General features: G+C 36.0%; 103 protein-coding genes and 1 tRNA gene (2 of these 104 only partly in view). 59 read left to right on the top strand and 45 right to left on the bottom strand.

Features of this window, described 5'->3' with window-relative positions:
- From NZ923_03610 to NZ923_03635, 6 genes are all read left to right on the top strand, one after another.
- Positions 1-1,245: the 3' portion of a tetratricopeptide repeat protein gene (locus NZ923_03610; protein MCS7229107.1), read on the top strand. 30 nt of this gene lie to the left of the window's left edge; the window shows 1,245 of its 1,275 coding nt (coding positions 31-1,275); its start codon lies beyond the left edge, outside the window; the stop codon is at positions 1,243-1,245.
- 93 nt (positions 1,246-1,338) lie between these two features.
- Complete coding sequence (gene rpiB, locus NZ923_03615; protein MCS7229108.1) at positions 1,339-1,779, top strand: ribose 5-phosphate isomerase B; 441 nt, start codon at positions 1,339-1,341, stop codon at positions 1,777-1,779.
- A gap of 253 nt (positions 1,780-2,032) precedes the next feature.
- The gene (locus tag NZ923_03620; protein ID MCS7229109.1) at positions 2,033-3,544 is read left to right on the top strand and encodes an N-acetylmuramoyl-L-alanine amidase; all 1,512 of its coding nucleotides are present in this window, start codon (positions 2,033-2,035) and stop codon (positions 3,542-3,544) included.
- Positions 3,545-3,548: 4 nt separating this feature from the next.
- The gene (locus NZ923_03625) at positions 3,549-4,100 is read left to right on the top strand and encodes a hypothetical protein (GenBank protein ID MCS7229110.1); all 552 of its coding nucleotides are present in this window, start codon (positions 3,549-3,551) and stop codon (positions 4,098-4,100) included.
- Between the two features lie 20 nt (positions 4,101-4,120).
- Positions 4,121-5,338, top strand: coding sequence for a 3-hydroxyacyl-CoA dehydrogenase (locus tag NZ923_03630; GenBank protein MCS7229111.1), 1,218 nt, complete (start codon positions 4,121-4,123; stop codon positions 5,336-5,338).
- Between the two features lie 19 nt (positions 5,339-5,357).
- Complete coding sequence (locus NZ923_03635) at positions 5,358-6,383, top strand: zinc-binding dehydrogenase (protein ID MCS7229112.1); 1,026 nt, start codon at positions 5,358-5,360, stop codon at positions 6,381-6,383.
- Here the strand turns inward: NZ923_03635 and NZ923_03640 are convergent.
- The 7 genes from NZ923_03640 to idi form a co-directional block, all read right to left on the bottom strand.
- Positions 6,361-7,074, bottom strand: a complete 714-nt coding sequence (locus tag NZ923_03640) for a lycopene cyclase domain-containing protein (GenBank protein ID MCS7229113.1) — start codon at positions 7,072-7,074, stop codon at positions 6,361-6,363. The two genes, NZ923_03635 and NZ923_03640, sit on opposite strands and share 23 nt — an antisense overlap.
- A complete protein-coding gene (locus tag NZ923_03645) occupies positions 7,071-7,544 on the bottom strand; it encodes a sterol desaturase family protein (protein MCS7229114.1) in 474 nt (157 codons plus the stop codon). Before NZ923_03645 ends, NZ923_03640 begins: the two co-directional genes overlap by 4 nt.
- A 7-nt stretch (positions 7,545-7,551) precedes the next feature.
- On the bottom strand, positions 7,552-8,694 hold the full coding sequence (locus tag NZ923_03650) for a hypothetical protein (GenBank protein ID MCS7229115.1): 1,143 nt from the start codon (positions 8,692-8,694) through the stop codon (positions 7,552-7,554).
- Between the two features lie 56 nt (positions 8,695-8,750).
- Positions 8,751-9,593, bottom strand: coding sequence for a phytoene/squalene synthase family protein (locus tag NZ923_03655; GenBank protein MCS7229116.1), 843 nt, complete (start codon positions 9,591-9,593; stop codon positions 8,751-8,753).
- Complete coding sequence (crtI, locus tag NZ923_03660) at positions 9,590-11,059, bottom strand: phytoene desaturase family protein (GenBank protein ID MCS7229117.1); 1,470 nt, start codon at positions 11,057-11,059, stop codon at positions 9,590-9,592. Before crtI ends, NZ923_03655 begins: the two co-directional genes overlap by 4 nt.
- Before the next feature lie 71 nt (positions 11,060-11,130).
- The gene (locus NZ923_03665) at positions 11,131-12,033 is read right to left on the bottom strand and encodes a MerR family transcriptional regulator (protein ID MCS7229118.1); all 903 of its coding nucleotides are present in this window, start codon (positions 12,031-12,033) and stop codon (positions 11,131-11,133) included.
- A gap of 172 nt (positions 12,034-12,205) precedes the next feature.
- Positions 12,206-12,742, bottom strand: a complete 537-nt coding sequence (idi, locus tag NZ923_03670; GenBank protein MCS7229119.1) for an isopentenyl-diphosphate Delta-isomerase — start codon at positions 12,740-12,742, stop codon at positions 12,206-12,208.
- 93 nt (positions 12,743-12,835) lie between these two features.
- On the opposite strand from idi, the gene NZ923_03675 reads away from it, so the two are divergent.
- A complete protein-coding gene (locus NZ923_03675) occupies positions 12,836-13,861 on the top strand; it encodes a zinc-dependent dehydrogenase (GenBank protein ID MCS7229120.1) in 1,026 nt (341 codons plus the stop codon).
- On the opposite strand, the gene NZ923_03680 is transcribed toward NZ923_03675, so the two are convergent.
- Positions 13,858-15,432 (bottom strand): Ig-like domain-containing protein, encoded by a 1,575-nt coding sequence (locus NZ923_03680; GenBank protein ID MCS7229121.1) that lies wholly within the window; start codon positions 15,430-15,432, stop codon positions 13,858-13,860. The genes NZ923_03675 and NZ923_03680 overlap by 4 nt on opposite strands.
- A gap of 139 nt (positions 15,433-15,571) precedes the next feature.
- Between NZ923_03680 and NZ923_03685 the strand changes: the two genes are divergently transcribed.
- The 3 genes from NZ923_03685 to NZ923_03695 are packed head-to-tail and all read left to right on the top strand — an operon-like array spanning position 15,572 to position 17,607.
- Positions 15,572-15,922 carry a DUF2703 domain-containing protein gene (locus tag NZ923_03685; protein MCS7229122.1) on the top strand — a complete coding sequence of 117 codons (351 nt, stop codon included), beginning with the start codon at positions 15,572-15,574 and terminating at the stop codon, positions 15,920-15,922.
- 36 nt (positions 15,923-15,958) lie between these two features.
- A complete protein-coding gene (locus tag NZ923_03690) occupies positions 15,959-16,792 on the top strand; it encodes a class I SAM-dependent methyltransferase (protein MCS7229123.1) in 834 nt (277 codons plus the stop codon).
- A gap of 20 nt (positions 16,793-16,812) precedes the next feature.
- Positions 16,813-17,607 carry a YwiC-like family protein gene (locus tag NZ923_03695; protein MCS7229124.1) on the top strand — a complete coding sequence of 265 codons (795 nt, stop codon included), beginning with the start codon at positions 16,813-16,815 and terminating at the stop codon, positions 17,605-17,607.
- Here the strand turns inward: NZ923_03695 and NZ923_03700 are convergent.
- From NZ923_03700 to NZ923_03730, 7 genes are all read right to left on the bottom strand, one after another.
- Positions 17,572-18,153 (bottom strand): archaemetzincin family Zn-dependent metalloprotease, encoded by a 582-nt coding sequence (locus tag NZ923_03700; GenBank protein ID MCS7229125.1) that lies wholly within the window; start codon positions 18,151-18,153, stop codon positions 17,572-17,574. The two genes, NZ923_03695 and NZ923_03700, sit on opposite strands and share 36 nt — an antisense overlap.
- A 6-nt stretch (positions 18,154-18,159) precedes the next feature.
- Positions 18,160-19,509 carry a sigma-54 dependent transcriptional regulator gene (locus tag NZ923_03705; GenBank protein MCS7229126.1) on the bottom strand — a complete coding sequence of 450 codons (1,350 nt, stop codon included), beginning with the start codon at positions 19,507-19,509 and terminating at the stop codon, positions 18,160-18,162.
- A complete protein-coding gene (locus tag NZ923_03710) occupies positions 19,478-21,100 on the bottom strand; it encodes an ATP-binding protein (protein MCS7229127.1) in 1,623 nt (540 codons plus the stop codon). Before NZ923_03710 ends, NZ923_03705 begins: the two co-directional genes overlap by 32 nt.
- 159 nt (positions 21,101-21,259) lie before the next feature.
- The gene (locus tag NZ923_03715) at positions 21,260-21,874 is read right to left on the bottom strand and encodes a hypothetical protein (protein MCS7229128.1); all 615 of its coding nucleotides are present in this window, start codon (positions 21,872-21,874) and stop codon (positions 21,260-21,262) included.
- An 8-nt stretch (positions 21,875-21,882) separates the two neighbouring features.
- On the bottom strand, positions 21,883-23,070 hold the full coding sequence (gene hybB / locus NZ923_03720; GenBank protein ID MCS7229129.1) for a Ni/Fe-hydrogenase cytochrome b subunit: 1,188 nt from the start codon (positions 23,068-23,070) through the stop codon (positions 21,883-21,885).
- Positions 23,067-23,837, bottom strand: coding sequence for a 4Fe-4S dicluster domain-containing protein (locus NZ923_03725; protein MCS7229130.1), 771 nt, complete (start codon positions 23,835-23,837; stop codon positions 23,067-23,069). Before NZ923_03725 ends, hybB begins: the two co-directional genes overlap by 4 nt.
- A 20-nt stretch (positions 23,838-23,857) precedes the next feature.
- Positions 23,858-24,520: a hypothetical protein gene (locus NZ923_03730; protein MCS7229131.1), complete on the bottom strand. Its 663-nt coding sequence runs from the start codon at positions 24,518-24,520 to the stop codon at positions 23,858-23,860.
- A gap of 466 nt (positions 24,521-24,986) precedes the next feature.
- On the opposite strand from NZ923_03730, the gene NZ923_03735 reads away from it, so the two are divergent.
- From NZ923_03735 to NZ923_03785, 11 genes are all read left to right on the top strand, one after another.
- On the top strand, positions 24,987-25,514 hold the full coding sequence (locus tag NZ923_03735; GenBank protein ID MCS7229132.1) for a DUF177 domain-containing protein: 528 nt from the start codon (positions 24,987-24,989) through the stop codon (positions 25,512-25,514).
- Positions 25,515-25,532: 18 nt separating this feature from the next.
- A complete protein-coding gene (rpmF, locus tag NZ923_03740; GenBank protein MCS7229133.1) occupies positions 25,533-25,712 on the top strand; it encodes a 50S ribosomal protein L32 in 180 nt (59 codons plus the stop codon).
- Between the two features lie 106 nt (positions 25,713-25,818).
- On the top strand, positions 25,819-26,859 hold the full coding sequence (plsX, locus tag NZ923_03745; GenBank protein ID MCS7229134.1) for a phosphate acyltransferase PlsX: 1,041 nt from the start codon (positions 25,819-25,821) through the stop codon (positions 26,857-26,859).
- Positions 26,856-27,962, top strand: coding sequence for a ketoacyl-ACP synthase III (locus tag NZ923_03750; GenBank protein ID MCS7229135.1), 1,107 nt, complete (start codon positions 26,856-26,858; stop codon positions 27,960-27,962). The genes plsX and NZ923_03750 overlap by 4 nt, the downstream gene beginning before the upstream one ends.
- The gene (gene fabD / locus NZ923_03755; protein MCS7229136.1) at positions 27,959-28,873 is read left to right on the top strand and encodes an ACP S-malonyltransferase; all 915 of its coding nucleotides are present in this window, start codon (positions 27,959-27,961) and stop codon (positions 28,871-28,873) included. Before NZ923_03750 ends, fabD begins: the two co-directional genes overlap by 4 nt.
- Before the next feature lie 5 nt (positions 28,874-28,878).
- Positions 28,879-29,514, top strand: coding sequence for a DUF3109 family protein (locus NZ923_03760; protein ID MCS7229137.1), 636 nt, complete (start codon positions 28,879-28,881; stop codon positions 29,512-29,514).
- Complete coding sequence (gene fabG, locus NZ923_03765; GenBank protein MCS7229138.1) at positions 29,511-30,254, top strand: 3-oxoacyl-[acyl-carrier-protein] reductase; 744 nt, start codon at positions 29,511-29,513, stop codon at positions 30,252-30,254. Before NZ923_03760 ends, fabG begins: the two co-directional genes overlap by 4 nt.
- Positions 30,255-30,293: 39 nt before the next feature.
- Entirely contained in the window at positions 30,294-30,533 is a 240-nt protein-coding gene (locus NZ923_03770; protein MCS7229139.1) for an acyl carrier protein, read from the top strand.
- Between the two features lie 80 nt (positions 30,534-30,613).
- Entirely contained in the window at positions 30,614-31,867 is a 1,254-nt protein-coding gene (gene fabF / locus NZ923_03775; protein MCS7229140.1) for a beta-ketoacyl-ACP synthase II, read from the top strand.
- Positions 31,868-31,870: 3 nt separating this feature from the next.
- Positions 31,871-32,656, top strand: coding sequence for a ribonuclease III (gene rnc / locus NZ923_03780; GenBank protein MCS7229141.1), 786 nt, complete (start codon positions 31,871-31,873; stop codon positions 32,654-32,656).
- Between the two features lie 56 nt (positions 32,657-32,712).
- Positions 32,713-34,071, top strand: coding sequence for a hypothetical protein (locus NZ923_03785; protein ID MCS7229142.1), 1,359 nt, complete (start codon positions 32,713-32,715; stop codon positions 34,069-34,071).
- Here NZ923_03785 and NZ923_03790 read toward each other — a convergent pair whose 3' ends face one another.
- From NZ923_03790 to NZ923_03805, 4 genes are read right to left on the bottom strand one after another with little or no spacing between them, the layout of a single operon-like run.
- Positions 34,072-34,482: a hypothetical protein gene (locus NZ923_03790; GenBank protein MCS7229143.1), complete on the bottom strand. Its 411-nt coding sequence runs from the start codon at positions 34,480-34,482 to the stop codon at positions 34,072-34,074.
- A 3-nt stretch (positions 34,483-34,485) separates the two neighbouring features.
- Complete coding sequence (gene nagA, locus NZ923_03795) at positions 34,486-35,652, bottom strand: N-acetylglucosamine-6-phosphate deacetylase (protein MCS7229144.1); 1,167 nt, start codon at positions 35,650-35,652, stop codon at positions 34,486-34,488.
- A complete protein-coding gene (gene rpe / locus NZ923_03800) occupies positions 35,649-36,335 on the bottom strand; it encodes a ribulose-phosphate 3-epimerase (GenBank protein ID MCS7229145.1) in 687 nt (228 codons plus the stop codon). Before rpe ends, nagA begins: the two co-directional genes overlap by 4 nt.
- Positions 36,336-36,342: 7 nt before the next feature.
- Positions 36,343-37,089, bottom strand: coding sequence for a PASTA domain-containing protein (locus tag NZ923_03805; GenBank protein MCS7229146.1), 747 nt, complete (start codon positions 37,087-37,089; stop codon positions 36,343-36,345).
- 263 nt (positions 37,090-37,352) lie between these two features.
- Here NZ923_03805 and NZ923_03810 point away from each other — a divergent pair, with 263 nt between their 5' ends.
- The 8 genes from NZ923_03810 (at position 37,353) to ftsE (ending at position 45,483) form a co-directional block, all read left to right on the top strand.
- Positions 37,353-37,775, top strand: a complete 423-nt coding sequence (locus NZ923_03810; protein MCS7229147.1) for an Hsp20/alpha crystallin family protein — start codon at positions 37,353-37,355, stop codon at positions 37,773-37,775.
- Between the two features lie 53 nt (positions 37,776-37,828).
- On the top strand, positions 37,829-38,287 hold the full coding sequence (locus NZ923_03815; GenBank protein MCS7229148.1) for an Hsp20/alpha crystallin family protein: 459 nt from the start codon (positions 37,829-37,831) through the stop codon (positions 38,285-38,287).
- Between the two features lie 98 nt (positions 38,288-38,385).
- The gene (locus NZ923_03820; protein ID MCS7229149.1) at positions 38,386-38,880 is read left to right on the top strand and encodes a ferritin-like domain-containing protein; all 495 of its coding nucleotides are present in this window, start codon (positions 38,386-38,388) and stop codon (positions 38,878-38,880) included.
- Between the two features lie 32 nt (positions 38,881-38,912).
- Positions 38,913-41,285 carry an endopeptidase La gene (gene lon / locus NZ923_03825; GenBank protein ID MCS7229150.1) on the top strand — a complete coding sequence of 791 codons (2,373 nt, stop codon included), beginning with the start codon at positions 38,913-38,915 and terminating at the stop codon, positions 41,283-41,285.
- A gap of 103 nt (positions 41,286-41,388) precedes the next feature.
- Positions 41,389-42,504, top strand: a complete 1,116-nt coding sequence (gene dnaJ / locus NZ923_03830) for a molecular chaperone DnaJ (GenBank protein MCS7229151.1) — start codon at positions 41,389-41,391, stop codon at positions 42,502-42,504.
- 276 nt (positions 42,505-42,780) lie between these two features.
- Complete coding sequence (locus NZ923_03835; protein ID MCS7229152.1) at positions 42,781-44,082, top strand: Xaa-Pro peptidase family protein; 1,302 nt, start codon at positions 42,781-42,783, stop codon at positions 44,080-44,082.
- Positions 44,079-44,822 (top strand): methyltransferase domain-containing protein, encoded by a 744-nt coding sequence (locus NZ923_03840; protein MCS7229153.1) that lies wholly within the window; start codon positions 44,079-44,081, stop codon positions 44,820-44,822. The genes NZ923_03835 and NZ923_03840 overlap by 4 nt, the downstream gene beginning before the upstream one ends.
- A gap of 1 nt (position 44,823) precedes the next feature.
- Positions 44,824-45,483, top strand: coding sequence for a cell division ATP-binding protein FtsE (ftsE, locus tag NZ923_03845; GenBank protein ID MCS7229154.1), 660 nt, complete (start codon positions 44,824-44,826; stop codon positions 45,481-45,483).
- A 53-nt stretch (positions 45,484-45,536) separates the two neighbouring features.
- Here the strand turns inward: ftsE and NZ923_03850 are convergent, their stop codons facing one another.
- The 5 genes from NZ923_03850 to NZ923_03870 all read right to left on the bottom strand — a co-directional run bounded on the left by NZ923_03850 (position 45,537) and on the right by NZ923_03870 (position 54,242).
- Positions 45,537-46,835 (bottom strand): ATP-binding protein, encoded by a 1,299-nt coding sequence (locus NZ923_03850; GenBank protein MCS7229155.1) that lies wholly within the window; start codon positions 46,833-46,835, stop codon positions 45,537-45,539.
- A gap of 70 nt (positions 46,836-46,905) precedes the next feature.
- The gene (locus NZ923_03855) at positions 46,906-48,153 is read right to left on the bottom strand and encodes a tetratricopeptide repeat protein (GenBank protein ID MCS7229156.1); all 1,248 of its coding nucleotides are present in this window, start codon (positions 48,151-48,153) and stop codon (positions 46,906-46,908) included.
- 36 nt (positions 48,154-48,189) lie between these two features.
- Positions 48,190-48,747, bottom strand: coding sequence for a hypothetical protein (locus NZ923_03860; GenBank protein MCS7229157.1), 558 nt, complete (start codon positions 48,745-48,747; stop codon positions 48,190-48,192).
- Between the two features lie 604 nt (positions 48,748-49,351).
- On the bottom strand, positions 49,352-50,755 hold the full coding sequence (locus tag NZ923_03865) for a sigma-54 dependent transcriptional regulator (GenBank protein ID MCS7229158.1): 1,404 nt from the start codon (positions 50,753-50,755) through the stop codon (positions 49,352-49,354).
- A gap of 4 nt (positions 50,756-50,759) precedes the next feature.
- Positions 50,760-54,242, bottom strand: a complete 3,483-nt coding sequence (locus NZ923_03870; protein MCS7229159.1) for a protein kinase — start codon at positions 54,240-54,242, stop codon at positions 50,760-50,762.
- A gap of 116 nt (positions 54,243-54,358) precedes the next feature.
- Between NZ923_03870 and buk the strand changes: the two genes are divergently transcribed.
- From buk to NZ923_03895, 5 genes are all read left to right on the top strand, one after another.
- Positions 54,359-55,423, top strand: a complete 1,065-nt coding sequence (gene buk / locus NZ923_03875) for a butyrate kinase (protein MCS7229160.1) — start codon at positions 54,359-54,361, stop codon at positions 55,421-55,423.
- A gap of 145 nt (positions 55,424-55,568) precedes the next feature.
- A complete protein-coding gene (locus NZ923_03880) occupies positions 55,569-58,058 on the top strand; it encodes a phosphodiester glycosidase family protein (GenBank protein MCS7229161.1) in 2,490 nt (829 codons plus the stop codon).
- Complete coding sequence (locus tag NZ923_03885) at positions 58,055-58,492, top strand: hypothetical protein (GenBank protein ID MCS7229162.1); 438 nt, start codon at positions 58,055-58,057, stop codon at positions 58,490-58,492. The genes NZ923_03880 and NZ923_03885 overlap by 4 nt, the downstream gene beginning before the upstream one ends.
- Positions 58,470-59,408 (top strand): hypothetical protein, encoded by a 939-nt coding sequence (locus NZ923_03890; protein ID MCS7229163.1) that lies wholly within the window; start codon positions 58,470-58,472, stop codon positions 59,406-59,408. The genes NZ923_03885 and NZ923_03890 overlap by 23 nt, the downstream gene beginning before the upstream one ends.
- A 64-nt stretch (positions 59,409-59,472) precedes the next feature.
- On the top strand, positions 59,473-60,603 hold the full coding sequence (locus NZ923_03895) for a DUF5009 domain-containing protein (protein ID MCS7229164.1): 1,131 nt from the start codon (positions 59,473-59,475) through the stop codon (positions 60,601-60,603).
- A 15-nt stretch (positions 60,604-60,618) separates the two neighbouring features.
- Here the strand turns inward: NZ923_03895 and NZ923_03900 are convergent, their stop codons facing one another.
- Together NZ923_03900 and gcvPB are read right to left on the bottom strand one after the other, a co-directional pair.
- Positions 60,619-62,667, bottom strand: coding sequence for a thioredoxin domain-containing protein (locus tag NZ923_03900; protein ID MCS7229165.1), 2,049 nt, complete (start codon positions 62,665-62,667; stop codon positions 60,619-60,621).
- A 137-nt stretch (positions 62,668-62,804) separates the two neighbouring features.
- A complete protein-coding gene (gene gcvPB / locus NZ923_03905; GenBank protein ID MCS7229166.1) occupies positions 62,805-64,253 on the bottom strand; it encodes an aminomethyl-transferring glycine dehydrogenase subunit GcvPB in 1,449 nt (482 codons plus the stop codon).
- A 273-nt stretch (positions 64,254-64,526) separates the two neighbouring features.
- Between gcvPB and NZ923_03910 the strand changes: the two genes are divergently transcribed.
- From NZ923_03910 to NZ923_03935, 6 genes are all read left to right on the top strand, one after another.
- Positions 64,527-64,599 (top strand) — tRNA-Cys (locus NZ923_03910).
- Between the two features lie 33 nt (positions 64,600-64,632).
- Entirely contained in the window at positions 64,633-64,824 is a 192-nt protein-coding gene (gene rpmB, locus NZ923_03915; protein ID MCS7229167.1) for a 50S ribosomal protein L28, read from the top strand.
- Between the two features lie 43 nt (positions 64,825-64,867).
- Positions 64,868-65,281 (top strand): vitamin K epoxide reductase family protein, encoded by a 414-nt coding sequence (locus tag NZ923_03920; protein MCS7229168.1) that lies wholly within the window; start codon positions 64,868-64,870, stop codon positions 65,279-65,281.
- A 12-nt stretch (positions 65,282-65,293) separates the two neighbouring features.
- The gene (locus NZ923_03925) at positions 65,294-66,244 is read left to right on the top strand and encodes a histone deacetylase (GenBank protein MCS7229169.1); all 951 of its coding nucleotides are present in this window, start codon (positions 65,294-65,296) and stop codon (positions 66,242-66,244) included.
- Between the two features lie 77 nt (positions 66,245-66,321).
- Positions 66,322-68,406, top strand: a complete 2,085-nt coding sequence (locus NZ923_03930) for a hypothetical protein (protein MCS7229170.1) — start codon at positions 66,322-66,324, stop codon at positions 68,404-68,406.
- 22 nt (positions 68,407-68,428) lie between these two features.
- A complete protein-coding gene (locus NZ923_03935; protein ID MCS7229171.1) occupies positions 68,429-70,162 on the top strand; it encodes a DUF5723 family protein in 1,734 nt (577 codons plus the stop codon).
- A 36-nt stretch (positions 70,163-70,198) separates the two neighbouring features.
- On the opposite strand, the gene NZ923_03940 is transcribed toward NZ923_03935, so the two are convergent.
- A complete protein-coding gene (locus NZ923_03940; GenBank protein MCS7229172.1) occupies positions 70,199-71,050 on the bottom strand; it encodes an acyltransferase in 852 nt (283 codons plus the stop codon).
- 60 nt (positions 71,051-71,110) lie between these two features.
- Positions 71,111-72,694 carry a D-aminoacylase gene (locus NZ923_03945; protein ID MCS7229173.1) on the bottom strand — a complete coding sequence of 528 codons (1,584 nt, stop codon included), beginning with the start codon at positions 72,692-72,694 and terminating at the stop codon, positions 71,111-71,113.
- A gap of 333 nt (positions 72,695-73,027) precedes the next feature.
- Here NZ923_03945 and NZ923_03950 point away from each other — a divergent pair, with 333 nt between their 5' ends.
- The 8 genes from NZ923_03950 to NZ923_03985 all read left to right on the top strand — a co-directional run bounded on the left by NZ923_03950 (position 73,028) and on the right by NZ923_03985 (position 82,860).
- A complete protein-coding gene (locus NZ923_03950) occupies positions 73,028-74,353 on the top strand; it encodes an insulinase family protein (protein ID MCS7229174.1) in 1,326 nt (441 codons plus the stop codon).
- Positions 74,325-75,446, top strand: coding sequence for an alanine dehydrogenase (gene ald / locus NZ923_03955; GenBank protein ID MCS7229175.1), 1,122 nt, complete (start codon positions 74,325-74,327; stop codon positions 75,444-75,446). Before NZ923_03950 ends, ald begins: the two co-directional genes overlap by 29 nt.
- Positions 75,447-75,467: 21 nt before the next feature.
- Entirely contained in the window at positions 75,468-77,192 is a 1,725-nt protein-coding gene (locus NZ923_03960) for a 2Fe-2S iron-sulfur cluster-binding protein (GenBank protein MCS7229176.1), read from the top strand.
- A 77-nt stretch (positions 77,193-77,269) separates the two neighbouring features.
- Positions 77,270-78,286: an NADH-quinone oxidoreductase subunit NuoH gene (gene nuoH / locus NZ923_03965; GenBank protein ID MCS7229177.1), complete on the top strand. Its 1,017-nt coding sequence runs from the start codon at positions 77,270-77,272 to the stop codon at positions 78,284-78,286.
- 60 nt (positions 78,287-78,346) lie between these two features.
- Positions 78,347-78,877 carry an NADH-quinone oxidoreductase subunit NuoI gene (nuoI, locus tag NZ923_03970; GenBank protein ID MCS7229178.1) on the top strand — a complete coding sequence of 177 codons (531 nt, stop codon included), beginning with the start codon at positions 78,347-78,349 and terminating at the stop codon, positions 78,875-78,877.
- A gap of 20 nt (positions 78,878-78,897) precedes the next feature.
- Positions 78,898-80,589: a T9SS type A sorting domain-containing protein gene (locus NZ923_03975; GenBank protein MCS7229179.1), complete on the top strand. Its 1,692-nt coding sequence runs from the start codon at positions 78,898-78,900 to the stop codon at positions 80,587-80,589.
- A gap of 80 nt (positions 80,590-80,669) precedes the next feature.
- Positions 80,670-82,424 (top strand): alpha-amylase family glycosyl hydrolase, encoded by a 1,755-nt coding sequence (locus tag NZ923_03980; GenBank protein MCS7229180.1) that lies wholly within the window; start codon positions 80,670-80,672, stop codon positions 82,422-82,424.
- A gap of 22 nt (positions 82,425-82,446) precedes the next feature.
- Positions 82,447-82,860 (top strand): secondary thiamine-phosphate synthase enzyme YjbQ, encoded by a 414-nt coding sequence (locus NZ923_03985; GenBank protein ID MCS7229181.1) that lies wholly within the window; start codon positions 82,447-82,449, stop codon positions 82,858-82,860.
- Here the strand turns inward: NZ923_03985 and NZ923_03990 are convergent.
- The 5 genes from NZ923_03990 to NZ923_04010 are packed head-to-tail and all read right to left on the bottom strand — an operon-like array spanning position 82,847 to position 89,321.
- The gene (locus NZ923_03990) at positions 82,847-85,852 is read right to left on the bottom strand and encodes a hypothetical protein (protein ID MCS7229182.1); all 3,006 of its coding nucleotides are present in this window, start codon (positions 85,850-85,852) and stop codon (positions 82,847-82,849) included. The two genes, NZ923_03985 and NZ923_03990, sit on opposite strands and share 14 nt — an antisense overlap.
- On the bottom strand, positions 85,849-87,504 hold the full coding sequence (locus tag NZ923_03995) for a CTP synthase (protein ID MCS7229183.1): 1,656 nt from the start codon (positions 87,502-87,504) through the stop codon (positions 85,849-85,851). Before NZ923_03995 ends, NZ923_03990 begins: the two co-directional genes overlap by 4 nt.
- A gap of 1 nt (position 87,505) precedes the next feature.
- Entirely contained in the window at positions 87,506-88,264 is a 759-nt protein-coding gene (kdsB, locus tag NZ923_04000) for a 3-deoxy-manno-octulosonate cytidylyltransferase (protein MCS7229184.1), read from the bottom strand.
- A gap of 4 nt (positions 88,265-88,268) precedes the next feature.
- Complete coding sequence (gene gatC / locus NZ923_04005; GenBank protein ID MCS7229185.1) at positions 88,269-88,595, bottom strand: Asp-tRNA(Asn)/Glu-tRNA(Gln) amidotransferase subunit GatC; 327 nt, start codon at positions 88,593-88,595, stop codon at positions 88,269-88,271.
- Between the two features lie 3 nt (positions 88,596-88,598).
- Complete coding sequence (locus NZ923_04010) at positions 88,599-89,321, bottom strand: 1-acyl-sn-glycerol-3-phosphate acyltransferase (GenBank protein ID MCS7229186.1); 723 nt, start codon at positions 89,319-89,321, stop codon at positions 88,599-88,601.
- A gap of 145 nt (positions 89,322-89,466) precedes the next feature.
- On the opposite strand from NZ923_04010, the gene glmM reads away from it, so the two are divergent.
- From glmM to dprA, 4 genes are read left to right on the top strand one after another with little or no spacing between them, the layout of a single operon-like run.
- Positions 89,467-90,807, top strand: a complete 1,341-nt coding sequence (gene glmM, locus NZ923_04015) for a phosphoglucosamine mutase (GenBank protein MCS7229187.1) — start codon at positions 89,467-89,469, stop codon at positions 90,805-90,807.
- Positions 90,808-90,814: 7 nt separating this feature from the next.
- A complete protein-coding gene (locus NZ923_04020; GenBank protein MCS7229188.1) occupies positions 90,815-92,089 on the top strand; it encodes a family 10 glycosylhydrolase in 1,275 nt (424 codons plus the stop codon).
- A gap of 12 nt (positions 92,090-92,101) precedes the next feature.
- The gene (locus tag NZ923_04025; GenBank protein MCS7229189.1) at positions 92,102-92,383 is read left to right on the top strand and encodes a EutN/CcmL family microcompartment protein; all 282 of its coding nucleotides are present in this window, start codon (positions 92,102-92,104) and stop codon (positions 92,381-92,383) included.
- Positions 92,380-93,489, top strand: coding sequence for a DNA-processing protein DprA (gene dprA, locus NZ923_04030; protein ID MCS7229190.1), 1,110 nt, complete (start codon positions 92,380-92,382; stop codon positions 93,487-93,489). Before NZ923_04025 ends, dprA begins: the two co-directional genes overlap by 4 nt.
- 37 nt (positions 93,490-93,526) lie before the next feature.
- On the opposite strand, the gene NZ923_04035 is transcribed toward dprA, so the two are convergent.
- Positions 93,527-94,027, bottom strand: coding sequence for a Spy/CpxP family protein refolding chaperone (locus tag NZ923_04035; protein ID MCS7229191.1), 501 nt, complete (start codon positions 94,025-94,027; stop codon positions 93,527-93,529).
- Between the two features lie 90 nt (positions 94,028-94,117).
- Here NZ923_04035 and NZ923_04040 point away from each other — a divergent pair, with 90 nt between their 5' ends.
- The 3 genes from NZ923_04040 to NZ923_04050 all read left to right on the top strand — a co-directional run bounded on the left by NZ923_04040 (position 94,118) and on the right by NZ923_04050 (position 100,289).
- Entirely contained in the window at positions 94,118-95,389 is a 1,272-nt protein-coding gene (locus NZ923_04040) for an amidohydrolase family protein (GenBank protein ID MCS7229192.1), read from the top strand.
- A 237-nt stretch (positions 95,390-95,626) separates the two neighbouring features.
- Positions 95,627-98,917, top strand: a complete 3,291-nt coding sequence (locus tag NZ923_04045) for a PAS domain S-box protein (GenBank protein ID MCS7229193.1) — start codon at positions 95,627-95,629, stop codon at positions 98,915-98,917.
- Positions 98,918-99,137: 220 nt separating this feature from the next.
- Complete coding sequence (locus NZ923_04050) at positions 99,138-100,289, top strand: citrate synthase (protein MCS7229194.1); 1,152 nt, start codon at positions 99,138-99,140, stop codon at positions 100,287-100,289.
- Positions 100,290-100,322: 33 nt separating this feature from the next.
- Here the strand turns inward: NZ923_04050 and dacB are convergent, their stop codons facing one another.
- The 7 genes from dacB to NZ923_04085 form a co-directional block, all read right to left on the bottom strand.
- Positions 100,323-101,849: a D-alanyl-D-alanine carboxypeptidase/D-alanyl-D-alanine-endopeptidase gene (gene dacB / locus NZ923_04055; GenBank protein MCS7229195.1), complete on the bottom strand. Its 1,527-nt coding sequence runs from the start codon at positions 101,847-101,849 to the stop codon at positions 100,323-100,325.
- 101 nt (positions 101,850-101,950) lie between these two features.
- Positions 101,951-102,085, bottom strand: coding sequence for a hypothetical protein (locus NZ923_04060; GenBank protein ID MCS7229196.1), 135 nt, complete (start codon positions 102,083-102,085; stop codon positions 101,951-101,953).
- Positions 102,082-102,840 (bottom strand): rRNA pseudouridine synthase, encoded by a 759-nt coding sequence (locus NZ923_04065; GenBank protein ID MCS7229197.1) that lies wholly within the window; start codon positions 102,838-102,840, stop codon positions 102,082-102,084. Before NZ923_04065 ends, NZ923_04060 begins: the two co-directional genes overlap by 4 nt.
- Complete coding sequence (scpB, locus tag NZ923_04070) at positions 102,827-103,441, bottom strand: SMC-Scp complex subunit ScpB (GenBank protein MCS7229198.1); 615 nt, start codon at positions 103,439-103,441, stop codon at positions 102,827-102,829. Before scpB ends, NZ923_04065 begins: the two co-directional genes overlap by 14 nt.
- Before the next feature lie 18 nt (positions 103,442-103,459).
- Positions 103,460-104,215 carry a segregation/condensation protein A gene (locus NZ923_04075; protein MCS7229199.1) on the bottom strand — a complete coding sequence of 252 codons (756 nt, stop codon included), beginning with the start codon at positions 104,213-104,215 and terminating at the stop codon, positions 103,460-103,462.
- A gap of 21 nt (positions 104,216-104,236) precedes the next feature.
- Positions 104,237-105,214 carry a tryptophan--tRNA ligase gene (gene trpS, locus NZ923_04080; GenBank protein MCS7229200.1) on the bottom strand — a complete coding sequence of 326 codons (978 nt, stop codon included), beginning with the start codon at positions 105,212-105,214 and terminating at the stop codon, positions 104,237-104,239.
- 135 nt (positions 105,215-105,349) lie between these two features.
- A complete protein-coding gene (locus tag NZ923_04085; GenBank protein ID MCS7229201.1) occupies positions 105,350-107,338 on the bottom strand; it encodes an ATP-dependent helicase in 1,989 nt (662 codons plus the stop codon).
- Positions 107,339-107,555: 217 nt separating this feature from the next.
- On the opposite strand from NZ923_04085, the gene NZ923_04090 reads away from it, so the two are divergent.
- From NZ923_04090 to NZ923_04105, 4 genes are read left to right on the top strand one after another with little or no spacing between them, the layout of a single operon-like run.
- Positions 107,556-108,533, top strand: coding sequence for a polyprenyl synthetase family protein (locus NZ923_04090; protein ID MCS7229202.1), 978 nt, complete (start codon positions 107,556-107,558; stop codon positions 108,531-108,533).
- Positions 108,534-108,845: an HPr family phosphocarrier protein gene (locus NZ923_04095; protein ID MCS7229203.1), complete on the top strand. Its 312-nt coding sequence runs from the start codon at positions 108,534-108,536 to the stop codon at positions 108,843-108,845.
- On the top strand, positions 108,826-110,559 hold the full coding sequence (gene ptsP / locus NZ923_04100) for a phosphoenolpyruvate--protein phosphotransferase (protein ID MCS7229204.1): 1,734 nt from the start codon (positions 108,826-108,828) through the stop codon (positions 110,557-110,559). Before NZ923_04095 ends, ptsP begins: the two co-directional genes overlap by 20 nt.
- A gap of 17 nt (positions 110,560-110,576) precedes the next feature.
- Entirely contained in the window at positions 110,577-111,641 is a 1,065-nt protein-coding gene (locus NZ923_04105) for a bifunctional phosphoglucose/phosphomannose isomerase (GenBank protein MCS7229205.1), read from the top strand.
- A gap of 266 nt (positions 111,642-111,907) precedes the next feature.
- Here the strand turns inward: NZ923_04105 and larE are convergent, their stop codons facing one another.
- The 4 genes from larE to trxB form a co-directional block, all read right to left on the bottom strand.
- Positions 111,908-112,741, bottom strand: a complete 834-nt coding sequence (larE, locus tag NZ923_04110; protein MCS7229206.1) for an ATP-dependent sacrificial sulfur transferase LarE — start codon at positions 112,739-112,741, stop codon at positions 111,908-111,910.
- Positions 112,731-113,618 carry a shikimate dehydrogenase gene (gene aroE, locus NZ923_04115; GenBank protein ID MCS7229207.1) on the bottom strand — a complete coding sequence of 296 codons (888 nt, stop codon included), beginning with the start codon at positions 113,616-113,618 and terminating at the stop codon, positions 112,731-112,733. Before aroE ends, larE begins: the two co-directional genes overlap by 11 nt.
- A gap of 142 nt (positions 113,619-113,760) precedes the next feature.
- Positions 113,761-115,173, bottom strand: a complete 1,413-nt coding sequence (locus tag NZ923_04120) for a tetratricopeptide repeat protein (protein ID MCS7229208.1) — start codon at positions 115,171-115,173, stop codon at positions 113,761-113,763.
- Positions 115,174-115,293: 120 nt separating this feature from the next.
- Positions 115,294-115,343, bottom strand: the end of a protein-coding gene (gene trxB / locus NZ923_04125; protein ID MCS7229209.1) for a thioredoxin-disulfide reductase. The gene runs 892 nt beyond the window's last position; only the last 50 of its 942 coding nucleotides appear in the window; its start codon lies off the right edge, out of view; the stop codon is at positions 115,294-115,296.

A 115,343-nucleotide genomic window follows, 5' to 3' on the forward strand; every position in this document is an offset into this window, starting at 1 on the left:
GTTTCTGGGATAATTTTTGCACAGGGAACGAAGCAGGATTCAATTGAGGTTTTGAAGAATTGGTCTTTGTTCTATGAATATTTCAAGACGGGGGATTATGTAAGTGCGTATCCGTACGGATGGAAAGTTATGGAAATGCAGCCGACGAGGTTTAAAACTCTTTATAAAGCAATGGAGAGAATTTATTTAAAATTCTATGAGGAGGCGCCTCAAGACCTGAAGCAAAAGTATGCAGATACTCTTTTGATAATCTACGATAACGCAATAAAGTATCATCCTGAAAATGCGTCAGAGTATTATTTGAGGAAAGGATATGTTCTTGAGAATTATTACACAGGAAGAGATAACGAAGCAATAGTTGCTTATGAGAAGGGAATTGAATTGGATTTTGAACATACAGAGTTTTATTATATTGATCGTCTTGGTGTGCTTTATATAAAGCATATGGAGGAAAATCCAGATTATAGAGAAAAAGCAATTGAACTATATCGCAAAGTCCTTGATAAAGATCCGCAAAATGTTACAGCAAATGATAGGCTAAGGACACTTGTTAAGGATATAGCTGAGTTGATTGAACTTAACAAAAAGCGACTTGAAGTAGATCCAGAGAATACCGAGCTTATATGGACAATTGCAAATCTTTATATTCGTGCTGAAGATTATAAAAGCGCAATCCCGTATCTTGAAAAATTAACAAAAAAATTCCCAGATAACGAAACATATTGGAATCGCCTCGGTTATTGTTACCAACGCGTGGGTGAATATAGAAAGGCGATTGAGGCTTATAATCGTTCGTTGAAAATAAATCCAGATGCGAAGGAAATTATACTTAACATTTCTGTTTGTTATCGTGAGCTTGATAACTTTGAACAGGCTAGGCTTTGGGCAAGAAGAGCTATGGCCAAGGACAAAAATTGGGGGAGACCATACCTTGAGATAGCTCAGATCTATGAAGCAACCGTTGCAAGGTGTATAAAAACAACAAAAGGTGGGGATTGGACAAAGATTGAATTCACAGATAAACTTGTCTATCAACTTGCAGTTGAGTATTATGAGCTTGCTAAAAGGGTTGATCCAAGCGTCGCAAACGAAGCAAATCAAAGAATAAAAAATCTTGAAACTCTCGTTCCAACTCAAGAAGATTATTTCTTCAACAAGAGGAAAATAAAAGATGGCAAGATCCCAATAGCAGGTGGATGTTATGATTGGATAGGTGAGAGTATAACAGTTCCATATAAAATATGATTTAGCAATGGTTTAAATAAGTTAACAGTATGTTTTCGTTTCTCCCGCAGGCGTTTGCCTGCGTTTTTATTTTCAAAATAAAGGTTTCCCTCTATGAAAATAGCAATCGCAAGTGATCACGCTGGATTTGAGTATAAAGAAAAACTGAAAGAACTGTTAAGGGAACTCGGATATGAACCTATAGATTTTGGCTGTTTTTCACCTGATTCAAGTGATTATCCTGATTTCGCATATCCAGCTGCGAAGGCAGTTGGAAATGGTGAATGTGAAAGAGGTATATTTGTGTGTGGAACGGGTATCGGAGTTTCTATAGTCGCAAACAAAGTCAAAGGTGTAAGAGCTGCTAACTGTTGTTCTGTTGAAGAAGCAAAACTCTCAAGACAGCATAATGACGCAAATGTCTTAACATTTGGGGCAAGGCTTATACCGTGGGAACTTGCTAAGGAGATCACTAAGGTCTGGCTTGAAACTGAGTTTGAAGGTGGAAGGCACGAACGAAGAGTTGAAAAAATTCATAAGTTAACGGGACTTTGAATCTAATCTGTTATTTAGAGAATCTCGCTAATTTGCCGCTTTATTTGAAAAAGCGAATCTTTGACATTTGTTAAGGGTTTTGATAAATTTATTTAAAAATGATGCTCTATGTGATATGGTTATTCCTCTTTTTGTATTGGGGTTTTCATCGTTCGTTGTGAGGCGTTGACATATTTATCGGAATGGTTAGTTGAAATTAATCAATTAAGTTAATGAGAGGGTGACGCTGAAAAAAAGAAAACAAAATTTTGAAATGTTCGTTAAAGCATTAATTGGATACCTTGCTTTGTTATTTTTGCTTTCCGGAATTTCAAATGCAGATGTTTTCAAGGTTAAAATAAACGACAAGACAGAGCTAATACCTGCCTTTCGCGAAGCTAAAACTCTTTATATTTCTTTGCCAGATCTTTTAAACCTCTTAAAAATAGATTTTAACTCCGATACGATAAACAACCGGCTTACATTTAAGGTCTCTAATTACACCTTTAAGCTTACATCTGAGAATCCGTATATCGTTGTGTCTTCCGAAAATGAGACAAGAGTTTTTCAACTTCCTCTTGAGGTCATTTCAGGTGCGGGGAAAATTTATGTTCCTGTTAAGTATTTTTCAGAGATCTTTTCCCGATACTTTCCATATAACTTTAAATTTGACGAAAAGAGCAATTCAATAATTGTCTCAATACCGACACCAGCTGATGTAAAATTGCCAAAATTTGATGTTTATAGGGTAGAGTTTGATAAAAGAAGCAATGGTTATCTCTTGAGAATCTTAACAGCGAGAAAAATTACAGATTACGAAGTATGGCTCGGTAGGAACAATTGGCTTTATATAACAATTGTGAATGCCAGCGTTGATATATCAGAATTGAAAAAGGTATCTTTTTCAGAACTTTTTAGTGATGTTGAAATCATACCTTATTCTCAATCAGTTCAATTGTCTTTCAAGCTAAAGCCAAGAATAAAACATTATGAGGTTGTTCCTAATAAAGACGGGACAGATATTTTAATAGCACTTTACACAGATGAAAAGACCTCAAATCTTGAAGATGTGAAGAGAAAATTTCTACTTGATGTTGTCGTGATTGATCCGGGGCATGGTGGTAAAGATCCGGGGGCTATCGGTGTTTACGGGACTTATGAGAAGGATATAACTCTTGGCGTTGCAAGAAAATTGAGGACACTGCTTGAAAATTCGGGTCTAAAAGTTATAATGACAAGGGAAAGCGATGAATTCGTTGAGTTATACAAGCGCGGTCAAATTGCAAATTCAAATGGTGGGAAACTTTTCATAAGTTTGCATTGTAATTCAATGCCATATAAACCACATGGTGCAAATGGATTTGAGGTTTACATTTTAAGACCAGGTAAAACCGAAGATGCAATCAGGATCGCTGAGAGAGAAAACGCAGTTATAAAGCTTGAAGAAAACTATGAAGAAAGATATAAACATTTAACAGATGAAAGTTATATTTTAACTGCTATGGCTCACAATGTTTATGTCAAAAACAGCGAAAGGTTTGCTGAAATTTTAAGCATTGAAGCAAAAAGAACACTTGATATAAAGGTCAATGGGGTTAATCAGGCTGGGTTTTATGTTCTTGTTGGTGCTTCAATGCCAAGTGTTTTAGTTGAGATGGCTTATTTATCAAACCCAGAGGAAGAAAAATATCTCCGAAGCGAAACGAATCAGTGGAAAATTGCGAGAACTATTTTCAATGCTGTTAAAAAATTCAAGGAAGAATATGAATCTTCAATTACAGATTAAATTTTTGGCGTTTCTTATAGCTTTATCATTCTCAAGTTTTGAGACATTCGCTGGTGTAAAGGAGGCTCTTAAATTCGCTCGTGAAGGGATTGACAAAGCTGTTGAGGTTGCCCCGAAGGTCAAGAAAAGAAAATCCTTTGATAGCAGAAGTTATTATCCTGAAGAGCCTAAAATTTTATACAAAGTTTCAATGAAAAGAGATACAACTGGCGAGATTATAGTAAAGTCAACAGGCTTCTCTGAAATTGATGAAGCAACTCTTGAGATAAGACTCTCAAAAATTGAAACGCTTGAAATACTTGAGAAAGCAATTCTTACAGCATGGGATATGGTGAACAGAAAAAATTTTGTGAAATCCGATAAGAAAACAGACAGGATTGAGATGAAAATTCAAAATTACAATGTGAAAATAAATGTAAAGTTTGAGGGTTCGGAACAAGCAGACATCAAAATTGCAAAAATAAAAATCGTGGTTGAAAACCCAGATGAGGAATTTGAAAAAGGCACAATTCAGGCAATAAGGAGATATAGAGTTTCAGATGGTAGCTTCATTTAAAAACAAAAAAATAATAAAAAATGAACACTGTTGGAGTCGTTGGAGCAGGAAGAATGGGGAGCGGGATCGCCCAAGTAATGGCGCAAGCTGGCTATGATGTGATACTTTTTGATATATCAAATGAAACTTTGCAAAACGCGCTTGAGAGAATTAAAAGTCATCTTCAAAAAGCAATTGAAGTCGGAACTATTAAGAAAGAACAATTTCATAGCATTTTAACTAAAATTCATCCTACGACTAAGTTAAAACATTTTATAAGTGCAGATATAGTCTTTGAGGCAGTGATTGAAGATATTGATGTCAAGCGGAAAATTTTTCAAGAACTGGATGATAGATGTCCGCCATCAACTATACTTGCAACAAATACTTCTTCAATGTCTGTTACTAAAATCGCCTCTGCAACTGAGAATCCATACAGAGTTATAGGTACTCATTTTTTCAATCCTCCATATGTTTTAAAACTTGTAGAGGTTGTAAAAGCTCAACATACTTCACATGAAGTAGTTGAAAAGACAGTCGCTTTCTTAAAGGAAATCGGACATTCACCAATAATTGTGAAAGATTCGCCCGGTTTCATAGTTAACAGAATATCAAGACCCCTTTATCTTGAGCCGTTGCGCGCTTACGAAATTGGATTTGCTGGAATAGAAGAGATTGATCAAGCGTTTAAACTTTTCGGTCTTGAACTCGGACCATTTGAAATAATTGATTATGTTGGACTTGATGTGAATTATGTCGTTTCAAAATCAATATACGAACGATTTAACTATGAGGAAAGGTTTAAGCCAGTTGCTTTCCTTGCGCGTCTTGTTGAGGCAGGTTTGCTCGGGCGAAAAACAAATGCTGGTTTTTATTACTATGTTGGAAAAGAAAGGAAGATTCAGGAGTTCTTAAAGCGTGAAAAAATTAGTTATAAATTCAGTAAAAAGTTTCTAAACCTCGCTGATACGATATGTAAAAAAATTTTGAGCCAAAAAGATGAATTGAATTTATCTCAAAAAGTTGTGCTTGCCTTGACGATCTCAATGATCGTGAATGAAGGATATTATTCTTTGATGGAAGATCTTGCAAGCGTTCAAGATATAAATCTTGCCTTTCGGCTTGTTAGATTTCCAGCTGGTCCGTTTGAGCTCGCAGAGCAGATCGGTTTGAAAAACATTGTTAATTTTTTGAATCTCGCCCGTGAAGAATTTATGTCGGAAAGATATAAACCAGCTTTGCTACTTGCTAAAGTTTAAATAAATAAATTTGCCCAGTATGTTAACCGCATTTCTAATTGACATTGGCAAGATAGAGATAAAACAGGTTGAGATTCCAAAACCAGCGGATGGTGAAATAGTAATACAAGTAAAATCAGCTCTTACTTGTGGAACTGATTTGAAAATGTATCTTCGTGGATATCCGAAATTTAATTTCCCAATGCTCTTCGGGCATGAATGTTCTGGAATTGTTTATAGAGTTGGTTCGGGAGTGAAAAATTTTAAAGAAGGTGACGAGGTGATGTTTGCAAATTCGGCTTCCTGTGGCGAATGTTATTATTGTAAACGAGGAGATGAAAACCTGTGCATTAGTTTAGTCAACAACATCTTTCTCGGTGCATATTCAGAATTTGCCAAAGTTCCAGCAAAGATAGTTCAGAAAAATATGTTTATTAAGCCTAAGGAACTCTCATACACTCAATCAGCTTTTCTGGAACCAATTTCCTGTATTATGAACGGAATAAGAAATTTAAATTTGTTTGAAAAAGATACAATTTTGATAATCGGTGATGGGGCGATCGGATTGATGTTTACGCTTGCGATAAAAAAATTTTTCAATGTAAACTTGATCGTTGCGGGTAAACATCCGGAACGATTAGAGATTGCGAAAAGATTCGGCGCAGATGAAATTATAAATTCATCTGAAATTGATTTGACACAAAGATTGAATGAAATTACAAACGGTATTGGTGCAAATTCCGTCATTGAATGCACCGGAAAACCTGAGGTTTGGGAAAAAAGCCTTGACCTTGTCGCAAAAGGAGGTCAAATAATTTTATTTGGAGGTTGTCCATCTGGAACAAAAGTAAAATTTGATGCAACGAGAATTCACTATGATCAGATCACAATAAAAGGAATCTTTCACTTCACATCAAAAGATGTTAAAAAGGCCTATGAATTTCTATATGACAATTCAAACGAACTTCTTCAACTTGTTAGCGGTAGGTATAAGTTAACTGAAATTAATGAAGTATTTAATAAACTTGTAAACCGCAATGGTATCAAATATGAAATTGTGCCTTAAGATTTTTATTCGCCTTTAACAAAAGATATGTTACGCCGATATTTAGAATGATCAACGAAAAAGTATATAAAAAGTCTTCCACAGGTATCCTTAAAAACCTATATCCAAGTATCTGACCATCATTATACCAGACAATAGGTTCGGGGGTATATGAGCCTGTGAGAGTTCCATTGACGATCACGAATGGAACAAGAATAATAAAATACGAGATTATAAACTTTCGCATAAATTTAGCAAAATCTGAACGAAATAATATAAATGTTATAAATGTGCTTGCTAAAGTAAAGATTCCAATTACTTTTGTGTAGATCCCAGATTGAATTGAAAAAACAAGTGAGATTAGTAATATCAATCCAAGCGGGAGTAAATATAGATCTGATTGTATATCCTTTTTAAATCTTTCCCAAATAACAAAGTGGGTGAAAATACAAGCAAACGGTATGCATATAAAGAAAAGATATTCTTCAATCGGCAAGTTAAAAATTTTATATCCCAAGATATATTTCTCGTTAAAGCCCCATATCCCAAGTTTCACAAATATGTGATCCCAAATTATGAACGGCATCATCACAATTAAATTACTAAATAACATAAATGGAAAAATCTTGTATAAGTTAATTTTGGGGTGAAAGCCAGCTATAAGTGGAATTATAACCGATAATAAATCAACTAATAGATACGCCGTTTTCATATTTTGTTTTTTCTATCTTTAAATGCCGATTTGTAGTATTTAATTGGAAATAAATATACAAAGCCAAAACATTCAGCGTTATCTTTTTCAAGATTTTTATGATGCTGTTTGTGTGCCCTGACTACCGCTAAAAAATATGGATTTTTTACCTTTTTGAAAAGTTTTATTCTTTGATGCGATAAAACATCATGCATTAAGAAATACAATACTCCATAAGCAGTCATTCCAATTCCGATCCCTAAAGTTATCTGATTTTTGCCGATCACGCCAGAATATATAAAAGCTATGCTAACCAAAGCGAAGAATAAGACGAAAAGATCGTTTTTCTCAAGTCCCTTTTTAGGATACTTTTGATGATGGTCTTTGTGTAGAATCCATAAAAAACCGTGCATCACATATTTGTGTATCATCCAAACTATAGGCTCCATCAAGATAAGCGTTACCAATGATGTTATAAATGTTTGCGTCATGATCTCTTTAGTTGAATTTATTTTTGATGAATTCAGAAAGATAACTTTTGAATTTCGTTATTGATTTATTCACATCAAAAAGATCTGACATTTCTGTTAGCAATCCGCTTCGTCTTACGGCTATCCACTTTTCAAGTATATCTATAATGGATTTATCGTTTCTGTAGATCTCACCAAGACCAAATTTTTGAATTTGATATGAAAACCAGTATTGCTCAATATGGCTTGGGATCATTATTGACGGAACTCCACTTCTTAAAAAAGAATAAACAGTTCCGTTGCCACCGTGGCATATGACAACATCTATTGCGTTGGATATTTTACTTATGTTTACATATCTAAATTTTTGTGCTTGATCTATATTTAGGCGACAGGCTAAATCGCCAAGTAAAATAACATTAAATTTTTCACTTAGATTTAGCTTTTCAATGAATAAAAATTTTTTCAAATCACCGCTACTTCCGAGTGTTATAGCAATGTTTGGTTTGCTATCACTAAATGTGGGGAGATTGTCATTGTCTTGAACATTGAGGTCATAATAAACAGGACCGATAATTTTGACTTTGTGATTTTCTTCTATTGGGAAAATTTCCTTTGGGTCTAGTAGAAAGACCGTTTCTCCTTCATACTCTTCAAAAAGATGATCTTTGGTTGTTAGTTTAAGCTCTTTTCTTACGATATTAAAAGGTGAGTGGAATTTCTTCAAAAAGATGTTTTCCCCTGTTGAAAGTATGTAATTTCTTTTTTCTTCTGGAATTAGCTTAAATAGTATTTTGAGAAATACTTTAAGGGCGAAATTTAAATAAGATAAATCCGTGTGTCTTTCGTTATAGTACCGTGTCATATATGTGTTGACAAGCGATATATGTGGTATATTAAGATATTCACAAGCCAACGAAGCGAAGATATTTGAGTCGGAAACCACTATGTCTGGTTTGATTTTTTCCAAATTTTTTATCAATCTGGAAAAATTAAGTTTTATGTTTTCTTCGTCTATCCATGAGAAGTCAAATTGTTTGATCCTTTTCAGCAGATCTTCTTCATCATTTGAGTTAAGGTGATATGTAAAACCATGATTTTCAACAAATTTGGCATAATTTGGACTTACCAAAAAAACTATTTCTAATTCATTCCCCAGGGATTTTGCCAATGTTGTGCATCTTCCAACATGAGATAGCAGGTTAAATGGTATGAAGAGTAATCGTCTCACATCTTAAAAATTTTATTTTTAACGATAGCCATCAAAGCAATAGCAAGTTTTTTTAGATTTGAAATTCTTATTCTTTTCGTTTTAAATACTTCAATTGGCGTCTTTTTAATTTTGTTCAACAAAGATTTATAATAAAGATACGCAACGAAGACGCCTAATTTAGCACTTGATGGCAATCTTTTGATACCTTTTAGTGAAAAGTCTAATTCGTTTTTAATATCGTCTATTATCATTTGCATCTGGCTTTGCGAGATATTTTTTAGATCTAATCCGTTGAAATATCGCCTATTGAGGACAATGTTATCGTATCTTAAATCTCGCAGAAAATTCACCTTCTGAAAAGCTGATCCAAGTTTGATTGCATAATCTTTGAGTTCCTCGTACAGTTTTTTATGTCCGTTTGTAAAAACAGCCAAGCACATGAGCCCAACTACTTCTGCCGATCCGTAAATATATTGCTTTAGTTCCTTATCGTTATATTCATTCATGTAAATATCCATTTCCATGCTCTTGAAAAATGCTTCTATGAGATCTTGGTTTATTTTATACTTATTCACTGTCGCTTGAAAACTATGCAGTATTGGATTCAGGCTGAATCCATCTGAGATCGCTTGGTATGTTTGCTTTTTAAATTCGTTTAGAAGTTTAACTTTATCTTTATCATGAAAAGTATCAACGATTTCATCAGCCAATCTTACGAATCCATAAATTGCGTATATATCTTGCCTTATCTTTTTATTTAGCAAATATATCCCTATTGAGAATGAAGTACTATACAAATTAGTAATTGTCTTACTACAATTGTTGCAAAATCTATCGTAAATTTCACGATAGTTCATATTTGACCTTTATTTTTTATTATGAAATCAGAAACAATGGTTCCAGAAATTATGGCTGGTGGGACTCCAGGACCTGGGACTGTTAAGTGTCCAGCATAAAATAAATTTTTAAGTTTTCTATTTCTTATTTTGGGTTTCAAGATAGCTGTTTGTAAAAGTGTGTTTGCTAATCCATAGCAATTCCCCTTATAAGCGTTGTAATCTTTTACGAAATCGCTCGGTCCGTAGGAAATTACAAATTCAATAGAACTTTTTATTTTTTCACCAGTTAATTTCTCAAACTTTTCTATCGCATAATTAAGATAGTTTTCCTTAATTTCTTCATTTTCGTAAAGTCCTGATGGAACGGGTATGAAAATATATAAACACTCTTTGTCTGGAGGTGCTAATTCTGGTTCGGTAATTGACGGTATATTGATATAGACCTGTGGCTTTTGCGGGAAAGCCTTTTCTTTGTAAATGCTATCTATGTGTGCCTCAAATTCTTCATCAAAAAATAAAACATGATGTGGAAGATTTGATAGTTTTTTGCTTAATCCAATATAAAATAAAATCGCCGACGGAGTAAATTTTCTACTCTCCCAATATCTCTCGGAATAATTTCTATACTCTGGTGGCAATAACTTTTCAGAGTGATAATAATCTGATGTCGCTATTATTACATCAGCTTTTATTTTTTCACCTTCTACTATCACACCCTTTGCTTTTCCGTTGTCCACTATTATTTTTTCAATCGGTGAATTAAAATAAAACTCAACTCCATTTGAGAGAGCGAGATTATACATTGCCTCAACAACCTTTCTAAAACCGCCGATCGGATACCAAGTTCCCAATTTGATATCTGCGTAGTTCATAATAGAATATAAAGCTGGCAGCTCATATGGATTGCCACCGAGAAAAATAAGAGGAAAGCGAAGAATGCTTATAATTTTTTCATTTTTGAAATTATTTCGGATATATTTCCCGAACTTTTGGAAAAGGTTAAGTTTCGCGGCGTTTGATATGAATTCAAGGTTTAGATATTCCGACAATTTTAAGTTTGGATAGTAAATAAATTTTGAAGTGCTTAATTGGTATTTTTCTTCCGATTCATTAATGAATTCAACTAATTTCTGGCTTGAACCTGGTTCTAATTTTTCAAATAGTTGGATTATTCCTTCAAACTCAGCTGGTAAATCCACATAATCATTTTCAGCAAAGTAAACTCTATAAGATGGATTTAATCTAATTAATTTATAAAAATCAGATGTCGTTTTGCCGAACCTATTGAAAAATCTTTCAAACACATCTGGCATCCAATACCAAGTCGGACCCATATCAAAATTGAATCCATTGAAACTTAAATATCTTGACCTGCCTCCGGGTATAGAGTTTTTTTCAAAAACTTTTACTTTATATCCAGCGCTAGCTAAAATAGCTGAGGAGGCAAGTCCCGAGAAACCAGAACCAATAATTACTATATCCATAGTGCAAAAGTAAATGCGAATTTTGTTTAACTAAATATAAAACTTTGTTAAACAAAATACAAATTGGGGTTTTATTTAAGGTTGGCGATAAAATTTTTGAAGTCCGAGATGTCCACAAAGATATATAGATTAGGAAGTCCCTCTAATTTTAGATTTTTTGCTTGTTTCCCTATAACTATGATTGATTTCTTAGTTGAATTAAGCAAGCTTTTTATTTTCTTTTTGAGCAAGCATTGCTCCATTGGCGAAACGAAAGAGGTTAAAACATAATCTATTTCTGATATTTTTTGAGATATTAGAATTACATCCTTAATCGGGGTTGCTTGACCGAGGTATATTACTTTATGTCCATATGATTTTATTATAAATCTTGCAAATAACAGACCAATTTCGTGAAGTTCATCTTCCCATAAAAACAACAAAAATGTTCTTGGATTGTCCGCGGGGATGTTTTCTTTTTCAAGTTTTATAATTTTGTCTCGTATTATGTTTGAAAATAAGTGTTCTTGTCCAGCACATATTGTTTCTGATTGCCAAAACAATCCGATTTTTTCAAGCACCGGTATAAGAACTTTTTCAAAAGTGGTTTCAAAACCGTAGATGTTTATTGTTTCATCAATTATTCTGTTAAGTTCGCTGATGTTTAGTTCAATGATGCTTGATATAATTTTTATTTTGGTGGTTTCTAAATTTTTCTGTATGTCAATCAGATCTTCTTTTGCTATTTCATCTATTTTTTGTTTCAATGGTTTTCTTGATAGTTGGGCTATCTTAGAAATTTTTAAACCTTGATGGTAGAGTGTCGCTATGTTTAAAAATTTCCTGAAATCATTGATGTTATAATATCTGATGTTTCGTTTCCCGCGCCTTGGATTAAGTAGTTTATATCTTTTTTCCCATATCCTTATGGTATGAGATTTTATGCCAGTTGCTATCTCAAGGTCAGTAATTGAAAATTTGTCTTTTATGAGCATACGCAGATCGGCAAGTAAATTTTAAACTCTGTTATTAATTTATGAAAAATTAAAAACTATTTTCTACACTTAACCTTGAATTCAGGTATCGTAAGGTAGTTGGGGAATTTGAAGCTCTTTGTGAGCAAGCTGAAAAATAGTAACTGGATTCTTAGTATTGCGGCGAATTTTGTTATCGGTTTAATTTTTGAATGATTCCGATAAGTTTTTCTGAATATTCTTCAAGGATCAAGCGAAACCAAGGTGTGTATAAGTTTGGATTTTGTTTTATATCAGAGAAAAGAAAATCAAGTTTTTCATGTTTTACATTTGCAACTTCAGTTAAATCTGGTTTTATCGGTCCATCGTAAAATCCGTAGAAAAGCGTGTTATACTCATGTTCAATTAAATCACCAACATTTAGTTTATATTTGATTATTCCAAATTTGTTGATTTCGCATTTTATTCCGAGTTCCTCTAATAATCTTCTCTTTGCTGCGGTTTTGAAGCTTTCGCCGGGTCTTGGATGCCCACAACAGGTATTGCTCCACAGAAGGGGTGAATGATATTTGTTTTCCGCTCTTTGTTGTAAAATTAGATTGCCGTTTTTATCAAAAATAAAAATTGAAAAAGCGCGATGAAGCACACCTTCTTTGTGTGCTTTTAGTTTTTCCATTATTTTGAGCTTACGATTAAATTTATCAACCACAACAACATATTCTTTGCCCATCTTGTTGTTATCTTTGTTATATAAATTTTGAATGTGGATTTTTCATCGCTAAATTATTCAAAATTAAAATTTTAACAAAATTTGTATCGCTAAATGAAAGTTGCAAAGTTGTATGATTTTGGTGATATAAGGATAGAAGATGTTCCTATACCTGAAATCGGGGAAGATGAGATGCTAATTAAAGTAAAGGCGTGTGGAATTTGCTCTGGTGATGTGATGAAATGGTATATAAAAAGAAAAGCACCGCTTGTTATTGGGCATGAGTTTTCAGGTGTCGTTGTTGAAGTTGGAAAGAGAGTTTTAAATTTTAAGCCTGGTGATAGGGTCTTCGTTCATCATCATGCGCCATGTATGAACTGCAGATATTGTAAAAAGGGAAATTATGTAATGTGTGATGTGTGGAGAAACTCTAAAATAATTCCAGGTGGAGTATCTGAGTTTGTTAAAGTTCCTGCTGTTAATTTAAGAAATGATACTTTGAAATTACCTGATGATGTTTCATTTGAAGATGGTGCGCTTGTTGAGCCAGTGGCATGTTCTGTTAAGGCGTTTAAAAGGTCTGGGTTAAAAAGCGGAGATTATGTCGCAGTTCTTGGGCTTGGATTTATGGGGCAGGTAAATGTTAAACTTGCAAAATTTTACGGTGCTGAAATTGTAATAGGGATAGATAAAGTAAAATATCGGCTTGAGAAAGCAATTGAGAACGGTGCGGATTATGTATTTGACTTTACTTTTGAAAATGTGAAGGAAAAAGTTTTTGAGATCACAAATGGCTACGGAACGGATGTCGTTATAGTTGGTCCAGGAACAGTTGAAGCGATTTATTCAGGACTTGAGCTTGTCGCAAGGGGTGGGAAACTTGTTTTATTCACGCCAACGCCTGAGGATGCAAAAATTGAAATAAAACCACATGATATTTATTTTAATGAAATTACAATAATTCCAAGTTATTCTGCTGGTCCAGATGATACGAGCGAGGCGCTGAATTTAATAAGCAAAGGAGTTATAAAAGCTGAAAACTTTGTAACTCATAGATTTAGCATAGAGAAAACATTAGATGCCTTCTTGCTAACTGCAAGTGCAGGTGAATCTTTAAAGTGTATGATAGTTTTTGATTAAAATTTTATGTTTATATTTTCAGTTGTCCATCTTGCTCTGACTTTTACGGTGTCTTGGTAAGTTGTAAATTTTTCAGGAGGTAGAAACGGGAAAACTTTTCCATAGTCATACTTACCGTTCCCATTTGAATCAATAAATGCCTCAATTAGATATTTACCTTGGGGAATCTGATCAATTGTGAATTTTGAGTTACATTTTGCTTTTGTAGTAAAATTTTTTTTCCTTGAGGTTTCCGTTGCAATGATTATAATTTGTGAAACAGTATCTTCGCAAGCTACGCTTCCTTCTATTCCACCGAAGATTAATGGATCAACCGTTCTAAAAACCACTTTTAATGTATCTTTTTGAATATTGTTACTAATATCGCGAAGATTTGAAACGATGAGTGTGTAAAGCTCATTGGATTTTAGCTGGTTTTCAGGATAAATCGTGAGCTTGTTTAAATTTTTTTCAATTTTAATTTTGGTTTCGTTTCCTGATGAGTCAATAAGTTTAACATCAGGTGTGTTGTTTATAATGTCATCGTAGAATAGTTTTATTTCTGGCTTAAGAGTTACATCGTTTTCGTTTTGTGATGGTGATGAAAAAATCAAAGATGGTGGGGTTGTATCTGGAGGGAGGTTATTTGAAATTTCAATCGTGTATAAACTGATTTCATTCCCTGAAAGATCTTTGATTCCTGATATCAAAAGATTGTATTTGTTTGTTGTGTTAATCTGTTCTTGCAAAATTAAGATCAATTTTGTGCTATCAGGGTAAATCTGCGGTATTAGTGAAAGCGTTTCTTGATTATTTTTTAGAACTTTTATTATTGCTTTTTCTGGATTAATTTTTTCCGAAAATTTCAAAAGTATATGAAGATTGTCAACTACATTTGACGATGAAATAAAGGGTTGACTTGTGTCTTCAATCGTTGTCTTGAAAAGTATGTTTGAAGCAACTGGTCTTTGCTTACTGATTTCAATATCTTCCCAGAAAAGACCGTATTCATCTTCGCTTGGATCATAGAGTAGATTTTTTATTTTATCGTTTATTGCAAATAATCTATATTTTCCAAATTTTATAAATTGAAATCTGAAAGTCCCATCTTTTCCTGCTTGAGTTACATAATCTGGCTTTGTGCGAATTGGCGTAAGTGTGTCTGGATTTATATCGTTAATCCGATATGCGAAGACCATAAAATTTTCCTTCTGTGCGAAGATTTTGCCTTCAATTGATCCTGAATCAATTTCCGAACCAGTTGAAAACGCAAGTGTGAAAGATTCTTTCATTTTGTTTCCAGCATTTAAATCTCTAATCTCAGTTCCGAAAGTTACAACATAAGTTGTGTTATCTTTAAGTTTTCCGGGGAAATTGATCCTTAATTTTCTTCCAGACCATTTATATTGAACTTCACCAGTGATGTAAGGGGATATATAAATCGCTTCTTGAACGGAGCGTTTGTCAACATATTCGTTAAATTCAACTTCAATGTGATTGTCTCTGAAATTAAGAGCGCCATTCTGTGGATAAGTCTTAATTATCTTTGGTGGTTCTGTATCTGGTGGACCGCCAGAGGGTGGAATTTGCACAGCACATCCGAATAGAATCAGAGTGAAAAGTAAATGTAAAATGTTTCTCATTTTTCGTTGATTCAGGTTTTGGTTAGGTTTTTGAAAAATTTAAAAAATCTTTTTAAGATAGAAAAAACGATAAATCAGCTGTCGGTATATGAAAATTCAATTGCTTTACTTTTCAGGTTGCCCAAATCTTGAACTTGCGCGAAAGAATTTATTTGAAGCTATAGAAAAGTCAAAGATAAAGCATTATCATATTGAGGAAATTGAGTTAAAAACGGAAGAGGAGGCATTGAAATATAAATTTCCTGGCTCACCGACGATAAGAATAAATGGTGTGGATGTTGATTCATCTTATATTGATAATGGGAATTATGGGCTTGTGTGTCGGCTATATAAAGTTGGTGAGAAGTTTTACAGCGCGCCAACCGTTGACATGATAAAGGAAGCAGTTGAAGATGCTAAATTTTATGAAGGAATAAAAGAAGCTGGTGGATGTTGTTGAAAAATTTTTTGAAACTAATCAATTGTTAATTAGAAATTGGCAGAAAATGGGAAATTTGAGACATACGGGAAGGTTCAATCAATTACTGAATTTTACGATGAGCTTTCGGAAGATTATGGAGATATGATTGAATTTTCGGAAAAGATAGAAAGTGAGATTGAAATTTTTTCAGCGATCGTTGAAGAATATAAAATTAAAAAATGTCTTGATGCGGGGTGTGGAATAGGACTTCATTCAATAATTCTTTCAAAACTTGGGGTTGATGTCGTTGGGATAGATGTTTCAATGTCAATGATTGAAAAGGCCAAGTCTTTTAGTCAAATGTTTGGCGTGCCATCAAAGTTTGAGGTTCTTGACTTTTCTACGATAAAAGATAAATACAGAGAGAATTTTGATCTTGTTTTGTGTCTCGGTAACACTTTACCACATCTTCTAAATGAGAGGGATTTGCTTGTTGCCTTGCGCAATTTTCACAATGCTTTAAAAGATAATGGGATTTTAATACTTCAAATCTTGAACTATGATAGGATCATGGAAACTGAGGAAAGGATAATAAATATCCGTGAGACGCCGAAAAAAATTTTCGTGAGGTTCTACGATTTTGAGCCAACAATAATTGGTTCCCCGAGTTTGAAAGTTTTTGAGATAAGAAAAGATTTCTTGAAGTTCAATGTCTTGATAATTGATAAGACCAATAACTATTCGTATAAGCTCTTGACCACGAGAATAAGGCCAATTAAGAGTGAAGATCTTTGTAAGAAACTTAACATGGTTGGATTTAAGGAGGTTAAAGTTTTTGGGAATCTTTTGAAGGAGGAGTTTAATCCGAAGGAATCAAGAAATGTTGTTGCTATTGCGAGAAAGGTTTAAAAAACTAATTAAGGGGAGCAATGGTTATATTTCCAAAAGAACATGGTTCTTGGGCTATTTTGCTTATACCGTTTTTAATAGGTGCAAAAGTTGGAGGTAAGTTTGATATAAAAACAATTCTCTTTCTTGTCTCTGTTCTTTCTATTTTTCTTTCTTATCAACCAGCGTTGATGCTTGCTAAGTCAAGATTGAAAATTTCCTCCGAAAATGTTAAGGATGCTATGAGTTCATTTTTGATTTTTATACCTTTTGCTGTGATATCGTCGCTTATTTTGATTTTTTATTTCAATCTTTACGGTTTGCTTATCTTCGGTGGGATCGGTGTAGTGGCTTTTTTAATTCAGCTATATCTTGCTAAATTAAATCTTGACAAAACATATGGGGGACAGATTTTCGCAACAGGTGTTCTTGTTCTAACAGCGCCTTCGGCTTACTATGTTGGTGTTGGTCGGTTTGATCCCTTGATGTTTCATCTTTACTTTTTATGTTTAATGTTCTTTGGAAGCGGAATTATTTATGTGAGAATGAAAATATCTGCACTTGCAACAAAGAAGGAAAAATTTACATTTGGCGAGAAAATTTTCATAGGGCGATATAACCTTGCTTATCATCTTGCGATTTTATTTCTTATTATTGTGCTTTTCATTCGTGGTTCAATAGGTTGGTTGACATTTGCTGGATTTCTACCTGTGATAATCCATTCAATCATGGGGACATTTATGTTGGAGCGTAAGGTGATTTTCAAGCGACTTGGATGGATTGAGACAATTTATTCAATTTTATTTGCCATCGTGATAATCATTGAATTTGGATGAAATTTGCCAAAATAATTTTTCGTAGCAATCATTGCAAAAGTAAGGTGATTTTATATCAACTTCTTCAACGGAAGTTGATGGGTGCATGACACATAGATAGTTTTCGCAATGTAAAAGTCCAAAGTTATGTCCAAGTTCGTGAACCGCTTCTTTTAAAAGTCGTTCTTCTGTCAGTTTCCTGTTCTCTTGGAAGCCATATGCAATTTCATTTAATCTAAAGGTTGAAACTACAGAAATTTTCCCTCCAAGTTGTGCTTCACCAAATACATAAGTTAAGACAGGAATGAATAAGTCAACTGAGATGACCCCTAAAACTTTTCCATTGAAGTTGTTAAATTTTTCAGACAGGATTGAAATTATCTTTGTTGAATTGAATTGGTAACGAGAGCTGTCATAGGCGGAAGAAAGGTTCAAATGATTTGTATTGTCAAGAATAACATCGCATTTGAAAATTTCTCTGATTGATGGGACAAGGGTAAGCACGAGTGAAAAATCAACTGGATATATCGGAACGATAAGGATTTTGTTTAATTTCGGGGAAGTCATTGATTTTCAAGTGTTTCTGTCTCTTCTCAGATTGTATTTTTCAATTTTATTATAAAGCGTGACTCTGTCTATGCCAAGTATTTTTGCAGCTTGTGTTATGTTCCAATTTGTTTTGTTTAAAATTTTAAGTATGTGTGCTTTTTCAACTGCTTCAAGCGTTTCATTTTCAGGTTGTTCTTCTTCAATTGGATGAATGGGCAGATCCTGAGGAAGAATTGCAGGCGGTTTTGCAAGAACCATTGCTCTTTCAATTGCATTTTTGAGTTCTCTTACATTTCCTGGCCAGTCGTATCTTATCAGCATATCCATTGCTTCTGGCGAAATTTCTGTTATCGGTTTATGCATCATTGTTGCATATTTTTTTAGGTAGTAATTTGCTATCAATGGTATATCGGATCTTCTTTCTCTCAATGGAGGGATGAAAATTGTAAATACATTAAGTCGGTAATATAGGTCTTCTCTAAATTTCCCCTCTTTCACGGCTTGCTCAAGGTTACAGTTTGTTGCGCAGATAACTCTGAAATCACTCGTTATCGTTTCATTACCTCCAATTCTTGTGAATTGTTTCGTTTCAAGGACTCGCAAGAGTTGAATTTGCATTTTTAAGCTTATTGTTCCAATCTCATCTAAGAAAATTGTTCCGCCGTCTGCTATTTCAAACTTTCCTTTTCTTCTGTAGAGTGCATCTGTGAAGGCGCCTTTTTCATGTCCGAAAAGTTCGCTTTCAAGTAATGTATCGGGGACGGCTCCGCAATTTACTGAAACGAATGGGAAATATCTTCTTGGGCTGTGTGCGTGAATTAATCGTGCAACAAGTTCTTTTCCTGTTCCGCTTTCTCCTCTTATCATTACAGTTGTATTTGTTGGAGCGACAGTTTTCGCAAGTTCAATTACTTTTTTAATTTGGGGGCTTTCTCCGATAAGTTCTTCCCCCATGATAAGTTCTGAAATATGCTCGCGCAGTTTTATATGCTCATCTGTTAGTTTTTTATGTTTGAGCACATTCTTGACAAGATGCGAAAGATAGTCTGGGTCAATCGGCTTTGTAATGTAGTCATAAGCACCTTCTTTAAGTGCTTGAACAGCGGTGTCAACTGAAGCAAAGGCTGTAATTATAATGATTATTGCGTTTGGGTCAATTTCTTTTATTCTCTTTTGAAGTTCAAGGCCGTTCATTCCAGGCATTTTAATGTCAATAAAAATTATATCCCAAGGTCCTTCGTTCATCATTTTTAATGCTTGAGCTGCGTTTTCCGCTGTTCCGACTTTATAGCCATCTTGCATAAACCATTTGGAGAGGGAATCCCTAACTACGAATTCATCGTCAACGATTAAAATACTGAATTTCTGTGTCATGGCTTATGTTTGACTTTTTTGGTAATGTTATTGTAAATGTTGTTCCATGATTTACCTTTGATTCAACGGTTATTTTCCCGCCATGTCTTTCAACTATTCCATACACGACTGCAAGTCCAAGTCCTGTTCCTTTACCTTCTTTTTTCGTTGTGAAAAATGGTTCAAATATATGTGGTAAAATTTCATCAGGTATTCCAACGCCAGTATCAATTATCTTGATTTGAATTTCATTATCGTTAATTTCTTTAACTTTTATCCCGAGAGTTCCGCCGTTTGGCATCGCTTCAATTGAGTTTATCTCCATCGCAAGGAGCATTTGTTCAATTTGTTGGGAATCGCAGAAAATGAAAAGTGGATTCTCAGGAAGATCAATCTCAAGTTTTATATTGTTCATTTGCAAATGGTGAGATATCAAAGCTATGCTTCTTTTTACTATATGACAAATATCTTCGTTTTTAAATTCACCTACTTTTTGTTTTGAGAACAAAAGCAGATTTTTGACTATGTTACCGCATCTTGCTGTTTCATCAATTATTATTGAAAGTTCATTCAAAATTTCTTCTTTTTCGCTTTCGCCAATTTTGCCGTTTTCAAGTTTTCTTTTTAAAAGTTTCGCATAGGTAAGGATTCCTTCAAGTGGATTGTTAAGCTCGTGCGCAACTGTTGCAGAAAGTTTCCCAAGCGAAGCCATTTTCTCAATTTGTAGCATATATGCATGAGCTCTTTGGAGTTCGGCGGTTTTTTCGTTTACTTTTTGCTCAAGTGTTTTAGCCCAGCTTAAGAGTTCTTCGTGAGCTTGTTTGAGTTTTTGAGTCATTTCATTGAAGGATTTAGCAAGTAAACCAATCTCATCGTTGGAGTTAAGATCAAGTTTAAAATCAAGATTTCCGTTCATTATCTCGGTTGTCCCATATGTTAATTTTTTCAGTGGGACATTCACGAATTTCCAAATGAAGATAAGCACGAAAATTGAGATCGTGAAAAACATTATGATTCCGCTTGTATATTGAATCTGTGCCAATCGTTTCGTATTTCTGTGAAGATCCTTAAGCGAAATCATCACATCAAAAACACCGAGGATCGTTTGTTCCTTTGTATGTGCATGGCAGCTGGCGTTATAGCATGATTCCTCGTTTTTTATCGGATTTATCGCTCCAAGTATTTTATGCCCATCTGGTGCATTAAATATACGGGTCAATTGAGATGCTTCCGCTGGGATGCTTATTTTTCCATCGTAGTGGCATATGTTGCAAGCTTCGCTTTCAACAGGTATAACTTTTCCAACTTCATCAGGTATGGTTGAAAATGTTATTTCGCCTCTTTTATTGTATATTCTTATTACTTCAATTCCAGGTTGCTGTCCGAGCATTTTTATTATTTGGTAAATATCTTCCCTGTGATTGCGCAACATGCTATAGTGTGTTGAACGCTTTATCAGATCGCTCATTTTTACGGCGTATTCCTTTGATATTTCTAAATATTGCCTCGTTTGCCATTCTATAATCAAGGTTGAAAAAACAATAGTAATTCCCAGGACGAGGAAGAAGATAAGAATAAAAAGCTTGAACGCAAGGCTCTTGAAGATTTTCATTATAGTCTTAAGCCAATTATTTTATTTTCATTTCACTCTAACTCAAAATTCGTGCCAGTTTTGAACTTGTTTCTTTTGAGTTAGATTTTTCAAATGTTTCTGTTAAGTAGTTTTTTCTTTTCATTTTTGCCCCACAAGATGTTCAAAAAATAGACAAGATTAGCAGATCTTGAATACTTTATTTATGATGGAAAAATACCGCTTTGCCCCGAGCAGATCTTTAATTGTTTCAATAACTCTGCCTCCGTCTTGAAGCGTTGGAATTGAAACTTGATCAAAAGATTCGGTGATCGTTGAGAGAATTTCGTTCTTAAATTCTTTGATTTTGGAGTTATAATACTCTAAAAATTCCGAATAAGTTAGAAGTCCAGCGATTTTTTCGGTTGTTTTTATTTTAAAAAGCCATCCAGTATTATATGGGTCTTTGTTTGCGATATCGGGATGTTCTATTAAAGTTTTATTTATTTCAAAAAGCTCGCCTTGGATAGGCGAGCGAATTCTTAAAATTCCATCTCTATATATTGCCCACGCACAAGGGGTGTTTTGCTTAACCGATGATGGGGGAGCAAGAAATATGAACTCAATTATTGGGGCAAAGAGATAAATAATTGAAGAGCTAAGCCCAACGGTTATTAAATTCGGCTCTGGCTTTATCCAGGTATGCGAGGCTGTATAGAATCTATCATCGGGAAACTCAACCTTTGAAAGAATCTCCATAAATCGCAAGGCGACATCAATCGCCGTTATTTGATTTATGTTTTTTCCGTTGGGCATAGCTAATTTTAGGTTTGCTCTTTAAAGACTTCTTTTATTGAAATAACCTCAAAACCTTCGGTTAATAATTTTCTCTTCTCACTAACTTCAGGTGGAAATATAGGCAAATGTTTCGCTATAAATCTAAACAAAGCAAATCCAAGTGCGACCATGAAAAGAGTCACAGTTATTTCAGTCCACTTCGGGAAATAATTAGCTTGCGTGTAATTTTCAAGCGCCGTAATGCTAACATTTAATCTATTGAGAATAAAGCCGAGGACTGTAATAAGCTGCGCAATAAATAATCCTTTTTTACTGCTTCTTATCCGTGAATTTGCAAGAAGTATTATTGGCAAGATTACTCCAAACGCAAACTCAATCCAAAACATTATCGCTTCATAGTTCAGCGTGAAGATATAACTAAAGAGATTATACTTTATTATGTCTTGGATTTTTAAGACAAGATAAACCATCAATGCAACAGCGGTGACTTTTGCTAGCTTTGAGAGTATGTGAATTTCTATTTCTCTTTTAAAAGCTCTGGAACTTAAATATGATTCAATTGTGACCATTGCAGGACCAACAGCAACCGCTGAAAGGAAGAAGAGATATGGCAAGTTGCTTGAGTACCAGATCGGGTAAAGTTTTTCTGGAACGATTAAATATAATGAGCCCAATGAGGATTGGTGAAGTGTTGATAATATAACACCTGCAACGACTAGGGGGATAGTTAAACTTTTTATTATCTTTTGTGGTTTTTCAAGTTTGAATTTCTGAAAAATGAACGGACTAAATTCAAGTGCAAGGACGGTTGTATAAAGCATAACACACCATGCTACCTCAAACATAACTGATTCTGGGTTCCACATTATTATGGGATGCCATATGTTCCATGGTTTTCCAAGATCAAAGAGAAGAGCAATGATAACGAGAAGATATCCGAGAAATGCGGTTAAAATTGCGGATGGAAGAATTGATTTATATTCTTCAAGGTTGAAAATATAAACTGCAGCAGCTATGACAAATCCACCTGCTGCAAGTCCAACGCCACAAAGGACATCAAATCCAATCCATAAACCCCAGGGGAACTCGTCGCTTAAATTTGTAACAGCGCCAAGTCCTTTCGTAAAGCGAAGTATAGTTGAATAAATACCAAGAGCGACTATTATCCAGAAAACCGAGCTCCAGAATGTAAGTTTAGGGATTTTTATTTTCATTTTCCGTTCTCCTTTTTGTTGTTTTCTTCCATTTCTTTAAGTTTTCTTTGAAGTCGTTGGACTTCATCTCTACGCTTTGTTATCCACCAGATTCCGAATAATAATGTTCCGCCCCAGAAAATGTAACCCGGGATCTTTGACATAATTTGTTCTGTAAATAGAGAAAGCGGAACTTCTGGAAGGTTAGCTTTGAAGCCAAGTTTCTGCATAGGTCTATCAGCTAGGTAAAGCACTGAAGTTCCTCCAGCTTCTTTCAGTCCAAAGATGTGCGGATAATATGTTTCTGGATTTTCATTGATTCTTCTTTTTGCTTCTTCAATTAGTTCATCTCTTTTCCCAAAGGTTCTTGCTTCGGCTGGACAAGCTTCAACACAAGCCGGGACATTGCCAGCTTTTATTCTTTCATAACACATATCACATTTTGTGACTTTTGGATTTAGCTTGTCCCATTGATACTTTGGTATATCAAATGGGCAAGCTTGCATACAATATCTGCAACCGAGGCACTTTGATGGATCGTATATAACTGGACCAAGGCTGGTTTTTTGAAATGCTCCAACTGGGCAAGCAGAAGCACAGGTTGGTTTTTCACAATGCATGCAGAGTCGTGATACATAAACCCCATTGTAATCTATGACAGCGGTGTTTTGAATTGATGAAAGCTTATGAGCTTCTGTGATAGGGTTACCCCATCTTTGAGCACATGCTTCTTCACAAGCATAACAGCCTATGCATCTGGTTATGTCAATTAAAATTCCGTATTTCATTTTTAAACCAGATTTAATTTTTAAATGCGTTTAATAAATTCTTTTTCAAATTTTTCCCAAGTTTTTTCATCAACATTTTGTAAAACTCCTTTTATCACGAGCCCACCGTCCACAAGCGTTGGCTCTGGTGAAAACTTCGGCGCTTCTATACTTATAAATTCTCTAAATCTTTTTATCTCATTTCTCAACCATTGCGAGGCTTCGTTTCCAATTAAGAGATTTTTTAGCTCCGATGATACATCTTCAGGTTCAATCATAACAATCCAACCATTGAAATATGGATCATTTAAAATTGTTTCTGGTGATTCAAGTATTGATGGATTAATTTCCGTGATTTTTCCGTTAATCGGAGAGATAAAGGTAAGAGTTCGTTCACCTTGTTTAATTTTGAAAAGTGGATCTCCTTTTTTGATCTTCTCTCCTACGGGTAGAACTTCAATAGCATCAATTTTTCCTGTCACTTTTGAAATGAAATCATCAACTCCGACATAAACCTTACCAGAAAATAGAAGCTCAAGCCATGTGTGAGCTTTGCTGAAGAAATAGCCACGGGGTAAGACAAAACTTTCAGGACTTAACATAACTTGTGGTTGATAAATCTCCCGCTTTTTATGTGCCCTCTGGATTAGAAGGTCAATTGCTATGCAAGTTAGAATTGTTGCTATTACGAAAAGAGCTACCATGATATGTTCTCCAAATTTTTGTTTTTGTTTTCACATTTATTATATCACAAATAAAGTGCCAATGTTTGGCGAGAGATTTTTGTGCTTGAATTTCAATCTATATTCTCGTTGCGGAGCGAATGTGAAATTTGCAACCGTTGAAATTTTCAATAGTCAATCTTGGTAGTGGTGTAAAATTTTTTGATTTATAGATTTTTGATGGTGTTGAAAAATTTATCAGTATATTGTTGAAATTTTCAATTGTGTGGTTGTCGTTTTTATTGATTTTTGAAAGACGGATAATTCAAACCAGCGACAGCGGAAGTTGTTTTTTCTTATTGGTTATCAAAGATGGGAGCATAGTATGATGCTAAATTGATTTGAAATTTTTATTTTTGGCTTTTGCTACCGTTTTTGGCTTGCTTATAAGCGTTTTTTTGTTTATATTTCTACCAAAATTTTTAATAAAGAACGGATGAATTCTTTAATGAAGATTAACATTTCAAAGCTGTCCGATGGGGAGCATTTTTATACATTTATAGTGAAACCATCGGACTTAGAATTGGATGAAAAAAGATTCAACAAGCCCGTTTATGTTGATGCGACGCTTGAAAAATCAAAGCGACAGCTCTTTCTAAGAGCTAATGTTTACACAGTTGGAAGGTTTCAATGTGATAGATGTATTGAAGATTTTGATATGGTTCTTGAAAACAGTTACAGGATGTATTATGTTTATAGCGAAGAAGAGTCAAAAAAATATGAACCTGAAGAAGTGGTCGTGATAACACCGGAGACAAACGAGATTGACATCTCGGATGATGTTAGACAGATGGTTTTACTTTCTGTTCCCATGAAGTTGCTTTGTTATGAAGATTGCCTTGGGCTTTGTCAAAGATGTGGGAAAAATTTAAACTTTGAAACATGCACCTGTAAAGTTGAGGCGATAGATCCACGCTGGGCTCCTCTTTTAAAACTTATGGAAAGAGAAAGTTTAGGAAATGAAACAGAAAATTAATCATGAGGTGATTTAACCATGCCAAATCCAAAGCGAAGACATTCAAGGTCGCGCAGAGATAAGAGAAGAGCAAATTACAAACCTACAGCGCCAAATTTGAGCGAATGTCCGCAATGCCACGAACCAAAGCTTCCACATCGTGCCTGTCCAAAATGCGGATACTACCATGGTAGAACCGTCATAGTTCCAAAGGAGTAAAGAAAAGTCAATTTTTTAACTTTTAAAAAGGTTGGGGTAAGATAGATATTTTATCAAAGCCCCAGCCTATTTAGTATTTTTAATTTAAACCTAAAAATAATTGCGGATGTCAGCCTCAAATTCTAAAAAGATTAAAATTGCAGTTGATGCTATGGGTGGAGATTACGCACCAGCGACTGTAATTGAAGGTGCGTTAAATGCTCTAAGAGAATCAAATAATAGATTTTCAATTGTTCTTGTTGGGGATGAAAAAAGAATAAAAGAAGAATTGAAAAAACATGATACAACTGGGCTTGATTTTTCAATTGTTGATGCACCTCAAGTAATTGAGATGGATGATATTCCAACCATTGCGTTGAGGAAGAAGAAAAATTCATCAATTGTCGTGGGAATGAAGCTTCATAGTGATGGTGAGGTTGACGCATTTGCAAGTGCGGGAAATACTGGCGCGGTCCTCACAGCTGCAACTTTTATTCTTGGTAGAATTGAGGGAATTTCAAGACCAACAATTGGTAGCGTATTTCCAACTGAATCGGGGACTAAAAGTATAATGTTGGATGTTGGTGCAAATGTTGATTGTAAACCGCATCATTTGTTTGAGTTCGCTATTATGGGAAGTATTTATTCAAACACGATATTGGAACAGAAAAATCCTAAAGTAGCTCTTTTAAACATCGGCGAGGAAAAAACAAAAGGTAGTGAAACTGTTTTACAAGCATATCAACTTCTTTCGGAGAGTAAACTTAATTTCATAGGAAATGTTGAGGGTCGTGATATACTTCTTGGAAAGGCGGATGTCATAGTTTGTGATGGCTTTGTTGGAAATATAGTTTTAAAGTTTGCTGAAAGTGTCCTTGGGGTTTTGAAAAGAAGGTTAAGAAATTATGCGGTTAAAAACATTTTCAGAAAATTAACATTTGGATTTCTTGCGCGTGGATTGAGAAAAGCATTAAAAGAATTTGATTATCAAGAATATGGTGGTGTGCCTTTTCTCGGTGTCAATGGCGTTGCAATAATTGGTCATGGAAGTTCAAGCTCAATTGCGATTAAAAATATGATTTACAGAGCGGAGGAGACAGTGCAGAAGAAGATCAATCAAAGGATAAAAGAAGCATTAAAGCATTACAAACATAAAATGGAGGTATGAAATTGGGGCAACGGAGAGCAACCATTACTGCGGTCGGGCATTATGTCCCTGAAAAAGTTCTTTCAAATTTTGATCTTGAAAAAATGGTTGATACAAGTGATGAGTGGATAAGAGCGAGAACTGGAATTCGCGAAAGAAGAATACTTGAAAAAGGAGCGACATCTGATCTTGCTGTTCAGGCAATCAAAAGATTATTTGAAAATAGCGGGGTTTCCCCAGAAGAAATTGAAGTTTTAATCGTTGCAACTGTTACACCAGATATGTTTTTCCCTTCAACCGCAGCTGTAATTCAAGAGAAACTTGGCTTGAAAAGGGCATGGGGTTTTGATATCTCAGCAGCTTGTTCAGGATTTATTTATGCATTAATAACGGGTGTCCAATTTATAGAATCAGGTAGATATAAAAAGGTTCTTGTCGTTGGCGCCGATAAAATGAGCTCAATTGTGGATTATACGGATAGAAATACTTGTGTTTTGTTTGGTGATGGAGCTGGTGCGGTTTTGCTTGAGCCCACGGATGATCCTGAATATGGAATAATTGATCACATTTTTTATATGGATGGTTCAGGGGGAAAATATCTTTACATGCCCGGTGGGGGAAGTTTAAATCCACCGACCCATGAAACTGTTGATAAGAAAATGCATTATGTCTATCAAGATGGAAGAGCTGTCTTTAAAGTTGCTGTGATTGGAATGGCAGATGTTTCCGCTGAAATAGTTCAAAGAAATGGTTTAACTGGTGATGATATTGATTGGCTTGTCCCACATCAAGCAAATCTTAGAATAATTGTTGCAACTGCTGAAAGAATGGGGCTTGATCTTTCTAAAGTTATGATAAATATTGATAGATATGGAAACACTACAGCTGCAACAATTCCACTTTGCCTGTCTGAATATTGGGAATGCGGTAAACTGAAACCCGGACACAGGGTTGTTATGTCCGCATTTGGTGCAGGTTATACTTGGGGGGCTGTTCTAATGAGATGGTCGCTTCCAAACCCACCAAAACCGAGACCAGATGTAGCAAAATACTGTGAGGAGATGGATTCAAGAAGGTTTGAAATACCAGAAGAATTGAAAATAAAAAATGAATCTGCTAAATGAAAATCGCTTTCGTTTTTCCGGGGCAAGCTTCTCAATATGTCGGTATGGGAAAAGATTTGTATGAAAATAGCTCAATTGCCAAAGAGATTTTTGACAAAGCTGAAGAAATACTTGGATTTGAACTGAAACGGATATGTTTTGAAGGACCGGAAGAAGATCTAAAGCAAACAAAGGTCACTCAACCAGCGATCTTTGTTCATAGTTATATTGTTTCTACTCTCCTTGGAGAAAAAATAAAAGCTGATATGGCAGCTGGGCATTCGCTTGGTGAGTATTCAGCGCTTGTTTATGCTGGTGTCTTAAGTTTTGAAGATGCTTTGAAAATCGTAAAACTTCGTGGCGAGCTAATGCAGAGAGCAGGTGAGCAAAATCCCGGAACAATGGCCGCTATTATCGGACTTGATGAGGAAAAAGTGAAGCAAGTGTGTGAGGAAGTTAAAGATGGAATAGTCCAACCAGCAAATTTTAACACACCTGAACAAATCGTTATCTCTGGTGAGGTTAATGCAGTTAGGAAAGCAATGCAACTTGCCAAGGAAGCTGGAGCGAAAATTGTAAAGGAGCTCGTTGTAAGTGGTGCTTTCCACTCCCCTCTTATGGAAAGCGCCAAAGATGAACTTAAAAATGCGCTTGATGAAGTAAAATTTAATAAACCCTCCATCCCAGTTTATTTCAATGTCACCGCAAAACCAACATTTGATCTAAATGAAATAAAAGATCTACTATATCGCCAAATAACGAGTCCCGTCCTTTGGACTCAAATTGTTATGAACATGGTTTCGGATGGAGCAGTTAAGTTTTATGAAATTGGACCTGGAAAAGTCCTTCAAGGTTTGATTAAAAAAATTGCACCAACTGCTGAAGTATCTGGATTTGATAAGTTTGATGATATTAAAAACTTAGGGGAATGAAATTTATGGATTCAGACTCCCCTAAGGTTGAGCGGGAAATAGTTGAAGTCAAAAACTTTAAGATAGATACAATTGTTTTCACGGCAGGATTTGTCCCGTTTTGTAATGTGCCGGTATGTTATGGAAATTGTTGCTATTGGGGAGTTTATGTTGATCTCAATGAAAGAGAAAAGATACTTGAACATAAAGATTTGATTTTGAAATATATGGATGAAACTCAACCGCACGATGTTGAACTTTGGTTTGAAAAGGAAGAATGGGATGATCCAGATTTTCCATCAGGCAAATGTGTTGGGACAAATGTTTATAATGGTAAGTGTGCCTTTTTGACGAAGGAAGGATATTGTGTTTTGCAGATAACCGCAAAAGAAAATGGAATGCATAAATGGTCTTTGAAACCATTTTATTGCTGTATTTATCCGTTGACATTTTTTGAGGGAGTTTTGACTTACGATGATGGACACGCTGAAGATTTGCCATATTGTGGAACAAAAGCAACACATAATCATGCTGGGCCTGTGATTGAAGTTTGCAAAAATGAATTTATTTATATTTTAGGTGAGGACGGATATTCAGAATTGTTGAAGATTTACAAATCTTGGAAGCAAAAAGTTCAAATAAACAGTGAAATTCAAAAATGAGCGATTTAAAAAACAAAGTTGCTATAGTCACAGGCGGTTCAAGAGGGATCGGCAGGGCTATTGCTAAGGTCCTTGCTTCATCTGGTTGTGATGTGGTGATAACTTATAAAAGTTCAGCTCAACAAGCGCAGGAGCTCGTGCAAGAGATTTCAAAAAACGCAAAAGCAATCGCAATTCAAGCTGATTCGGCGAAATTTGAAGATGCACAAAAAGTCGTTGAAGAAACCTTGAAAAATTTCGGCAAAATTGATATACTTATTAACAACGCAGGAATTACTAAAGATAACCTTTTGCTTAGAATGACCGAAGATGAATGGGATGATGTGATTGATACTAACTTGAAAGGAGTTTTTAACTTCACGAAGGCTGTTATCAAACATATGATAAGTCAAAGGTCAGGAAAGATAATTAACATCGCATCGGTCGTTGGGCTTATCGGAAACCCAGGACAGGCAAATTACGCTGCTTCAAAGGCAGGAATTATTGGTTTTACGAAAGCTCTTGCGAAAGAAGTTGCTTCAAGAAATATACAAGTTAATGTCGTTGCCCCAGGTTATGTTGAAACGGAGATGACAGAGAAATTAAACGAAGAACAAAAAAAGCGTTTGTTTGAATTAATCCCTGCTAGAAGAATAGCAAAACCAGAAGAAATTGCCTATGTCGTTAAGTTTCTCGCTTCACCTGAATCTGACTATATCACAGGTCAAGTCATAGTTGTTGATGGTGGATTAACCTCATAAACAAAAACTAAAACAAAAAATAAAAGGGAGGAAAGCAATATGGACATTGAAGCAAAGGTAAAACAAATAATTGTAAACAAGCTTAATGTTAGCGAGGATAAGGTAGTTCCAGAGGCGTCATTTATTAATGATCTTGGGGCTGATTCACTTGACACAGTTGAGCTTGTAATGGAATTTGAGAAGGAATTTGGTATTCAAGTCCCCGATGAAGATGCTGAAAAGATAAGAACAGTTGGAGATGCGATTAACTATCTAAAGCAAAAACTTGGACAAGCGTAAAATTGAAAAAATGGGAGAGCATTTGTCTCTCCCTTTCTTTAATTTTTTGTTCGTCATAAAAAACAAAAAATGCCGAAATTATGTCCAACCGCAAAAGGGTTGTTGTAACAGGAATGGGTGTGATATCACCCGTTGGATTAACTATTGAAGAATATTGGAAAAGCCTTCTTGAAGGGAAAAGCGGTGTTGATTACATAACAAGGTTTGATACAACAAATTTTGCGACAAAGTTCGCTGCGGAGGTAAAGAATTTTGATCCAACAAATTATATGGACAAAAAGCTTGCTCAAAGAATGGATATATTTACTCAGTTTGCAATGGCCGCAACCGAAATGGCTATTCAAGACGCTGGGCTTAATTCTGATTCAAAATTGGACAAAGAAAGAGTTGCTGTTGTTTACTCTTCTGGGATCGGTGGAATGTGGACATATCACACACAACATGAATTATTTTTCAAAACAGGGACACCAAGGCATATAAGCCCATTTACCGTGACTATGATGATTGTTGATATAGCAGCTGGTTATATTTCAATAAGGTATGGATATAAGGGACCAAATTATGCTACTATTTCTGCTTGTGCAAGTTCAGCTAATGCGATAACAGATGCTGTTATGTTAATTGAGCGTGGGCTTGCGGATGTTGTCATAACTGGTGGAAGCGAAGCGGCTATATGTCCAATGGGAATTGGTTCGTTTAATGCAATGAGGGCACTTTCAACGAGAAATGAAGAACCGCAAAAGGCGAGCAGACCTTTTGATGCTCAGCGTGATGGTTTTGTGATGGGGGAAGGTGCTGGGACTTTAGTCCTTGAATCACTTGAACATGCTTTGAACCGCGGAGCGAAAATTTATGCAGAGGTTGCAGGTTTCGGACTCACAGCAGATGCATATCATATAACCGCACCAGCTCCAAACGGCGAGGGCGCTGCAAGGTCAATGGCGCTTGCAATCAAAGATGCTGGACTTGTCCCAGAAGACATTGATTATATTAATGCTCATGGAACATCAACAAAAGAAAACGATAGAAACGAAACACAAGCAATAAAAACTGTTTTTGGCGATCACGCCTATAAACTTGCGGTAAATTCAACGAAATCAATGATTGGACATCTGCTTGGTGCTGCTGGAGTGGTTGAGGCAATTGCAACGATTTTGTCAATAAATACTGGAAAAATTCATCCAACGATAAATTACGAGTATCCAGATCCAGAGTGCGATCTTTTCTATGTTCCAAATCAAGCAATAGAACGCGAGGTTAAAGCAGCAATATCAAATTCTTTTGGTTTTGGAGGCCATAATGTTTCAATAGTTTTCAAAAAGTTTGAAGAATAAGATTTGTTTAGGATATTAAAAAAGATCCGCTCACTTTTTATTAAGTCGGATTCAACCTTAATAAGCAAGAAAAAGATTAAGGAACTTGAGGAAATCCTCGGTGTGAAAATTAAAGATAGGGATATTTTTATCCAAGCGCTAACGCATAGGTCTTTTGTCCCAGTTGCAAAGCAAAAATTTGGCATCAAAATAGAATCAAATGAGCGACTTGAATTTCTTGGCGATTCAATTCTGAATCTTGTCGCTGGTGAGCTTCTTTACAATGCTTATCCTTTCGCAACCGAAGGAAGATTGACTCGTTTAAGGTCACGAATTATAAACAAAGGAATTTTGATTAAATATGCTTACCTTTTGAAACTTGACGAATTTATCCTGTTAAGTCACTCTGCAAGGCGAGCTTTAATGCAAGGATATAACTCAATGCTTGCTGACGCATTTGAGGCAATCGTTGGAGCGATTTATCTTGATTCTGGTTTTGAAACGGCAAAAAAATTTTTGATTCGCGTTTTCAAAGAATTGATCGGGGAGTTTGATTCTAATTTTTACGAATCAACGAAAGAACATTATAAGAGTATACTTGTTGAGTATTCGCATAAGGTGAATCTTGATGTAAGCTACAGGGTTGTCAAAGTTGAAGGACCTGAGCATGAAAGAACCTTCACTGTTGAGGTTTTGCTTGGGGATCAAGTTGTTGGGATTGGTCAAGGCAAGAGCAAAAAAGAGGCAGAAAAACTCGCAGCTTATGACGCTCTCCTGAAACTTGGCATAATTGATAAATCCGCAAGTTGAAGTTTTCTTGAAATTTTGCGATTTTATCTTTGGATTTAAAAATTAAATTTGTAAAGATGATGTTAAAGAAATTTGCCTTGTTTGTCTTGTTCCTTTTGATTTTGAATTATTATGGGGCTTCGCAGAATATATGGTTTTCGGATGAGTTTAATTCTTCAAAAATTCGCAATTTGTGGACGCCGATCTCTGGAAGTATAGAACTTGCAGATGGAAAGCTTAAACTACGAGCAACGGATAAACCATCGCTTGTCGCGCTAAATTTACCAATCCCCCCAAAGTCAAGATACACAGTCAAATTTAGTTTTTCAGGAAGCGAGATTTCGCTTTTGTTTAATATATATGATATTTACTCAATAAGAGTTGGAAATTATGTTAAGTTTTTTAACAACGCAATTTATACTGGCGTGGTTGAAGCATCTGGCGAGGAGAAGATTGTAAAATTTGCTTCCTTGCCACAAGTTAAAAACAGATGGAAAACGCTCGCGGTTGAGGTCACACCAGAAAGATATTCTGTTTATTTCAACGATAAAAAGGTCTTTGATGGAGAATTATACTTTAACTCTGGTTTTATTATCCTAAGCACAAAGCTTGGGGATGTAGAAATAGACTATTTTATTATCTCATCCAGAGAAAAATACAAGCGAATTGAAGAATTACGCAAAGAAAAAGAAGCGTTAATAATTGACCATGTAAATTCAATCGCATTGATTGATTCGTCAAAATTTGCAATTTCAAGCGATATTTACTCGCATGTCCAAGTGCTTGATACAATTGGTAATGTTTTAAACAGATTTACTTATTTGAGATGGGCTGGTGGAGTGATGCACTATAACGAGGGGCTTTATGTCTGCGATGCTGGCAGGATAATAGTTGTCTATCCCGATAAAACTGTTAATGTGGCGCAGTTTATGGTGAAATATCCGACTTATATTTCAAATGATGGAGAAAAATTTTATGTTATTGACGATGGCGCGATTAAAATTTTTGATCGCAGTTTTAAGATTGTTGCTTCCTTCGCTGATCCAGCGAATTTAAAATTTCCGACTGCTGTTGCGGCTGATAAATACAATCTTTATTGTGCCGATCCCGAGCTTGGTCAGATTTCAGTTTATTCAAAAAGAGATACGATAAGGTTCACGAGAAAGATAAAAGATGTTTTGATAAAACCAGTTGATATAAAGTACGATTCCACATTGAACTGCTTCTTCGTTGCTGATATCGGTCTTAAGGGAGTTGCTAAATTAGTAAATGATAAAGTTGAAAGGGTATTTAGAGCTGAAAATCTCGGTGGTTTGAAGTTGCCGCGATCTATTGACTTAAAATCTGGTTTGATCTTTATCGCTGACGCTGATAAGATTGTTCGCGTTGATACAACTTTGTCAGAGTATTCAGCAAGGCTAATTTTAAGAAGATAGTTAAGGTTTAAGTTCAAAGTTTTCCACATATCTTGAGCACCAACCTTCAGTAGCGGAGCAAAACAAATAGATGAACTTCCCACTTAATGATTTTATTTCCTGTGTTTTGAGCTTTAACCTTACGATTATCGGCTTTCTTGTATCAATGTAGTTATCCCTTGTTTTGTCAAATTTTATGCTTAAAACTTCTGCGAATGCTTCATTAATTTTAATTTCAGGTTTCGGCTCCGCATTTATTTGAATTCCATCCTTTGGTTTCAAGGTAATTAAAAGTATAAACTCATCTGGGTTGAATTTTTCAAGTTTAAAATAGGAAGAAACATATTTGTTCGTTTTCGGTTGAAGATTAAAAAGTGAGAAGAGCAAAAGTAAGGAGGCAATGTTCTTAATAGAGCCGAGCAAAGATAACATTTTTCAATCTTTCTTGTATTTTATTTCGCCTTCATAAATTGTCATATGGACATTAAAGTTTTTATCAAGCACCACTATATCTGCATCTTTACCAGTTGCGAGGATTCCTTTGCGATGTTCTTTTCCTAAGACGCGCGCTGGGTTTAGTGAAGCCATTCTCACAGCTGCTGTAAGTGGCACATCAACTAACTCTACCATCACTTTCACGGCTTGCTCCATTGTCAGTGTGCTTCCGGCAAGTGTCCCATCCTCAAGAAAAATCTTTTTATCACGCATTATAACTTTTTGGTTTGCAAATTCATATTCCCCATCGGGTAGACCACACATCTTCATCGCATCGGTTATGAGTATTATACCTCCGGAGCCTTTTATTTTGTATAAAAGTTTCATCACCATTGGATGCACATGAATTCCATCGGCGATTAGCTCTATTTTAAGTTCATCAAAGAGTAATGAGCCAGTTATCACTCCAGGGTCACGGTGATGAAACGGTTTCATCGCATTGAACATATGAGTTACATGGGCAGCTCCATTGTGTATAGCCATTTGAATTTCATCTATGTCGGCAACTGAATGTCCAATTGACAGTATGACTCCGTCAAGAGCTGCTTCGCGCATAACCTCGTAAGCACCGGGAAGTTCAGGGGCAATTGTCATAATTTTTATAAATCCTCTTCCAGCATCTCGCAGTGTATACCATGCATCAAGGGAAGGTTTAAGAAGGTAATCTGGGTTCATTGCACCGCGTTCTTCAGGATTTAAAAACGGACCTTCAAGATGTATTCCCCAGATATTTGAGTTGTTTTGTTCTATGAAATCAGCCAATCGTCTCAGTTCACGAATGAATTCTTTCTCAGGTTTTGGATAGAGCGTTGCCAAAAGTCCAGTGGTCCCGTGTTGAAAGAAAAATTCGCTTATTGTGTAAAGCGCTTCATCATCTTCATCTTCAAATCCATAACCAAGCCCACCGTGAACATGTAGGTCAACGAACCCAGGAACCACATACATTCCGTCAAAGTCAAAGAATTCGTATTCTTCATCAGGTTCAATGTTTAAATCTTCAAGTTTTCCTATCTCTGCTATTTTTTTGCCTTCTATTATTATCCCTGCTTTTTCAATTATCCTGAATGGAGTAACAGCGTTAACATTTCGCAAAACTATTTTTTTCATACTAACCTTGTTTTATTTTTGAATTCATAATCAAGAAATATGTTTTTGAACTTCTTCACTTTTTCGGTGATATTTTCCGATTTGAAAATTGCACTGCCAGCAACTATAATATCAGCACCGGCCTCAAGTAAAAGTTCAACATTATCAATGTCAATTCCACCGTCAACCTCAATTTCAACATCAAGGTTTCTTTCCATAATTAGTTTTTTCGCTTGCACAATTTTCCTCAAAGAAGTTTCAATAAATTCTTGTCCTCCAAACCCGGGATTGACAGACATTATCAAAAGTATGTCAATATAATCAATAATTTCTTCAACTAAATGGACTGGAGTTGCAGGGTTTATTGCGACGCCAGCTTTGGCGCCACTTTGTTTTATTTTAGCTATTGTTCTGTGCAAATGGGGGCATGTCTCAAGATGAACTGTAATTATATCTGAACCTGCTTTTCTAAATTCATCTATATACATATCTGGATTTGAAATCATAAGATGTGAATCAAGGGGAAGTTTCGTTAATTTTCGTATTGCTTTGACTATCATCGGTCCAAATGTTAAGTTTGGAACAAAATGACCATCCATAACATCAAGATGAAAAAGATCCGCACCACCTTCCTCGGCTTTTTTTATTTCATTTTTTAAGTCGGAGAAATCAGCAGAAAGTAGAGAGGGAGCAAGTTTAAACATTTTGTTTTCAATAATTTTGTTTTTGTATTTCCGAAAGTTCTTTTGCTACAAAAATATCAACTGCTGAACCTCTTGCAACGAAAAAACCAGGTCTTGGAAATTGTTCAATCACAGTGTTAGGTAAAACAGTTACGCTCGGCTCATAAATAACCTTTCCTAATCGCAGGCCGTTTTCGCTCAAAACTTGCTCAACTTTTGATAGCGGAAGCCCAACTAAATTCGGAACTTGAGTTTTACCTTCAGCACTTCCCAAGCTTACAGTCACTGATACAAGAGTTCCTGGGGAAACCTTTGTTTTTTCAGGAATAGATTGTGAAAATATAGATCCTTCTGGAAAATCCTCTGAAAAATCATATTGAACATCGCCAAGTCGCAATCCAAATTTTTCAAGTGTTAATTTCGCATCACGCACAGATTTGCCTATTAGGGAAGGCACTTCAACTTTGGACTCTCCGGAGCTGACAACAAGATAAACCCTTCGCCCTTCTTTTATTTTCATTCCCGGTCTTGGGCTTTGTATTATCACATATCCAGCTGGAAATCTCGCATCATGGCGTTCTGTTACATTTTCAAGTTTTAGATTTAAAGTTTCAATGATTCTTTTTGCATCTTCCAATTTTTTACCGGTTAGATTCGGCATTTCAATTGATTTAACAGAATTAGTATAAAATGGCATTACAACTTTATCCATTGCGAGAACTAAAATTATTAGCGCAACTGCAATTATAATTAGTCTCTTAACATTTGGCTTCATAATGTGACGATGCTTTTTCTTTTTCGTGTGAGAAATATAAAAATAAAATTCTGAATTCACAATTTCACTACTATGATTAAAATTTCACATTAAAATGCCACTTTGGCATTCTCATGGCAAAATTTCAAAACTATGTTGTCAATTTGACCGCCGAAAATAATATAATTCAAATTGAATTTCAATTTGTTTGTTTGGCACGAGCTTTGCGATGGAATTTAAGTGAAACTACAAAAATAAAAACAAAAGCAAGGAGGTGATGAGCTATGTTGATTAGATATTCACCATTCAAAGAAATTCAAATGCTTGAAAAAGAAATGAACAGACTCTTTAATGATTTCTTCAAAGACATTAATCTAAGAATAAATGGATACCCACTCATAGATGTCATTGACACTAATGAAGAACTCGTTATATATGCTGAAATTCCTGGCGTAAGCAAGGAAGATGTTAAGGTTAAAATTCAGAATGATGTTTTGACTATATCAGGTACGAGAAAGGAACCTGCGATGCCAGAGAAAGCAAATTGCTTGATCAATGAAAGAGAATTCGGTGAGTTTATGAGAAGCATAAGATTACCATATCCAATTGATGTGGATAAAGTTAATGCTGAATACAAAGATGGAGTTTTGAAGATAACGCTTCCAAAGAGAGACGAAGTAAAAGCAAAAGAAATTCAAATTAATTAAACTACTCCACTTGGTGATTTAAATAAATTAAAACGAAAAGGAGGTGAAGAACTATGGCACTCATGAAGTGGAGTCCAATAAGGGATTTGGCAACAGAGATATTTGACCTTCAAAGAGAAATCAACAAGATGTTTGACAGATTCTTCCGTGGATTTGAGGAGGAAGAGGAAATTAGAGTAATGAAGTGGAGTCCGAGAGTGGATATTTCCGAAACAGATGACGAATATATTGTTAGGGCTGAGATTCCAGGCGTAAATAAAGACGACATCAAAATAACAATAAAAGAAAATATGCTTACAATTAGTGGTGAAAAGAAGCAAGAGAAAGAAACAAAAAATGAAAACTTCCATCGGATTGAAAGAGTGTATGGTTCTTTCAGCAGAAGCTTCACCTTACCCAGCGCTGTGAAAGTTGACAAGGTTGAGGCGAAGTTCAAAGATGGAGTGCTGACGATAAAGCTGCCGAAGGTTGAAGAAGCGAAGGCAAAAGAGATTGAGATCAAGGTTGGTTAATCTCTCAAATCCCGCCGTTTTTGGCGGGATTTTTTTTAAATTTATATAGAAGATAGTTCAAGGCTAACAAAATTTTAAAACAAAAATTCGTATCTCAAATGGAAATTGAAGTAAGAGAAAGGAAAAAGGGCATCATTGAGATTTTGAAAAATTTATTTTTACCCTATCTTTCTGAAAAAGAGGAACTTTTAAGGATTTTAAACGAGAATTATTCAAAGGAAATAGCGATTGCGAAGATGATGGAGGAACATGCCGAGATGATACCTTTTGATTTTTTAAGGGAGAAATTGAAAAAGATCGCCGAAGATGAAAGAAAACACGCAGAAAAGTTAAAACAGAAGATATCCGAACTTGGTGGAACTGTAAATCCATCTCCGAAAATTTATAATGTTAAGATAGCTTCAATTCATACCGAAAAAGGTTTTAGGAAACTTGTCGCAGACCTTGAATTTGATAAAGAAATTTATGAAGATTACATTTCACAAATCAACAGAATAGAGAACGAGGATATTAAGAAATTGCTTCGTGAGATAGCTGATGAAGAGGCAAAGCATAAAGATGTTTTGATGGATATTGTTATGAGGTTATGTTAGTTCAAAATTTCAAAACTAAAAGATAGAAAGTCATGGCAGAGGAAATCAAATTTACCGCAAGTCCGGAAAAACATGTTCATATTCCTGAAGCGATGTCAATTTTACCGCTCAGGAACTCCGTCTTCTTCCCAAAGCAATTTATGCCTCTTTCAGTTGGGAGGGAAAGCACTATAAAATTGATTGAAGACGCAAATAAAACAGGTGAACTTATTTTAATTGTCGCTCAAAAGGAACCTCAAATAGAGAAACCAACTCCGGATGATATTTATCATTTCGGGACGGTTGCAAAGATACTAAAAGTATACAATCTTCCTGATGGTTCAAAGAGCGTATTTGTTCAGGGCTTACATCGTGCTAAAATTTTATCATTTATACAGCAGGAGCCATATTTGAGAGGAGTAATTCAACAAGTTGATGACGAAGGTGAAATTGATATTGAAGCAGAAGCTATAGCAGTTGCGATAAAAAATGTGTTTAAGAAGGTAGTGGATCTTTCACCTGATTTAACCCCTGAACAAGCGAATATGGTTAGCGGAACTGATGATGTAACTGCTCTTCCTGATATCGTTGGTTCAATTTTGAATGTTTCGGTTGCGGAGAAGCAAGAAATACTTGAACAGATCAATGTAAAAGAGAGATTGAAGAAATGTCATTTTATTTTAAACAGACACGCGCAACGGCTTGAGCTTGGAAACAAGATTCAAGCTGAGGTCCAGGATGAAATAACGAAGAACCAGCGAGAATATTTCCTCAGGGAGCAGTTGAAAGCAATAAAGAGAGAGCTTGGCGAGGACGAAGAGGGTGCAGAAATTAGAGAGTTAAGAGATAAAATTGAGAAGGCAAACATGCCCGAAGAAGCGCGCAAAGTTGCCTTAAAAGAGCTTGAGAGATTGTCAAGGATGCATCCATCCTCAGCTGAATATACAGTGGCAAGAACCTATCTTGATTGGTTGATTGAACTTCCTTGGAGCATTTCAACGGAGGATAATCTTGATATAAAGAAAGCAGAAGAGATACTTGATAGAGATCATTATGGACTTGAGAAAGTTAAGAAAAGAATTTTAGAGTATCTTGCTGTTAGAAAATTGAAAAACGATATGCGCGGTCCGATACTTTGTTTTGTTGGACCACCCGGAGTTGGTAAAACATCGTTGGGTAGGTCAATTGCTGAAGCGCTTGGTAGAAAATTCGTAAGAATCTCGCTCGGTGGAGTTCACGACGAAGCTGAAATAAGAGGACATAGAAGAACTTATATAGGTGCTTTGCCAGGGCGAATAATTCAAGGGATAAGGAAAGCAGGTTCAAATAATCCAGTTTTCATGCTGGATGAAGTTGATAAAATCGGTGCGGATTTTCGTGGCGACCCAGCTGCAGCTTTGCTTGAAGTGCTTGATCCTGAACAAAATTATTCTTTTAGTGATCATTACATTGAAGTTCCTTTTGATCTTTCAAAGGTTATGTTTATAGCAACAGCGAATATGATTGAACCAATTCCTCCTGCTTTGAGAGATAGAATGGAGATAATTGAAATACCGAGCTATATAGAAGAAGAAAAACTAAACATAGCCAAATACTTCCTCGTCCCGAAGCAGATAAAAGCTCACGGATTGATAGAGGATATGATAAAATTTGAAGATTCAGCAATTAGAAAAATAATTAACTCATATACTCGCGAAGCAGGTGTAAGAAATCTTGAAAGAAGAATTGCTGATGTATGTCGTGGCGTTGCAAAGGAAGTTGCTATGGGCAAAACCGAGCCAACCACGATAACAGAAGAAATGATTCCAAAGTATTTAGGACAACCTAAGTATTATCATGAAGCTGCGGAGAGAATCAATAAACCTGGCATAGCAATGGGACTTGCTTGGACACCTGTCGGTGGAGAAATTTTGTTCGTTGAAGCAACGAAAATGAAAGGAAAAGGTTCACTGCATCTTACTGGACAACTTGGCGACATAATGAAAGAATCGGCGCATATAGCTCTTAGCTATATCGCATCAAGGGCTGAAGATTTCGGCATTGAGCCAGATTTTAGAGATAAATACGATATTCATATCCATGTCCCAGCTGGTGCTATTCCGAAAGATGGGCCTTCTGCCGGAGTTACTATATTAACAGCTCTTTATTCTTTGCTTACTGGGAAGATTGTATGCAATGATGTTGCGATGACCGGAGAGATTACATTGCGAGGTGCTGTTCTGCCAGTTGGTGGGATAAAGGAGAAAGTTCTTGCTGCACATAGAGCGGGAATTAAAAAAGTTATATTGCCAGAGAAAAATAAAGGCGATGTTGAAGAAATACCTGAACAAGTTAGAAATGAGATGGAGTTTTACTTTGTGAAAGAAATGGACGAAGTTCTTGAGCTCGCTATCAGAAAAGAGGAAGTTGCCGAAGTAGTTGAATAGTTAAGGTAAGTTCAAGATCAAGCCAAAAAATCTTAGGCGAATTGTTCCGAATCAAAATTCGGAATGATTCGCCTTATTGTTTATAAAATGGGAGGTGGTGAAAATGATGAAGGATTACTATAAAATACTTGGTGTAAACGAAAACGCAACGCTTGAAGAGATAAAGCAGGCATACAAAAAACTCGCTATGAAGTATCACCCGGATAGAAACCCGGGTGATAAGCAAGCAGAGGAAAAATTTAAAGAAATCAACGAAGCATATAGCGTTCTTTCAGATCCCGAAAAAAGAAAACAATATGATCAACTTAGAAAATTTGGTGCTGGCTTTGGAGATAAAGGATTTTCAGGCGGATTTAACTTTGAGGATTTATTTGCTAACTTTAAAACTGGTTCTGGTGAAGGTTTTTGGTTCGGTGTTGGAAATTCCTTTATTGAGGATCTTTTAAATCAATTTTTTGATAGAGGTGAATTCTTTAGAAGGAGTAGAAGAGGAGCAGCTAGAGGAGAAGATATAAACATTACGGTTGAGATACCTTTTTCAACAGCAATTCAAGGTGGCGAGATATATATTGATGTTCCAAGGAAAGAGGTATGTGAGGTTTGTAGAGGAACAGGTGCAAAACCAGGGGCGAAAGTAAGCACTTGTCAAGTTTGTAAAGGAACAGGAACTGTTGCAGATATCCGTGGATTGTTTGCTTTTTCAAGACCATGTCAAAACTGTTATGGAAGAGGTAAGATCATTTCCGAAATTTGCTATAATTGTGGGGGAACAGGGCAAATTTCAACAGCAAGAAAAATTAAAGTTAAAATTCCACCAGGAGTTGATACTGGAACTATTTTGAGAATCAGAGGTGAAGGTGAGCCTGGAATAAATGGTGGGGAAAATGGAGATCTTTTGGTGAATATAAAAGTTCAAGATGATAAATTTTTCAAACGCAAGGGAAACGACATCTTTGTTGAAATTCCAATTAACATTGCCCAAGCAATTTTGGGAAGTAAAATGAGAATTAAAACGATTCATGGTAATAAAGTTGAATTGACTATCCCACCGGGAACTCAAAGTGGAACTACATTTAGATTGCGTGGGCTCGGGATTAAAACAGATGGAAAGGTGGGAGATATGTATGTCACAGTTAAAGTTGAAATTCCTGATAAAATAAACGAAAGGCAACGAAAGTTAATTGAGGAATTTGCGAAGGAGGGAAATTTAAAGTATTAATGATTTGATCCATTTGTTTAGGCTTGTGTATTAACATTTTTAAGGTTTGGGAATAAATTTTGCAAGTTTGATGTTATTTCGGAGTTTAGTAAATTTCGGTAGAATTGAACGATCAAGATTTGTATATTTGTGAATAAGCAAAGTTTTTGAAAGTATTTGATGAAAAAGACATCAAAATATCGTGTTTTTGCGTCTGGAAATTCCAAAATTATCGGGGCAAAAAATTATTTAGAATAAAATAGAGACAGCAAAATGCAATTTATTTTCGCCGTGTTGATGCTACTCCTTCTTAACATAAGCTCATGCGTTAGGGAAACACCATACCAAGCACCAAGAAAAATTAAACGCATGCCGATGGAGAAATTTTTTGAGATTAAAAAATCTAAACTTGATAAGTTTGTTTTACCTGCGATGAAAAATGAAGGAATTGATATGTGGATCGTGTTAACTCGTGAATATGTTGTGGATCCACTTGCAAAGGATTTGTCTGCTGATAAAGCAGTTGCAAAAACAGCGCTTATTTTTATTAATGAAGGAAACTATCTAAAAAAGGTCGCTATATGTGCAAGTTACGATGTTGATCCGTTGCATAAATCAGGAATTTATGATACAGTAATTTCTTACAAAAAGGAAGGGCTTGCACCACATTTGAAGAAAATTGTAGAAGCAAAAAATCCTTCTAAAATCGCTCTTAACATCTCGGAGGATTCGCCTATTGCGGATGGGCTTTCTGCTAGCATGTTTGAGTATTTAAAGAATACGCTCGGTCCGAAATTTTCAAAAAGGTTTGTTTCGTCCGAGAATATCGTGATCGCGTACAGAAGCCAGCTTCTCCCCGAGGAAATTGAAATTATGAAAGAGGCGGTGAAAATAACAGAGGAAATAATCTCAAAAGCTTTAAGCGTTGATGTTATAAAACCTGGGAAAACTACCGAAAAAGATATTGCAAACTATATAAAAAAATTGATGCGTGATTACGGAGTTAGCCCGTCATGGGAGCCAGAAAGTTGTCCCAGTGTTAATGCAGGAATAACAAGAGGTCATTCAGAACCATCTGATTATGTAATCCAGCGTGGGGATTTAATAACGATTGATTTTGGAATTAATTTAAGTGGATATCATACCGATATTCAAAGGACTGCTTATGTTTTAAAGGAAGATGAAACGCAACCCCCAGATTATATTTTAAAAATGTGGGAAACAAATGTTAGAGCAATTGAAGAAGCATTTAAAAAAATGAAGCCGGGGGCAATTGGCTTTGAGGTTGATAGTGTGGCAAGGTCTATAATTGTTTCAGCAGGATACGAAGAATATCCACACTCCGCTGGACATGTCATAGGTTATTCAACGCATGAAATTGGTCCTATTCTTGGTCCCAATTGGAAAGATAGGTATGGTAAGAAACCTTTTTATAAACTATTGCCCGGGCAGGTTTTTGCACTTGAACCATCGGTTTATCTTTACAGCAAAGAAAGAAATGGATATTTGAGGATTGGACTTGAGGAAGATGTTTTGATAACTGAGACAGGAGCTGAATTTTTAAGCACACCGCAAAAGGAACTTATCTTAATAAAATGATATCAACCGAACCATACACAGTACTTGCCGAAATTTACGATTGCGTTATGAAGGATGTCCCATATAAAAAGTGGGCAAAGTATATAATAAAATTAATTCAAAGATTTCGTCCAGGCGCAAGACGAATTTTTGAATTTGCATGCGGAACTGGGACAATGCTCGCCTTATTGAGAAAATATGGGTTCATAATTGACGGGATGGATTTTTCAAAAATGATGATAAACAAAGCTAAGGAAAAAGTCAAGGACACGGATACAAAGTTATTCGTTGGTGACATGTCAAATTTTAAAATTGATGAAAAATACGAGGTTGCTTTGTGTTTATATGATAGCGTAAATTACCTTAACAATTTTGACAAGTTTAAAGGTTTGCTAACGAGCGCCGGGAATTTGCTAAACGATGATGGAATTTTCATATTTGATATCTCAACGGAATATAATTCAATTCAAAATGCAATTTTGATGAACATGAGTGGTCGGTGTTTTGATGTGAAGTATAAGAGAAAAAGTTATTATTTGAAAGACGAAAGGATTCACATAAACGAGTTTGAAATTGAGTTAAATGGCAAAGTTTATTTTGAAAAGCATGTTCAAAGAATTTATAAGATTTCTGAGATTGAAAACATCGTCAGAGAAAATGAAATTTTTGAAATTGCTGGTTGCTATAACGGATTTTCTTTTAACTCTGGAAGTGAGTGGTCAGATAGGGTTCATTTTGTTTTAAAGAAAAGAGAAAATTGAGATGGTTGAACTTCAGAATGTATCTGTTTGGTTTGGGGATAATCTTGTTTTTAAGGATTTAAATCTAAAAATTGGTGATGGTGATTTTGTTTTTATCACCGGTCCAACTGGTTCAGGTAAGAGCACATTTTTAAGGTTAATTTATATGGACATTTTCCCGAATCGGGGTAAAGTTATAGTTGGAAGTTTTGATTCAAAAAGGATAAAGAAAAAACAAATACCTTATTTAAGGAGACAACTCGGGATAGTTTTTCAGGATTTCAAGCTTCTTGAAGATAGAAATGTCTTTGAGAATGTCGCATTCACACTTTATGTAACAGGCGCTAAGAAAAAAGAAATTAACAAAAAAGTTCTTACAGCATTAGCTGAGGTTGGTTTGAGCCATAAAAAGAATAGTTTACCTGAGGAATTATCAGGTGGAGAGCAACAGAGAGTTGCGATAGCAAGGGCGATAGTCAACGATCCATTCTTGATACTTGCTGATGAACCAACTGGAAACCTTGATCCTGATACATCTGCGGGTATAATTGACTTGTTATTGAAAATTAACCTTCGTGGAACATCAGTTATAATGGCAACTCACAATTACTCAATCGTTGAAATGGTAAAGAACGCAAAAGTTTTTCAAATATCAAATTATAATCTTGTTAGGATAAAATAAAAAAGGGGAGCCTTAGCTCCCCAATGTCCCCGAGCGCCAAAGTTTATAAACATTCATTCAATGGGAATTGAAATAATAAATTCAGTTCCATTACCAGGTTCACTTATAACTTCAATCTTTCCATTGTGGTTTTCAATTATCTTTTTACATATCATCAAACCGTAGCCATGTCCACCTGGTTTTGTGGTTAAATTGATGTTGAAAAGCTTTTCACGAACTTCTGGCGGAATCCCTGGACCGTTGTCTGCAACTCTTATTTCAATCCTATTAAATTCTTTATCAAAGTATGTTCTTGTTATTATAGTTGCGTCTTTCCTTGCGTCGGTTGCATTCTTATAAAGATTGATTAATAGTTGTTGAAATTGGAATGGATCAATGTTAATTGTTGGGATGTCTGGATCAAGTTCCTCTATGAATTTTGCAATTGAGTATCTTGACAATGGTTGAACGAACTGTATCGTTTCTTTTATAACATTGTTTATATTGGATGGTTGTTTGTTAGGTTTCATTTCAGCACTATCCAAAAGACCGCGAATGAAGTATTTCATTTTATTTATCCCAGAAAGCAGAGAAGAGAGGGAGTTGTTAAGTCTTTCATCTTGGGAAATTTTAGATATTTCTCTTGAAATAAGCTTCGCATTGATTGAGATAATTGTCAAATAATTTGAAAGTTCATGTCCAATTTCAGATGCGAGAGCCCCGCGCGTTGCCATTCTTTCTGCCTTTATCATCGCTTCATTTGCTGATTGCAGGTCAGCATATGCCTTTGAGAGTTTTTCGTATAATTTTGCGTTCCTTATTGCGATCGCTGCATGACCTGCGAGTATTTCAAAAAGCTGAAGTATCTCGCTTTTGTTAATTTCTGTGACGCGATTGCTATCAACATATACAACGCCTATTCTTTGCGTTTCAACTCTCAGAGGGACACAAATTATTGTTTTAAGATTAAGGGCAACAATGCTTTCTTTCTTCATGAAATCATCGTAATTAACAATGTCCTCAATAACTATCGGTTCTCCGCTTGAGTATACATCTTGAACTATACTTTTGCTATACGCAATCGTTTCTTCATCAATTGTTTCACCTTTTGAGTTTCTTGCGAGCTCACATTTTAAGGTTTCATCCCCGTTTACGAGGAAGAGACAACCTTTGTCGGCTTTTGCAAGCGAAATTAGGTTATCTAAAACGATTTTTAAAACTTCTTCAAGGATAAGTGATGAATTTATCGCTTTGACGACACTTAAAATGATCTCAAGGTTCCTGTGCTTTTCCCCCTCAAGTTCTTCAATTCTTTTTTTAACATCGGTAATTTTTTTCCTTACTTCTTCAAATATATCAAGATTTTCAAGCATTGTTTGATTAAACAAACTTTATTTTAAATAAAGCCGGCGGTTGAAACCGCCGGGCTTGATTAAATTAATTTTATCCCTTTAGCTCTGTCAATTCAGCTTGGATTCGCGCAATGTAGGATTTAACCTTAATTTTCTTAAAGTATTTGAGTGATGAATTCAACGACTGCTTGGCTTTATCAATTTGTTCCTGTTTTTTGTAAAGTTGACTTAATTCATAATAAGTTTCACCAAGGTTAAGCCAGTTTTTAAATTCAAGATTTAGATCAATTGCCGTCTTGAAGTAGCTCTCCGCAAGTTGAAGGTTGCCGTGTTCAGTCTGAATAAGTCCTAAGATCCTATAAGCATCCGCAATGCTTTGCCTATCTCCAAGTTTGTAGAATATATCAAGCGATCGTGTGACATATGCCGTCGCTAATGGTAGATCTTTGATTTTCACATAAGCCTCTGCTTTTCCGAGATAGGTAAGTGCAAGCATATAGGTATCCTCAAGCCTTTGTGCAAGCTCAATACTTTTATCAAATTCCTTTACCGCAGCGTCATATTCACCTTTATGAATCAATGTGATTCCGATGTTATGATATGTTTGTGCAAGCCGTAATGCATCGCCTCTTTTTTCAAGTCGTGGCAATGCCTGTTGAAAGTGTGAAATAGCTTTGTCCCAATTTCCGCGCATGCTCTCAATTATTCCGAGGTTTATATGCAATCTCGCGATCAATTCTTCATTTTTTGTCTTTTCAGCTCGTTTGAGTGCTTGGTTGAAATATACAGTTCCAAAATCATAACGACCGCTCTCATAAAATGCAATTCCAAGTCCATTCTCGCATAAAGCAATTCCATCGGTATTTCTCAACTTTTGATAAATTTTCAAACCTTGTTTTAATGCTGAAACCGCATCATTTAATTCGTTTTGCTTTGTTTTAACCTCACCTATCTTGACATATGCCTTTGCTCTTATCTCGTCAAATTCACGACCTTTCCCAGCTCTTTTTATAACAAGCAGAAAACAGTTTTCCGCTTTATCAAATTCTCCGTATGTCAAACAAATATCACCTATATCAAAGCACATCTGTATGAACTTAAACTGATCAAGATATTCAACTGATAAACTTAACAAAGTATCAAACTTAATTTCACTTATTATTTCTTCTTGAATCTCCGGCTCAACCGCAAGCCTGCTTTTAGCTTGATTTAAATCGGTGGCAAGGTTTTCCTCGCGCTCTTTCACTATTTGATTAAATTTTTTAAGGAAGTCGTCCCCGCAGTATCTGCGGGCGACGGCTATAACTTTATCAAGAAAACTTGATTTAACTCTTTTCATAACATTTGCCTCCTTCATTATAAATGTTTAGAAAAATTACCATGACCATCCATATCTTGAGAAGTGATTCGTCTGGAAGCTAATAGTTTGTTTGCTGGTGTTAACCGTTACTGGGCTATTGACATATTCCCAGTTCCCTGTTTCAGGGTTGTACCAAACTGGTTTTAAGTCGTAAGGTGATCTGCCACCAAGATCAACTCCAGCATATGAGAGCGTGATTGTGACATTCTTGTTGAATGTCATGCTTGGGTTGAATTCAACAGCTGCATAATCACCACCGAGAACTTCAACAGTGACATAAGTTGGTTTGCTAACTGCACCAGCAGGGATATAAACGGAATTATTATAAGTTTTCTTCCCACCAACTATCGCATCTTTAAACGGGAATACCCATTTACCATCAAATCCTTTCTTCGCTAGAATTTCTTGTTTAAACTCATCGCTCCATTTCAAAAGATTAATTTGCCCATCTCTGTTAACAATTCTCGGCTTACCAGTTGAAACTCCAACTGGGTTGTCTGCGCAACCTGACAAGAAGAATGTGAAGCTGAGAATGAAAAGAATAACGCCAAGAGTTGAAATGAAGCGCCTCATGGCATCCTCCTTAATTTTAGTTTGACATTTAGTTTAGTTGTTATTTTACAAACACAATTCAACAAAAAACTCATTCTTAAGATAACACCATAGATTTAACAGCAAACAATGGTAATGCTAAAACCAAAAGACAAAGCAGCAAACACCATATGAACACTTTATCAATCTTAGCGAGGATAACAACACAAATCCAAAAATAATCAAACTTTGAAAGTAAGGTCTTAAGTAAACAATGTCATATCATATTTTTCCACAAACCTCCAGAACACACTCTATACTTGTTTTCCTAACAGATTTGTAAAGAACTAAAGATCACATTTTTTGAGATTTCGTTGCGATTAAGAATAATCGCTTTCTTTTCAAGGATAGAATCAACGCACGCTCCGAAATGTGGAATTTCACGATCACTTTAAATATGTAAAGAACAAACTCTATAAAAAGATTTTTCAAAGATTATGCCAAATTCTTTGGGGATTGTGGAATTTGCTGTAAATCAATTGTTTTTAGAGATAAGTTAAACGGTTCAGTTAACTTTGTTTTCCATTTTTGTAAAGTCGTGTAATAAATTGTTGCAACGAAATGTTGCAGTGTGTAATAAATTATTTCAGTTGATGGATATGCGATATTTCTTTATGAGGCGGTCAAGTCGTGGGCGAGAGATCCCAAGAATTCGTGAGGCGCGAGTTTTGTTCCAGGAAACTTTCGTAAGGACGGATTTTATTAGCTCTCTTTCAATATTTCTTAAGCTTGCGGATTCAAGAGGTAATGTTATTTGTATATTTGAGGAGGTTTCAGCTGAAAGTTGGATTGAGGGCTCGCTCATTTTTTCAAGTAGAAATTTAAAATCATCTGTCGTCAGATATTCGTTGTCTGTTAAAATAACTGCTTTTTCTATAGCGTGTCTTAGTTCTCTTACATTTCCAGGCCAGGTATGTTTTTTTAATAAGGCCTTTGCCTCTGGGCTTAAACCTTTGACCTTTGGATGATTTTGACGATAAAGCTCGTTGAATTTGTTTATATAGTAATCCGCAATTAGAAATATATCATCTCCTCTTTCACGAAGTGGAGGTAAGTAGATCGGCAGAAGCATCAATCTATAATATAAATCTCGTCTGAATTTATTTTCTTCAACAAGTTTTTCAAGATCCTTGTTTGTTGCAGCGATGATTCTTCCTTCAAATTTTAGCACTTCAACGCCACCGACCCTTCTGAAAGTTTTATCTTCAAGAACTTTTAAAATTTTCCCTTGTAAATTAAAATCAAGATCTCCTATTTCATCAAGGAAGATAGTTCCTCCATTTGCAACCTCAAATAAACCAATTTTTCTGTCTTTTGCATCTGTGAAGGCTCCCTTTTCATGACCAAACAATTCCGATTCAAGAAGTGTCGCTGGTATTGAAGCGCAATTTATTTCAACCATTGGTTTAATGTCTGGATATGTATTTTGATGAATTATGTGTGCAATCATATTTTTCCCTGTTCCAGTTTCTCCTATGATTAGAACGGTTAAATCTTTGTGTTCAATTGCTTTTCTCACGAGATTAAGAACTTCTTTCATCTTTTCAGAATTACCAATCAGGTTGCTGAAGTCAAATTGATCTTTTCTTATGCTTAGAAATTTTTCTTTATCACTTTCTGTTTTCCATTCGTTAGCTTTGCTTTTTATAAAATCAGAAAATGATGTGCTTTCCTCCGGCATTGAAAAGTATGATGAAACACCAAGTTTTATAAGTTTAACGGCTAAAGCGTATGATTTCATGTAGTCAACACAAGCTATGTTGCGCGAGTCAAGTTGTTCAACTGCTGTTTCAAGAAGCATTTCATCCCCTTTGTTGGATATAGCAATTATTGTAAGGTTCGGTCTTTGGAACAATGCCCTTTTTAAAGAATTATAGGATGATATCAAGTTGATCTCAAAATAGCCTTCTTCAATCGGAATAAATTTTTTTACATCTTCTAATGTTGCCCTACTTGTGCTTATGAGAAAAATTTTGAATTTGTCGTTCACTTCTTCAAACACTTAAATTTTGTAATGTTTTTACAAATCTTTCGTTTTCAACATCTCGGATGTAGGTTTTGACAAATTCTGGTGTTTTAATTCGGTGAAGCAACTCTTGAAATGTCGTCAGAGCCATTTCAAAATATTGTAAAAATTTAACTTCAATTCCTCTTTTTTTATAACTATGAGCAAGCGTGAGATAAATTTTCCATTTGGGTTCAAAAAATTCTTGCCCGAGAAATTCAACTGATTTATTAAGATATCTAAGAGCAAGTGGATTGTTCTTGTTTTCATATCCAAGAGAAATGAGAAAGAATAAAAGCGCTTTTGAGTTCATATCTTCAATCTGGTCGGCGTAGCTTTCGGCAATTGAAATTATTGCATCAAAGCTTTTCAGTCCATTTGCCACATAATTTAATTTGAGAAGATAAGTTAAAATTTTCAAGTAAAGTTCCGGAGTTTGTTTGACACTTTCATGGTTTAAAAGTTTAAGAAATGAAGATTCAGATGTGTCAAAGTTTCTCTTCTTCATTTCAAGCACTGCTTTGTAAAAATCAATTAAAACGAGTGGAATTGATATACATTTTTGAATTGTTTCGTTTAAAATCATCTCAGCGTTATTTATATCTCCAGCGTAGAGGTAAAGTGTGATAAGAAGCATATTCGTTTCGCATAAGCCGTCGGAATTATTTGTCTTTATATGTAAATCCTGTGCCTCTTTTATGTTCTTATAAGCTTCTTCAAGCCTAAATTCATCAATCATTGCTTCTCCTATGTTCCCGAGGACATTTGCAATTCCTGGAATATCGTTTATGGTTCTATATATCGTGAGCGCCTTTTGGTAGTTTTCAATCGCCTTATCGTAATTTTTTCTCTTGAAATGGCTTATTCCGATGTTGTTATAGATGTGGGCGCTTTGAGTTATGTTTCCAGTTTTTTCGGAAATCTCAAGAGCTTTTTTCCAATATGATATCGCCTCATCATATCTTCCATTTATGCTATGAAAGTTTGCAATGTTGTTGTATCCAGCGATTATTTTAAGAGGATATTTCTTTTCAAGTCGGTATTTCAAACTTAACTCAAAATAAATTTTAGCTTTCTCTTCCTGGTCTTTTATTTGTGAGATTATTCCCAGTCCTGCGTAAAAGTCCCCTATGATTTCAGTTTTATCAATGAAACGAAGTATTTTTTCAAATTCCAGAGATTTTAACAACTCAAGTGCTGTATCAATTTTCCCAGTTGATGCGAATATTTGAGAAACTTTAATGATGACTCTTATTTTTTCATAAAGCGTCGCAACTCTTTTGAATTGTTTTTCTAAAATCTCCATTGCGATATCCGTGTTCCCAAGACGGAAATACGCTTCGGACATTAATTCAAAAGCTTGGATGTCATCAAGTCCTTCAAGTATGGAAATTGCGTCTTTGTAGTTTCCAATTTGAACATATAAATCAGCAAGTTTTAATCTGAATGATGGTTTTAAATAATTCGGTAAAAGTTCAAAAATTTCCTTCAGGAGATTTGCTGCTTTTTTAAATTCACCTTTTGATATAAGATTTTCAATCCCTTTTTCAGCGAATTTGCTTATGCCTTCTTTATCGCCCGCCTTTGAAAAATGATATAAAACTTTGTCCGTATTTTTTTCACCTTCACTTTTTAAATAAGCCTGAGCATAAGCAATGTGAGATGTTTTTCTTGTTTGATCGTCAAGATGGTTTTCTATATGTTTTTTTAGAGCTTTATATGCGATTGAAGCTTTATCGTTTTCAATTTTGATAACACCAAAGCTCTGAAGCTGAAGAAGGTGTGAAAATATATCCGACTTGAAAATTTCAGATAAAATTTCAATTTCAACTGGTTCATCGGCCAAACTTAAAATGTTAAGAATTTCTCTTTGCTTATATGAAAATTGTTCTACTCTGTTTAGGATTTCGTCAAATTTCGCTTCCGCAATTTTGGAAATTTTTATCGTTTTCCCAGATTCTCTATCAGTGATGTAGTGTGAGAAAATTTCAATCACTGCTGATATGCCATCGGTATATTCAATCAACATTTCCGCAAGCTCTTCAATTTCCTGTGGCTCAAGATCAAAGTGAACAAAAAGGTAATTTTTCAGTTCGTCAATCTTGAGTGGGCGAATGAAAATCCTTTCGGATTCCGGAACAATTGATGTAAGGGGTTCAGCGTCATCACAAGCTACGAAAATAGATATGTTTTTTCGCGTGAACTTTTCTGGTAAGAAAAAGGATTTGATGAAAATTTCGGATAATGGTTCGGATAAACTTATGTTATCAAACAATACGGCTACTGGGAAAATAGAAGATGCGTTTAAAATCAACTCTTGTAGAAATCTTGAAAATTCTATGACAGTGTGAGAATTTACATTTTTTTCATCTTTGAGATTTTCAATTTTAAGTCGCAAATCTGGAGATAGGTTTGATATGAGCGGGGATTTGATGATGTAATCTAATGTTTTTTGAAAGTTTATCTCTGTTATCCATAATGTTTCAAATCCAATTATTTTCGCTTCGGTATTTATGTATCTCAAAAGCGATGTCTTTCCAAGACCATCTGCGCCAGAGATTATAGCTATTTTGCCAGTTGATTGAAGGGATGATTTAAGGATTTCACTTGCTTTTTTTAGTATCTCATCCTTGCCGAAAGGTTTCCTGACTTTGAAATTTTTAGGCTCTTTTATGTCAGGTGATAGTTTTTTGAGTGTTTGTATAACTTGAAGTAGATTTTGGGGTCTTTGCGAAGGATAGGGAGCAAGCATTGAGTTAAGAAGTTTCTGAATCTCCTCTGGAAGATCGGGGGAATAAATCTGTTTTGTTGAAAAATGCCATTTGATGATCTTAACCGGATCGTCGCTTGTATCAAAGGGGAGTTTTTCGGTTAGTAAGTAAAAAAATAAAATTCCCAAGGAATAAATGTCTGCTCTATGATCAAATTTATCGCCACGCAAAATTTCAGGTGCTATGTATAGAAGTGTTCCAGCTGGTAAATTTTCTGGATCTATTTTTTCATATCCAATCGCAAGTCCGAGGTCTGTGATTTTAACTGTTTTGGTTGCTGAATCAATCAATAAGTTTTCTGGCTTTAGGTCTCTGTGTACAAAACCGGCCTTGTGAACTATGTGTAAGGCGTGACAAATTTGACAGATAAGTTGAATTTTATCTTTGAGAGTTTCGTTTGAGAAAAATTTCACAACATCTTGTATGTCGCAGTATTCAAGGGCGAGAAATTTCCTTGACATAAAATTTGGATCGTCGCAGGTTCTCACAGTTCCGAAGTCGTAGACGGAGATTATATTCGGGTGTTCAAATTGTGTTGTGATTTTATATTCATTGGCAATTTTTTCTTCTAAAATTGGATCTGGTTTTGCGATTTTTAATGCAACTATTTTTCCAGTTAGATTATCAAGAGATTTAAAAACCTCGGCGATTGCGCCTTGCCCTATTTTTGATATTATTTCGTACCTCTCGTTGATAAACAAGGTTTGTGGGAATTTGTTTTTATTTGTTAAATTAGCAACGGATTTTAAATTTAGCAAAAGTAGGCGATGGAAATGTAAAGCAACCAATGCTTTAAAAAAATAAATTCGTAATTCCAATGAAAATTCTTGTCATCAATCCTGGTTCAACCTCAACAAAGGTTGCAATTTTTGAAAACGATGTTCAAATTGATTTAAAAGTGTTAAGACATTCGCCGGACGAGATTTCAAAGTTTAAGAGATTGTGGGATCAGTTTGATTTTAGGTTGAATATTATACTTGAATTTTTGAACGAGAAAAATCTAAAACCATCTGACTTTTCAGCGGTAGTTGGAATTGGGGGGCTTTTAAGACCTGTGAAAGGGGGAACATATCGCGTAAATGAAAAAATGCTTGAAGATGCAAGGAATAATTTTCAAGGGGAGCATCCTTCAAATCTCGGGTGTGCACTTGCATATGAGATAGCGAAACTTGGTGGCGTTGAAGCATTTACGGTTGATCCGGTTTCAGTTGACGAGTTTGAACCGCTCGCGAGATATTCTGGACATCCACTGATACAACGAAGGAGTTTATCTCATGCCCTTAATATCCACGCAACTGCACGACTCGCAAGTGAGAAGATCGGAAAAAGCTACGAAGAGGCAAACTTTGTCATAGCGCATTTAGGTGGTGGAATATCGGTTTGTCCTGTTAAAGGTGGCAAAATAATTGATGCAAACGATGCAAGTAGCGATGGACCTTTTTCCCCTGAGAGAACGGGTGGGCTTCCGCTTCAACCGTTTATAACGCTTTGCTTTTCGGGAAAGTACACAGAGCAGGAGGTAAGAAGAATGGTTATGGGTAAAGGTGGGCTTGTTGCTTATCTTGGCACAAATGACGCAAGCGAAGTTGAGAGGAGAATAAACTCCGGAGATGAATATGCGAAAGAAGTTTATGAGGCAATGGCTTATCAAATTTCAAAGGAAATCGGTGCAATGGCGACCGTTTTAAAAGGAAAAATTGACGCTATTGTCTTAACCGGAGGACTTGCAAATTCAAAAATGCTTGTTGATTGGATTACGGAAAGAGTTTCTTTCATAGCACCTGTTTTAGTTTTTCCGAGCGAAGACGAAATGAGAGCACTTGCTCTCGGGGCATTAAGAGTTTTGAAAGGAGAAGAAAAAGTAAGAGAATATCCTGAATAATTAGAATTTGAAAAAGGTTACGAAGAAGCCCCTTCAAAGTTAAAATAATTTTCCAAGCGATGTAATTTTCCCAATTCAATTCTTGTCTTTTTGAGCGATGTGCTTTATTTTACCTGTAGGTTTTTAAATAAAATTTTTTGCAAAAATGCGCTTGCCTAAAATTATTCTTTTTATTTTGCTTATCTTCCCCTCCTTCTTGATCTATCCTCAAACCGACACAATTAAATCAAAATATGTTGGTCCTGGTGTAAAGCATACATTTATAAACTTTCCGAGCATTCCTTGGACTATAAATATTCTTGAAATTGACATCACAAATCCATTTATAACGCTTGAGACTGTTAAAGCATCAAAGGGCGGACGCGAACAACTCAAAGCACTTGAGAAAACAAGCTCAATGGCAAATCGTAAAAATTATGCAGGACACACCGTAATTGGCGCAGTCAACGGTGATTTTTACAACACTACAACTGGAGAACCAATAAATGTTCAAGTAGAGAACGGAGAAATTTTAAAAAGACCTTATCCAAGATCTGTTTTCGGTACAACGATAAATAAGAAACCTTTCATTGAAATTTTTAACTTCTCTGGAAAATTAATCGTGAGAGATTCATCAAGGTCAATTGATGGGATCAACGAAGCAAGAGGAACTGATATGCTAATTCTTTATAACAGTTATTTTGGTGATTCAACGGGAACGAATCAGTGGGGAAGCGAGGTTCTGATAAGGGCGTTAAATCAGTGGGTTGTTAATGATACTGTTTTTTGTGTTGTTGATACAATTGTCAGTCAGGTTGGAAGCATGAGAATACCAGTTGGAAGAGCGGTTTTGTCGGGGCATGGTAGAGCTGGTGAGTTTTTGAGAAACAATTTGAGAATTAGAGATACTGTTAAAATTCTCTTGCAGCTTAATCCAAATGTTGGTAAAATTTTCCAGGCAATTGGGGGGTTACCAAGGATAATAAGAAATGGTCAAAATGTCGTTGCACAAACATACCAGCAAGAAGGAGCAAGTTCAAGTTTCACATACAGCAGACATCCAAGGACTGCGATAGGATTTTCAAGAGATAGCACAAAAATTTATTTCATCACCGTTGATGGAAGACAAGCCTCAAGCGTTGGGATGACACTTGATGAACTGGCAAATTTTATGTTAACGCTTGGAATATGGCATGCTGTTAATCTTGACGGTGGTGGTTCAACAACTATGGTCGTGCGTGGTAAGGTTGTAAATTCACCATCAGATGCAACGGGTGAAAGATCCGTTTCAAACGCAATACTCGTTGTAAGCTCAGCTCCACAAGATACCTTAAGTAGAATTGAAATTGAACCTAAGAGATTGAAAATTTTTCAAGGTGAACAATTTCAGTTTACGGTTTCAGGTTATGATAGATACTTCAATCCCATTCAAATTCCTTCAGGTCAAATTATTTGGTCTTGTGATTCAAGGATCGGTAGCATAAGCACATCAGGAGTTTTCACCGCTGGGCGAAGAAGCGATAGTGGTTATGTTTATGTGCGTCATATAAATGGATTGAAAGATTCGTGTTTTGTCGTTGTAGCAGGTATGAGAAACATTTTTATTTCCCCAAAGAACGCAGTAACAGACACAAGCAGAACAATCCAATTCTCAGTTAGAGGATTTGATAGCGATGGAAATTTACGACAAATTTCAGCTAGCGATATCAGATGGGAAGTTATAGGTGATGTTGGTATAATAAATCAACTTGGATTATTTCGTGGGGTCTCGCAAGGAAAAGGGAAGGTAGTTGCAAATCTTGATAATTTATCCGATACGGCAAATGTTGAGGTAATCATTGAGAAGGGGGAAAAATTCATTGAAGGATTTGAGATGATGAATTTTACATTAACAGGTGAAAATATAAACGAGTTAAGAATTTTTTCCGTTGATACAAGTTTTGTTTCCGCTCCGAGATCACTTGGATTTGAATATAAGTTTATCCACGAAACTGGAAAGCAACACTGGATTTATATAAACTGTGAAATTCCAATTTTCGGCGTTCCGGATTCAATCTATCTTTATGTGTATGGTGATGGTGGCTCTTATAGAGTTTATTACTTTGTTTCTGATGATAACGATGAAATTTTCGTCTTCACAGGTGGGGTTGTAAACTGGGCAAACGAATGGAGGAAGGTTGGGGCATCCACGAGATATCCAATTCAAACAAGAACTGGCACTTATTTTTGTTATCCTGTGAAAATTGTTAAAATTGCTTTTTACTTTACGGGCGCATACTCAAACGGCGTTGAATACTCTGGAAAAATTTTGATTGATAATTTAAGCGTGACTTATCCTGTTAAGATTACTTCAGTTGAGCGTGTCCCAAGCCTCAACGAATTGGAATTCAAACTTTATCAAAACTATCCAAATCCTTTCAATCCGAAAACGAAGATCAGATTTTCAATACCTAAAGTGGGCATGACATCTATAAGTATTGAACTAAAAATTTATGATGTTCTTGGTAGAGAAGTTATGAAAATTTTTTCCGGGTATCTTGATGCAGGAGTTTACGAAATTGAGTTTGATTCAACGGGTCTTTCTGGTGGTGTTTATTTTTGTGTTCTATCTGCTGGAAAATTCCGAGACGCAATTAAAATGGTGTTGTTAAAATGAACAACGCACTTGAAATAATTGAAGCGGTTGATAAATTTTCTGGAAGAAGATTGAAAGAGAAAAAAGCGATTGAATTTCTACTTTCCGTTGCGATTGAAAAAGGTCTTTTAAATTTAATAGAAGATATCGCCTTTCATTCAAAGTTCCTATGGCGACTCCTTTCTTTTGTTAAAAGCGGTAGAAAATTTGATGAGATTGACGAGGAAAGTTATAAAAGCAGAATAACTGAGCAAGTTAACGAATCAGTTGAGAAGATACGAAGTTTAATCTTCGAGATCTTGGAGAAATGTTCAGATGTTGAAAGAAAAGATTTTTCCGACAAATTTTTGAAGATTGACTCAGCAAGCTTTGAAAATTTTTTAAACCTTGTTCATGATTTCTATTGGTTTAAGAACTGGCAAATTGATGAAAATGAAGCAAATAAAGGCGCCTAAAATTGTTTTTGGAATTTTTGCGATTATTTTGTTTTTCAACTTTTCCTTCTCACAGAATAAAATTGCATTCGTTCCGTTTGAGGATATTTCAGGATTTAAAGGAAAGTGGAATTTAAGGTTTGAAATCCCGCGATATCTTGGTGATTTTATTTTTAAACTTTACGGGGTTAGCATTGTCCCGGTTGAGAGCGTCGCTGAAGTCGCAAGGGAAAAAAAGACAGGTTTTAAAGACGCGTTTTTATTTTCAGAGTTGAAAAACAGGTTCGGAATTGAGTATGTGGTTGGTGGGAAAATTTTAACTTTTAAGGTAAGCAGATTTATGACGGGATTTCCTTTAATGGCTGGATATGAATCTTATAACGCAGAAATTGAGATTGAAATTGAAATATACAATCCCTTATCGGGCGAGAGAGAAGTTGTTTTTGGCATCGCTGGAGAGGTGAAAGAGCGAGGACTTGGTTTAACATTGCTTGGGAAACCGACGGAACGATATTCTGAATTTTATTCACTTGATCTTTTAAAATTTGGAAGCAGTGAATTTAACGAAACAATCGTTGGGGAAGCGATGAAAAAAGCTGGAATGGAGTTTGCCTTGCGATTGAAGAGATATTTCCCGGGATTGGGTGAATATGTGGAGAATTTAAATAATAATGTTTCGGGAACAACTGAGCTGAAAGCGGTCGTAATTGAAGGTATGGTAATGCACATCGGGAAGCAAGATCTCATCTATGTTAATCTTGGAAGCAAGGATGGGATTATCTCTGGAATGATGCTGTATGTTTTTGATGGCGACGAAAAGATCGCAGATATAGAAGTTGTTGATGTGATTGATGAACATTTTTCAGCCTGTAAAGTTGTTAATTCGTTAAAAGAGCTTAAAAAAGGAAATAAGGTTAAAGCGCGGATCATAAGATAGCGAATTGAGTTTAGAAAGTGTTTTTGCTTTTGATTACAACTTAAAAAACTAATAGAAACTCAAAATGAGCGAAAAAAGTCATGAGATCTCCGGACGCTTAACATCTCTTGATGTTTTCAGAGGAGCAACGATTGCGGGGATGATACTTGTAAATAATCCCGGGAGTTGGGCTTATGTTTATCCACAGTTAAGGCATGCAGATTGGCATGGGTGGACATTCACAGATTTAATTTTTCCTTTCTTTCTTTTTATCGTTGGTGTTGCGATCGTGTTCTCTTTTTCAAAAAGAGTTGAGATGGGTTATTCCAAAGTTAAATTGTTTTGGAGGATTGTTAGGAGAAGTTTAATTTTGTTTGGGCTCGGGCTTTTTCTCAATGGCTTTCCAAATTTTGATTTTTCAACTATAAGAATAATGGGGGTTTTACAAAGAATTGCTATATGTTATTTCTTCGCTTCAATCATATTTTTGACCTCAAGCATAAGGTGGCAAGCGATATGGTCTTTTATTTTGCTTTTCGTCTATTGGGGATTGATGGAGTTTGTGCCTGTGCCGGGAATAGGTGCAGGGGTGTATGAGAAAGGGAAAAATTTCGCTGCATATATTGATAGTTTGATTTTATCTGGGCATATGTGGAGCGTGACGAAAACTTGGGATCCAGAAGGAATTATAAGTACGATTCCAGCAATTTCAACGACGCTCTTTGGGGTTTTGACAGGACATTGGCTTAGAACAAAAAGAGATGAAACCGAGAAAACTTTGTGGCTTTTAATTATGGGAAATCTCGGGTTGTTGATTGGTGCTATATGGGACGCATGGCTTCCGATTAATAAAAATTTATGGACGAGTTCTTACTCCGTATTCACCGCTGGGTTTGCTTTAATAGTCCTCGGTTTTTGCTATTATTTCGTTGATGTGAAAGGTTATAAAAAATGGGCTTATCCATTTATCGTTTATGGAATGAATGCTATAACTGTTTTTGTCTTGTCAGGTATAATTGCAAGGTTAACTGTCTATTTTAAAATCACCTTGCCAGATGGAGGGACAACGACGATTAAAAATTACATTTATCAAAACTTTTTCGCCTCGTGGCTCGGTCCGATGAACGGCTCGCTCGGTTATGCTATTGCTCATGTGCTTTTGATGTATTTTTTGATGTGGATTCTTTACAAGAAGAAAATTTTTATAAAAATTTGATCCTCTAATTGTGTGCTAAAGTGTTTCAAGAAGTTCGGTTAGCTCATCAATGCTGTTTACTGGTTTTAAACATTCGTAATTTGTGCAGATGTAAATTGTTGTTTTACCGTCAATCTCTTTGTATTGAGATATAAATGGTGAAAGCGTGGCTATTTCATCTTTCACATCGGATGGATTAAACAATATTATTTTGTTCGGCAGGAACTTTGAGTTTATAATTTTCAAAATCTCATTAAGATCCTCTCTTTTTCCAACGATGAAGATTTCAAGTGAGCGATCAAAAATGAAATAAAGATTTGACAAAAAGAAGGTATAAGCAGATGGATAGTTTTTCACAGTGTAAGCGAAAGAATCAATTGTTTTATGGATCAATTCTTTGAAATCTTCCCTCCCCGTTATTTTCTCAAGTTTAATTAAGTCAAGTAAAGCAACTGAGTTTCCAGATGGTATTGCGCCGTCGTAGATTTCTTTTTCTCTGAAAATCACATCTTCGTTCCCTGGATCTGTGAAATAGAAGCCACCTTTTTCATCGTCCCAAAATAGTTTGATCATTTTTTCTGTTAGCACGATTGCATGTTTAAGATATTTGGTTTCAAAGCTTGATTCATATAGTTCAATTAATCCCCAGATTAAAAAAGCGTAATCGTTGAGATAGGCGTTTATCTTTGCTTCGCCATCCCTGAATCTATGTAGCAATTTACCATCCCTCAAGAGGTTTTCTAAAATAAAGTCAGCACTTTTCTTTGCGATGTTTAAATAAATTTCATTTCTTAACACAGAATATGCTCTTGCAAATGCACAAATCATAAGCCCATTCCAATCGGTTAGTATTTTATCATCTTTAAGTGGGTGGATTCTTTTCTCTCTGTGTTTAAAAAGTTTTTGTCTTATGGCTTCCCACTTTGCTATGTTTTCATCGCTGAGGTCTCGCGTAAGATAGAATATGTTCTTACCTGTCTTATTTTTCCTAACCTCGTCATAGTAGTTTCCATCTATTTGGATATTAAATTTCTCAACTACGAAATCAAACTCGTCTTGATTTAAAATTTCTTTTAGTTCGTTAAATTCCCACAGGTAAAATTTACCTTCTTCGCCTTCGCTGTCTGCATCCTCGGCGGAGAAAAATCCACCATTTGGATTTGTTAAGTTTCTTAGGACATATGAAGAAATTTCATCGCAAATTCGGGCGTATTTTTGATTTTGGGTTGCCTGGTATGTTTCAAGATATGCAATTAAAAGAAGGGCTTGATCGTATAGCATTTTCTCAAAATGGGGCAAGATCCAATATCTATCTGTTGAATACCTGTGAAATCCAAAACCAATGTGATCGTATATTCCTCCAAGATACATTGAGTTTAAAGTTTTCTCAATCATTTCAAGTGCTATTGGGTTCTTTGCTTTTCTCCAATATCTCAAAAGAAACATAAAGTTGTGCGGAATTGGGAATTTTGGAGCATTTCCGAAGCCACCATATTCTGGGTCAAATTGTGATTTGAGTTGATTGTATGCTAATGACAAAACAGATTCATCTATTGTGTCATTCTTTGTTGATTGTGAAAATGCTTGTTTGAGATCGGTTGTTATTTCATCAGCGAGAGATAAAAGTTTTTCTTTGTTTTCTTTCCAGAGTTGAGAAACTCTTTGAAGAAGATCAATTAAACCAATCCTTCCGTATCTTGAGTATTTTGGTATATAAGTTCCAGCGAAGAAAGGTTTTTTATCTGGTGTCATTATTATAGTCAATGGCCATCCGCCGTGTCCTGTCATCGCTTGGCATACGCTCATGTAAACTGAATCAATGTCTGGTCGTTCTTCTCTATCAACTTTTATTGATATGAAATTTTCGTTTAGAATTTTTGCTACTTCTTCATCTTCAAAAGATTCTTTTTCCATCACATGACACCAATGGCAGGTTGAATATCCAATTGAAAGGAATATCGGTTTATCTTCAAATTTTGCTTTTTCAAATGCTTCTTCGCACCATGGATACCAATCAACTGGATTCTCAGCGTGTTGAAGTAAATATGGGCTTTTCTCGTTTATGAGGCGATTATATTTTTTCATCTTTGATAAAAGTTTGCTTTTAAATTTTTTAACATTAGCGGATTTAATTTCGTTTCTTTATTTGAGGGTGAAGCGGAGTGTGAAATTTGGTATAAGCAGGAGGGGCTCCAATTTTGTAGGAGCCCCATTGAGAGTTTTCATTCTTTGAAGCAGACATTTATATTTTTTGAAGCGTAGGCGTCGTCAAGTCGCTTGACCGGGGTTGTGTGTGGAGCTGTTAGAACTATCTCCGGGTTTATTTTTATTTCTTCAATGATTTTTATCAACGCGTCGGCGAAGGCATCAAGCGTTTCTTTAGTTTCTGTTTCAGTTGGTTCAATCATCAATGCTTCTGATACAATCAATGGGAAATAAACCGTTGGTGCATGAAATCCGTAATCAAGAATTCGCTTTGCTATGTCAAGAGTTCTCACATTGTATTCAAATTTGTATCTACTGCCTGATACAACAAACTCGTGAAGTGGTTTTCCAAGGTAAGGTCTGTCAAAGTAATCTTTTATTCTGCTCAAGAGGTAATTTGAATTTATGATTGCGTTTTCGCTTACTTCTCTTAAGCCTTTGCTCCCAAGCATTCTAATGTAGGTATAAGCTCTGATCATCATTCCGAAGTTCCCAAAGAAAGTGTGAATTTTACCGATTGAATCTGGATGATTATGATTTAAGACAAATTTCCCATCTCTTTTTTCAATTCTTGGTATGGGTAAAAATGGGACGAGTTTTTCACTTACTGCAACTGGACCTGAGCCTGGACCTCCACCACCGTGTGGTGTTGAAAATGTCTTATGAAGATTCAAGTGAACAACATCAAAGCCCATATCTCCAGGTCTTGTTATTCCGACAAGGGCGTTAAGATTCGCACCGTCCATATACATCAAAGCCCCAGCATCATGTATAAGTTTTTCAACTTTAAGTATGTCTTTTTCAAAAATTCCAAGCGTATTTGGATTTGTAAGCATTATTCCAGCTACATCTTCATCAAGTTTGGATTTTAAATCTTCAAGATCAATTGTTCCATATTCATTTGATTTAACGCTTACAGCGGTATAACCTGAAATTGTAACGCTTGCTGGATTTGTTCCGTGAGCAGAATCGGGAACAAGAATTTTTTTCCTTGGATTTCCAAGTTTTTCGTGATATGCTCTTATCATTAAAATTCCTGTCAGCTCACCGTGGGCACCTGCAGCTGGTTGTAGGGATACTGCTTTCATTCCGGTTATTTCAGCTAGCATTTCGGAAAGTTCATACATAATTTGAAGAGCGCCCTGGACGAGTTCGTCGTCCATATGTGGATGAATATCTTTGAAACCAGGTAATGAGGCAGTGACTTCGTTAATTTTGGGATTATATTTCATCGTGCATGATCCAAGCGGATAAAAACCTTTATCAACATGATAATTCATCGTTGAAAGCCGAATGTAGTGTCTAACTACCTCGTTCTCGCTAATTTCGGGAAGATCTGGTGGAGATGAGCGCAAAAATTTTTGTGGAATTAAATCTTCAATGTGTTTTTCGGGTACATCGTTTTTAGGTAAGGAATATCCCTTTCTTCCGGGCCGGCTTAGTTCAAAAATTAACTTAGATGGCATTTTTAAATTTGAATTTTTTTGGTAATTGTGTGCTTTTTCAAGAGCAAAGTTAAAAAGAAAATGAAAATTTTACAAGTTTAGATGTCCAAATTGATTTAAACGGGGTTTTGTTCCTCATAGATTTTTTCGCGTTAAAGTTTAAGGTCGTCGCTATTTAGAAAATTCAACGGGTTTTGTGAACGAATGAAAAAGTTGCGCTGGGAATTTTAAATAAGCGGTGATTCTAAAAGATTGTTTTTTTCCGTTTAAATTTTTATATTTATAACCGAAGAAGGCGACGTACCCAAGTGGCTAAGGGGGCGGTCTGCAAAACCGCTATTCCTGGGTTCGAATCCCAGCGTCGCCTCTAAATTTTTGTTAAATAAAAAATGATTGACATATGGCAAACATTTGCGCGATCTGTGGTAAAAGACCGATTTCAGGACATAGCATAAGCCACGCTCATAACCTTTCAAAAAGAAGATGGCTTCCAAATCTTCAAAGAGTAAGAGCTGTCGTAAACGGCGAAGTTAGAAGAATAAAAGTATGCGCTACCTGCATAAAACTTGGACGAGTCCAAAAACCAGCTTAATTTAAATCCCGGCGAACGCGTCGGGATTTTTTATTTTATTATCATGGGAACAAAAATATCCTTGGTAATTTTATCCGCTATCGGATTTTATATCTCGCTTTACTTTACGCTTATTTATTTTCATTTGATTTCCCCTTCAAAATTTCTTCTTCCAAATGTGTGTAAGCTGTCCGGCTCCGCTTGCGAGACCATAATTAACACAAAATATGCCAGAATTTTGGGATTTCCGAATTTTGTTTATGGACTTTTTTACTATTTGGTGATTTTTCTTTTTGCTATTTTTGACTTTAACAGTTATATTAAAATCACGATCGCGCTAATCTCGTGGATCGTAGTTGTTTTAGGAGTTTATCTAATTTACGCTTTGCTGAAAGTTTTGAGGGTTAATTGCTTGCTTTGTTTTATAAGTCATGTTATAAATTTTTTGATTGCAGTTTTGTTAAGTTTTCAAATTTAGTTTTCCGGCCAAATGAAAAACATAGGCTTGATTTATCACGAGGATTACTTAAAGCACGATACAGGGGCTTGGCATCCGGAAAGGAAAGAAAGGTTAATAGCGATAGTTGAGCATTTGAGGAAATCTGAATTAAATGAAAAAATTGAATGGATCGCACCAACACGAAGAAACGATGTTGAAAGATGGATTCTTAAAGTCCATACACCAAGACATTTTGAATTCGTCAAAAGTTCTATTTTATCTGGAGTGCGATTGCTTGATTTCGGAGATACTTATGTGAGCAAAGATTCTTACGATGTTTCGCTACTTGCTGTTTCGGGGTTGCTTGAAGGTGTTGATAAAATTTTTAGTGGGGAAAATGATAAGATATTTTGTGCTGTTAGACCACCAGGACATCATGCGGAGAGTGAAAGGGTTATGGGATTTTGTCTTTTCAACAATGTTGCAATTGCTGCAAGATATGCACAGGAAACTTACGGTGTTGGAAAAGTTGTAATAATTGATTGGGATGTTCATCACGGCAATGGGACGCAAGAGATATTTTATGAAGATCCGACTGTTCTTTACATAAGTTTACATCAGTATCCGTTTTACCCGGGAACAGGTTCAAGAGATGAGAAGGGAAGTGGGAAAGGATATGGTTTTACTTTAAACTTTCCGATGCCTGCTGGTTCAAATGACGAAGATTATTTGAAAATTTTCGGTAATGAAGTTGTTCCAGCTCTTGAAAAATTCCAACCTGAGTTTATCATCATTTCTGCTGGTTTTGATGCCCACCGAGATGATCCACTTGCGGGGATGAATCTTACGGAAAAATCCTTTGAGATAATGACTAAATTAACCTGTGAAGTCGCAAAAAAATTTTCAAACAACAGGATTTTATCTGTTCTTGAAGGTGGGTATAATCTTAAAGCACTTGCGAGCTCGGTTGAAACTCATTTGAAGGTATTCGTTGAGGTGTGATTTCAATCACTTTGCATAATTAATAAATTTGTTTAACTTATAACTGGAAAACACAAAATAAACTCATTGGTGCAAAAATGCGAAAAGCAATTTTTCTTTTGACATTTATTTTTTTATATGGATGTTTTGAAAAGCCATCCGAACCTGTCATGCCAAGTTGGGATGTGAATTTAACAGTTCCGATTTTTGATAGAAGTTTCACTCTTGGCGAGTTGATTGAAAAAGATACATCATATCTGAAGGTAGGAGCAAACAATCAAATTTATTATGCGACAACAAATAACTTAGAGGCAACGAAGATCGGTGATAACTTAAAAATTTCTGATGTCTCAACATCAGCACAAACTCGGCTTGGAAATTTTGAAATTAAAAATCCAGGGACCGCAAGCGCAAGAATTACAGCAAATCAAATCTTTCCAACCTTACCACCGAATCTTCCGCCAGGGAATTATGTTATTCCATCAAACTTCCCTGGTCAAACGATTTCAACAAATTTTACAGCTTTTGAAAACTTTCAAACTGTGACTTTTGATGCGGGAATTTTGAGAGTCACAATAAATAACGGGCTTCCAGTTCCATTGATACTTATTGGGGGTTTGAAAATTTATGCTCAAGGAGATCCATCTAATCCTATTATTACCTTGTTTAGAGACGACACGATAAGAGCAAATTCAAGCAAAACCTCAGAGGCAAACTTAGCGGGAAGAAGTTTGCCATCAAATCTTGGTCTAACCGCTACTGTTTTATCTCCTGGCAGTGGTGGGACACCTGTTTATTTTGATATAAATCAAATGGTTGTTACGGTTTCAGCTTCGCTTGAGAATTTGAGCATTGCATCCGCAACTGCACAAATCCCAGCTCAAACAGATCCAGTTGTGATTGATACTTCATTTATATTTGAACAAAATGAACCTCAACCAAATGTAATACAACAAGTTACATTCAAAAGTGGGCAACTGCGACTTAGAATTACGAATAACATTGACCTTGGCTTAAATGGAACGCTTACGCTTTACAATTTCATAAGAAAATCTGATAACACTCCGCTTAGGATTCCGCTAAGTATAGGTCGGAAAAACTCTGCAAATAATGTCATCTTGCGAAGTGTGAACCTTGCTGATTATAGACTCGTTGGCGATCCTTCAAATCCTAATGCTCTTTCAAATAAAATATCTTACCGTGTTGAGGTTCGCACAGAAGACACAGGGAATGAATTTAGAACGATAAATAAAAACGATGGGCTTTCAGCAGAAATAGCTTTGTCAAATCTTGTCATTGAATCGGTTTCAGGTAAAGTTAAACCAACTAGAATTGATTTTGTGGAACAAAGAATTGATCTTTCGGGGCTTAAAGATTACAGGGAAAAATTTAAGGGCAATTTAAGGCTTGATGATATTCGGGTTGAGATTAACCTTGTCAAGACAGCTCAATTTTCATTTGATATGAACTTGAAGATAAAAGCTGTAAATCAAAAAACTGGTAAAACTGATTCGCTTGAAATACCGATAGATCAGAGAAGATTTTCAGGAACATCTCACAGGATAGTGCTTAACAAGAACAACAGCAACATAGTTAATTTCATAAATTCATTCACTAGTGCTGGTGGTGAACTTCCAGAATACATATCAGTATTAGGTTTTGTGTTCTTAAATCCTGATTATCAAACTGGGCGCGCTTCTTCAAGTGATTCAATTTATGGCTCGGTTTCGGTGAATTTCCCACTAAGCGTTGGGATTTCAAATGCTGAATTTAAAGATACGAGTGAAGTTGAAGAACTTTCATCGGAAACGAAAAAGGAACTTGATAAGATGAACTATGGTAAGTTATTTGTTGAAATTGAGAATGGGATCGGAGTTGAATTGAAGTTTAGAGCGACGATATTGGGTTTTGTTATGGATTCCTTGATCTCAATTCCTAAAGCAAGTAATTTCACAATTCCATCGGCGTCAGTTGATAACAATGGATTTTCTGTGAGGACATCAAAATTTGTAAATGTGATAGAACTTGAAAAAAGCGAAATTCAAAAGCTTAAAAACATGAAGTTCATCAGGTCATTTATCTCGCTTGCAACCGCTGGGAATGGCAATGTTGTTAAGTTTAGAACGACCGATTCAATCAGGGTCAAAATCTATGGAAGATTAAATTACAAAGTTGAGTTTTAAAACAAATAAAAAGGAATATAAGATGAGGTTTAAAGCACTGATTTTAACCAGCGTGATTTTATTTACAATAGCATTTGGTGGCGATGATAAGTCAAATGTTCGTGGTCTTGGGATGGCTGGAGCAACAACAGCAACGAGTCGGACAATAGACGCAATTGGCGTAAATCCCGCTTTGCTTGCGTATATGGGAATTGAAAGGGGATCTCAGGTAAGTGGAAGAATCATTGATGCTGAAACAAAGCAACCAATTCCAGGAGCACAAGTAACTATCAGGAACATAAACATAACAGCTCGGGCAAATTTCAGTGGCGAGTTTTCAATAAAAAATGTCCCTGCTGGGAATTACACCATCGTTATAACGCAAAGAGGATACGAAACGCTTGTTATAAACAGATTCAGAGTCAATCCAAACTCTGTGATTACCGGAACGATTAAAATTTCAAGGAGAGAAACGAGGGAGGAAAAAGTCGTTGATTTTAAAGATTTAGATTTTGTTGTTAAGGAACAGAAACCGATAATTTACAATGATAATAGTAGTTTCACGATGAGCTTGCTTCCACAGTTCGGAGCGAGCATTGGGATGAACTTTTTAAGCTATAATCTTTACCTTGATTATTTCACTGGGGTTGATAGTGCGGGTAAGAAAGTGCCAAGACATCTCACGGATGCCGACAAGCGAAAGATACTTGATTCTTTTAGAGAAGATCCGGGGACTTTAATGGCGCAATTTGATGTTAAGTTATTAAATTTGGCGTTCAGAATCAAAAGCGTTGGGATTGCGCTCGGTGTAAGGGAAAGGGTCATATCAAAATTTGGAGTACCGAGAGAATTTTTTAGGTTCATGCTCTATGGGAATTCGCCCGGATCCGTTTATTCAAATAACCTGGCGATCGGAGGTACATGGATGAGGGAATTTTCTTTTTCATTTGGAACCAGATTGCCTGTTAATTTGGTCGCGGTCAAAAATATCAATTTCGGTGTCGGGGTGAAATATATTCAAGGTTTTGGTTATGTGGGAAGTGACAAACTTAATTTAACTCTTGAAACCGCCGATTCATCAAGAGGTTATGAGATAACAGCAAGGATAAGTGGGCTTTTGAAAAAAGCTGGTGTAGATTTCCTTGATCCAGATAAAGAATCTGAATTTACACCTTTTCCAAATCCAGCTGGAACTGGGCTTGGATTTGACATCGGCGCAAGCGCTGAAATACTTGGGCTATTTGTCGCTGGATTTAGCATAACTGATATTGGTTCTGTTAAATGGACGAAAAATGCTGGCACGATTTCAGGTGATACTGTTTTTAAGTTTACAGGTTATACGACGCAGAAGAAAATGGATAGTTTGGAGAAAAGCTTTGAAAATTATGTTAATAGCCGAAAGAAAAAGGGAAGTTTTTCAGCAGGTTTGCCAACGGCAATAAGATTTGGCGTTGCAACCGATTTGAAAACGCTTCTCCCATTTTTCCCGGGGCGAATGCTTATATCTGCGGATTATTATCAACCAATTGGGAATGAGCATATAAGTTTTAAGGCGCCAAGATTTGGACTTGGTGTAGAATGGCGTTTGATCGGGTTTTTACCATTAAGAGCAGGTGTATCGGTTGGTGGTTTTGAAGGATTTGCTCTTTCCGCTGGAACTGGGCTAAATCTTTCGTTTATGGAATTAAACATTGCGACGGGTAATTTAAACGAAATTATAAAAGGTGGCGACCTGCGCAATTTTTCAATTGCGACGGAATTGAGATTGAAGTTTTAAAAAATTTGAAAAAACGCGGGCATAATGCCTGCGTTTTTATTTTTCAAATTTCAAGATTCTCTCAAGCTCTCGTGCTACAAGGAAAGGATTTTCATCAATAAAATGTCTTGAGAATTGCCTTGACCTTTTTATTGTGTTAAAATCAATTTCACCAAAGATCAAATCCTCTTCAAAAAGCTTTGCAAGGGCGATGACTTCACCATCTGAATTAACAATTTCAGAACCGCCCCAGAAGTTTACACCATCTTCATATCCAACCCTGTTGCTGAATAGAAGATAAATACTTAACAACCGTGCGTAGGTCTTATGGTGTTCTGAATTAATCTTATAGTTTGTGAGTTCATCTGATTCTCCCGATATTCTTGTCGGGCTTGCCGCAAGTCCTGCTATGATGGTTGCACCTTGGATCGCAAGTAAATATGGAAGCGAGATATGCCATAAATCTTCACATATAAGAATTCCCATTCGTCCAATTTTAGTTTCAAATGTATGAACTTTGTTTCCACTTGAAAAATATCTCATCTCTTCAAACATTCCATAGGTTGGTGGATAGATTTTTCTGTGAATGTGTTTTAGCTCGCCATCCTCAAAAACGAAAGCGGAGTTGTAAATTCCATAGTTCTCTCCTTCTTCAACTCCACCGACGATGATGATTATATCCTTACTTAATTTTTTTAAATCGTCAAGGGCATTTGATTTAAACGGATTAACTGCAATTTCAATATTGATATCTCGCAAGGTATAGCCTGTTAAGCTAAGTTCTGGAAATAGGATCAATTTTGCTTTTTCTTTTATGGCTTTTTGAATGTAGTGGATATGTTTTTCAAGGTTTTGCTTTAAGTTTCCGAGGACGCAGTCAATTTGTGCAACTGCCACAAGGTGTTTCATTGTTAAGAAATTGATTTGTTTTTAGGTAATTTAAAAAATTTGCAAACAAATTCCGATTAGTTAATTTTCACCACGCTTCAGAATTCTACCTCCTGTTTTTCCTGTTAGTTTCCCATCTTCAATTGTCAAAACTCCGTTGACCCATAGATACACTACGCCTTCTGAATACTGATGTGGATTTTGGAATGTTGCTTTGTCTTTGATCTTTTCATAATCAAAAACGACGACATCAGCGTAATACCCAGGTCTTATCAGACCACGATTGAAAAGTTTTAATCTCCATGCCGGAAGTGAGGTCATTTTTCTGATTGCTTCTTCAAGTGTTAACAGTCCCAAGTCCCGGACATACCTTGATAATACCCTTGGAAATGTTCCATATGTTCTCGGATGTGGGAAACCCATCCCAGGTTTTGCAACTCCTCCATCGGTTGCTATCATCGTCCAGGGGAATCGCATAATTCTTTGTAGATCTTCTTCGCTAAGTGAGTGGAAGATTGCTGTCGCACCGCCATTTTCAACGATTTCAATTACAAGTTCACTAGCATTTTCAAAATTTGGCTCAACTCCTCTTTCTTTTAAAATTTGCGCAAGCGTTTTACCTTGATATTCAGGTTTCCATCTGCAACTTCCTATTTGAATGTTTGCGGGATCGCCACTTCCGCGGTCGCTTTTCATGTTTTCAGCGATACCTTGCTTTATAAGATTTCTCAGTTCTGGATTTTTCAATCTCTCAAGTAATTTTTCACTTCCCTCTGCCATTGCCCAGTTGGGAATTAGCACAGTTATTCCTGTATGCGTTGCTGTGTATGGATATTGATCAAGGGTTACATCAATTCCTTCTTCTTCCCTTGCTCTTTCAACCCTTAACAAAGTTTTCAAACTCATTCCCCAATTTGCACGACCTACTATTTTATGATGAGTGATTTGAACTGGGATTTTTGCTTCTTTGCCTATTTTTATTGTTTCTTCAATGGATTCAAGGATTTTGTTTGATTCATTTCTCATGTGAGTTATATATATTCCGCCGAATTTTGCTGCAACTTTTGCAAGCTCAATTATTTCATCGGTGTCAGCAAAGGAACCTGGTGGATAAATAAGCCCTGTTGATAAACCAAAAGCTCCTTCTTTCATTGCTTCTTCAACGAGAGATTTCATTCTGTTAAGTTCTTCCTTTGTAGGTTTTCTGTTCTCCCAATTCATAACTGAATCTCTAATAGTCCCATGACCAACGAAAAAACCGATATTTGCTCCAAGTGGTAGCTTTCCAAATTCTTCAAAAGCTGTTCTTAATGGAAGAGGTGATGAACCATCGTTTCCTTCAATAACTGTCGTTATGCCTTGTCTAAGCAAATTTTCCATCGTTGGCTCAAAAATTAGTCCGCCTCTTGCGTGCGAATGGATATCAATGAATCCCGGAGAAAGATATAAACCATTGGCGTTTATGACTTTTTTAGCTTTATTTCCATCAAGTTTGAATGCGACATCTACGATTTTGTCCCCTTTTATTCCAACATCTCCTATAAACCATGGAGCACCTGTGCCGTCAATTATTCTTGCGTTTTGGATCAAATAATCATATTCAAAATCTTGCGCAAAAATGCGGGTTATTATAAAAATCAGTAAAAGTGAAATCCTCCGAAACATGGCTGGAGATTTTTTTTTGTGAAATTTAAGAATTCATATAAACAAAAATCAAGCGCTGTGAAAGTTAAAGATAAAGCATCCTGAATGAATTTCTGCTGTATCAGAACTATTTGAATTCATTCAATTCAATCCGATACCGAGCATTGAGTTTGATGTTGTCGGTTTTGTTTGTAGATTTTTTCTTTAAATTTGGTGTGGAGTGATTTTTATACTGGGTGAAGTTTTCAAAAAATTTAAATCTTGCCGAGAGCGGTTTTTTTCTTGATTATTTTAAAAGGTCTTGGTATATTTTGGACAAGTAAAAACTTAACTTTTTGAAAACTTGATCACGAAATGAAGAAATCAGCGATAGCAGAAAAGCAAAAAATTCAATTTTTTACGGCAGATTACAATAGAACCGTTCTTGAAAATGGCATAAGAGTTGTTTCTGAATCAATCCCATATGTCAAAAGTATTTCGCTTGGTGTGTGGATTAATGTCGGCTCAAGGGATGAGGACGAGGCGAATAACGGGATCACCCATTTTATAGAACACATGGTTTTTAAAGGGACGAAAAAAAGAAACGCGCAGGAAATTGCTGAATTCGTTGAAGATATAGGTGGTTATTTAAATGCTTTCACAACGAAGGAAAATACCTGTTTTTATGTGAGAATTTTGAGCGAACATCTGAAAGAGGGGGTTGAGATACTTTCGGATATGATTCAAAATCCTGTTTTTGACAAAAAGGAGATTGAAAAAGAAAAAGGGGTTGTCTTTGAAGAGATAAAAGATATTGAAGATGATCTTGAGGAATATATTGGTGACCTGCTTGAATATTATATTTACTATCCTCATCCGCTTGGTTTTCCTATAATTGGGACGAAAGAAACTGTAAAGGCATTCACGCAGGAAAAACTTTTTGAACACTTGAAAAAATTTTATAATCCAAACAATATAGTTATATCCGCGGCTGGGAATCTTGTTCACGATGAGCTCGTAAGGTATGTTGATAGATTTTTCAATTCACGAAGCACAAATGGTTTTTATTATAAAAGGGAAAAACCTGATAAAGTAAGAGCGGTCAATCACACCGTTGAGAAAGCAACAAATCAATCTCATGTTTGCATTGGCACTGCAACTTATGGGGCAAAGGATTCAAAGCGGGATCATCTGCTTCTTCTTAACACTATTCTTGGCGATGGAATGAGTTCGCGTTTGTTTCAAAACATAAGGGAGAAGCAGGGTCTCGTGTATTCAATTTATTCTTTTTATGCGATGTTTAAAGATTCGGGTGTTTTTGGAGTTTATTTTGCATGCGACAAGAAAAATGTTGATAAAACAATTGAATATGTGTGGAAGGAGTTTGATTCAGTTGTCAAAGGTGGAATTCGTTTAGATGAGTTAAAAAGAGCTAAAGCGCAAGTTAAAAGTTCTTTGTTAATTGGGCTTGAGAGCTTGTCAAATAGAATGCAACGGCTTGCGCAGATAGAATTTTTCTATGACGGTAAATACACCGATATTAATGAGATTATACGAGGTATTGAAGCGATCTCATCCGACGAGGTTTGTGAGGTTGCAAATGAAGTTTTAAATAAAGAGAGATTCACAACAATTATTATAAATCCAGCAAAAAATAATATGGAGAAAACCTATGATAGTAGGCGTTCCAAAAGAAATTAAAAGGATGGAAAACAGAGTAGCACTCTTACCAGCTGGCGTTTCAATTTTAAGAGCACACGGTCATACTGTCTTAGTTGAAAAAGGCGCTGGGCTTGGCAGTGGATTTAGCGATGAACTTTATAAAGAGGCAGGCGCTGAAATTGTTGATGATCCAAAGGAAATCTACGCAAAAGCGGATATGATTGTTAAGGTTAAAGAGCCAATAGGTTATGAGTATGAGTTGCTGAGAAAAGACCAAATCGTATTCACATATTTTCATTTCGCAGCAAGCCGTGAGTTGACAGAGGCAGTTATTAAATCTGGGTGCATTGCAATTGCGTATGAAACAGTCCAAAAAGATGATGGTTCTTTACCTTTGCTTGAGCCGATGAGCGAAATTGCTGGAAGAATGGCTCCGCAAGAAGGCGCAAAATATCTTGAAAAAGCAATGGGAGGTCGTGGAGTTTTGCTCGGTGGAGTTCCCGGAGTTGAGCCAGCAGATGTTACAATCATCGGTGCTGGCGTCGTTGGGACAAACGCAGCGAAAATAGCAGCTGGGCTCGGTGCAAGAGTTACAATTCTTGATGTAAATCTTCAGAGATTGAGATATCTTGATGACATCATGCCAAAAAATGTCGTCACAATGGCTTCAAATGAATACAATATAGCAAAAGCGGTTCGTAGAGCGGATGTGTTAATTGGCGCCGTTCTAATTCCCGGAGCGAAAGCACCAAAACTTGTAACAAAGGAAATGGTTGCTCAAATGAAAGAAGGTGCTGTGATAATTGATGTCTCAGTTGACCAAGGCGGTTGTATTGAAACGATAAGAGCGACAACTCACGATGAACCTATTTATGTTGAATATGGAGTTATACATTACGGCGTTGCAAATATGCCAGGTGCTGTGCCAAAAACTTCAACAATTGCTCTTACAAATGCGACATTGCCTTATGTGGTTGAACTTGCTGATAAAGGTTTTGAAATGGCAATAAGAACAAACAAAGAATTAAGAAGAGGTGTTAATATAATTGAAGGTAAAGTAACTCATTTAGGAGTTGCCGAGGCTTTTGGTCTTGAATATACACCGCTTGAGGACTTGATAAAACTTGATTAGCAAACAAAATAAAACATTCAAATGCCAAAAATAACAATAGATGGAATAACCACCGAAGTTAAAGATGGAATAACCGTTCTTCAAGCAGCTCAAGAACTTGGGATTGATATACCTCATTTCTGTTATCATCCTGCGCTCTCAATTGCGGGAAATTGCAGAATGTGTCTCGTTGAAATTGAAAAGATGCCGAAACTTGCTATTGCTTGTGCAACCAGAGTTATGGATGGAATGGTTGTTCACACTCAAAGTGAAAAAGTTAAAAAAGCAAGACAAGCTGTTCTTGAATTTATATTGATCAATCATCCATTAGATTGCCCGATATGTGATGAGGCGGGTGAATGCAAACTTCAAAATTATACATACATCTATGGTCCGGGACATAGCAGATTTGACGAGGAAAAAGTTCACAAGCCAAAAAGAGTTCCGCTTGGTCCAAATGTGGTTCTTGATGTTGAAAGATGCATAATGTGTTCAAGATGTGTGAGATTTTTTGAGGAAATAGTAAAAGATCCGCAATTGACATTTGTACAGCGAGGAGATAGAGTAGTTTTGACAACTTTTCCGGGCAAACGAGTTGATAATCCATATTCAATGAATATAATTGACATCTGTCCAGTTGGTGCTCTTACCTCAAAAGATTTCAGGTTTAAGGAGCGAACCTGGAACATGACCGCTGTCCCAAGCGTATGCACTGGTTGCGCAAGAGGTTGTAATGTCTATCTATGGGTGAGAAATAATGAAATTTTGAGAATCACTCCAAGGGTTAATATGGAAGTCAATAGATATTGGATGTGTGACTATGGTCGTTTTACTTATAAACCTGTAAACTCTGACGACAGAATAAAATCCCCAATGATTCGTCAAAATGGAGAACTTGTTGAAGTTGATTGGGATATCGCAATTGAGAAAGCTGCTTCAATACTTAAAACAGTCAAACCAGATGGAGTCGCTGTGATAGGTTCTGCCTACGCAACAAACGAGGATAATTTCGTCCTTCAAAAATTCGCTAAATCTGTCCTCAAGACAAAATACATTGACTTTATACCGCATGTCAAAGATGGAGATGAAGATGATTTTCTCATAAGAGCAGATAAAACTCCAAATTCAACCGGAGCTAAACTCGTCGGAATCAAAGCGAATAACGGCTTTGGATTTGACGCAATAGTTGAAGGATTGAAAGCAAAAAAGATTAAAGTTATATATGTTATGGATGATGACATTGTTTTAAACGATGAGATTTACAACCTGCTTGACGATGTTGAATTAATTGTTCACACAACGAATAGGAATAAAACTGTTGAAAAAGCGAAGGTTGTATTTGCAAGTGCATCTTTTGCGGAGAAAGAGGGAACATTTACGAATTTTGAAGGAAGGGTTCAAAAAATAAATATAGCAGTGCTACCGAAAGATATTGAACCATACATGCTTCATAAACCGAGAAAGTTTGGCGAGGCAAGACCAAACACTGGTGAAATTGATAAATCAAAATTTGCTTTTTCAAGATTATTCAAGTTTGGAACTGAATTTGACAGATGGGCAAACGCTGAAAGAAGAAATGTTAAACCTTCGTGGTGGGTGATAACTCAAATAGCCAACGAGCTTGGTGGAAAATTTAGCTATAAAAATGTTAAAGATGTATTTAGCGACCTTTCACAAAGCATTCGTGAGTTCAAGGGTTTAAGCTACGAATCCATTGGTGATGAGGGAGCATTCATAAATAAAGAAATGGCTACGGTTGAGTTTTAATTTAATCTCCCCCCTTCGTGGGGGGTAATTATTTTTGTTGAGAATGGAAAATTTTTTAAACAAAAAGCACAAAGCACATGGAAACGCTATTGATTGTCGTAATTAAATCAGCGATTTTCATACTTCTTTTCTTAACTGTTTCAGCTGTTTTGACATATGTGGAAAGAAGAATTTCGGCGTTTATTCAAGATCGTCTTGGTCCGAACAGAGTCGGTCCATTTGGGTTGTTTCAGCCAATTGCAGATGTTGTTAAAATTATTTTCAAAGAAGAAATCATCCCTGCAAACGCTGACAAAACTTTACACACGATCGCACCTATAATTTCGCTCTTTGTTGCTTACAGCGTTTTTGCAGTTTTGCCACTTGGAGAAAAACTTGTTATCAACGGAAATGAAATTAAACTTGTCGTAGCTGATGTAAATATCGGTTTTCTTTACATTCTTGCGCTAAGCTCGCTCGGCGTTTACGGAATAACATTAAGCGGATGGTCATCAAATAATAAGTATTCACTTCTCGGTGCTTTGAGGGCTTCGGCTCAAATGATAAGTTATGAGCTTTCGCTCGGACTTTCGCTCGTCGGTGTTGTTCTCGTTTCTGGATCAATCCAAATTGACGAGATAATTCGCTCTCAAGCAAATGTCTGGAATATATTTTATCAACCTGTTGGTTTTATAATTTTCCTTGTCTCTGCGTTCGCTGAAACTAACAGATTGCCTTTTGATTTACCTGAAGCTGAACCTGAACTTGTCGCTGGTTATCATACTGAGTATTCTGGTATGAAATTTGGAGCGTTTTATCTTGCAGAATATACCAACATAATAACAGCAAGTTTGCTTATGACGGCATTTTATTTTGGAGGTTGGTATTTCCCATTTGTTGACATTTATAGTGGTATGAATCCGAACCTCGCTGGAATTTTACAAGTAATTGTGTTCTTTGCAAAAGCTGGAGTTATAATTTTCTTGTTCATGCTCGTTAGATGGACTTTGCCGAGGTTTAGATATGATCAACTAATGCGTCTTGGATGGCAAGTTTTGTTACCGCTTGCTCTTTTAAATGTCCTTGCAACTGGACTTGTTAAGATGATTATTTAAATGAAAACCATCAACGCGACTTTACATATTCAGCAAAATCAAAAATAAATTTAATCTACCATGACGGAGATAAAAACAAACGGAAGACCGAGGACAAGGGAGATAAAGCGAAAGGCGAATATGAATCTGCTTGAACGACTTTATCTTCCTGAAATTATAAAGGGTTTGAGCATAACATTTCGTCAGATATTCAAACCGAAGGTTACATTTGAATATCCAGATGTTAAGTGGCAACCACCAGCTTCGTTCCGCGGAAGACCTGTCCTTGTGGTTGATGATGAAACAGGAGTTGAAAGATGCGTTGCTTGTGGACTATGTGCAAGGGTATGTCCAGCGCTTGCTATTGAAGTTGTAGCTGATGAAACTGAACTTGATAAGGAACGATATCCGAAAAAATTTGAAATAAATATGTTGCGTTGTATATACTGCGGGCTTTGCGAAGAGGTCTGTCCAGAAGAAGCGATCGTGATGAGCAAAGAATATGAGCTTGTTTTCACAAATAGAGAAGAAGCCATATTCGGGAAAGATAAACTTTTAGTGCCAGCTTCAAAATTAAAAGATCGGCTTGAATTTTTAAAACAGATGCGATAAAATAAAACCTTCTGCTCGCTATGGACGATGATAAAAGTTCAATGTGTTTTAAATTAGGTTTGCGTAATCTTTTGTTTTTCATCTTTGCGTTGACTATAACAGTTTCTCAATCTTTCGCGCAGAGAATCTCGTTTATACAATATCCAAATGAGGTTGTAAGAGGCGAGAGGTTCGCTATTAAGCTTGATGTGTTATCTGAACCTGATGACACAATTTTAGTAATTCTTTCTACCGATGGGGACATAACTCTAAGTGAGAGCTATTTAATCGGAGATTCAATTCTCAACATTGAGCCAGCAAGATTAAATCAGTTCTCAACCGTGAGAAACAATTTGCCGAAAGGATTTGTCGGTAGGAGAATGTTTTTCTTTGTTGATACATTAACACATTCGTCTGCTTTGCGAAGTTATGTGTTCGTAGCGAGCACCAAGTCAGTTGGTGAAATTCAGTTGAAATTTTTACCTGTGAAATTTTCTATTGATTCCCTGATCTTTGATCCATCTGAATTAGAAAAAGCCCAAGTCAATATCAAAGTTAAAAATTATATTGAAAAAACGGCGGGTCTTTGTGTAAGATTTGAAAAGGATGGTTTTATTAGATTTAATGTAAACGAAAAATTTAGCGCAAAGAATGGTTTCACGCTTTCGTTCTGGATGAGAGCAACATCAATGAGGGGAAGAGCAATTTCAATTAGGTCGGGGATTGATAGAAGCTTTATCACGGTCGGGCTAAAAGCTGGAAATATATTCCTTTCAATGAGCAATTCAATTGGGAAATACGAAATAACACTGCCGAAGTTTGTAAGCGATGGGAATTGGCACAATGTTTTAATAATAGCAAGCGGAACCGAAAATATCTTGAGATTTTATGTTGATGGAGAAAAAATTGATGAAATCTTCATACCGAATCTCTCACAGTTTGAGGTCAACCGTCCCATTGTGAGGCTTGAGAATGTTTCTATTGATGAAGTTGTAATGTTCAAAGCAAGAAAATCAGAACTTGTCCAGCGACTCCCGAGATACTTTGTCAAGGTTGATAGCGATATATTTTTCTTTTTAAAGTTTGAAAACGAAACGATCAACATCTCTGGAAATGTAAGCAACCTTGAATATAGTGGTGTTAAGTTTATTCCATCTTCTGCGCCAATTTGTTCTCCAGAGATAAAAATTTCGGCCGAGATGAAAGGAAATGACATCACAATAATCTGGGAAATTGAAGATCCTATATTTGTTGATAAGTTCGTCGTGGAGAGAAAAATAAAAGACGAAATCTTTCAACCTGTTTATCAAGTTTCATCTTCCGATCAGAAAAGGTATGTCTTCGTTGATAATACAGTTGAAAGCAACGCAGTTTATTATTACAGGGTCAAACGAATTAACAAAGATGGGAGTTCCGAATATTCTGATGAGGTCAAAATAGGAATTGGTTTAAACAAGGATTTTGAGATCATTGGAAATTTCCCAAATCCGTTTAATTCCGAAACAAAGATAATTTATCATCTTTTCAACGATACCTATGTCCGATTGACCGTTTATGACATAGTAGGTCGTGAGATTGCCGTTTTAGTTGATGGGTTTCAAAGCGCAGGAAGAAAGGAAGTTTTATTTAATCTCGGGAATGTTAAGATCAACGAGATGACAAGCGGAATTTATTTGTATAAACTTCAAACACAACGCGGATATGAGGTAAGAAAAATGATAGTCATAAAATGAGAAATCTTTTTCTAATCCTTCTCATTGCGTTTTTTATTTTTTCGTGTTCCTCTTCAAAATACACCAGTGGCGTCAAAAAGATGATTGACTTAAGTGGCGAATGGCTTTTTAAAGTTGACCCAGAAGATGTTGGGCTTTCACAGTTTTGGTATTCTGCTAATTTTGATAGAACTGATTGGGAAAAAGTTGAAGTGCCGAGCTTTTGGGAAAGATATTCTAATTTTTCAAAGCACGATGGAATTGCATGGTATTATAAAAGTTTTGAGGTCAAAAGAATTGACAAAGGGAAAAAATACGCAATTTTATTTGGTGGCGTAGATGACGATTGCGGAGTTTGGTTAAATGGTGAATTGGTTGGTGAACATCGTGGATATAGCGATGATTTTTATTTTGATGTGACGAAATTTTTAAAACAAGGGATAAATGAGATTGTCGTGATGGTTTATGATCACGGTGGACCTGGTGGGATTTACAAGCCAGTTGCAATAGTTGAATATTCGGAAATCGCTGATCTTTTGAAAAGCGAGTTTTATTACAAAAAAGCAAGAAAAAGTGAAGAATGGGTTAAAGATGCCGTAATTTACGAAATCTATCCAAGGGCATTTTCAAGAGAAGGAACATTTAAAGAGATAGAAAAAGAGATCCCACGGCTTAAAGATCTTGGGATAAATGTCATATGGCTTATGCCGATTCATCCGATTGGAAAAGAAAAAAGAAAAGGAACGCTCGGAAGCCCATATTCAGTAAAAGATTACTACGAAATAAATCCTGAATACGGAACGAAAGAAGATTTCAAATCGCTCGTTAAAACAGCGCATGAAAATGGAATAAGGGTCATAATTGATCTTGTGATAAATCACACCGCTTGGGACAATGAGTTAATTAGAAAACATCCTGACTGGTATTCCAAAAACGATGAAGGGGAGATAATATCCCCAAATTCTGACTGGACAGATGTCGCTGATTTAAATTACGATAATCCAGAGTTAAGAAGATACATGCTTGATGTGATGAAATACTGGATCAGAGAGTTTGACATTGATGGCTATCGCTGTGATGTTGCTGAGCTTGTCCCGATTGATTTTTGGAACGAAGCGAGAAAAGAGCTTGATAAAATTAAACCTGTGCTGATGCTTGCGGAGGGAAGCTTGCCAGAACAGCATCTTGAGGCGTTTGATTTAACATATAGTTGGAATGTTTACGATGCACTCGCAAGGATAATAAGAAAGGGGCATTTGCCTTCCGTTCTTGACAATGTGCTTGAAAGCGAAAAATACAAGTTCCCGAAAGGAGCGTTGAGATTGCGATTTAACGAAAATCACGATAAACCAAGAGCTGTTAAGTTCTTTGGAGATGAAGGCGCGCTCGTTTCAGCTGTTATCGTAAATACAATTCCAGGCGTCCCACTCATTTACAATGGACAGGAATATGGCGATACGACAAATCTTTCACTTTTTGAAAAGCAAGTGATGTCAAGGGACGAGAGCGAAAGAGGGAGAAAATTTTACTCGTTCTATAAAAAATTGTTTAACTTTAGAAAAAATTCTCTTGCTCTGAAAAGAGGAGAAATGATCAAAGCGAAAACTCTAAATGATGATAAGATCTACGCTTTCTGGAGAAAATACGAAGACGAAGTTGTCCTCGTCGTGGCGAATCTTTCAACATGGGGCGTGACGACCAAACTGCAGGTTGATGAAATTTTGAAGAAAAAAATTAAAAATGGAAAAGTTAAATTTTACGATGTCTTTGAAGACAGAAACGCAGAGGTTAAAATTGATGAATTCGTGAACTTCAAACTTGAACCGCTCGGATTTAAACTCATCCAAATTTTTTAAAACAAAGTTAAATCAATCCGTTATGAAATCTTACACCGAGTATTTAACCTTCAACACAAAAAACAAGCGTGAGATAATTAACATCACTGATAAAGTAAACGAAGCATTGAAGAAGAGCGGAATAAAAGAAGGTTTTTGCCTTGTTTCAGCAATGCATGTGACCGCAGCAGTTTTTGTCAACGATGATGAAGATGGTCTGCTTGAAGATTTAAGCGAATGGCTTGAGAAACTTGCCCCATTTAATCCAAATTATAAACATCACAGAACTGGTGAAACAAACGCAGATGCTCATCTAAAAAGCTTGCTGATCCATCACGAGGTAATTATCCCTGTCACAGATGGACGGCTTGATTTCGGACCATGGCAACAAGTTTTCTACGCTGAATTTGACGGTCAAAGAAGAAAAAGAGTCGTGATTAAAATTATCGGCGAGTGATTCTATCAACGATATTTCTGAAAACTTCTCTCGTTTTTTTCATTCTGCTTTTGAGAGAGTCAACAAATTCTTCGGTAAATCTATAGCCCATACATAGCGAAAGATATTCAAGTTTCTCTGGATCATCCGGAATTGAATTTGATTTCGTCCCAAGCGAAACTCTAAGAAATTTCTCAACCTCCCTGTAGAATTGATAATTCAAATTTAAAGTTTGATATTCATCTGGTTTTATAAATCCGCACTTTAACAAAGTTGCGAGTGCTTTCGGAGTGTTCCGTTCAATTTTGCCTAAATTTTTTAAATATCGCATCTGCAAAATTTGTGCGATGAATTCAATATCGGTCAAAGCTCCAGAACTTAACTTTATATCAATTTTATCGGGTTTGATGTTTTTTTCCATTTTTTGTCTCATTTCAAAGATGTAATCAGCAAGCGATCGTGTGAATTCAAGTTTTAAAATTTTTTCATAAACCAGATCAAAAACCTTTTGCGATATCTCATAACTTCCAGTGATAAACCTCGCTCTTGTCAACGCTTGTATTTCCCAAAACTGAGCTCTGCTTTGAATATAGTTGTTTAGATATTCAAGATTTATGACGATGGGTGAGTTTCTTCCCTCGGGGCGAAGTCGCACATCAACATCGTAAAGTTTTTCAATCTCAATTTGTGTTAGCTCTTCAAGCAACTTCTCAAATTTTACTGTCAATGAATCGTATTTTTCTATGTTCGTTTCATCGGTTATGAAAACGACATCTATGTCGGAGTCGTAATTCATCTCTTCAGAGCCGAATTTGCCAAGCCCAATTATTGCGATTTTCCGTTTTTCCTCTTCATTAAAAATTTCATGAAAAATTTTTTGCAGTATTAATTCAGCTTGTGAAGTCAATTCCTCGGAAAGTCGTGAAAATGCGATGAATCCATCAAGGTTCAGAATTAACAAGCGCATTTCATTTAATAATTTGAAATCGTGAATCTTAAAGTCCACATAGCGACTGAAAAATTCAAAAATTTCTCTTGTCGTTTTTAGTGTGCTTAAATTGTCCTCTGAGAGAAGGGCATCAAGCAGGTATGGCTTCAGAGATAGCAAATTTGAAAATCTTGGACTGAATTGTGAAATGTTGATTATAATTTTCCTGAACGAATCGTTTAAGAGCAAATCGTAAAATGATTTGGAATAGCGAAAACCTTGTGCAATTTTTCGGAAGTTGTCAAGAGTTATGTCAGGGATGAGCGTTTTTGAGACCTCATTGAGGATAAGGGATGATATTTTTATAAAGGAATTTTCTTCAATCGCGCTGAAAACCTCTTCCCCAGTGATTAGCTTTCCCCTTGATAGAAACTCAATGTTTCGCATCGCTTTTTCTGGATCTTTGAAGCTGAAATCGTATAAGATTCTTTTGAATTTTTCTTGAGAAGTTTCATCATCAACTGGAATAAGAATCTCGGGCTTTGTTTTGATCGCAAAGATTTTTTCGTAAATCTTTCGCACATCTTCAAACCTTTGATCAAGGTCTTGCTTAAAAATTTTCCAATCCGGGGTTGATGGGGAAGGGAAAGCAAGGGTTTCTCCTTTCTTTTCATATTCGTAAATTTTCACAGCTTTTGCAAGTGTGGTTAAAGTATGTGGATCAAGTTGGATTGTATGTGTTTGTGTATTGTGCGAAATTTGAAGTAAGTGTTCAATTCGCCTGAAGTAAATGTAATTTTCACGCAATAGTTTTGCTTCATTTTTTGTGAGAAGTCCAAGGTCTTCAAGTTTCTCAATTGCTTTCAATGTGTTTTGTATTTTCAGGGATGGAAACTTTCCGGCGTTTAATAGCTGGAGCGTTTGAACGATAAATTCAATATCTCTTATTCCTCCGCTTCGCAATTTGATGTTATATTCGCTTGTAGCGGTTGCTTCAAGTTTTGCTTTTATCTTAGCTATCTCAACTGTGGGGTCTTCCGAAAATGATTTTGGATATATAAACGAGTCAAGCATGTTTAAAAATTTCCAGCCGAAGTTCAAATCGCCTGCTATTGGTCTTGCTTTTATGAGCATCTGTCGTTCCCACAGTTTTCCGTAAACTTCATAGTAGGTTAAATAACCAAGCAGAGAACGGGCAAGCGAGCCAGAAGTGCCCTCTGGTCTTAATCTGAAATCAACTCTATAAAGCGAACCTTCCTCTGTTTTGTCCGAAAGAAAGTTAATCAAAAGTGAAACGAGAGCGTTGAAAACTTCGTAATAAGAGATGACTTTGCCATTAATTTTATGTTCTCCGTCCTGATTGTAAATGAAAATCAAGTCAATATCGGAGCTATAATTCAATTCTTTTCCACCAAGTTTTCCAAGCGCGATTATTGAAAATTCAGTTTCTGGAAAGAATGAAAATTTTTTTCTTGTTTCTTCAACTGCGAGCTCAAGGCAAATTTCAACTATGGCTTCGGCAAGATCGGAGAGAAAATTTAATGTCTCTTCAAAGCTTGAAATCCCAAGGATGTCTGAAACTCCGATTCGTAAAATTTCTTTTCTTTTAAATCTTCGCAATGCGTTCAATTTATTTTTAAGGGTTTGAAAATTAGCGATTAAATTTTTTGCTTCGGTCAATAAGTCCTGTTTTGATGGTTTTTTATCAAGCGCGTTCGTTGATGTAATCCAGCGAAATAATTCAGGGTCGCGAACGAAGATATCTGCGAGATACTGCGAATAGCCGAATGTTGTGAGCAGAATTTTTAACATTTGTGGATAGATAGCGAGGTCTTTATAAAGTGAAGATTTATTAAACGAGTTTTCAATGAAGCGAGCAAAGTTATTTAAACTTTGTTCTGGATTTGGAGAGATGTTAAGATAGATGATGAAATTTTGGAGGAAAACTTCAGCGAGGTTGATGTTTAAGGTTGATTTTATGAAATCGTCAACGAGGCCTTCAAGTCGCTCAATGGATTTTTCTTTCGTTTTGAAAATTTTTCTCAAAATTTGTTCGGTTCTCCCATCAAATCTAAACCTTTTCATCTTATTACTATGTTCAATTCTTCCAAAGTTTTCGGTTTTTTCTTTTTGAATTCCAAAGCCGACTTAACGAAATCGCGAAAAAGCGGATGTGGTTTCGTCGCCCTTGATTTAAGCTCTGGATGGAACTGGACTCCAACAAACCAAGGATGATCTGATAGTTCAATTATTTCAACAAGCAATCCATCTGGTGAAAGCCCGCTAAATATCATCCCTTTTGACTCAAGGATCTCTCTAAATTTATTGTTAAGTTCATATCTATGTCTGTGCCTTTCATTTATTTTGTCCGTGCCGTATGCGGAGTAAGCTTTCGTTCCAGGTTTCAAGATCGCTGGGTATGAGCCTAATCTCATAGTCCCGCCTTTCATTTGAATTCCAAGTTGTTCTGGGAGAAGGTCAATCACTGGATAAGGAGTTGACGGATTAAATTCTGTGCTATTTGCTTCTTTTAATCCGCAGACATTTCTTGCAAATTCAATTACAGCACATTGCATTCCAAGGCAGATCCCTAAGAACGGAATTTTATTTTCGCGGGCGTATTGAATCGCTCTTATTTTCCCTTCAATTCCTCTTTCGCCAAATCCGCCCGGGATCAAAAGCCCGTGGACATCTTTCAAAAACTTTTCCGCTCCTTGCTTTTCTATGTCTTCAGCTCTTATCCACCTTATATTAACTTTGCATTCATTTTCAGCGCCTGCGTGAACAAACGATTCAATTATACTCTTGTATGCATCTCTTAACTCGGTATATTTTCCACATATTGCGATCTCAACAGAATCTTTGGGATTTTTTATCTTTTCAACAAATTTTTTCCATTCCTTTAAGTCAGGTTCTTTTGCTGTGATGTTTAATTTTTTCAAAACGATCTCGTCAAGTCCCTCCTCGTGGAAAATCAAAGGTATCTCGTAAATTGATTCCACATCTATTCCTTGAATTACTGCTTCAGGTTCAACATTAGTGAACAGGGCAATTTTTTCTTTTATTTCCTTCGCCAATGGTCTTTCAGTTCTACAAATTAAAATGTCAGGTTGAATCCCAATTTCAAGTAGTGTTTTGACACTGTGTTGTGTTGGTTTAGTTTTAAGTTCACCAGCGGATTTAATGTATGGAATAAGTGTTACATGAATATTGATAGCGTTTTGTTTCCCGACTTGTAGCATAAATTGCCTTATTGCTTCAAGAAAAGGCAAGCTTTCTATATCTCCAACGGTTCCACCAATTTCAGTTATTATGATATCGTAATTGTCCTCTTTTGTCAGGAGTGTGATCCTTCGTTTAATTTCATTTGTTATATGCGGAACGACTTGCACCGTTGCGCCGAGATAATCACCTTTCCTTTCCCTCATTATGACTTCGTAATAAACTTGCCCAGTTGTTGTATTGTTTAATCTTGACATGTTGATATCAAGGAATCTTTCATAATGTCCAAGGTCAAGGTCAGTTTCAGCTCCGTCATCTGTGACATAAACTTCGCCATGTTGATATGGGTTCATAGTTCCAGCGTCAACATTTATGTAAGGATCAAATTTCTGGATTGTGACTTTTAAACCTCTTGATTTAAGTAATAGACCAAGCGATGCACAAGCGATTCCCTTACCAAGTGATGAAACAACACCACCTGTGACGAAAATATATTTTGTTTTTTTATTTGTCATTTCAAAAAACCTCGCTTTGTTTTAGGATATTGACAACTTTCTCAAGATCATCTGGGGTGTCAACGCCGATAGTATCTTTGTCGGTTAACACGATTTTTATTTTCATTCCGTTTTCAATTGCTCTCAATTGTTCAAGTTGCTCAACTTCTTCAAGATTTGATTTTTTTAGATCAACAAACTTTAAAAGCGAATTTTTCCTGTAGACATAAATTCCGATGTGTTTGTAATGGACCCCTGACTTTAACCACTCATCTTTTGTTTTCGCATCTCTACAGAAGGGAATCGGACTTCTTGAGAAATAAAGAGCTAAATTGTTTTTATCAAAGACAACTTTGACAACATTTGGATTAAAAAGAGTATCAACATCGTTTATCCTCACGGCAAGCGTTGATATATCAATTTGATTTTCATTCAAAAGAGGTTCTATTGCTAAATCAATCATTTCTCCAGTAATTAACGGCTCATCGCCCTGAATGTTAACAACAATATCTGCTTCAAGATCACGGACGGCAAAGGCAATCCTATCTGTTCCGGTTGGTAGTTCGGATGGAGTCATAATTACATTTCCACCGAAATTTTTAACTGTGTTAAAAATTCTTTCATCATCTGTTGCGACAAAAACCTCGTTCATAAGTTTTGATGACATTGCGTTTTCATAAACCCACATTATCATCGGTTTGCCAAGTATATTTGCAAGAGGTTTCCCGGGAAATCGGGTTGACGCATACCGCGCTGGAATTACTCCAATGATGTGAGGCATTGATCTATTCAGTTTCTTCGTTATTTTCTTCTGTAGTTTTCTCAGTTGGGATTACCTTTGGAACTTTAAAGAAAAATTCTGTTCTTGCGGGCGCGTTTTTTAAAATTTCTTCCCGTGGGTAACTTTCTTTGACTATGTCATCACGAAACACATTTTTTAAATCAATCACATGATAAAGCGGTTCAACATTTGTCGTGTCAAGCTCATTTAGCTTGTCTATGTATTCAAGAATTCGGTTAAATTGTTCTGTGAATTTTTCTTTTTCCTCCTCTTTGAACTCAAGTCGTGCTAATTTTGCTATGTATTCAACATCTTTAATTGTGATTGCCATAGATTAAAGGTTTTTTATTTTTTTGAGATTTTTGGCGATTATTTCTCGTGTTAATTCCATAAGTTTCGTCTCACCCTCTCTGCCTGTAAAGTTGCTAACCTCAATAGGTTTGTCAATTAGAATTTCAATTGTCCCAGGGTTTATTTCAAGTTTATGTTTTCGCATAATTTGATGGCTGTTCAAGATCGTAACTGGGACGACGGGTGTATTTGATTTAATTGCAAGCATAAAACCGCCCCGCTTAAACGGCAAAAGCTCTCCGTTAACACTCCTCGTTCCTTCTGCGAAGACAAGAACTGAAACGCCGCTTTTGATCTTTTCAATCGCTTTTTGAACGCTTTTGATAGCTCTTTTAGGATTTCTTCTGTCAATTAGTATGTATCCTCCGTATTTTAAAAGCCATCCCCATAAAGGTATCTTTCCGAGCTCCTGTTTCGCAAGAAAACGAATTTGATCAGGGATACCGCAAATAAGAGCTGGTATGTCCATTGCGCTTGCGTGGTTTGAGATGTAAATGTAATTCTTCTTGCTTAAAATATTTTCAATGCCTTTGACCTTGACTTTGACATTGAAAATTAGAAGAACAATTTTTGACCAAATTTTCGCCATAAAGTGATAGATTTTCCCTTTATAGTTGAAAGGGAGAAGCAACGCAGTAATTATTCCCATCGGAATTGTTATTAAAACAATAATCCCAGCTTTTAGCCAAAAAAGAATTTTCCTCATTTCAACTTCAACAGGTTGGTTTTTTACAATGATAATCAAAAGGGATGATAAAATCAAGTTGATTCGGATTTTGTCAATTTTTGTTTATTTGTGTAAATTTTTGAAAAGTCGTAAAAAATAAAACCAATGAAAAATGAGTTGGTTGATGGTTAGCGTATCCGGAGTTAGGGGGGTGGTTGGGGAAGCACTAACTCCATTTGAAATTGTGAAGTTTGTTTCAGCGTTTGCTGAGTTTTCCGGTCGTGGAAAAATTATGGTTGGTCGTGATACGCGAGCGCATAGTTTTTTTATCTCTAATATCGTTTCAGGGACACTTATTGCGATGGGTTGCGAGGTCGTTGATATTGGCGTGTGCCCGACTCCGACATTACAACTTGCAGTTGAACATTCCGATGCAAAAGGTGGGGTTATGATCACAGCAAGCCACAACCCGGAGAAGTGGAACGGCTTGAAATTTATTTCGGCAGATGGAACTTTCCTATCACCCGAACAACATAAAAAATTTGTTGAACTTTCTGAAAGCAAATTGTCGTTTGCCCGATGGGACAAAATCGGCAATTATGCTCAAGATAGATCCTTCATTGAAAAACATATCCAGAAAATTTTACAAATTAGCTTCATTGATGCGGAAAGAATAAGGAAGCGAAGATTTAAGGTTGTCGTTGACTGCATCAATGGTGCTGGATCGGAGATCGTTCCAAAACTGCTTGAGGAATTTGGTTGTAAAGTTGTAAAGTTAAATTGTGACGGAAGCGGAGTTTTTACACACGAGCCAGAACCTTTACCGGAGAACCTTACGGAACTTTGTGAAGTTGTGAAGCAAACTGAATCTGATTTCGGAATAGCTGTTGATCCAGATGCAGATCGCCTTGTTATCGTCACAGAGAAGGGTGAGCCATTCGGTGAGGAGTATACAATTGTTCAAGCGGTGAAGATAGTTTTGGATAAAAAAGGTATAAATAAAAATGTAGTTGTCAATTTGTCCACGACGAAGGCTGTTGAAGAGATCGCGAAAAATTACAACGCCAAAGTTTATAGAAGCCCGGTTGGAGAGATAAATGTCGTTAAAAAAATGAAAGAAACCGATGCCATAATCGGTGGTGAAGGAAGTGGCGGTGTTATTCTGCCGGAAGTTCACTATGGAAGGGATTCGCTTGTTGGGATAGCACTTTTTCTGCAGAACCTTGTTGAATTTGGTGGAAAAGTTTCAGAATTTAAAAAAACATTGCCAGAGTTTGAGATCTTCAAAACGAAGATTAACATTGAAGGTGTGAATCCGGATGAGATTTTCAAAAAAGTAAAAGAGATTTATAGCGATGCAGAGATCAACACAGAAGATGGCTTAAGGATTGATTTTGGAGACAAGTGGGTTCATATAAGAAAATCAAATACCGAGCCGATTTTAAGGATAATTGCGGAGGCGAAATCAAAGAAAGAAGCGGAGGAAATCGTAAGAGATTTAAAAATAAAAATCGGAATTGATTAAAATGAAAATGAGAAAATTTTTAGCGCTTGTCTTTTTTCTTAACGCTTTCAATTATTTTGTTTTATCTGGGGAAAAGCCGAAAATGTTATGGTTTGATGCAACTGCAAATTTTGAACTGCTCGGAAGCCATGCTGGAATTGTCAAAGTTCTTGACAAGTGTGTTGAGGTTGGGATTACGGATATAATTGTTGATGTCAAACCGATATCTGGCGAAGTCCTTTACGATAGCAAATACGCACCAAAAATGAAAACCTGGGGCAACTACACCAGACCTGACACATTTGATTTTGTAAATACAATTATAAATGAAGCGAGGAAAAGAAATTTGAAAGTTCATTTAGCTTTAAATGTATTTTGTGAAGGGCATAATTATCACGACCGAGGAGTTGTTTATTGGAAGCATCCAGAATGGGCAACGGTTATTTACACGAAAGATGGATTCATACCGATAACACAGCAAAAGCACAAATACTCGGCGATGGTTAATCCAGCACTTGAGCAGGTCCAAGAATATGAGCTGAAAATAATTGAAGAGATAGTGAAAAATTTTAACATAGATGGAATTGTTCTTGACAGAGTAAGGTATGATGGGATTTATGCCGATTTTAGCGATTCTTCACGAGTGAAGTTTGAGAAATGGCTTGGTAAAAAAATCAAATTTCCAGACGACATATTCAAAATCAAGGGAGACAGCATAGTTAGGGGGAGATATTTTAAAGAGTGGATTAAATGGAGGGCAATGATTATCAAAGATTTCTTCAAAAAGGCAAGGGAAGTGGTCAAACGAACAAAGCCAAATGTTTTGTTCGGTGATTATGCTGGCTCGTGGTATTTGACATATTATGAGCTTGGAGTTAACTGGGCAAGCGAGAAATTTAAACCTGAGTTTGATTGGGCAACACCAGATTATAACAAAACCGGATACGCAGAATTGCTGGATTTCCTATGTTCAGGACTTTACTTTTATGAAGTAACAAAAGAAGAAGTTGAGGCAAAGAACAAAATAGATGCTTCAAAACTTACAGAGCCGGGAATGAAACCAGTCAAACAAGTTTGGTATTCAGTTGAAGGTTCGGCTGAACTTGCCAAAAAAGTGACGATGGGAGTTGTCCCAGTTTATGGGAGCTTATATGTTGAACAGTATAAGGGAGAACCAGAAAGATTTAAAAAAGCAGTGGAAATGGCTTTTAATAAGACCGATGGAATAATGATTTTTGACCTCGTTCATATTGAGAACTATAAATGGTGGGACATTTTAAAAGAAATTTTCAAAAAAAGTTAAAACGGGCGAAAGTTGATACTTGCGAAAGTAACAGGAACTATCGTTGCAACGCAGAAAAATGAAAAACTGAAACCTTACAAAATCTTGGTAATTCAACCAATTGATTTGAAAGGTAATTTTATCGGCAGGGATATGCTTGCCCTTGATATGGTAGATGCAGGAATCGGTGATATTGTGATAGCTCTTCAAGAAGGAACTTCAGCGAGACAAATTCTCGGAAAGGATGATGTGCCAGTTCATACGCTCGTTGTTGCTGTCGTTGATGGAATTGAACTAATTGATGATGAAAAATGAATGTTGATGTAAGACATATTTTAAAACTAACCACGATCCCAGGAATAGGTTCAGGACGTATAAGAAATCTTGTAAATTATTTCAAAGACACCGAGCTTATCTTTAAAGCGCCACTTACAGAATTAGTTAAAGTGGAAGGCATAGACAAAGGACTTGCTAAAAGAATCATTGAAATGAGAAACCAAAATTCAAAATTCATAGACGAGCAACTTTCAAAAGCTGAAAAAGTTGGGACAAGAATTTTAACACTTTGGGATTCTGATTATCCAGATCTTTTAAGAAAAATTTATGATCCACCTGTTGTTCTTTTTGTGCGCGGAAATTTGATTGAAAAAGATAAGTATTCAATTGCGATAGTTGGGACAAGGACACCAACGCCTTATGGAAAAATAATCTGCGAGAGGTTTGCTGTTGAGTTGACGAAAATCAATTTGACAATCATAAGCGGTTTTGCGAGAGGAATTGATACAATCGCGCATACTTCTGCGTTGAAATCTGGTGGTAGAACAATTGCGGTTCTCGGTTCCGGTGTTGATTATATCTATCCGCCTGAAAATAGAAAGATCGTTGAGAGCGTTATATCAAACGGTGCGATCGTTTCTGAATTTCCCATGGGGACAAAGCCAGATGCAATGAATTTTCCGAGAAGAAATAGAATCATAAGTGGAATGTCACTTGGAGTTTTAATAATTGAGACGAGTAAAACTGGAGGTGCGATGATAACAGCTGAATTTGCGAATGATCAAAATCGTGAGGTCTTTGCGGTTCCCGGAAACATTGATAGCGTCAAAAGTCAAGGTACAAATTTTCTGATAAAACAAAACAAGGCAAAGCTCGTTGAAAATGTTGAAGATATAATAGAAGAAATTCGTCCTTTGATCCAGCCGATTCTGAAATCTGAACCTCCCAAGCCAAAAGTTGAATTAAATGTTTTTGAAGCAAAGATTCTTGATGTTTTATCTTCAACAGAGCCGATGCATGTTGATAAAATTGCGGAACTTTCAGGATTATCTGTAACTGATACGCTTGTTCACTTGCTATCGCTTGAATTCAAAGATTTGGTTCGGCAGCTTCCCGGCAAATTGTTTATAAAAAATTTAAATTAATTGCCTCCCCCGAAAGGAGGGAGGCTGAAATAAGATTTTACCACCATCTATGTAATTTTAATCCTCTGCCAGGTTTAGCCCAATCGCGAAATCTAAATTCCGGTCCAAATCCAAATTTCCAATAACCAAATTTTTCTTTTAAAATTTTCCTTTGCTCTGGGGTCAAAATTTGTTGAATATTTATCCAGTAATTTACTCGGTTTTGAGTCAACTCTTTCATATATCTGGAAATTTCGTCCATCTTTTTGTCAATTGCCGATCTATCAAGTTTTTCAGCGTAGAGCAGTTCTTGGAGTTCAATTCTTGCTTTGTTCAGTTTACCAACTATTTCCGCTTGATTTTTGCGAAATTCAAAAAATATGTTTTGAAGTTTAGATTTTTGTTCATCTGTTAGTTTTAGTTCTTCATAAAATTTGGTGATGCTTTTCCGCCAGCGGTCATCGGCAGGGAAATCAAATTCAGAGCCAAGTATTTTGGAAAAAGAGTTTGTTGCGATTAAGATCAACGCGATTCCTATTAAAACTATTTTTGTTTTCATAGCGGTAGTTTAAGTGGGTTTTTGTTTTTGTTTCTTTGTCTTCATTAAATTAGATGTGATTTAGAACACAAAAGTTTAATCTGTCCTGTTATGAAAATTTTTTATGCCAAATATATCTTGCCTGTGACTTCTGAAATAATTGAAGATGGTGCAGTTGTCGTTGACGGAAGGAAGATCATTGATTTTGGAAATCGCGAAGAAATTGATGCGAGATATAAGGGAATTGAGAGGAAAATTGACCTTAAAAATGCGCTGATAATGCCAGGGTTCGTAAATGCGCATACACATCTTGAGCTATCGGGTGTGAAAATTAAAATTGATGATATTAAAAACTTTAGAGATTGGTTATATCAAATTGTCAGACAAAGGCGAAAATTGTTTGATGTTGAAGGAGGCGTGAGGAAAATAAAATTTTTTAAATTTTTGCTTGAAAAACATTGGAAAATGAAGGTAAAGCGAAGAATTAACGAAATTATAAATTCAGGAACGATCGCGATCGGGGATATTTCAAACACAGGCAAATTGATAACAACGCTTCTTAGGGTGCCCGTGAAAATTCATATTTTTATTGAACTAATTTCATTTATTGAGGAAAAGGGAATAGAATTTTTCAATCTTGTAAAGGACCTCGTTATGGATGTGCGGGAAGTTGCAAGAAGATATGGATTGGAAAGAGAGTTTAGAATTTCTTTATCACCACATGCGCCATATTCCGTTTCAAAAACTTTATTCAAATTGATAAAAAATTTCAACGAGAATTTAAAAACGAGCGTTCATGTTAGTGAGGTTATTGACGAAGTTGAATTCATAAGGAACGGAACCGGCTTCTTTCGGGATTTCTTGATTGAAAGAAATAGCTTTGATTATTCTTGGAGTCCACCGGGGGTTTCCCCTGTTAAGTATCTTGATCAAATTGGTTTTGTTGACGAGAATACGCTTGCTGTGCATTGTGTAAATGTTGATGACGAAGATATTGAAATTTTGAGCCAAAGAAATGTAAGTGTGTGCACTTGTCCAAGAAGTAACTTCTTTTTAAAGGTTGGCAAAGCGCCAGTCAGAAAGTTCATTGATAATGGAATAAATGTTTGCCTTGGGACAGATAGCATCGCAAGTAATCGCGATTTGAACATTTTAAAAGAGTTAAGATTTGCTCGTGAGTTTTACAGAGATGTAAGCGATGAAGAACTTATAAAAATTGCAACTATAAACGGAGCAAAAGCACTTGGCTTTGGGGACATCTGTGGTAGCATAGAGAAAGGAAAAGATGCAGACCTTGTTTATTTCATCATCCCGAACGATTTAGAGAAGAGCGAGATTTACAATTTTATATTTCAAGCAAATGTGTGTGGAAGGTTGATTTAAAGGGTTTGTTTATCTTCCCGAAGCAAGCGAAGCGATAAAACTTTAGGAATGACGATTTGCCCTTTTTATCTTCTTGACAGAAATTTGAAGAATTTTTATATTTTAGTGAGCAATGTCTTAGCGTCGTAAGAAATTTTGTTGATTTCATTTTTTGCGATCTATTTTATTGGCTAGCGAATTTTCTATTTCTCGCCGAAGGAAAGGGAAATAAGTTAATTAAAAACATACATATCAAAGATGAAGCAGAAAAATCTAAACATAATTTTATCTGTTGTCCTCGTTCTGTTTTTACTTTCTATGTTTGGGCTTGGGTTTTACCTGTATAAGCAAACTGAAAAAGAGATCGTGGATATATTAGGAAAACAGCAAATTTTGATATCAAAGCAAATTCAGAAAGCGGTTGAATCATATTTTCAATCCAGAGCTCAAGGACTAAAAGCTTTGTCATCTTTTGAGTCAATCATAAAAAGAATCCCCGAAAAAATAAAGGACGATGTAAACTCTTATTATCAACATCTAAAGTCGTATTATGTCCCCGCAATTTCTGTTTTTGATGAAAAAGGCAGGGTTATTTATTCAACTTCCAAAGAGGCAATCGGGAAGGATTATAGTTCTTATGACTTTTGGAAAAAGTTGGAGCGATCGTATAAAGATAGTTTATTTTTTGTTCCAATAGTTGAGCCAGATAGTTTGATGAACCTTTTGTATAAAAAACCTTTTTCTTTGGCTATCTCGTCTGTTCATATTAATGGTAAGTTTCTCGGAGCGGTTGCATACACGATTGAAATTGATTCACTTATAAGTTCACTTGTAAAATCTTTTGACTCCGAAGTTAAGTTTTTAGACATATGGATTATGTCTGGGGATAAAATTTTAAGTTTTCATTCCTCGCATCCTGAAATGGTTTTAAGGCGTGCTCAATTTAGTGAGAGCAAATGTTACAATTGCCATATTTCTTTTGGATATGTTGATACTATGCTTGTTAAGGAATCGGGGATGATAAGATATAAATTGAAGAATTACCCAGAGAAGCTCGCTGGTTTTTCTCAGCTTAAAGTAGGCAGCGAAAGCTTTATTTTCGTTGTAGCGGTTCCTTTTGGTGAGGTTTTGAAAATAGCAAGAGTGAATTTGGAAATTGTATATTTGCTTCTTGGATTGGCAATGCTTATTCTTGTAGTCTATGGATTTTTATTTTTGAGGAATTTACGGGAAATAATTCGGGCAGAGGAGAGAGAAAAACAAAGGGAAGAAAGGGAAAAGATCCAGAAACTTTACACTTTACTTTTCCAAAATTCAAACGATGGCATTTACATACTTGATCTTGAGAACAGAAGATTTATTGAAGTTAATAAACGATTTCAGGAAATGTTTGGTTACACGCTTGATGAGTTAAGAGAGCTTGATTTTATTAACCTCGTGGCTCCTGAATCAAGAATTTTGATTGAAGAGAGAACTCAGAAAATAGCTCGTGGCGGTCCAGCCCTGCAAAGATACACATTTACAGCACTTGCGAAAGATGGTAAAAAATTTGAGGTTGAGGCAAGCGTTAGTTATGTGCGATTTGGAAAGAAAATGTATATGCTTGGAATCTGTAGAGATATAAGTGAGATTTTGAGACAGAAGGAACTTTACCAGAATTTGTTTGATAATTTACCGGTTGGCGTCGTCATACATCAAGATGGAAAAATTGTTAAATGTAATAAAACAGCAGTTCGCGCTTGCGGTGCTGAATCGGAAAACGATTTGATTGGGAAACCTGTTCTTAATTTTGTTCATCCGGATTTTGTTGAAATTGCAAAGGAGCGAATAAGAAGAATCATAGAATATGGTGAAGAGGTTCCACCTGTTGAAGAGAAGTTGATTTGTCCTGATGGTAGAGTTATTGATGTTGAGATAAGATCATCAAGGATAATTTGGGAAGGAAAGCCAGCGGTTCAGGTCGTTGTCTCAGATATTACGGAAATCAAGCGACTTCATAGGGAATTGATGCAGAGATACTCCGATGAACAGAAATTAAAATCAAGGTTTGAAGCAATTCTGAAAAATATCTCTGATGGAGTTTTGTATCAAAATGAGCAGGGGATAATTGAGTTCGTAAATGAAGAATTTTGTAAAATCGCAGGTTACAGGTCTCCTGATGAGCTGATCGGAAAGACATTTGATGAATTTCTTGAAAAATTTAAGGAGTTACTTGAAGATTTGAAAGAGATAGATAAAATAAAAGGTTGGGTGAGAGATAGAGAATTTGTCAAGTATGATGAATTGAAGTTGAAAAATGGGCGAATAATTGAGCGTACTGGGATTCCAGTTTTTGATCTGAACGGAAGGTATATCGGGCGTTTGTCCTTGGCAAGGGATATAACCGAAAGAAAGCAAAAAGAAAAACAGATCCTTGAACTTCAAAAGTTTGAAGTTCTCGGACATCTTTCAAGTGGAATTGCACATGATTTTAACAATGTGCTTGGAATTATAAGTGGAATGCTTGAGATCATAAGGATTAAGACCTCAGATAAAAATATAATTGGTTATCTTGATTCGGCTCTTTCCGCAGTTCAAAGAGGCGCTGAAATAGCGAGACGACTCTTGCAATTTTCAAAAAGAAAAATTGAGGAGTTCAAACCTATCTCTGTTAAAAATCTCGTTCTTGATTGTGTCAAGATACTTGAGCATACTGTTCCGAAAAGTATCCAAATAAAAACAGATATTGCTGATGATTCTATTATTTATGGTTCCTATGGCGATTTACAGCAGGTAATTTTAAATCTTGCTATAAATGCAAAAGATGCTATGCCATCTGGTGGTGATTTGACAATTACCGTTAATTCAATAGATAAAAGTTTCATTGAGAAGAAATTTGGAAAAGTTGTTTCCGATTCTTATGTTATGATTGCGGTTTCTGATACAGGAGTTGGAATTAGCGATGAACTGAAAGAGAAAATCTTTGAACCATTTTTCACAACGAAGGAACCAGGTAAAGGTACGGGATTGGGGCTTGCGATTGTTAAAAACATAGTGTCAATTCACGGAGGTTATGTTGATTTTGAAAGTGTAGTTGGCAAAGGAACAACATTTTTTGTTTATCTCCCGGTTCAGTTTAAGGGAGGAGAAGAAACTAAAACATATCGGGGAGAGGAGAAAATGCAAAAAGTAGAAAAAATAGGGGAGGGTTATAAAGCGCTTGTCGTTGAGGATGAGGAAAATTTGAGAATTATTATGAAGGATTACCTTGAAATTTTAGGATTTAGTGTGATTGAGGCTACCGATGGGGTTGAAGGGCTAAAGAAATTTGAAGAAAACAAAGATATTAAAATTGTTTTCGTTGACTATGGATTACCGAGGATGATGGGAGATGAGTTAATAAGGAGAATAAATCAAATTTCAAATGATGTGAAGTCAGTTCTCGTAACTGGTTTTGTTGATATTGGGGATGATGTGAAGCGCTCGCTCCCATCGGGGACGAGGTTTTTAAAGAAACCATATAACTTAACCCAAGTTGAGGAAGTTGTGAAAGAATTTTTGAACATGTGATTATAAGTAGTTTTTAATATCAAACTCAAGCCTCATCGGGGTGATCCAATCTTGTGAATCCCAGTAGATAAATGTCTGGTTTTGCGGGAAATTTTGAATTTGAAAATTTTTATTTTTACATTTAATTGAAAGGTTTTGAAATATAACTTATAACTTAACAAACGCTTGGGGCTATTGCCAAACAGGCGCAAATAAAAATTAAATCAGGGAGGAACTGACTATGTCTCAGGCACAAACAACACAACCAACCTATGTAAAGGGGCTGGAAAATGTAATAGCAAATCAAACCAAGCTTTGTTTCATTGATGGCAAAAGAAGCAAATTGCTTTATCTTGGCTATGACATTGCGGATCTTGCTGAGCATTCAAATTTTGAAGAAGTTGCATTTCTTTTGTGGAACTATCGCTTGCCTAAAAAGAATGAATATGATGAATTCGTTAAATCAATCCGCGCTGAATATGATATTCCAGAGGAACTTATCACTGTTATGAAACTTATGCCGAAGGATTCCGATCCGATGGATGTCTTGAGAACATCTGTTTCATTTCTTGGTTTGTTTGACCCTGAAAAGAATGACAATTCTTTTGAAGCAAACAGAAGAAAAGCGCTTCGCCTCACTGCGAAGTTTCCAACGATAGTTGCAGCATGGGAGCAAATAAGAAATGGGAAGGAGCCCATTAAACCGAACAAGGAATTTAACATCGCAACCAATTTCCTTTACATGCTTAAAGGTGAAAAGCCAGATGAGCTTTATGCGAAAATTATGGATGTTGCTTTGATCTTGCACGCTGAACATGAAATGAATGCTTCAACATTTTCAGCAAGGGTTACGATTTCAACTTTGACAGATATGTATTCAGCGGTTACATCAGCGATTGGTACTTTGAAAGGACCTTTACACGGTGGGGCAAACAGAGAGGTTATGAAATATCTACTTGAGATCGGTGAACTTTCAAAGGTTGATGATTTTGTTAAGAAAGCAATTGAAGAAAAGAAAAAGCTTGAAGGATTTGGTCACAGGGTATACAAATCAATGGATCCGAGAGCAATTATATTGAAGAAATATTCAAAAATGCTTGGTGAAAAACTTGGCGATACGAAATGGTATGAGATGTCCGCAAGGATTGAGGAACTTTGGGTGAAGGAATATGGAGAGAAAGGCGTTTGGCCAAATGTTGATTTTTATTCTGCCTCGGTTTATTATTATATGGGTATTCCACTTGATCTTTACACTCCAATTTTTGCTGTGAGCCGAATAACTGGATGGACTGCTCATATTCTTGAGCAACTTGCGGATAACAGAATCTATAGACCAAGGGCTGAATACATCGGTCCGATGGATCAAACTTATATTCCAATTGATCAGCGTTAAAATCCGTTGGGCGGGTGAAATTCCCGCCCTTTTTTATTTTCTTCTTGAAAATTCAGCTAACCTTTGACATACGATATCTTGAATCATGTTCGCAGTGGATGTGGGAATTAAGTAATTATTTGTGATCATTGAGAAAGATAACATTTCACCATCTTTTGTTTTAACATAACCTGAAAGAGCCCTTGCATATTGAACATAACCAGTTTTCGCCCGCACATTCCCTTGTGCCTTTGTCCTTCTCATTCTGGTCTCAAGTGTTCCATCAACACCAGCAATTGGTAATGATTCATAAAAGAAAGCGAAATATTCGTGTCTATACATATAGTTTAGAAGCGTTAAAACTTGAAAAGGAGTGACTAGGTTTAATCTTGAAAGCCCAGAGCCATCATAAATTGAAATTAGATCTGGAGGAATGCCGATTTGAGCAAGCGTGCTTTTCATAACTTCAACAGATTTCTGCGTTGAACCTTCTCCGCCGAAAATTTTGCCAAGAGTTCTGAAAACTTGTTCAGCATAAAAGTTTTGGCTTCGTTTATTTATTACTTTTATAATTTCGCTCAATGGCGGGGATTCATAAGAAGCAAGAACTTTCATCTTCTCGTAATCTGGATTTAAAAATGTGTCATCTATGTCAGCGACAGAACCTGTAATTTTTATTCCTTTTGATTCAAAAACTTCTTTTAAAACCGTTACTGTGTAAAGAGTCGGATTGTGGACACTTATGGATTCCCTGCGCGGATTTGATCTTAAGCTTATCCTGCCGAAGATGTTAATTATATTTGTTCCAGGTAGTCTGAAAAAGTCAATTTTGTTTGAACTGTCTGGATGAGCTGTTATGAGCTGATTTTTTATCTGAACATAACTTGTGTTTGGATTTACTCTAATGATCGCTGGATCACCGATCCTTCTACCAGGTAAAATTTCAAGATCAACGCAATTGTCATTGAAAGATAATGCGCTGATATGAGCAGAATACCAATATGTTTCATCGTCCCACGCCCAACCAGTCCCCATGTATTGATCATCAAAATAATTGTCATCCCCGATTATGTTTCCTTGAACTTCTCTTATTCCCAACTTAAGCAAGCTATCTGCCCAGTCTCTGAAAGTTTTTGTTATATCTCCGTTTGTAAATCTACCTGAGATCGTAGGATCGCCACTTCCTCGGACAAATATATTGCCATATAGAATTCCATTTTTTATCTCGCCATCGGTGTAAAGATAGGTTTTATATTTAAACTCTGGACCAAGTTTGAGCAAGGCAACTGCGCTTGTAAATAATTTTATATTTGACGCAGGTATGAAATTTTTATGTTCATTAAGTCGGTATATATATTCGCCAGTTTCAAGGGATTGAATTATAACTCCCCAATGTGCATTAGAAAAGGCGGGATTATTGAAAATTTCATCAAGTTCGCTTTTTAATAAATTTAACGCTGTATCTTCATAATAAATGATTTCCTTTGGGATTTCTTCAGGTTTTGCCTCAATGACTTTTTGTGCGGATGCGCAAGAAAAAAAGTAAATTAGAACAGGTAAAATAATTAACTTTTTGCCCATAGTGATTTGCTAACTTTGTTTTGTTGTCAAGTTATTTAAGTCAGTTCAAAAATTCAAGTTCCTTCGTCATAATTTTTAGGTTTTCTAATCTTTTCAAAAAATTAGAGTGACGAGGTCGTTTTCGTTGTTATGTTAAGAAGCAAAACGAAATGATCAGTTTGGCTGTGGTTTTCGGGACGAAATGAAAAAGTATGAGCGTAATAGACAATGCTTGGGGAAATAAGTTTCTTTGTCATTCAAGACCAACAAGTCGTTTTAGCTTTTTTATTTCTTTTTCTGTTAAATATCTCCATTCGCCTCTTTTCATTCCGCTGACGGTTATGCCACCGAAGCTTACTCTATGCAATTTTTTTACTTTGTAACCAAGGCGTTCAAACATTCTTCTTATTTGTCTGTATCTTCCTTCGTGAATTGTTATGCCAATTTCTTTCCTTTGGCTGTTTGGGAGTATATAGACATCGCAAGCTTCGGTCTTTCTACCATCAAGCATTATTCCGCGTTTTAGTTTTTCAATATCTTCAGGTTTTATCGGTTTATCAATTTCAACTTTGTATGCTTTTTCAACTTTATATTTTGGATGCATAAGGCGATAGGCAAGCTCGCCGTCATTTGTTAGAAGTAAAACTCCAGTTGTGTTTCTATCAAGGCGACCGACAGGAAAAATTCGGTATTTAACTTTTACGAGATCAATTACAGTTCTTCTGCCTTTTTCATCTTTTACAGTTGTTATGCAATCCTTAGGTTTGTTCAAGACGATGTAAACGAGTTTTTCTTCATATTTAACGGGTTTCCCATCAACTGTGACTTTATCTTTTTGCGGGTTTATTTTTACACCGAGTTGTGTTATGACTTGACCATTTACAGCGACTCTGCCTTGTTGAATCAGCTCATCTGCTTTTCTTCTTGACGCGACTCCGCACATAGCTAAGTATTTATTGAGCCGTATAAGTTCGTCGTCTTTTTTTGTGTATTTATTCTTATTTTTCTCCATCGTTTTGGATCACCCCATTTTCAAAGATTGAGTTTTCACTTTCTTTCGTTATTTCTTCAATTTCGGAAGGTTTCGGTAGTTCTGATAAATTTTTTAGACCAAAGTATTTAAGAAACTCTTTCGTTGTCCCGTATAGAAGTGGTCTCCCGAGAGTTTCAGCTCTACCAACTATTGTTATCAATCTTTTCTCAAGGAGCGTTTTAATTATGTGGTCTACATTTACGCCTCTGATTGCTTCTATTTCTGGCTTGCTTATCGGTTGTTTATAAGCGATGATTGCGAGTGTTTCAAGTGCTGGTTGAGATAATTTTTTCTTGCTTTTTTCTTTGAAAAGCCTTCCAACCCATTTCGCAAATTCTGGAAGAGTAGCAAATTGATATCCCTCGGCAATTTCTATAATTCTAAATGCAGAACCCCGTTCGGAATATTCTTGATTTAATGATGCGATAATTTTTTTTATGTCGTCCTCGCTTATCTTTGAATCACTATTTGAAGGTATTTTTCTTTGTGGTTCGTTTATTATATCTTTGATTTGTTTCAAACTTAGAGGCGTATCGGAGGCGAAAATTATAGCTTCAACTATTGATTTTAAGTTTTCCATTTGCGTTGTAAGTTTGTTTTAAATTGCGTTCGCATAACTTTGTTGTTCATCAAATGCTCGCTCTATTAAAATCTCTTCAAAAGCTTCATTTTGGGTGATTCTGATTTTCTTTAATCTTGCAAGCTCAAGAATTGCAAGGAAAGCGACAATGATTCGGATTTTCTCACGATATTCTCTAAATATCTCGCTAAATGGAATTTGTTTGTTAAATTTCAATTTGTCAAGTATGTTTTCCATTTCGTCTTCAACTTTATAGTTTTGGAATTCAATTTCGTGGAATTCTTCCTTCTTTGCGTTTTCAAAGGATTTCTTAAATGCCATTAAAAGATCAAAAAGGGAGACATCTTTTAAGAAACCGTATAGTTCTTCTTCATCGTAATAATCTCGTGCGTCATGTTTGAAGTATTGACGATAATAAATTTTCCCCGCTTCTTCTTCCAGCTTTGAAAACTCATTTGAGAGTTCTTTATACTTTTTATATTCAAGAAGTCGTTTTACGAGTTCAGCTCTTGGATCTTCTTCATCTTCCATTTCTTCCGATTCGGGTTTTGGGAGTAGCATTTTCGCTTTTATCTGCATCAGTGTTGAAGCCATTACGATAAATTCGCTTGCTATCTCAAGGTCAAGCATTTGCATGATATGGATATATTCAAGGAAGTCCTTGGTGATTTTTGCGATCGGGATGTCGTATATGTTAAGTTCATCTCTTTTGACAAAGAAGAGAAGAAGATCAAGAGGACCTTCAAAGTGCGGTAATTTTACTTTGTATTTCATTTTTAAATTACTTTTTAATTTTCAACCAAGTTTCATAGCGTTGCGGACATCTTGCATTGTTTTGCGTGCCACTTCTCGTGCTCTTTCCTCACCAGCGAATAAAATTTCCTTAACCTGATTTATATTTGATTCAAGTTGAGCTCTTTTTTCATGAATTGGTTTTAAAAATTCAATTATCTTTTCAGCGCATCTTGTCTTACAATCAACACATCCAAGTTGACCTGATTCGCATCCGCTTTTTATTTCCGCAACCTCATCTTGATTAAATTTTTTATGGTATGTAAAAACCAAACAAATCTCGGGTCTTCCGGGATCACCTTTGTATATTTTTTGTGGATCTGTAAATGCCTTTTTCATTTTCTTCTTGATTTCTTCAGGTGGGTCGGAGATCAAAATTGTATTTCCGAGGGATTTGCTCATTCTTTTTCCATCAAGCCCTGGCAAGCGTGAGAATTCCGTCAGAAGTGGCTCTGGCTCGGGGAAGACAGGAGCATAAAGTTGATTGAATCGCCTTGCTATATCACGAGTTATCTCAAGATGTGGAAGCTGGTCCTCTCCCACTGGGACAAGTTCACCTTTGTAGAGAAGAATATCAGCTGCCTGTAAAACTGGATATCCAAGATGTCCATAAGTTATGTTGTCAAGTTCAAGGTCACGAACTTGTTCTTTTAATGTCGGATTTCTCTCAAGTCTGGAGACGGTGATGAGCATTGAAAATATCAAGTGTAGCTCGGTGTGTTCTTTAACTTGCGATTGTCTGAAAACCGGACTTAAGTCGGGATTTACTCCGGAAGCAAGCCAATCAATTAACATTTCTATTGAATTTTGGTAAATCTCCGAAGTATCAACATTTGTTGTCAATGCGTGATAATCAGCTATTAAAAAAAAGCAATCGTGCTCTTTTTGAAGCTTGACCCAGTTTTCAAGGACTCCAACTAAATGTCCAAGGTGCAATTTCCCGGTTGGTCTCATTCCGCTTAAAACTACTTTCCTGCTCATTTATAAGAAAATTTTGTTTTTAAATGATTCTTTAATTGTCCGATATAAAATTTGGCGCACCCTGCGCAAGTTTTGAAATTTAGTTTTCCAAAAATTTAGAAAAAAGTTAAGAAAAATGAAACATCGGGGGGAAATTTACTCTTCATCTATTACCCAGTATTCAACGAGTTCGTCTGGTATGTCCGCGATAAATCTTGACGGCTTCGTTAGAATAAGACCGCTTCTGGAGTCATAAATTCCAACGGGGTAACAGATGAAAAGATGTTCTTTTGCTCTCGTGCAGGCTACATACATTAACCTTCTTTCTTCTTCCATTTCGTCGTCGTTTCTTGCCGAATGTGAGGATGGGAAAATGCCATCAAGAGCATGGATTATGAAAACCGTGTTCCATTCCAAACCTTTCGCTGAGTGAATTGTGGAGAGGATTAGAAACTCATCGTCTGTCCCGGGAGGCACAATTTCTGAAACGCTTTCGTTCGGTGGCTCAATTGCCAAGTCGGTTAAAAATTCTTCAAGCGAGTCATATCTTGAAGCTATGTTTTCAAAAATTTCAAGATCCTTTCTTCGCTTTTCATAATCATCGTATTTATCTCTCATAATTGGTTCATAATATCGCAGAATTATTTCCGTCTTTTGCTGGACCGAAATGTCGTCAGGATATATTGTGTAAAGGAGTTTAAATAATCTTGAGACGCTTTCTGGATAACCTTTAAAATCAAGCCAGAAGTTCGGGTTCGTTTTAATGTTTAGTTTTCCGGAGGTTATGTCATCAATTATTTTTTGTGCTGTTCTTGGTCCGACTCCGTCAAGCAGTAGCAAGATTCTATGCCATGAAATGATGTCGTTTGGGTTTAGGATAACGCGGAGATGAGCGACGATATCTTTTATGTGTGCGGTTTCAATGAATTTAAATCCACCGAATTTAACAAAGGGTATGTTTGCTTTCGCAAGTTCAATTTCAAGATCAAAAGACAGATAGCTTGCTCTGAAAAGAACAGCTATCTGGTTTAAAGGTATTCCTTCTTCTCTTAATTCAAGGACTTTTTGGACAACAAATTTTGATTGATGATTTTCGCTTGGTGCGATCACGATAACTGGCAGATCCCCGCCCGGTTTCCTTGTATAAAGAACTTTTGTATATTTTTCCCTTGCTCTGTCAATTATCTCGTTTGCAAGATTCAAAATTGGCTGTGTGCTTCTATAGTTTTCTTCAAGCTTTATTATTTTCGTCTCCGGAAAATCTTTCGGGAAATCCATTATGTTTCTGAAGTTTGCGCCCCTAAATGCGTAGATACTTTGAGAGTCGTCCCCAACAGCCATCACATTTCTATGTTCTCTTCCAAGAAGGCGGACAATGTCAGCTTGAAGTCGGTTCGTATCTTGATATTCATCAATCATTATGTATCTATATTGATTTGCGAGTTTTTTTCTGACATCGTCAAATTCTTCAAGCAATCGTTTCAGGTTCAACAAAAGATCGTCGTAATCCATTAAGTTGTGCTTTGCTTTGTATGAATTATATATGCGAAACAATTTTACTATATCGTCGGTCTGTTCATAATAATGAGGGAATTCGTTTAGGACTATATCTTCAATTGGTGTTTCAGTGTTTATGCTTTTGCTGTAAATTTCATAAAGGGTTTGCTTGCGCGGGAATCGTTTTTTTGCCTTATCATAACCTTCTTGTGTTCTTAAAAGATTTATAACATCCTCTGCATCGCCTTGATCAAGTATTGTGAAGGAGTTATCGTACTTTAAAAGTTGGGCATATTTTCTCAGAATGAGGTTTGCAAATGAATGAAAAGTTCCACCTGATACTCTATCGCATCTTGCGTCAAGTAAAATTGATGCGCGACTTAACATTTCTTGTGCTGCTTTTCGCGTGAATGTTAAAAGAAGGATTGACTCGGGGTTCACTCCGATTTCAACGAGTCGCGCAACTCGGTAGGTTATTGTTCTGGTCTTTCCTGTTCCAGCTCCAGCAATTACAAGCACCGGACCGTCAAGTGTCATTACTGCCTCGTATTGGGCTGGGTTAAGCTCATCCTTGTATCTTATCTTTGACGGTTTTACGCTGTGCTCTTCAAAAATTTCTCGTTTCAGAATGTATCTTTTCTTTTCCATTTGGTTTCAGCCAAGCATGTTTTTACTAAAATTAAACTTTTATCTCGGGAAATTCAAGAAATTTCCCTCAATTGAATGATCCTAAATTGTGGCGCTACGATTGCAAGATTTGACCAGTTAAGTTAGGTTTTCTTGCTTATTTTGACATCTTTTATTAATATCTTTATGTGCGCTACCCTTAGAAAGGGAAAACTCATAAAAATACAAAGAAATCAAGGTGGATTACGAACAAAGTTACAACAATTATAGGAAAATTATAGACGAACATTTAAAGCTTGCATTGACGGATGAGAAACCATTTAGTTTATATGAGCCGATAAAATACATTTTACTTGCTGGTGGAAAAAGAATCAGACCAGTAATTCTTCTCCTTTCGTGCGAATCTGTGGGCGGAGATTACAGGGACGCGTTGGACGCAGCGATTGCTGTTGAAATTTTTCACAATTTTACGCTCGTGCATGATGATATAATGGATAACGCTGATTTGCGCAGAGGATTGCAAACGATCCATAAGAGGTGGGATATAAATACCGCTATTTTAAGTGGCGATGCTATGTTCGCAATTGCGTATAAGTTCCTTTCTCGCACGAAATCCCCAAGAATAAATGAAATTTTAAACTCCTTCACTCAATCCGCAATTGAAGTATGCGAAGGTCAAGCACTTGATCTTGAACTTGAAACGAGCTTTGAAGTGAGCATAGATGATTACATGAAAATGATAAGTAAAAAGACGGCTTCTTTAATAAAAAACTCTGCTAAAATTGGAGCTTTAATCGCAAATGTAGAAGATGAAAAAATTCAAGCGCTTGAAAATTACGGGTTTAATTTGGGACTTGCTTTTCAACTTATGGACGACCTCCTTGATATAACTGCTAATTCCAATGAATTTGGAAAATCCATAGGTGGCGATATATTTAACGGTAAAAGGACATTTCTTCTTTTAACTGCAATGGAGAAAGTTAAAGGAAAAGAAAGAGAAATCATAGAGAGGGTCGTCAGAAAAGATAACATTGATGAATCGGTCGTTTCCGAAGTTAAGGAAATTTACATTCGCTATGGTGTGATTGATGAAACGCAGAAAATGGTAAAATTTTATACGAACCTCGCCCTGAAAGCCCTTGAAGCTCTTCCTGAGACCAACTCACGCTCTATGTTGATTTGGCTTGCAAATAAACTCTGTGAGAGAAAAATTTAAATGATAATAAAGGAAGTTGAGATAAAAAATAGAACAGGACTTCACACTCGTCCCGCTGCTATGCTTGTTAAACTTGCCTCAAAATTTAAATCAGATTTTTTCATTGAGAAAAATGGAGTTGAAATAAACGGGAAAAGCATAATTGGTGTAATGTCTCTTGCTGCTGAACAAGGTTCAAAATTAATTTTGAAATTCATTGGTGAAGACGAAGAAGAAGCTGCGAAAGCAATAATTGAACTTTTTGAAACTGGATTTGGAGAGATTGAAGAATTAAAGAAAGACGAAAACAAAGATGGCAAGCAAAATAATTGAAGGCATACCTGCATCCCCTGGTATAGCAATCGGGATAGCGCTTAAATACGAAAAACTTAAACCAAAAGTTGTGAAAAGAGACATAAAAGAAAATGAAGTTGATGTAGAAATTGAGCGTTTTTTGAAGGCAATTGAAAAATCTAAAAGTGAACTACATAAAATTCTAACGTTAGCACTTGAAAAAATCGGTTCCGAAGGAGCTGATATTTTTGAAGCACAACTTCTAATGCTTGATGACAAGATGATAATTGACAAGATAATTGAGAGAATTCGCGCGGAGAAATTCAATGCTGAATTTATAGTAAATGACGAGGTTGAAAAATATATCAAGTTTATGCAGGAGTCCGGCGATGAATACTTAAAAGAAAGGGCAAACGACCTTGAGGATTTGAAAAATAGAGTTATAAGAAATATCCAACAGGAGAAATGGTTATCAAGATTTGATACTTCAAGAATAGTTGTCGCTGAAAACTTAACTCCAGCTGATACTTTGCTTTTTAGTCGGAATCAAGTCCTTGGATATGCAACTGATTTAGGAGGCACAACTTCGCACACCGCAATACTTGCTCGTGCGCTTAGAATTCCAGCCGTTGTAGGATTGAAGGAAGCGACAAAGTTTATTAAAACAGGCGACACTGTAATCTTGGATGGATACAAAGGGGTTTTGATAATAAATCCAGAACAACATTTAATTGACGAATACCGAGAGAAAATGAAACGCATAAGCGAATTAGAAAAGCAGCTTGAGCATTTTAAATCATTGCCAGCTGAAACGATTGATGGCAAGAGGTTTACGATGCTTGCAAATATAGAATTTCCTGACGAGGTTGAGGAAGCAATTGAAAGGGGAGCTGAAGGTATAGGATTGTTCAGGACAGAATATATCATAAGCAACGGGGCTATACCTGATGAAGATGAGCAGTTTGAGGAATATATGAAGATAGCTGAAAAAATTTATCCGCATAAAGTTGTGATTAGAACATTTGATATCGGCGGAGACAAAATTTTCAGGGATTATCATAAAGAAGATAATCCATTTCTTGGGTGGCGTGGGATAAGAGTTGGGCTTGATAAGCCAGATATTTTGCTTCCGCAATTAAGGGCAATTCTTAGGGCAAGTGTTAAAGGCAATGTTATGATAATGTTTCCAATGGTCGCAAGCGTTGAGGAAGTTAGACAGATCAAAAAGATGGTTGAGATTGCAAAATCACAACTTCGTGAAAAAAATATAAAATTTGACGAGCACATAAAACTTGGGGTGATGATTGAAATCCCATCCGCTGCTTTGATGGCGAAAGAACTTGCTAAAGAAGTTGATTTCTTCAGCATTGGGACAAACGATTTGATCCAGTATACTCTTGCTGTTGATCGTGGAAATGAGACGGTTGCAAAAATCTACCAAGAATTTCATCCTGCTGTTTTAAGATTAATTCAATTTGTAATTGAATCAGCTCACAGAGCAAAGATACCAGTTGCGATGTGTGGGGAAATGGCGGGGGATCCGCATGCAACGATCTTGCTCGTTGGATTTGGACTTGATGAATTAAGCGTCGTCCCGGATTCAATCCCAAGGATAAAGCAAGTTATAAGAGCGATCAAGTATAAGGACGCAAGGCGAATAAGTAAGCGAGCTCTGATCTTCAAGACGCAAGAAGAGGTTAAAAACTATCTTGCGAAAGAGTTAAAGGGAATAATTCCAGAATTTGAATTTTAAAAATAAACGGAGGTTCTATGTTAACTTTAAACGACATAAGGAATTATGATAAATCCGATATGTTTTCAAAAATTCTCAATTTTGCCCAGCAGATCAAAGAAGCGGTTAAGATAGGCGAAAGTGCAAAGATCAAATTTCCAGTTAAAAAAATAAACAAAATACTTCTCACAGGGCTTGGTGGTTCTGCAATCGCTGGCGATTTGCTTCGTTCTTATCTTTCTGATGAAATCAAAGTCCCGATAATTGTCAACCGTGATTATTTCCTTCCAAAATTTGTTGATGAAAATACTCTGCTTATTGTTTCAAGTTATTCTGGAAACACTGAGGAAACTATCTCGGCATATAACGACGGAATAAAGAAAAAAGCGAAAATAATTTGTATCACATCAAACGGAGAGATAGAAAAAATCGCTTTGAAGAAAAAACATCCTATCGTAAAAATTCCATCTGGCTATCCACCAAGAACAGCGCTTGGTTATTCGTTCTTTCCTATTCTTGTTATCCTTTCAAATCTCGGCTTTGTCAAAAACAAGAAAAGAGAAATCAAAGAGACGATAGAACTGATTGAGGAGAAATCAAAAGTTTATTCAAATCCCGAACACGAGGAAAATCTCGCATATAAAATAGCAATTCGCTTAACTGGTTCAATTCCATTTATTTACTCATCTGGAAAGTTTGATGCTGTCGCAATGAGATGGGTTTGTCAGATTGAAGAAAATTCAAAAATGTTAGCTCATTTTAATGTCTTTCCTGAATTAAATCACAATGAAATTGTCGGATGGTCTGGAGAAATTGAAGGGAGTGTAAGGGAATTGAGAAATAAAATCAGCATAGTGATTTTGAGGGATGATAACGAATATGAGAGGATAAAATACAGAATTGAGATAACAGATGATTTGATAAGACCTTATGCCGGTGAGGTTTTGAATATCTATTCCGAAGGTAAATCGCTACTTGCGAGATTGTTTTCACAAATCTATCTCGGTGATTGGGTTAGTTTCTATCTTGCTATTTTGAACAAAGTTGATCCGACTCCTGTAAAACCGATTGAATATCTGAAATCAGAGCTTGCGAAGATTTGATTAAACTTTGACTTTGATAATTAAGTTTTCTGTAGCAAATCTGTTTTTTCAAGTAGTGGAAAATTTTCATCAAATACTTCAAGAACACAAGAGAGATAAACGCTTGCTTCGCTTTTGGTGAATTTATTTTTCTTAACATGCTTTATTCGGTGGTAGTTCTTCTTTCATAGAGATTGCCTATTCCTGGTGTCTTAACTTTTTAAACATTCAAGACGATAGCCTTGTCAAGGTCGTTGTCTTCTTTAAATCTTTAACCTATGTTCATATCATTTTGCTATTTGAGTGCTTTGGAGTTTCAAAACTTCGTTCATACTGCCAGTTCTATATCCCTCAAGGTCAAGCGTGATGTAAATAAATCCAAGATTTTTCAATTCATATACAACTTTTTGTCTAAATTCGTCTTCAAGAAGTTTTTTAAATCCAGCGTTATCAGTTTCAATTCTAACGGTGTTTTCGTCAACATATCTTACGCGGACAATTTTCAAACCATTTGTGCGAAGAAAAGATTCGGCTTTATCAATTTTTTTCAGCTTTTCTCTATCAATTGGCAATCCATATGGAAATCTAGAAGAAAGACAAGCAAATGAAGGTTTATCCCAGGTCGGAAGCCCAAGAATTTTTGACAGCTCTCGTATTTCTTTCTTTGTTAATCCGGCTTCAAGAAGTGGTGACCGGACATTATTTTCTTTCACTGCTTTAAGCCCTGGTCTAAAATCGCCGAGATCATCAACATTTGTTCCATCGGCAAGCCATTCAATTCCCTCTTCAATTGCTATTTGTTTTAGCTTTGAGAAAAGTTCGGTTTTACAATAATAGCATCTATCTGGTGGATTTTCTCTGAACTTTAAGTTGTCTGTTTCCTCTGTGTTTATAACTTTGTATCTTATTCCGATCATTTCTGCAAGTTTTATTGCCTCTGCTAATTCGTCTTCTGGATATGTGTCTGATTTCCCGATGACAGCAATTGCTTTATCTTTTAAGACATCATAAGCAACTTTCGCAAGCAGTGTGCTATCAACTCCGCCGGAAAAACCTATGACGACGGAGCCCATATCTTTCAAGATTGTGCGGAGTTTTTGGTATTTATTTTCAAGAGTCATTTTTTCTTTTTCTTGATTTTAATTTTGGAAGCAAAAATTTTTTAATTTCTGAAATTGGCATTTCTTTGCCAGTCCACAGTTCAAATGATTTGCTCGCTTGTAAAATCAACATTTCAACTCCACTTATGACTTTCGCACCTTTATTTTGAGCGATCTTTAAAAATTTTGTGATTGATGGGTTATAGACCAAATCATAAACTATTTGTCCTTCGTGAAAAATCTCATCGCTTTGGACTGGTAGATCGTCAATATTCGGGTGCATTCCAATTGGTGTTGTATTTACCACAAGTCGCGCAGATTTTATATCACCTGCGATTTCCGGAAAGAAAAATTCTTTTACTTCAAAATTTTTATATCCAAGAACTTGCGAAAAATATCGCGCAACTCTTTCGGCTCTTGAAATATCCCTATTTGCTATGACAATTCTTTCAGGTTGAAAATTGGTTATAAGCGAGTAAATCACAGCCCTTGCAGAACCTCCAGCACCAAATATGAAAGCAGGGGTATTTGTAATCATATCTTTGTATTTTTTCAACGATTCAGTGAAGCCGTAAACATCTGTGTTATAACCACTAAGGACACCGTTTTCATTTACTATTGTGTTCACAGCTCCAACGATTCTTGCTTCCGGCGATACATTGTCAAGATTTTCAATTACTGTCTCCTTGTGCGGTATCGTGACATTGACACCTTTTATTCCAAGCGCAACTATTCCTCTTAAGGCATCATTTAGATTTTCAGGTAAAACATCAAAAGTCACATATTTGTAGTTCAATTCAAGTATTTCAAAAGCAGTATTGTGAATTAGTGGAGAAAATGAATGAGAAACAGGATGTCCTATTAGCCCGACAAGCTTTGTATCTGAATCTATTTTCATAACCCCGTAGTATTTTGGTTGAAATCAATCAGAATGGAAAATAAACCTTAATGTTGTTTGATCGTGTATGTTCTTCAATATCAACGCTTTACTTGGTTTTTATCCGGATCTCAGCTAAGTCTTTCGCTGTTATTGCCATCGTTTATTTTTTGAGCCACTTTTTTAAATATCTTTTATATCTTGGAAATTCGTCTTCAAACTCTTCAATTTTTGAACTATCAAGTTCAAAAGCTTTTGAAAAATATTGCCCTGCTTCATCAATCATATTTGCTAAAAGAAACAATCTTCCGATCTGATAATAAGGATCAGCGTATTCAGGATTAATTTTTATTGCGTTGTAATATGCTTGTGCTGCTTCTTGATATCTGCCGAGCTGTTCATAAGCCATCCCAGCTCCGACCCACAGCTCAGGTTTTTTCTGATCAAGTTTTATCGCCATCATATAACTTGATAGAGCTTCACTGAATTTCCCTGTTTCATATTCTAATTCTGCCTTTGCTTCCCAAAGTTCAGGTATCTTTGGGTTATGATTTGCTGCGGTGGTGTAATCAGCAAGTGCTTTTTTATAACTGCCAAGTGCTTCATAACAATTTCCACGAATGTAGTAAGCGACATAATTGCGAGGATTCAACTTTATAACCTGATTGAAGTATTTTATCGCTTCTTTGTATTGCCCAAGTTTTATGTTTATATTGCCGATATAAAATAGAGCTACTTCGGAGTTTGGCTTATATTTTAAAAGTTGTTTAAATGCCTCCATTGAATCAAGGTATCTACCGATTTTGAAAAGAAGTTCAGCTTTTAATTCAAGTGCTGGTGTGAAATCTTCTTTTATGACAAGCGCCATATCAAAGCTTTCAATTGCTTTTATAAGTTGGTTCGCTTTCGCAAGAGCGATCCCCTTTTTATACCAAAGGTCGTAATCATATGGATCTATCTCAAGACATTTATCAACTGCATTACTTAAGTTTTCAAAATCGCCGATTTTTTCATAGCAGTTTGCCAATTTCAGTAAAATATCTTTATCGTTCGGCTTTTGATCTGCTAACTGTTTTAAAACATCAATTGCTTGGGAATATCTTTCGCTTTTTTCAAGTAGGTCGGCTTTGATACGCAAAAAATCGGGATTTGAAGGTTGAATTTCAATTGCCCTTTCAATACATTCAAGCGCTTCCTCAGATTTATCCATATTTTCAAATGTTATAGCCATATTTGCCCATGCATCTGCTTCGTTGGGATTAAGCATCAATGCTTTGTGAAATGATAGGAGGGCTTTTTCAAATTCGGACATGTTGTTTAATATGATTCCTCTCCTCACCCAGTGATCTGACGAGTAGGGGAAAAGTTCTATAAGTTTTTGCACATGTGGGAGCGCTTTTTCATACTGCCCAGAGAGCAGATAAAGGTCTATCAATTCTTCCACGATTTCAGTATTTATATAAGCACCTTCGTGGTTTTTCAATATCTCCTCATATTGTTTTATCTTGTCCTGGATTTTTTCTTTTTCCGGGAATTCCTCAAAATTTTCACGATCTTCAAAATCGTGATAATCCATATCTTTTGTTGGGTTTTGTTTGACTTTTCAAAGTCAAAATAAATAAAAATTTTAAATCAAGCAAGAAACAAAAAAGCGGGCTTAAAAGCCCGCTTTCCGAGGGTTAAAGGTTAAGAAAGGTTAATCATGTAGGGATTCAAGATATCTTGCCGCATCAAGTGCAGCCATAC

The sequence above is a fragment of the Candidatus Kryptonium sp. genome, from assembly GCA_025060635.1.
Classification (GTDB): Bacteria; Bacteroidota; Ignavibacteria; order Kryptoniales; family Kryptoniaceae; genus Kryptonium.

Bases quoted from the DNA above. Each gene is read 5' to 3' on its own strand.
- rpiB (MCS7229108.1), top strand. From the start codon at position 1,339: ATGAAAATAGCAATCGCAAGTGATCACGCTGGATTTGAGTATAAAGAA.
- NZ923_03620 (MCS7229109.1), top strand. From the start codon at position 2,033: ATGTTCGTTAAAGCATTAATTGGATACCTTGCTTTGTTATTTTTGCTT.
- NZ923_03630 (MCS7229111.1), top strand. From the start codon at position 4,121: ATGAACACTGTTGGAGTCGTTGGAGCAGGAAGAATGGGGAGCGGGATC.
- NZ923_03635 (MCS7229112.1), top strand. From the start codon at position 5,358: ATGTTAACCGCATTTCTAATTGACATTGGCAAGATAGAGATAAAACAG.
- NZ923_03640 (MCS7229113.1), bottom strand. From the start codon at position 7,074: ATGAAAACGGCGTATCTATTAGTTGATTTATTATCGGTTATAATTCCA.
- NZ923_03645 (MCS7229114.1), bottom strand. From the start codon at position 7,544: ATGACGCAAACATTTATAACATCATTGGTAACGCTTATCTTGATGGAG.
- NZ923_03655 (MCS7229116.1), bottom strand. From the start codon at position 9,593: ATGAACTATCGTGAAATTTACGATAGATTTTGCAACAATTGTAGTAAG.
- crtI (MCS7229117.1), bottom strand. From the start codon at position 11,059: ATGGATATAGTAATTATTGGTTCTGGTTTCTCGGGACTTGCCTCCTCA.
- NZ923_03665 (MCS7229118.1), bottom strand. From the start codon at position 12,033: ATGCTCATAAAAGACAAATTTTCAATTACTGACCTTGAGATAGCAACT.
- idi (MCS7229119.1), bottom strand. From the start codon at position 12,742: ATGGGCAAAGAATATGTTGTTGTGGTTGATAAATTTAATCGTAAGCTC.
- NZ923_03675 (MCS7229120.1), top strand. From the start codon at position 12,836: ATGAAAGTTGCAAAGTTGTATGATTTTGGTGATATAAGGATAGAAGAT.
- NZ923_03685 (MCS7229122.1), top strand. From the start codon at position 15,572: ATGAAAATTCAATTGCTTTACTTTTCAGGTTGCCCAAATCTTGAACTT.
- NZ923_03695 (MCS7229124.1), top strand. From the start codon at position 16,813: ATGGTTATATTTCCAAAAGAACATGGTTCTTGGGCTATTTTGCTTATA.
- NZ923_03700 (MCS7229125.1), bottom strand. From the start codon at position 18,153: ATGACTTCCCCGAAATTAAACAAAATCCTTATCGTTCCGATATATCCA.
- NZ923_03705 (MCS7229126.1), bottom strand. From the start codon at position 19,509: ATGACACAGAAATTCAGTATTTTAATCGTTGACGATGAATTCGTAGTT.
- NZ923_03710 (MCS7229127.1), bottom strand. From the start codon at position 21,100: ATGAAAATCTTCAAGAGCCTTGCGTTCAAGCTTTTTATTCTTATCTTC.
- NZ923_03715 (MCS7229128.1), bottom strand. From the start codon at position 21,874: ATGCCCAACGGAAAAAACATAAATCAAATAACGGCGATTGATGTCGCC.
- hybB (MCS7229129.1), bottom strand. From the start codon at position 23,070: ATGAAAATAAAAATCCCTAAACTTACATTCTGGAGCTCGGTTTTCTGG.
- NZ923_03725 (MCS7229130.1), bottom strand. From the start codon at position 23,837: ATGAAATACGGAATTTTAATTGACATAACCAGATGCATAGGCTGTTAT.
- NZ923_03730 (MCS7229131.1), bottom strand. From the start codon at position 24,520: ATGGTAGCTCTTTTCGTAATAGCAACAATTCTAACTTGCATAGCAATT.
- NZ923_03735 (MCS7229132.1), top strand. From the start codon at position 24,987: ATGAAGATTAACATTTCAAAGCTGTCCGATGGGGAGCATTTTTATACA.
- rpmF (MCS7229133.1), top strand. From the start codon at position 25,533: ATGCCAAATCCAAAGCGAAGACATTCAAGGTCGCGCAGAGATAAGAGA.
- plsX (MCS7229134.1), top strand. From the start codon at position 25,819: ATGTCAGCCTCAAATTCTAAAAAGATTAAAATTGCAGTTGATGCTATG.
- NZ923_03750 (MCS7229135.1), top strand. From the start codon at position 26,856: ATGAAATTGGGGCAACGGAGAGCAACCATTACTGCGGTCGGGCATTAT.
- fabD (MCS7229136.1), top strand. From the start codon at position 27,959: ATGAAAATCGCTTTCGTTTTTCCGGGGCAAGCTTCTCAATATGTCGGT.
- NZ923_03760 (MCS7229137.1), top strand. From the start codon at position 28,879: ATGGATTCAGACTCCCCTAAGGTTGAGCGGGAAATAGTTGAAGTCAAA.
- fabG (MCS7229138.1), top strand. From the start codon at position 29,511: ATGAGCGATTTAAAAAACAAAGTTGCTATAGTCACAGGCGGTTCAAGA.
- NZ923_03770 (MCS7229139.1), top strand. From the start codon at position 30,294: ATGGACATTGAAGCAAAGGTAAAACAAATAATTGTAAACAAGCTTAAT.
- fabF (MCS7229140.1), top strand. From the start codon at position 30,614: ATGTCCAACCGCAAAAGGGTTGTTGTAACAGGAATGGGTGTGATATCA.
- NZ923_03785 (MCS7229142.1), top strand. From the start codon at position 32,713: ATGATGTTAAAGAAATTTGCCTTGTTTGTCTTGTTCCTTTTGATTTTG.
- NZ923_03790 (MCS7229143.1), bottom strand. From the start codon at position 34,482: ATGTTATCTTTGCTCGGCTCTATTAAGAACATTGCCTCCTTACTTTTG.
- nagA (MCS7229144.1), bottom strand. From the start codon at position 35,652: ATGAAAAAAATAGTTTTGCGAAATGTTAACGCTGTTACTCCATTCAGG.
- rpe (MCS7229145.1), bottom strand. From the start codon at position 36,335: ATGTTTAAACTTGCTCCCTCTCTACTTTCTGCTGATTTCTCCGACTTA.
- NZ923_03805 (MCS7229146.1), bottom strand. From the start codon at position 37,089: ATGAAGCCAAATGTTAAGAGACTAATTATAATTGCAGTTGCGCTAATA.
- NZ923_03810 (MCS7229147.1), top strand. From the start codon at position 37,353: ATGTTGATTAGATATTCACCATTCAAAGAAATTCAAATGCTTGAAAAA.
- NZ923_03815 (MCS7229148.1), top strand. From the start codon at position 37,829: ATGGCACTCATGAAGTGGAGTCCAATAAGGGATTTGGCAACAGAGATA.
- NZ923_03820 (MCS7229149.1), top strand. From the start codon at position 38,386: ATGGAAATTGAAGTAAGAGAAAGGAAAAAGGGCATCATTGAGATTTTG.
- lon (MCS7229150.1), top strand. From the start codon at position 38,913: ATGGCAGAGGAAATCAAATTTACCGCAAGTCCGGAAAAACATGTTCAT.
- dnaJ (MCS7229151.1), top strand. From the start codon at position 41,389: ATGATGAAGGATTACTATAAAATACTTGGTGTAAACGAAAACGCAACG.
- NZ923_03835 (MCS7229152.1), top strand. From the start codon at position 42,781: ATGCTACTCCTTCTTAACATAAGCTCATGCGTTAGGGAAACACCATAC.
- NZ923_03840 (MCS7229153.1), top strand. From the start codon at position 44,079: ATGATATCAACCGAACCATACACAGTACTTGCCGAAATTTACGATTGC.
- ftsE (MCS7229154.1), top strand. From the start codon at position 44,824: ATGGTTGAACTTCAGAATGTATCTGTTTGGTTTGGGGATAATCTTGTT.
- NZ923_03850 (MCS7229155.1), bottom strand. From the start codon at position 46,835: ATGCTTGAAAATCTTGATATATTTGAAGAAGTAAGGAAAAAAATTACC.
- NZ923_03855 (MCS7229156.1), bottom strand. From the start codon at position 48,153: ATGAAAAGAGTTAAATCAAGTTTTCTTGATAAAGTTATAGCCGTCGCC.
- NZ923_03860 (MCS7229157.1), bottom strand. From the start codon at position 48,747: ATGAGGCGCTTCATTTCAACTCTTGGCGTTATTCTTTTCATTCTCAGC.
- buk (MCS7229160.1), top strand. From the start codon at position 54,359: ATGAAAATTCTTGTCATCAATCCTGGTTCAACCTCAACAAAGGTTGCA.
- NZ923_03880 (MCS7229161.1), top strand. From the start codon at position 55,569: ATGCGCTTGCCTAAAATTATTCTTTTTATTTTGCTTATCTTCCCCTCC.
- NZ923_03885 (MCS7229162.1), top strand. From the start codon at position 58,055: ATGAACAACGCACTTGAAATAATTGAAGCGGTTGATAAATTTTCTGGA.
- NZ923_03890 (MCS7229163.1), top strand. From the start codon at position 58,470: ATGAAGCAAATAAAGGCGCCTAAAATTGTTTTTGGAATTTTTGCGATT.
- NZ923_03895 (MCS7229164.1), top strand. From the start codon at position 59,473: ATGAGCGAAAAAAGTCATGAGATCTCCGGACGCTTAACATCTCTTGAT.
- NZ923_03900 (MCS7229165.1), bottom strand. From the start codon at position 62,667: ATGAAAAAATATAATCGCCTCATAAACGAGAAAAGCCCATATTTACTT.
- gcvPB (MCS7229166.1), bottom strand. From the start codon at position 64,253: ATGCCATCTAAGTTAATTTTTGAACTAAGCCGGCCCGGAAGAAAGGGA.
- rpmB (MCS7229167.1), top strand. From the start codon at position 64,633: ATGGCAAACATTTGCGCGATCTGTGGTAAAAGACCGATTTCAGGACAT.
- NZ923_03920 (MCS7229168.1), top strand. From the start codon at position 64,868: ATGGGAACAAAAATATCCTTGGTAATTTTATCCGCTATCGGATTTTAT.
- NZ923_03925 (MCS7229169.1), top strand. From the start codon at position 65,294: ATGAAAAACATAGGCTTGATTTATCACGAGGATTACTTAAAGCACGAT.
- NZ923_03930 (MCS7229170.1), top strand. From the start codon at position 66,322: ATGCGAAAAGCAATTTTTCTTTTGACATTTATTTTTTTATATGGATGT.
- NZ923_03935 (MCS7229171.1), top strand. From the start codon at position 68,429: ATGAGGTTTAAAGCACTGATTTTAACCAGCGTGATTTTATTTACAATA.
- NZ923_03940 (MCS7229172.1), bottom strand. From the start codon at position 71,050: ATGAAACACCTTGTGGCAGTTGCACAAATTGACTGCGTCCTCGGAAAC.
- NZ923_03945 (MCS7229173.1), bottom strand. From the start codon at position 72,694: ATGTTTCGGAGGATTTCACTTTTACTGATTTTTATAATAACCCGCATT.
- NZ923_03950 (MCS7229174.1), top strand. From the start codon at position 73,028: ATGAAGAAATCAGCGATAGCAGAAAAGCAAAAAATTCAATTTTTTACG.
- ald (MCS7229175.1), top strand. From the start codon at position 74,325: ATGATAGTAGGCGTTCCAAAAGAAATTAAAAGGATGGAAAACAGAGTA.
- NZ923_03960 (MCS7229176.1), top strand. From the start codon at position 75,468: ATGCCAAAAATAACAATAGATGGAATAACCACCGAAGTTAAAGATGGA.
- nuoH (MCS7229177.1), top strand. From the start codon at position 77,270: ATGGAAACGCTATTGATTGTCGTAATTAAATCAGCGATTTTCATACTT.
- nuoI (MCS7229178.1), top strand. From the start codon at position 78,347: ATGACGGAGATAAAAACAAACGGAAGACCGAGGACAAGGGAGATAAAG.
- NZ923_03975 (MCS7229179.1), top strand. From the start codon at position 78,898: ATGGACGATGATAAAAGTTCAATGTGTTTTAAATTAGGTTTGCGTAAT.
- NZ923_03980 (MCS7229180.1), top strand. From the start codon at position 80,670: ATGATTGACTTAAGTGGCGAATGGCTTTTTAAAGTTGACCCAGAAGAT.
- NZ923_03985 (MCS7229181.1), top strand. From the start codon at position 82,447: ATGAAATCTTACACCGAGTATTTAACCTTCAACACAAAAAACAAGCGT.
- NZ923_03990 (MCS7229182.1), bottom strand. From the start codon at position 85,852: ATGAAAAGGTTTAGATTTGATGGGAGAACCGAACAAATTTTGAGAAAA.
- NZ923_03995 (MCS7229183.1), bottom strand. From the start codon at position 87,504: ATGACAAATAAAAAAACAAAATATATTTTCGTCACAGGTGGTGTTGTT.
- kdsB (MCS7229184.1), bottom strand. From the start codon at position 88,264: ATGCCTCACATCATTGGAGTAATTCCAGCGCGGTATGCGTCAACCCGA.
- gatC (MCS7229185.1), bottom strand. From the start codon at position 88,595: ATGGCAATCACAATTAAAGATGTTGAATACATAGCAAAATTAGCACGA.
- NZ923_04010 (MCS7229186.1), bottom strand. From the start codon at position 89,321: ATGAGGAAAATTCTTTTTTGGCTAAAAGCTGGGATTATTGTTTTAATA.
- glmM (MCS7229187.1), top strand. From the start codon at position 89,467: ATGGTTAGCGTATCCGGAGTTAGGGGGGTGGTTGGGGAAGCACTAACT.
- NZ923_04020 (MCS7229188.1), top strand. From the start codon at position 90,815: ATGAGAAAATTTTTAGCGCTTGTCTTTTTTCTTAACGCTTTCAATTAT.
- dprA (MCS7229190.1), top strand. From the start codon at position 92,380: ATGAATGTTGATGTAAGACATATTTTAAAACTAACCACGATCCCAGGA.
- NZ923_04035 (MCS7229191.1), bottom strand. From the start codon at position 94,027: ATGAAAACAAAAATAGTTTTAATAGGAATCGCGTTGATCTTAATCGCA.
- NZ923_04040 (MCS7229192.1), top strand. From the start codon at position 94,118: ATGAAAATTTTTTATGCCAAATATATCTTGCCTGTGACTTCTGAAATA.
- NZ923_04045 (MCS7229193.1), top strand. From the start codon at position 95,627: ATGAAGCAGAAAAATCTAAACATAATTTTATCTGTTGTCCTCGTTCTG.
- NZ923_04050 (MCS7229194.1), top strand. From the start codon at position 99,138: ATGTCTCAGGCACAAACAACACAACCAACCTATGTAAAGGGGCTGGAA.
- dacB (MCS7229195.1), bottom strand. From the start codon at position 101,849: ATGGGCAAAAAGTTAATTATTTTACCTGTTCTAATTTACTTTTTTTCT.
- NZ923_04060 (MCS7229196.1), bottom strand. From the start codon at position 102,085: ATGACAAAGAAACTTATTTCCCCAAGCATTGTCTATTACGCTCATACT.
- NZ923_04065 (MCS7229197.1), bottom strand. From the start codon at position 102,840: ATGGAGAAAAATAAGAATAAATACACAAAAAAAGACGACGAACTTATA.
- scpB (MCS7229198.1), bottom strand. From the start codon at position 103,441: ATGGAAAACTTAAAATCAATAGTTGAAGCTATAATTTTCGCCTCCGAT.
- NZ923_04075 (MCS7229199.1), bottom strand. From the start codon at position 104,215: ATGAAATACAAAGTAAAATTACCGCACTTTGAAGGTCCTCTTGATCTT.
- trpS (MCS7229200.1), bottom strand. From the start codon at position 105,214: ATGAGCAGGAAAGTAGTTTTAAGCGGAATGAGACCAACCGGGAAATTG.
- NZ923_04085 (MCS7229201.1), bottom strand. From the start codon at position 107,338: ATGGAAAAGAAAAGATACATTCTGAAACGAGAAATTTTTGAAGAGCAC.
- NZ923_04095 (MCS7229203.1), top strand. From the start codon at position 108,534: ATGATAATAAAGGAAGTTGAGATAAAAAATAGAACAGGACTTCACACT.
- ptsP (MCS7229204.1), top strand. From the start codon at position 108,826: ATGGCAAGCAAAATAATTGAAGGCATACCTGCATCCCCTGGTATAGCA.
- NZ923_04105 (MCS7229205.1), top strand. From the start codon at position 110,577: ATGTTAACTTTAAACGACATAAGGAATTATGATAAATCCGATATGTTT.
- larE (MCS7229206.1), bottom strand. From the start codon at position 112,741: ATGACTCTTGAAAATAAATACCAAAAACTCCGCACAATCTTGAAAGAT.
- aroE (MCS7229207.1), bottom strand. From the start codon at position 113,618: ATGAAAATAGATTCAGATACAAAGCTTGTCGGGCTAATAGGACATCCT.
- NZ923_04120 (MCS7229208.1), bottom strand. From the start codon at position 115,173: ATGGATTATCACGATTTTGAAGATCGTGAAAATTTTGAGGAATTCCCG.